This is a genomic window from Roseivirga thermotolerans (assembly GCF_014653175.1).
Taxonomy (GTDB): domain Bacteria; phylum Bacteroidota; class Bacteroidia; order Cytophagales; family Cyclobacteriaceae; genus Roseivirga; species Roseivirga thermotolerans.
This window is the reverse complement of sequence record NZ_BNAG01000002.1, coordinates 230686-346028: the sequence shown is the minus strand read 5'-3', so window position 1 is coordinate 346028 and position 115343 is coordinate 230686. Positions and strand designations below refer to the sequence as shown.

Sequence of the window (115343 nt, the reverse complement as noted above, 5' to 3'; positions counted from 1 at the left end):
CCCTGCCAAAGCCGAAGCTACTCCCCCAAAAGAGCAGACCCCTGCTCAGGTTACCAATGAACCCTACGACTTATTCGAGCAGATTGAGAAAAACCGAAGTACGGAAAAGGGAGCCTCTATTGCCATAGAAGATGATTACCTGGCCTTTGAAGACCTGGAAATGCCTCCGGTATCAGCACAATCTAAAAACACCATTGTGAACATAGAGGTGTTGGAGCAAGCCGATAAGACCATGGACAATGGCTTTATTCCGCAAAGGGCCTCTGCCGTAGCAGGAGAATTAAGAGCCACCAGCGTGAGTGACATGGTACAGAAAGTATTAGCACACTTGCAGCCGGGACAAAAAATTGGAAGACTCACTCTAAGCGGCCACGGAGCCAAAGGCAATATTTCTGTAGGGGCCGGTATGGGCAACATCGGAGGTAAGATAATCAATGGTGATGCTACCCTATGGAAACCGGAGCTGGCTAAGTTAAAGGATAAGTTTGACGAAACCCGTGGAGAACTCTTTCTCAGAGGCTGCAATGTGGGAGCCGGACAGGCCGGAAGTAAAAAACTTAAGGAACTGGCCGATTTTCTAAACGTGAAAGTATATGCCCCCACAGGCAAGGTATACGACAGCTCCGAAGAAGCCGGTTCGGTGCATCAGGTGGCCTTCCCGGGTTCTCCGGCTCCAATACCCAAAAAAACACCTAGCGAAGAAAAAGCAGCCAAGGCCACAGCCCACACCAATCCAAACAGTATGCTCTTTAGAGATTTAGAAGAAATACTATTCAGTACCCGTGAAGAAATAAACTGGAACGAGAAACCGGAACAGGCCGATATTAGCAAAACCGATAGCGAGTGGATTGGCAACTTCCAAACCCAGTTGACACCCACCGATGCAGCCGATCTGAAAGGGCTTGCGGCCAAAGCCAATGGCCTTGTATTCCTCAAACGAGGGGGCCAATACCAGCACCTTACAATCTTCAACGACTTCCACCATTTGATAGACAAAGACTTTACCCTGGCCTATGAACTTAGCCCCCACTTGCGCGAGCAAGTATTGACCCTCTTCGATCCCAACTCCAAACTCTCTTACAATAGTTCGCAAAGGGCTGAAGACTTTGGTACTAACACCACCGTAGATATTACGGTGATTGATCACAACAATGATGGTTACCTGGGAGGCAGTGCACTATTCACTCTCGGTGAGTTAAGGGCCGGAAGCGTGAAAGACATGGTCGATAAGGTACTAAACCACCTCAAAGAAGGTCAAAAGATAGGCAAGCTTACCATTATTGGCCATGGCAACAAAGGCATTATAGTAATGGGTAGTGCCAAAGTACTAAAGACCAATAAGTACATAAACAGTAACGAATCAGAGTGGAAACCACAACTGCAAAGACTTAAGGGCAAGTTTGCAGAAACCGGTGAAATTTTTCTGAGAGGCTGTAATACAGGAGCAGGTACCAAGGGGGCCAACAAGCTCAAGAAGATAGCCGATATAGTAGGTGTAAAAGTTTCTGCTCCCACCGGCAAGGTTTATCCGCTTTCTGAAGAAAGCGGTTCTAAACACCAGGTGGCCTATCCGAACAAACCGGCTCCAACCCCAATTCCTACACCCACCGAGAGCAAAAAACTTAAGCTTTCGAAAGCCAAATCCATTGATATGACACCAACCGAATCCATAAAGGCCATCATGCTGCATGCAGCCGGGTTAGACGATTTCCCCGCTAACCCTGCCGATTATGCCGTTATGGAAAACAGCCCAGAATTCATTCAGCAATTTGTAAATGGAATTGACTTTAGCCAGAAAGAAGATGCCTCACAGCTTGCGGCAATTATAGATGCCCAGTTGGTGGTAATAACTCCGCAAGGACATAAAACCTATCAGCTGTTCAACGACTTTGAGTTGATTGCTGTTGGCAACGAATGGACCAGTGCCTATAGCGTGAGCTACGACCTGAAGCAGGCCATACTGCAAAAACTTGAAAACCGGAACGACTCTACTCCATCAGTCTGATCGCTATGAAAAGGGGTAAACTGTTCATATTACATCATGACGTTCAACGTCATAAAAAGGCCAAACCTGCTCCTGACCGGCTAGCTGAAGCACGCATGGTTCAGTCCGGTCAGGTAAGGTCTGGCTACTTCGATGACCTAAAGGCCATTGAACTGAGCTGTAATGAACAGCCAACCATTCCGGTACTACCCAACTCTCCCGATTATTCTCAGGCCAAAGATGCACTCCACGAAGTAAAGCAACTGGAAATAACCGATATAACTGATGGGTTTTCAGACTTTATGGACTCCGCTTTCGAAGATCAATTCAATGAGTTTTTTAACGAAAACCTGGAAGAGATAAACCATTCTCCCCAGACCAGTAGTGAACAAAGCACAGCTCCACCAAAGCAAAAGAAGCAGTCGGTGTACTCACAGCCTAAGGCCGAAACAGTACCTGTCGACTATTCCGACCCACATCATTTATTCGATCAGATTGGCAATAACATAGCCAAAACGAAAGCCATAAGCCTGGGTGAATTTTCTATCGAAACCAGTGACAATGCTTCAACACCTCCGCCACTCATGGGCGAAGATGAATTAAACGAAGACTTAAACCTTTTGAACAATACAAAAAAACATAGTGATGAGAAATAGAATGCTGGCGATACAACAAGAGTTGTTAACCAATAACCCAAAAATGAAGAAAGTGGCCAAAGCCAGTGCCAAGCGCCACCTGCACAGCGCCTATAACAAAAGCAATTACGATAAGTACCTACCCATAATAGGAAGGGTATTAAGAAACGGACAACCGGTTAGCGGTGCTGAAGTGGCATTTGTACAAATGGTAAACGATACCGGCCAACGCATGAACTATCAGGTCCATACAGGCAGCTCTATAACCAATCAGAACGGAGAGTTTTTTATGGGCATTCAGTATGAGAACCACAACTTTGCAGCGGTCACTCAAGCGACTATAGAAGTAACCGTTAATACGGAAAACCACAATATGGTCACCCAAACCGGAATAGACTTAAGAGCTGCCATGGGAGCAGTTTTCCCTACCACTACTATGGACGCTATTCTTACTCTCCTGAAAGCACCCAATCCATTCAGTTTGATATCCACCAATTTCGTTGGGATTGCCGCCATCAAAGACATAACTATTCAATAACACTGCCATGAGAAACAGAATATTATCTATACAACAAGAGCTAAAAGCACCCGGTGTAGCCCAAAGCTACTCCCTCATTGGTGTAAATAAAAAAAGCAGGAGTGCTCGGCCGGGCGGACTATTGGCACGAACTAAAAGCAAGGATCATGACAAATACCTGATTGTGACGGGTCAGCTGATTAAAAACGATAGTCCGGTGGCCAATAAAAATGTGGAATTGGTAGGGCTGTGGCATGAGAACGGCTACGCCATGTCTTCGACCAACTATATTGCATCGGCCAAAACAGACGCCAACGGGTATTTTAAAATGGCACTAAAGTATGATCAAACCAATACCATTGAAGTGGCCGCCCGAGCTTTGGTAAAAATAAAAGTAGACGGGCAAGAGTACTTGCTGAAACCAAAGCCTATGGCCGATCTCACACACATGCTTTCTATTATATTCCCAGGCGATATGAAAGGGGCTATTCTCAAGTTTCTAAAGGTCAGAAACCCAATGAAGCTTATCTCAACCAATTTTATTGGTTTGGCCACGGCTCAAAAAGTACCCCTAAAATAAGGCAAGCTATACAGAGAGGTGAGTTCAAAACCAGATTTTACCACCTGCCACCCACGGAAATACATTTTCGGCAGGCCACTATAAAGTCTTACTTTTGAGCCAACCTCTTTGTTTGCCATGAGTCTTAACCCCACCCGTATCCACCAACTATCTCCGGGCGATATAGCCCTTGTAGGACTGCCATACGATGAAAACTCTTCTTTTCTGAAAGGGCCTGCCCTGGCTCCCCAGCTCATAGTGGATGCCATTAATTCCGACTCAGCAAACTTCTACACTGAATCTCTCATTCAGATAGCAGATATCCCCCATCTCAAATGGTGTGGAGAAACCAGTCTCTCTGACTATTGGGCAATTGAGAAAACAATTGACAGCATCCTTGCTAAGGGAGCTATACCCTTTAGTCTTGGAGGTGATCACTCCATTACCTATCCTATTGTTAAAGCAATGGCCAAAAAGTATGCTCAACTGAGTATTCTTCACTTCGATGCCCATGGCGACCTCTACGATGTGCTGGATGGCAATAAGCTTTCGCATGCGTGTCCCTTTGCCCGAATAATGGAAAACCAATATGCACAACAGCTCACGCAAATAGGCATACGCACCATGACTCAGCATCAAAAAGAACAAGCCGATCGGTTTGGAGTAACCGTAAACACCATGAAAGACCGTCACCAACTCAAAGGCTTGAATCTGGAGGGACCGGTTTACCTGAGTTTCGATCTGGATGTGCTAGACCCGGCTTATGCACCGGGTGTTTCGCACCATGAGCCGGGTGGTTATTCCACCCGAGAGGTACTCGATATTATTCAGTCACTTGAGCTCGAAATTGTGGGTTTAGATGTGGTAGAATACAACCCCAAAAGAGACCTGAATGGTGTAACGGGAATGGTTGCCGCTAAAATTGTCAAGGAGCTGATCGAAAAAGTGCTTTAATTAACCTCTATTGCCCTTACCAGCACTTAGGACTACAGCTTCTATGCCCCGGTGCCATATCTGTAGAACTCTTCCAGCTTATCGGTATTGATAAAGTCTACACCCAACTTTTTCATTTGCTGCCAACTATTCCGGTTATCCGGAATTGCCCAGAAACGAAACTTCTTCCCCTCAGCATGGGCTTCTTTTATCAGTTTGCTGATTTTCTTTCGATCTGCCTTCGGCAGTTTTCCTTCACCATTCCATTGAGAGTAGGCTCTAAAGCTCACACTAATTACCGGCATAATGTGGCTACCAATACCCTTACCTAAGTCGTCCGGCCGGCCATCCAGTGCGGCTAAACCGGGGTTGTCATTCACCAACCCAAGCGGTCGGTTGCCAGAAATAAAGAGTGTAACAGGCCCTTCTTTCTCCACTCCAGTTTTAGTGAGTTTAGTAAATAGGTGTGCATACTTTTTCTGCAACTCAGCCAAAGCCATATACGTGGTGTGAGCATCGCTCTTAAAGTCTACCATTAAGTAAAAAGGCAAGTCGCTATTCGCATAGACACTGCCATGGTTAACCCTCACTATACTATCCAAGGGTTGAAAATAAAGTGCTTCGAGTGTCCTTTCTACCGAGATATCTTCATAATCATGCGCCACAAACAGTTCACCATTTACCTCAAACACATCTGCTTCAATTGAAGTAAACCCGAAGGAATAGGCATCTAAGAGTGGTCTTTCATGGTTGTAATCATTGTGGGCATGAGATTTTGGCAGGGGCTTTTGTGCATGAGCACATAGCCCTGAAAAAAGCACACACACGAGTATTAAGGTTCGCAACATACTCAGCCCATATTAAGGTTTGGCAATATGCTCCCAAGGGCCGGTAATGGCCAGGGTATCTCCGTTTTCCTGAATATTCACAAAAAGGGTTTTTCCTGAAGGTGAGAAAGTAACCCCGGCAAATTCCGACTTGGAACTCCTATTGCAGGCTATATCGTACAACTCTCCTTTTTGATTGATACCGCGTACATGGTTCAACTCTCCATTGTCTTCAGTAAGTACCACATCGCCCCAGGGCGCAATGCACAAGTTGTCGCACATATGGAGTATGGTTTTATCGGCAGACTCTGCAAATAGCTCCAGCGTTTGGTCTTCCGGTGAGTATCTGAACACCTGACCAAACTTTTTCGGGCCACCATTGGTGCAGGCAAAGTACACTTCCTTATTGCCATACCACATTCCCTCACCTCTGGCGAAACGAGCCGCTCCTTTGTCGAAACCTCTGTATCTTAAATCATCTTCTTCAGAATCTACATTGTCAAGGTCGATCCACTCTACTTCTAACTTTTCATTGGGTTGAATGGTGATCTCTTCCCAGTTTCGGGTATCGAAACCTGGTTTATCCTTTATGGCAAGGGCTTGTAAGATACCTCCGCTATGCAAGTCGTTTTTGTTGTTTGGTATAAACCGGTAGATCAGTCCATCATGAGTATCTTCGGTCTGGTACACATAATGTGTTTCCGGATCTACCGCCACAGCTTCATGGTTGAAGCGCCCCATTGCCTTAATTGGCTTGGGTTCGGCCACCAGAATGTTTTCAGAAGCCGGCACCTCAAATACATATCCATGATATTGCTCTACCGGGCCTTCAGGCCTGGTTACGTCTTCTTCACAAGTGAGCCAACTACCCCAGGGGGTAATTCCACCGGCACAGTTACGGTAGGTTCCTGCCAGACTCAGGTATTGTTTCTCAACCTCTCCGGTTTCTTCATTGTAAACCAAAGTGGTGGTTCCTCCTAAACCCGGGTATTCCGAATTACCCGCATCGAACAGGTTTTCTGTCCCAAAAGACTTCAGGTTTTCATTTTCATTGCCAAAAGCACCTTCTTCCTTTCGGCCCGGGCTATTCTCATGATTCCTGACTATTAGTACTTTGCCGTCTGCCGCTTCAAAAGTTCCCATTCCATCGGGTCGGGCAGGCACTTTCAGGCCATCGTCCATGGGGTCTCCCCATTTGGATATAATCTTATAAGAAAAGCCCTCGGGTAAATCCAGGTAGCCTTTAGGATCACTGATAAGTTGCACTTTACTATTGGATATCGCTTTGCCGGCACATCGCGAGAGGGCTATAAAGCCAAGGCTCACAACGGCTGATTGTTTGATGAACTTTCGTCTGCTGTTGGCGGTCATGTCTTGATTGAAAGTGTGAGAGGCTGTTTCTAAAACTTGTTTCCATCATCCTAAACTCATGGAAAGCCATTCGGGGCTTTGTATCTATTTAGAATGACCGTATAAACGTTCGAAACAGCCTCATCACCATTACTAATTGAAAATAAACCTAATCTACTTTAAATAGCTGTTGATGTGGGGCTCAGGGCATGAACCCTTTGTTAAATCTATTTTACGAAGGCTTCAACGGCCTTTCCGGCTCCTTTGAGTTGGTAGTTGAGTCCCAACAGTTTAGCTACGGTAGCTGCCACCTGATTTTGATAGTATTGACCTGTTTTTACCTCTCCCAAGGCCGGAGTATCGGGGCCAATAGCAGCCATCCAGATTTGATCTGCTCCTTTTATGTCAGTTCCGTGGCTTCTCCAGGTATCCAAAGGCTCTGTTCCTCTGCCATGATCTGTAGTAATGATCAAAGTGGTTTTATCCTTGTATTGAGGGGTAGACTGAATGTACTCCCAAATTTCTTTGATAAACTGATCGGTTTGCCTGGCCGACTTCAGGTAGTGATCATACTCCCCATCGTGAGCAAAATCGTCAGTTTCGCCATAGGCAATATATACGAGCTTTGGCGAGTGTTTTTTTACATATTCCATGGCAAAATGGTGCGTAAAAGCATCAAGCCTCACTCCTCCCCAGGGGCTTGGAATTTCGTCCTGAAGCTTATTAAGAAATTGCTCCTTTTCAGAAAGCGGCTCATCAGTAGATTTTTCGAACCCGGCATTTACGGGAACTCCGCTCCTTTCTTCGTTGATAATGTATGGAAAGACATCCCAGGAACCAAAAGCTGCCACTTTGCCTTCAAAACCTTTTTGCTTGTGAGCAAACTCCAATATGGTTTCGTTAGGATTCTGAATTTTTGCGTTGGAGTTGATTCTCTCATCATCTGCTTTACCTGTCAAAATCTCGTTATACCCCGGGTAGGAAAACCACATATTGTTGGTGCAATTGACCAAGCTCCCCAACTCTCTGTTTCCTAACAGCTGACCTTCTTTGGCCAAGGTGTTCCAGAAAAAGGGCATCAGTACCTCTCTTCTTTCAGCAGGATTTTCTCTCCAAAAAAGCTCCCTCAGTTCTTCTGCGTTGCCCACATAGGTTTTGTTGCCTATGAGTTGTTCATCGGCACCGGTATAGAGTTCCTGCCAACGAAGCCCATCGAGCGTAATAATGAATACATTTTCGGTTTTATATTGGCCACAGGCACTTAGTGTTACAAGGCACAAGGCCAGGGCTATTATAGTTTTTTTCATTTCTTCTTTTTTTAATAAGAGGTTATGGCCACCCTTACTATGACCATAACCCTAAATCTAAAAATTAACTAACAACTATGATTACTGAACATCCCACCAAACCCGCGTGGTTAGGTTGTCCGGCCCCTGTCTTTGTATAGCGGCATTATAGTTTTCTTTGTTGAGTGCCTGAACACCTGAAGGATACATGAACCTTACCGGAACGGTGGCCTGCACAGCTCCCGGTCCGGGAGTTATCTGTGGCACACCGGTTCTTCTCCAATCGAACCAAGCCTCTAAACCACTGAAAAAGTTGGCGATCCACTTTTGCATAGCAATTTTCTCTAATCGCTGAGCAGGAGTACCCACATAAGCCACCTCCGGTTGAGCGTAATAAAGAGCATCGGCTTCTACAGCATCTTTTATGGCATGGTAGCCTCCCACTTCCAGGCGTTCATCGTAATAATCGAATGAAGCTTGAATACCGTTTCGGTAATAATCTGCTGCTGTACCTGTAGTAATAAACCCTCTTTCTCTAGCCTCGGCCAATATAAACTGAAGCTCGGAGTAGCTCATTATCATGGCTTGTCTGGCAATTGGCGAGGCCAATGAATTGCAAGCCGAGCAAGAGAACATAAGCCCCAGTCTGGAGATGAAGTTAGAACCTCCCTTGGCAGGATCGCCACTTGGCGAATACTGAAGAGCCTCCTCATCGGCCAGTCCATTAGGCACTCCCTGGTAGTCATCCCAGTCGCCAACCAGCCCGGCTCCAGAGTCGGTAGTTGGCTGAGCATAGGCAAAAAGCCTGGTATCGTTGAGCGACTTGAGTGTATTCTCCATTTTTTCACTCAAACGGTATTCATCGAAAGAGCCCGAACGGGTGGTATACAAAGGCTGCTGGTTGGGTAAATCGGCCAGGTATTGCAGAGCTACATTGTCTGCATTGCTCTCCATTATCGGGTGATCGGCCGGGTTGCCCACAATGGCCTGCATGGCCGCACTTGGATCTATACGATCAGACAAGCGGAGGTGTATTCTGAGCAATAGAGAGTTGGCAAACTTCTTCCAGCGCAGTATATCACCATTGAACAGTATATCGCCTTCAATACCCGGTCCATTCACATCGAGTATGTCATTTGCCTCATTGAGCTGAGCAATTATCCCTTGGTAGATCTCTTGCTGAGCATCGAACTTTGGTAGGTTCACCCCTTCTTTGGCCATAGTAGCTTCAGAATAGGGCACATCTCCGTAAGCATCGGTTAGTACAGAAAATAACCAGGCCTGGTATACCATTGCCACTCCCAGAAAGTTGTTGTTGCCCGACTCTGTGGCTATTTTCTTAATGTTTTCAACATCGCGCATAATGTTGTAGTACGAGTTATAGGGCGAAGACTCCGGACCCCAGTTGTACCGGTCTTCATTGGTAAACTGTATTTTGGCAGAATATTGCATTACTACGTTGCCAAGGCCCCAGGCCAGACCAGCACTCTCGTTTATTCCGTTTCTCAGCACCGTAGGGAGCAGCAACGAAGCCGGTACTTCTTCCGGACTGTTGGGATTCATGTTGAGCTCTTCGAAGCCATCGTCACAAGCCGCCAGGCCAAAACATACGGCTAGGACCGCTACTACAAATAGTTTATTGAAACTTTTCATTTCAGTAGTTTTTAAAAGGTCTTAAAATTTGATATTAAGGTTGAAGCCTATGCTTCTGGCTGATGGATAAGCCATGTTTTCGATACCCGGCTGCAGGGTTCCTCCACTCATGGCCATAACATCCGGGTCGAAGTGAGGGTTTTCTGTCCAAAGGGCCAGATTTCTGCCCACCACAGAAGCTCTAACAGACTGAATGAAGCTGTTTTGGAACCAGCTAACAGGCAGGTTGTAACTCACCCTCACCTCTCTCAGTTTTACGTAAGAGGCATCGTATTTGGCAGCCTCCACGTTGTTTCTCTCATAGTAGCGATTGTGCCAGTTTCTGGAACTGATCTTCACCGTGTTGGGAGAATATGAGCCGTCTTCATTCTGAATAACTCCGGGGGAGACTATGCCATTACCTTCTTCGGTTAGGTCATATCCGTTTTCGCGTCCGTAAAGAGTTTCTTTTAACTGACCGGATGTGCTACCAATCGTTTTGGTACGCGATACCACAATGCCGCCATAGCGTATGTCGAACAAAAAGCCCAGGGAAAGATTTTTATAAGACAGACTGTTTTGAATGCCCATCATCCAATCCGGGTTATAGTTGCCTTGTTTCACCAATTCTGAGCCTCTCAAAGGAGTTCCTTCGGCTGAATGTATAATCTGGCCATAGTACGGACTGTTTTTGTCTTCTACTCTGGCAAAGCCAACTCCGTAAATGTCGCCCATTCGCTCTCCTTCTCTAGCCTGTATGTAGGCTCCATTTCTCGCTGTTAGCGTGTAAGCATCCACACTTTCATCGAGCTCAATTACCTTAGACCTATTGCGGGTAAAGTTCACGGAGGCATCCCACTTCAATCCGCTGGCATTTTCCAGTGGTGTACCGTAAACCATTAGCTCAATTCCGCTATTCTGAATTTCACCGGCATTAATAATGCGGCTGCTATAGCCTGTGGCAATGTCGAGTGTAATGGGAATAATCTGATCTTTGGTGCGATTGTCGTAGTAGGTAAAGTCCACGCCCAATCGGCCGGCAAATAGCCTCAGATCGGCTCCAAGCTCATACGAATTGGTCCTTTCGGGCTTCAACTCACTGTTGGCCAGTGTAGAAGACTCTGACTTGGCTTGGGTACCACCCCATGGTGTGCTGGAGTTATAAACATTGGAAAGGCTATATGGGTTGGTATCGTTCCCCACCTCGGCATATGCAAGCCGCACTTTAGCAAAAGAGATAAAGCTTGGCAACAAGAAAATATCGCTGAGAGCTGCACTAAGAGTGGCTGAAGGGTAGAAATAGCTATTGTTGTTTACCGGCAAGGTAGAAGACCAGTCGTTTCGACCTGTAACATCCAGGAAAATCATGTTTTTATAGGCAAACTGTCCGTAGCCATATATTGAATTGATTTTCTTTTCCTGATCATATTGTTCTACCTGAAGGTTTACGGCCGAGTTGGAGAAGTTGTAGATACCCGGAATTAACAGCTGAGGAGCAACCGTTTCATTGTAGTTATTGGTTTGTCTCATCTGGTTACCTCCAACTGACACGGTAAATTCAAAATCCGGATTCAACTCTTTGCTGTAAGTCAATAGGAAATCGGTGTTTTGCTCATAGAAGAACAGCTTGTCTTCTCGGTACATACCCTTTGGAAAGCGCTGGGTGCTGAAGGCCCTTCTTCTATCTCGCAGTTCGTTGTAGAAGTCTATTCCGGTGCGGAACATTAGACTGAGCTCATCGGTAAACTGATAGCTTGCCGATACTGTACCAAACATTCGGTTTTTATTCTGACCGTTGGTGTTCTCGTAGGTAGTAAAGTAAGGGTTATCGTGGTAGTTGTAGTTGTAATTAAACTGCTGCTGACCTTCCAACCCCGGCATCCAGTAGTTGCGAAGGTTTTTGGTATTGATTTGTCTACCGTACCAAATCCACAGATACATTAAGCTTTCGGTACCATAGCTTATGGCTGGGCGATTGTCACTTTGTGAATTTACATAGTTTACAGAGGCATTAAACTTGAGTTTCTCGGTCAGGTTAAGGTCGGTTTTTAAAGAAACAGTGTTTCTTCGCAAATCCGTATTGGGTACCATTCCCTTTTGGTCCAGATTGGTGTAAGAGAATCGCACATTGCCAAACTCGCTGGCCGAAGTAACGCTTATGTTGTTGGATAGGGTGACTCCTGTTTCAAAAAAGTCGCTCACATTGTCCGGATTACTCACCCAAGGGGTTGGAATAATTGAGCTTCCGGCCGGGGCATTCAAATCTCCTCCCCTGTAACCATCCACATTTCTGGGCGAATCAAACTGAGGAATTAGTCGCCCGTCCATTCTGGGACCCCAACTTTCATCTACACCATCGGCTATTCCTGAGCCAGACCCGTCTACAAAAGCAAACTGCCCGTTGTTTCCCTGGCCGTATACATCTTGCCACTCCGGCAGGCGCAATGGATTTTCAAAGCTTACATTGGAATTGAGAGTAACCCCAAGGCCTCTGCGGCCTTTACCCGATTTAGTGGTGATGAGTATGGCTCCGTTGGCTGCTCTGGATCCATAAAGAGCTGCGGCTGCCGGTCCTTTTAATACGGAAACTGAGGCAATATCGTCCGGGTTAATTTCTCCGGCTGAGTTGCCATAATCTACCTCCAGATTGCCGCTTCCGGAAGAGCCGCTCACATTGTTGCTTATAGGTACTCCATCGACCACAAACAACGGTTGGTTGGCATTGATGTTAAGAGAAGATTCTCCACGAATAATTACCCTGGCAGAACCTCCAATGGAAGTACCTGAACCGGTAACCTGTACTCCGGCTACTTTTCCACTCAAGGCATTGACCATATTGGTTTCCCGAGCCTCCGTCATTTCATCGCCCTGGATTTCCTGAACAGAGTAGCCCAGGGCTTTGGATTCGCGTTCTACCCCAAGAGCCGTAACAACCACTTCTTGCAGTGAGGTTACCTGTTCTTTGAGCGATACATTAATTACTGTGCGGGTACCAATAGTTTCTTCTACCGGCACGTAGCCTACAAATGAAAACACGAGTGTTTTAGCATCGGCCGGTACTCGAAGCGAGTACTTACCATTGGCATCGGTAACCATTCCTACAGTAGAACCTTTTACTGAAACTGTTACAAATGGAAACGGCTGATTGGTTGCTTCATCGGTTACGGTTCCTGTGATGGTTTTTTCTGCTCCTCCCGATTGTGGAAAAGCTATATTGGCCTGTGCAGTTGGGCGAATAAAGAGCCCTATTGCCACTGCCAGAAGAGTAAGCCAAGGCCCAGCGGGCAAAGGCCTGTTAGCACTTTTTTTCATAAATTTGAACGTTTATTAAAGTTGTCTTTTGGTTGCTTTAGTAAATTTTTGTTAGCCGAAGTCTGAGGTTTCCGCCAAGAAGATTCAGACTCGGAATGCGAAAAATGGAGTGCCTGCAGGGGCACTTCTTTGTTTTATATCAGTAGAAGTTTCTATTCATAGGCAGCTGAGTTTTTTTTCGTCTCATCATTACAAGTTTTCCAATACTTCCTCAGTTAAACCGAACGACAGGGTCATGCCGGCTCCACCAAGACCGTTGATTATGCTCACCCCTGGTTCAGGGCTCTCTACTATTTCGGTGGCTCCGTTAGTCATTTTAGGGTAAATCCCCATCCACCGTGAGCCTATTGACCAATCTTTGAACTGAGCAAAAGAGGCCAGATAGTCCAAAATCATCTGATCTATAAATTCCTGATTAAAAGGGCTCAATTGCCGGCCATATTCGTGCGAATCGCCAACAGTAAGCTCTCCATGACCATTCTGAGAGACCATTACATTGAGTCCCCATTTGAGGTATTCGGAATGATGCTGCTGAAAGTAGGCTTTAAGTGCTGCATGCGAAGCTACCCCCTTAAAGGCTTCGTAGTGAACGAGGGTCAGTCCACCACATAAGGCAGGGCCAATGGACCAGTTATCGGGTTGTGCCCTCAGGCGCATCATTTGAAGCTTGCACTTTGTAATGGCCAGTTCTGCAAAGCGCTCCGGATATAGTGTTTCAAAATCGGCTCCGTTACATACTACAATCACATCAGCCTCAAGCTTATCTCCTTTAGCAGTTTTCACATAGGGATGGCTCACTTCCACGGCTGTAGTGTTCCACCGGAACTTCACACCAAGCTGTTCATTGAGGTAATGGGGCAACCGGGCTATGGCTTCTCTTGGGTCTACAATTAGCTCCTCATTACTCCAAAGTGCCACTCTTAACCCTTCTTTGACAACTGCCTCGGAACGGACAGCCGATGGACTTAACAAGGTGTACTGAGGGTTTTGATCTACAAACTCTTCGAGTACAGCCTGTTCTTCTTGCCGATGGGCCAGGTGCAAGCTTCCTACTTCTCCATACCAAATTCCGGCCTTCTCGGCCAATTCCTTCCATATGCTGCGAGAGCGCAATGCACGCTCGTACAGTTTTCCTTTGGGTTGGCCAATAGGCCATATCATTCCAAAATTGCGAATAGAGGCACCTTGTGCTCTTTCTCCTCTTTCCAGCACCTCAACGGCATACCCTTTCTGTGCCAGTTTTCTGGCCGTTGCCAAACCAACTATGCCGGCTCCTATTACAATTGCTCTCTTTTTCATTTATTTCAATTCAATGCCAACTGCGCGCTTTGCAACACCTGACCGTGATACTTTCTTTTAAAATATATGGCCGCGGCTGTGGTCACAGCCAATCCAAAAACTGAGATTACCAGAAGGGATTGCTGGAAAAACAGTGTCCACGACATTTCTCCAAAACCTGCCAGTTCTTTGTAAAACAAAAAGCCCATACTCCCCAGGTAGCCAAAGCTATCGGCTACGTACATCAGAAAACCGGCATTGCCTTTATGCTTAAAGGTGGACATGAACCGATCGAAAATGACGCAGTTGAAGGGGACATAGGCCAGATACAACCCAAAACCTACAAGCATCATCCAGGGCAAAGCTTCTAACCGCTGCGCAGAAAAGGCATAGGTGCTTAAGCAAATAATGGCAAAGCCTATTCCTATGAGCCAATGATTGAGCATGAATGCCCGAAGATTATTCTTGACCAGTACCAGTAACCCAATGATGAGCAATACACCCAGTGCTACGGGCACTTCGGTTTGAGTGAATATTCCGGGCTGCTCCCCATAGCCTTGTTCCACCCAAATATTAGCCACAAAATTGTCGCGCACATCGCGCAAGAGGGTTAAAAAAACATAGGCCACTACCAGTAATAAAATGCCGCTGACATATTGCCAGAAGAAGCTTCTTCTTTCGGGCCTGGCCATTGATTCACGCTTGTTTCTCAGGCGCACGTCTTCCGGGTTTGGTGGAGGTATCTGGTCAAGCAGCCAGACAAATGCAAGAAGCGGAACCACAAAAACAAGCCCGGTAAAAAAGGGCATCCACCAGGCTGAAACACTATAGTCGACCATCAAATGGGCACCAACAGTCTTTACTAATCCCGATGAAAAAATAAAGCTAACCCCAAGAAAGGCCCCCATAAGCTCAGTAGCTCTTCTACCCTCCAGATAACTGAACACCAGCCCCCAGACCATGCCTAACGGAAAGCCATTGACAAGGAGTAAGATCATATTGGCCGGCTTCGGAACCAAAGGAAAAAGCAGTAAAGCCAGCCAACTAAGAGCTATGAGCCATAGAATTTGTCTGGCTCTGCCTTTGTCTCCACGTTCAGCGATAAAACGAATACCATAGAACTTAGAGAGTGTATAACCAATAGTCTGGGCAAAAATAAGCCATATTTTATAGTCAATACCTAGCCACTCCATATCGGCATAGGTAGCTGCAGTGAATGGTTTTCTGAAAGCATACATGCATGAGTATGTACCAAAGGCAGCTACTGCTCCCACCAATGCTACCACACGGTGGTCCGACTTTAGAAGGTATGCTTTCAGTGGACTCATTGGGCCTCGAGTATTTGGATGATTTCGCTCAACTGGTCGATGGCATGAGTAGCTCCCATACTGAGTAGTTGCTCGCGGGTGTACTGGTCGGAACTAATGCCTACGATAATCCCACAACCTGCATTCCTTCCTTCGTCAATATCGGACTGGGTATCGCCCACTTTCATAATGGTTTGCGGGTTTTCAACTCCCAAAGCCTCCATTGCCAAACGAATCATGTGGGGTTGCGGACGCCCTTCTTCGACCTCATCTGAAGTCACCGAAAAATCTATAAGGTCTTGATCTTCCCATCCCATTTTATCAATGAGTAAGTCGGCCGTAGACCGGTGGTAGCCCGTGTCGAGTACTACCTTTATGTGGTTAGATTTTAGGTAAGAAAACAAAGCGGAGGCTCCCTTCATCTCCTTTAACCCACGAGCACTCTCATAGGCCGCCTCTACATTCTTTTTAAAGAGCCTGAAAACTACCTCTACAGCTTCTTCGGTAATGGCCTCTCCACTCTCTCTCATGAGCAGGGCAATACCCTCTCGCTTATTCATGCCTCCAATTTTATGCACAATGGTTTCCAACGAGTACTCAAAACCAAATTCAGCCAATGCCTCACCCACACTGCGGTACACTGTTTTCTGTTCGTCTATGGTAGTACCGGCCATATCGAAGACCGCCATCTTTATATTTTCTTTAATCATTCTTTACACTGGTTTGGGCATGTAATTCATGCCTTTGCTTACATTTAAAAATTCCAAAAGGGTATTGTATGAAATCGGATATATTGAGCGCCATTGGCAAAAAGCTTCGGAACGTACGAAAGGAAAAAGGGCTGAGCCTTGCCGAGGTGGCCAGAAAGAGCGGCATAACGGCCGGATTGCTTTCAAAAATTGAAAACTTTCGAACCATGCCTTCCCTGCCTGTTTTGTATAAAATTTCGGAAGCTCTGGAAGAACCTCTCTCCGAACTGGTGAAACCGGTAGATAATGAGCCTGAAAGTTCATATACCATTATTCGCAAGGGTGAAGGAGAAATTGAACTTCGCTACGACTCTAAAGGGCTGACCTATGAAAAGTTGATGTCTCAGATTATTCACAACCATCCGGTCAAAGTGGTTACGGTAACAGTACAACCTGGAGTTTTTCGAAAACCACTGGCCAACGATTCGTACGAACTGGTATATATGCTCGAAGGCGAAATTATCTATGGCCTTCTCGATGAAGAAGTTCATCTGAAGCAGGGAGACACACTTTATTTTAATGGACAGATTCCTCATTCTCTTAAAAACCCAGGCGACCAGAGCGCCATATTGTTCAAGACTTACTTCATGAACTCAGGCGACTGAATGGGTGGCCAAATAGTTCATATAGGTAAAATTACTAAGAGAATTCTTCGAGAAAATCCTTGGGGAATTGTTTAATGAAAGGGTAACTCTCTTTACTTAGAGTTAATAAATAAAATACTGAAAAACAGATTATTACAACCAATAGAAAAGCCTTCTTTACAAAAAGAAGGCTTCAATAGATTAAATTTTATTAACGTATTGACTTGAATATTTGTCAACACTAATGATTTACAAATAGTAAAATTCTATTTCAACTTTTGCAGTAGCTCCAACAGCTTGCTCACTTCTTCTTCGGTGTTATAATAGTGCACACAGACCCTTACTATTTCCGAAAGCCCCTTTGCGGTCATGTCCAGATAGGTATTGGGGGTTCCGTTCCAGCTCACATTTATCCCTTCTTTTAAAAGGTATTGCTGAACCTGGGCAGCACTATGGCCTGAGACTGTAAATGAAACTATTCCGGCCAGCAGGCTGCCTTCATCATGACAATGTACGTGAGGCATTTGTCTAAAGCCTTTGCGTACTTCAAGGGCCAATGCCTGAATACGGTGCCATATAGCCTCAAGTCCTATGGCATGGGCATAGTCGGCTGCTGCCTTTAACCCTAGTTGGTTGGCCCTGTTCCCTTCCCAGTTTTCGAATTTGCGCGCATCGGTGCGAATGGTATACGTTTGCTCTCCTGTCCAGGTGGCTGAATGAAGGTCTACCACATAAGGTGTGAGCTGCGGTAATATTTCTTTTCTCACATATAAGAAACCGGTACCTCTTGGAGCCCTCAGGTATTTTCTGCCGGTAGCAGAAAGCATATCGCACTTTATTTTTTCCACGTCTACTGGATACTGACCCACCGACTGGCAGGCATCTAGCAAAAAGAGAATGTTTCGGGAGCGACAGATTGATCCGATTTGCTCAGCCGGAGCCACATGGCCTGAATTGGTTGGAATATGGGTAATGGACACCAGTTTGGTGCGGGAGTTGATCATTTTCTCAAAGGCCTCCAGATCTTCATCGCCAGAAGCGGTGGTTGGAATTACTTTAACCTTTGGTTTTTTGGGGTGATGTAAATAGGCCAGGTAGTTGCTGGCATAGTCTGGCCGGTTACAAATTATTTCATCGCCCTCTTGCCAATCTATGGCCTGGAAGGCCGCATTCCACGCAGAGGTGGCATTTTCCACAATGGCTATTTCTTCTTTCTGCGCATTAATGAGCCTGGCCAGCGAATAATAAGTTTCATCTAACTCATTCGCTCTTTGCGCCTGAATTTCGTAGCCCCCAAGCAGAGACTCCTGTTTCCAATAGTCAATAACCGTATCTCGTACCACATTGGGAGGTAAGGCACTGCCGGCATTATTGAAGTGTATTACATGTTGTACACCGTCCGTTTCGGCTCTGAGTCTGGCAATATCTTTGTTTGAAAGCATAGTTGAAATTAGTGATCTAAAAAGTAATCCGTCCAATAAAAAGTAATCTATTTCTGAGTGAATGCTTCTTCACTATCTTTAGTTCAAAATCGTTCTGTATGCGCTACACCCTGACTACCATTTTTCTATTCTGTTTTGCCGGCCTCTATGCTCAGGTAAACACTACCGAAGTTGAAGAATTCATAAAAGAGTATGTGAAAGAACACCGAGCTGATGAAACCAAAATAAGGGCCATCCTGAATGAGGCTCAGTTTCAACAAGAGATTATTGATAAGATTAGCCGACCGGCAGAGGGCACAATGACATGGGAAAGGTATCGTAAAATATTTGTGACGGAAGAACGCACTCAGGCCGGCTTAGAATTTTGGAAAAAATACCAGAAGGAGGTTCGTACCGTAAGCGAACAAACGGGAGTAAATGAAGAAATCATTTTGGGTATTATTGGAGTAGAAACCTACTTCGGACGAATTATGGGCACTTACCGTGTCTTGGACGCCCTCTACACGCTTGGTTTTGGATACCCAAGAAGAGCCAGCTTTTTTAAATCGGAACTGGCCAAATTTCTGGAACTAACTTCTAAAGAAAAACTGGATCCTCTGGCGATAAAAGGATCATATGCCGGGGCCATGGGCTTCTCTCAGTTTATGCCCAGCAGCTACCTGGCCTATGCCAAAAGCTTTAAAGACGATGGCAGTGCTGACCTGATTTCTGACCCTGCCGATGCTATTGCCAGTGTGGCCAACTACCTGAAGGTACACCGATGGCAGCAAGGTGAACCAGTGGCCACCAAAGCCACTTTTACCCGCAAGGTGACGAACCTGAACAAACAAGTGATCAAACCCAAAAACAAACTTTCTGACTATACGGCTCTGGGAATTAAACCTGCAGCAAACCATATACCCGGCAGCACTCCGGCCACTTTAGTTATTCTGGACAACGAAAGTGACAAAGAGCACTGGTATGGTTTTTATAACTTCTATGTGATTACGCGGTACAATAGAAGCCCCATGTATGCCATGGCTGTTTACCAACTGGCCGAAGCCATGAAAAGCAAGAAAGACTGGTAGCAATTAGTTGAACCCATATTCCGGAGGCGTTATTCCATTGAGTCTCAGATAGAGTACTGCTTTGGCTCTATGGTTGGTAATATGGTCTCTCATAAACAAAAATGATTGCCATTTGGTAAGCGGAAAAGCTCCGTGTGATTTCCCCTGGGTGAGCAGCTCACTATCTGTCATGCCATTAAGCGTGGTTATTACTTCATCGAAAGCGTCCGTCAAGGCATCTATTATTTGCTGTTTACTCATAGTAGCGGCATTTTGCTCTACCCTTGAGTAGCTTTTCATAAGAATAAACCGGGTATTCATAGAAAGCAGGCTATTGGCCATATGTGTCATTTGTTGACCAAACGACTTAACTCCTGTTGTTGGTGTATAGCTATACTTATCTTCCGGCATAGCTTTGGCCACGGCCAGAGTTCTGGCTTTGGCTAACTCCCACACCTTGGTTTGTTGTTGAGAAAAATTAAACTGCTGAGCCTGAACTCCGGCAGACATGAGCAGCATAATAGAAGTGATAATTATGGTTCGTTTCATTTCTTTTCTTACAAAGAAAGAACCTGAACCTTAAGTTATAGCGGTAATTCTTGCTTTAAAAAAGTAGAGCTCTGCTGGTGCAGAGCTCTGTGGACAGAAAACACTTCTTATGCTAATATATCTCAAACCAAAAACTAATCAGGCATTTGTAAGTGTTTCGTTTTTTGAATTAGATGTTCAACCTCAACCTTTGTAATCACTTCTTTGCCCTCTTCCCGTAATTCTTCCAGTAACAATTCTGCCACAAGTTCTTCCTTTAGTTCTTTAAGACTTTGTTTGCAGAGTGTATCTAAATAGGCATTTAGTTGCGGGCAGCAGTTTTTTTCGACATGAAAAACCACACCGCTAATGGTGATCTTATCTTGGCCATTCATGGTTGTCGGGTAAAAAGTTGGTTGATAAAACATCTAGCAGGTTCTTTGTGGTTAGACTCGGAAGCAATAGTTTGGTTACTTCTTTGCCTGGTATTTATACTCTATAGATGCCTGCAAAGCCAAAAATGTTGCATAACATCCTCAATTTTAACAGTTGTTAAGTCAATTTAACATTTACCGCTGCGCCCTGAAGTAAATATCCGAGGTAACCGTCTCCAATCGAATTCGTTTTCCGCCACTTCCCAACTTCCCGTTGATCTTGTGAGAACTAATTAGCGGAAGCCCCTTATCTACCTTGGTCTGAAACTCTCTGTTGGAGTAGATTCCTCCATTCACCGTCTTAATCTCCACCTCTGCTCCTTCTTTTTCAGGCCATGTAAGGTTTATGGTTCCTGTGATGGTTTTTGCCATTAACTGCCCATAAACACCACTAATTTCCAAGTCTCCAATAATGGACTCTACCGATATATCGGCATTGGCCGGAATACTTACTTCTACCTGTGCATCTATACACACGCGGGTAGCATTGTCTTTATTGTCCCAGGTAAGAGCATTCTCATCGTCACAATTGTAGTAACCCCTAGCCTTAATTTGTTTATCATCGAACGAAACATTGAGCTTTACATTCCCACCTGACTCTTGCAAGGACACACTCATCAGGTCATTTAGCTGCCCATCGTTTATCGAATAAAGCACCCGAATTCCAATCTCTTTTTTATCCCAGTTAACCACTTTAATGCGATCTACCAGACCGGCATCTACCATGAGGTGCCTTCCATTATAGTCCACCTGTTTTTCAAAAGTCTCGGTTTGAGCTATTCCCTGAACAGCCACTACCCAGAAGATAATTGCGAGCAGTTTTTTCATGGCTAATTATTTCTAAGGTAAATGTGACCGTACTTCGACTTTATCCTGACCGATTCTGCTCCTTTGCTGGCTGAATAGCTGGCTACCATTTGCTCACCTATTCGCTCACCACCGGTTACCTGAATGGGTGAGGTAAGATTAGAAAATATTTGTCCCCAGGAGGTAGACACCTCAAGCTCCTTGAGATTGGGCTCTGCGACCTTCACGTCAGCACCACCATAAGTGGCTACTATCTCTAGCATTTTGGGCATTTCTACCACTTCTACCAGGCCATACCGGGCTTCAACCTCAACCTCTCCTTCTTTGGGAACGAATACTTCAAGCTCTATATCAATACGAGTTCCATTGTGGTAACTCCCTTTTCCATTACCAAATACCAGGGTTTTACCGCCCCGTTTTATACTTACATTCTTCGATTCTTCGATATCCTCATCGATAAAAATGTATTGACTCTTGTACTTGTCCAGATTCTCCAGCTGAGACTCAATAAGAAGTACTCCTGATTTTCTGGAATCGAGGAGCTTGAAATCGTCTCTTACTTCTTCTCCATTAATAAAAACCCTGGCTTTAATGAGCACCTCCTGCTTATTCCATGTTCTCAGTTGAATAAGCTGAGGATAATCGAATTGGAGTGTCAACTTTTCTTGGGGGCCGAGTGCGTAGGTTTTCTCCAAAGTACTTTGACCAAAAAGCCCTCCGGAGATGCACAAAAGAGCAAGTGTTATTGCAATTGTTTTCATGATAGTTTGAGTTTTTGATGAAAAAACTGCCTGGCGCTGAGATACCAATTATCTTTTGCGACAGGCAGTTACTGCATTTATTTCTTTCTTAGGTATACGTTGCCATAAGAAGCCTTTAACTCCAGCTCTACTCCTCCACCATTGAGTGTTCCTTCAATTGCCGAGCTGATTTTGCGCATTTCTTCCGTTTTAGGAAATTCAATGTTCAGATCGGAGTAAGCCTCTCCATAGGGAGTTTTTACCAGCAGATTGGCCTTGGTATTGGTAGGTAGAGTAACATCTACGGTTGAATACACAGAAACCAGTGAAGTGGGGCCTTTTTGGCTAAGCGAAGCAAAATCGGCTTCAATTTTACCGTAAATGGTATTTACCAAAGCAGGACCGGTTATGTTTTTCAGGTATACAGAGTTGTATCTTCCGGAAATTTCAAGTTCGGTAGAAAGTCCGCTAACCTCAATTTTACCACCCTCATGCTGGCCTGTATGTTCTATCTGCACCTTCATGCCTTTGGGCACTTTAATTACGTATTTCCCTTGCGATCTTCTGGCGGCTTGGAATACAGTAACTTCGTTTCCTGAAGTGGTCACATTGAGCCCTATGCCTGTATTGTCTTCTCCCCTGGCACTCAATGGCTTTAAGCCTTGCGCTCTTTCCGGATGGTCTCCATGATTTTCGCTTGTCATAAGCACCTGATTGCCATCGTGAGCCTCTACAGCAACACGGTTCAATTCTTTGAGGATAAGGGTCTTACCTGAAGGATTGGATACATCTAACTTAAATTCCTGGGCGTTGAGTCCCGTAAGTGTTGCAGCAGTAAACAATACTGCCATTACCATTCTGTTTAACTTATTCATTTTCATCGTTTTATTGTTTTCAGATATTTGAGTTTGTTCTTTGGACTGTCTTGTTGACTATTTTGAATTACATGTCTTTGAGTTTGAAAATACCTATGTAGGCTTCGTCTCTTACTTCTTTGAGCACCTGATCTTGTTCGGTTAGTTTTTCGAGCGATTCTATGGCCGATTTCTCCTGCAAGGCCACCAAAGCCTCAATAATGGCTATTTGTGCGGCAGGCTCATTCTCTTCTAACAAGGCTCCAGTGAGTGCCTGAACGGACCCGGGTTGTTTTCCCATTTTGGCCAGAGCCTCTACAGCCTTAATGCGCACATGCATGTTTGGGTCGTTTTTCATCACCGCAAAGAGTGTGATGAGCATTTCCTCATCGGGACGTTCAGCATGCTTTATTTGACTAACCGCCTGCAGCCTGCCACTGGCCGAATTGCTTGATAACTGTTGCTTGAGCAGTGCCAGCTCTTCTTTGATCTCAGACACCTCGGTATTTTGAGAAAAGCGCTCTCCTACCCAAAAGCCTACCAGCACAAGTGCTATTGCAGCAGCCACTCTCAAACCCCAGGTTTGCCAGCTGGTTTTTAACTCTACCACTTTAGGCTCTTTGGCCTCACTTGCCTCCTCTATTTTGGCAAACAGATCATCATCATTCAGCTCGGTTCTCACCTTCCTTAACTCGGCAGCCATCAGTATTTGCTGTCGGTAAGATTCCAGTTCAGCGGGAAGATCTTCTCTTTGAAAGAAAACCTGGAGTTGCTTTTCTTCTTCCAGAGAAGTCTCTCCACTGAAATATTTTTCTATTAATTGCTCTATTTCTTTATTGGCGTTCATATTCTGTCTCTTTTAAATAGGCCTCTCTTGCTGCCTTGCGGGCTCTTGAAAGCCCCACTCTTATGTTATTTATCTGTAGACCGGTTTGCATAGATATTTCTTCGTAGCTATAGCCTTCAACATCGCGCAGTATCACCAGCAGCCTTTGCTGGTCAGGGAGCGTATCGAAGGCTTTGAGCATTAGCTTCATGCTTTCTCCCAACTCCAAACTCCTGTATGGATTGGATAAGCCCGATTCAACTTCCAGTGTCTGCACGTCTTCATGATGCTTGTGCTTTTTAGACTTTAGTTTATCAATGCATCGGTTTTTGCACACCGTCACGGCTAGAGCTTCTACACTACGATACTCTCCTAGTTGTGCTCTTTTATCCCAAAGCCTTACCATTACATCCTGAAGCGTATCTTCGGCCTCTTCGACCGACTTTAGCATTGCTAGTGCTATTCTGTAAAGCCGATCTTTTAGCGGTAAAACTTTGGTTTTAAATTCCTGCAACTCCATTCAATTGTATAGACGAGCCTTGTCTAAAGGCATTACACTGTTTTGAAAAATGCTTGAAAAAATGAGTCAATGATCATTGTATCTCATTGATTTTCAAAAGATAAGGTTTATCAAATAATTGACATTATTTTCGCTATGCATTCCATATGTTTTTTATTCTATCAAAGATACTGTCTCTGTTTATAGGTCCATTGACCTGGGTTATCGGCTTGCTCATACTTTCTGTTTTCTTAAAAAACTCCCGATGGAAGAAGCGCTGTTTTTGGCTTTCTGTTGGGCTATTGGCCTTTTTTTCTAATCAATATATTGCCAACCGGGTTATGCTTTGGTGGGAACCTGAGCCGGTACCCATGAAGGAAATGGCTTACTACGATGTGGCTGTGGTGTTTTCAGGAGTTACCAAAGGCAGTAAAACTCCAAGAGACCGAATCTACTTCAATATGGGTGCAGACCGGATCACCCACACCCTTCAGCTTTACAACGAGGGAAAAATTGGGAAAATTCTGGTAAGTGGGGGGCTGGGCTTTGAACAGGTAGACAATAGCAGAGCGGCCGATAGGTTGAAATCTTTTCTAACTATGGCTGGTGTACCCGATTCAGTTATTGTGGTTGAACCACATGCCATTAACACCCACGAAAACGCGGTGAAATCGGCCGAATTATTAAACAACCATTTTCCGGGTCAGAACTACCTACTCATCACATCTGCTTTTCACATGAAAAGAGCATCGCTCTGCCTGAAAAGGCAGGGTGTCGATTTCGATACTTTTCCGGCCGGGTATTTAACAGACCGAAGCACTCTTAACTTTGATGACCTTGTAATACCTCGCGCTTCAGCCATTGACAAATGGGAAACACTTTTCAAAGAATGGGTTGGATTGGGTATGTACCGGGTAATGGGCTATATCTAAGGCAGCACAATGGTTTTCTGGTTTACAAACTCGCGGATACCCAGATGAGACAGCTCTCTACCATATCCTGATTTCTTTATTCCTCCAAAAGGCAGCCGGGGATCTGAAGCTACCATTTGGTTCACAAACATGGCTCCGGTTTGTACCTTGCGAGCTACTTCAAGACCCATTTTAGGGTCTGCTGTCCAAACAGAGCCTCCCAAACCAAAACGGGAGTTATTGGCAATTGCCACTGCATGGTCAGTATCTTTGGCTTTGATTACGGAAGCCACCGGGCCAAACATTTCCTCCTCGAATGCAGGCATACCTTCCTTTACCCCGGTAAGTATAGTTGGTTCGAAGAAAGCTCCTTGATTACCCGCCATTTTCCCTCCCAATTCTATATGAGCACCGGCCTTGACCGACTCACTCACTTGTCGTTGCAGCTCTTCGGCCAGCGATAGAGAGGCCATTGGCCCACAATTGGTTGATTTTTGAAGCGGATCGGCAGGAATATAGGTTTTCATAAAGGCGGTAAACTTATGAATAAACTCCTCATAGACACGTTCCACCACAATGAAGCGCTTGGCTGCTATACAGCTCTGGCCGCAATTAATCATTCTTGCCTTGGCTGCTATACGACAGGTTTTATCAATATCGGCATCGGCCAATACGATGAACGGATCACTTCCACCTAGCTCAAGCAAGGAGCTTTTTATGTTTCGTCCGGCCGCCTCCGCAACTTTAGCACCGGCCGGTTCACTTCCTGTTAGTGTAACAGCCACAATTCTTCTGTCATCAATAAGCGCCTCTACTCCGGAAGATTCGATCAAAAGATTTTGAAATACCCCAACGGGAAAGCCTGCTTCTATAAAGAGTTGCTCAATAGCCAGGGCGCACTGCGGAACATTGGATGCATGTTTAAGAATGCCCGTATTACCGGCCATAAGAGTTGGCGCAGCATAGCGAAACACCTGCCAAAAAGGAAAATTCCAGGGCATAACTGCCAACACGCAGCCTATGGGTTCATAACTAATAAAGGCTTTGCCTGAATCTGTTGTGAGAGGCTCATCTTTTAAGAATCGCTCCGCATTTTCTGCATAATACTCACATACCCAGGCGCATTTTTCTATCTCCGCTATTCCTTCGTTAATGGTTTTACCCATCTCTAAAGTCATTAAACGCGCCAGGTCTTCTTTTTGGGATCTGAGTTGAGAGGCTAGCTGAATAAACAGCTTACCACGGTAAGCAAACGATTCTGCCGACCATGATTTAAAGGCCTGCTCGGTTCTTTCTAAAGCTGATTCCACATAGGCCGATGAATGCGGTTCAAACTCGGCTTCGATCTGGTTGTTGGTGGGATTAACAGATTGTATTGCCATACTCTAATTAAGTCAAACTAAAGCTTAATTGTTACGGCTTAACCGGGAATTTACTAGAACACAATCACATCTACATCTTCTAACACTTTAATGAGGTCGGGTACTTCCTTCATTCGCAAGAAATAGAAGATATTCTTACCTTCTCGCTTGCTGCCGAGAATTCCCTTCATTTTCATGTTAGCCAGATGGTGGGAGGTTAGTGATTGTTCCAGTCCAAGGTAAGCGGTAATGTCGTTAACCGACATTTTCTCATGCTCATTGAGCAGGTCGATGATGCCAATTCGCATCGGGTGAGCAATTGTTTTGAGCACAAAAGCAATTTTCTCGACCCTGTCTACGTCCAGTTGCTCTTCCATTTGGATAGGTTTGCTTCAAATATATGAACATACGTTCATATTAAAAAGCGAAAACTGTAATTTTTAACCCCAAGTTGGAGCCATTGCCCACCGAAAAGGTATACCGGGTTCAATAAAAAAAGCCAGACGTTGATTCGCCTGGCTTTTCACTAGATATTAACTGATCTATCTATAGATAATTTCTATCTCTACTCTTCTGTTGGCTGCTCTACCGGCACTGGTGCTGTTATCAGCCACCGGGTTAGCAATACCATATCCATCGGCACTAATTCTGCTTGGGCTAATACCCTGTTCTACAAGGTAGTTCTTCACAGCGTTAGCTCTTCTTTTGGACAGCTCAAGGTTTGAAGCTGCATTGCCGGTATTGTCAGTATAGCCACTCAACTTAATATCGAAGTCGTTTTCTTTCATCAGCTGAGCCACTTGATTGAGCGAAGCATAGGAACTAGATCGTAACACATCACTTCCGGAGTTGAACTGAATGCTCTTAACCGCAAGGTCTAATACCTGTTGCACTTCTTCCTGCACTTCAGGACAACCACCATTGCTGGCAAGTCCGGCAGTTTCCGGGCAGCGGTCATCACTATCTTTTACACCATCACCATCTCTGTCGGGGCAACCATTTAGTGTACCAGCCACTGTCGGACATTGATCATCGCTGTCTTTCACACCATCACCATCTCTATCAGGACAGCCATTGAGTGTACCGGCCACGGTTGGACATTGGTCTTCTGAATCCTGAATACCATCTCCATCCGTATCAGGACATCCGTTGAATCGCGCTATACCGGCCACATTAGGACACGCATCCTCACTATCTTTTATACCGTCACCATCCGCATCAGGGCAGCCATTGAGCTTTCCTGCTACCGTAGGACACTGATCGTCTTTGTCCAATACGCCATCGCCATCCGTATCGGGCCATGGACATCCTTTGTTTTCTGCAGGTCCTGCCTGAGTAGGACAAGCATCTTCTTTATCATAAATGCCATCGCCATCCGAATCTTTTTTGCTGCTTAGGGAGAAGGATACTCCCAGTGAATACTGCATGTAGTTAGGAGCCTGCTGAACACTCTTTTTATAGGCAGCGCCCACTTCTATGCTAGCGCCTTCGGTTAGCTTAAACTCAAGTCCGGCTCCAATCGGCACATGACTCAGCAAGCCATCTTCAAACTCTTCGTATATGCCTTCTATATTGCTGAAAGAAGTGAGTCCATAGCCTAGAAAAACAAACGGAGCTACTTTAGACTCTTCTTTGAGGACATACCCATTAGCCAACTTATAAACCATTCGGGCATCCACATCGAATACATTACCCACGAAAATATTTTCGTGGCTCAACTTACCATAAGAGGTTCCCAGCTCTAAATCTAAACTATTGTTGAGGTAGCGATCTACCCCTACTCGAAAACCGGCACTACCCAAGTCTCCAAAATTGAAGAGGCTCTCATAGTAGCGGTAATCAAACTTGTTATTGATGAGGTCAATGTCAATCCACCACTTGTCGTCAGCGGTTTGGGCATGAGCAGTAAATGCAAAAAGAATTGCCGTAAGTGTTAGTAAAAGTTTTTTCATCGATTTAAGGTTTTTGTTGTGTGTTACAGACTCAAAAATACCACCAAACTGTCAGACAATAAACAGTCTTTGAGTAAAAGAGACTACACGATAAATAAAATGGCATTTTTTTTTGAATCCGCATCAAAGCGAGGCCAGAAAAGTTTCTTCATCCTAGAAATGATTCCCAAATTAGGAACATGAAAATTGGCCTTATTTCCGATACTCACGGGTTTCTCGATGATCGCGTTTTTCATCATTTTGAGACATGCGATGAAGTATGGCATGCCGGTGACATTGGTGAGGGCGGGGTGTTAGAGGCCTTGCAAAATTTCAAACCCACTCAAGCAGTTTATGGAAACATAGACGGCCCCGAGATGCAGCGGGAGCTTCCGGAATACATTGCAACCTCTTTAGAAGGCTTAAAGATTCTAATGATTCATATCTGTGGAACTCCGGGCAAATATGCCAGAAGGGCGAAAGAACTTATTGCCGAGCACTCCCCTGACCTGCTCATTTGTGGCCACAGCCATATACTTAAAGTAATGCCCGATAAGCAAAACCAACTTTTATACATGAACCCTGGCGCTGCAGGAAGGCACGGTTTTCATCAGGTGCGAACGCTGTTGCGCTTCGACATTGCCCAAGGAAGGGCACAAAACCTGGAAGTTATTGAATTGGGTAAACGAAGTGAAATAAAAAAGCCCTGACTTCAGGGCTTTCATTAGGTTATATTTTTAAAAGATGCTTATTCAGCAGACTCTTCTTTTTTCTCTTCTTTAGCAGGCTTCTCTTCTTTAGCAGCTTTTTCAGCCTTAGGGGCCTCTTCTTTCTTTGCCTTGGCCTTAGTTTCTTTCTTAGGCTCTTCAGCGTTGAAAGACGCCTTCAGCTCCTCTTTATCAACGTTTTTCAACACAGGTTTGCTGGTAAGAAATTTAATTCTGCTCTGTCTTTGAGCCGCTTTTTGCTTATTTCTTCTGCCTTTTCTCTTTAATCTTGTTACTCCCATGACTAAGACCTTATTTCTAAATGAGGGGCAAAGATACTGGTTTAATATTCATTTGCGAATATTTTGACGAAGAAAAACTGTCATTTTTTTCCTATAAGTTAGGAAGAGCTACTCAGTGAGCCATGGTTTTACTAGTTTTGGCAAAAATTTGAATAGATGTCTAAGAAACCATCCCTTCCCAAAGGCACCAGAGATTTCGGTCCGGAACAAATGTTCAAACGAAACTTTATTATCGAAACCATTAAAAAGGTATTTGAAAAATACGGTTTTATGCCTCTGGAAACTCCGGCCATGGAAAACCTGAGTGTTTTAACCGGTAAGTATGGGGATGAAGGCGATCAATTGCTCTTTAGAATCCTCAATTCGGGAGACTTTTTGAGCAAGACTCAACCGGCAGATTTCGAAGAAGGCACTAAATCGTTGGTACCTAAAATCTCCGAAAAAGGGCTCAAATATGACCTTACAGTGCCTTTTGCCCGCTATGTGGTAATGAACCGCAACGACATCACCTTTCCGTTCAAGCGTTACCAGATTCAGCCGGTATGGCGAGCCGACAAACCTCAAAAAGGGAGGTATCGAGAATTTTTTCAGTGCGATGCAGACATTGTAGGTACCGACTCGTTGGTTTGCGAGGCCGAGTTGCTGGCTATGGTGCAGGAGGTTTACAAATGCTTTGCTTTCGATGCCTATAGCATCTCTATAAGCAACCGTAAAATACTGGAAGGAATTGCCGAAGTGTGTGGAGCCAAAGAAGAGTTTAGCCGGTTTTGTGTGATTCTCGACAAGCTAGACAAGATAGGCAAGGAAAAGGTGTTTGATGAATTGGCCCTTCTTGGTCTGAATAAGCAATCGCTTCACCGACTCGATCAAATTCTGGCACTTTCCGGCAATAATGTGGAGAAACTGGATGCCCTGCTCTCCCTGCTCAACGAATCTGAAATAGGCCAAAAGGGAATTGCCGAGACCAGAGAAACTCTGGACAACCTAAGTTTACTGGGCTTTCTGACCGACAAAGTACTTGTGGACTTTACCCTGGCAAGAGGACTCTCCTACTATACCGGCATGATCTACGAAGTGAAACCTACCACTATTAAAATGGGAACAATTACGGCCGGTGGACGATACGATAACCTCACAGGAGTTTTTGGACTAGAAGGTATTTCAGGCGTGGGTATTTCTTTTGGAATCGACCGTATTTACGACACTCTCGAAGAACTCAATCTCTTCCCCCAAGCCAAAGCAAGGTACAGCAAGCTTTTGATCGTGTCGTTCGATGATGCTGCACAAAAGCATTCGCTTAATCTGCTATCTAAACTAAGAGCGGCAGGAATTAGCGCAGAGCTATACCCTGAACCCGCCAAGCTTAAGAAGCAATTGGGTTATGCGGATAAAAAAGGGATTCCCTATGTCTTATTGGTAGGTTCTGAAGAAATGAAAAACCTGCAATACACGCTTAAGTATATGGAAACCGGTAACCAAGACAGCTTCAGTATAGAAGATGTGATTAAACATCTGCTTGAGGAAACGAACTAGCAAATACGGTTTTGTTTTACCTAATTTGAATAAGTTTCCAATACGCGCTACGTTTATTGGATAGTTCAAATGGATATTCTTCACGTTCATATCCTTTCATTATTGACACGAAGCCGGTGGGGTAAATTTATACTGCTCATGCTGCTTTTTGCACTGCCCTATGGCGCTTATGGCCAGTTCAATAGTAGTAAGGGTTGGATAGAATCTGATTTTGTAGCCGGTTGTGCCCCCCTTTCATTTGTAATTAAACACACCGGCCTTAAACCGGGCACCTTATTTTACACCATAGATGGCGATCCTAACAACCCACAGTTTACCAATGCAGATGGAGCCCTGGACCCCGGAGAAGAGAATACTATTGAGTACCTTGACCCCGGCACATACCATATCATATTGGTCGATCAGGGGGTAATCAGAGAATACGACAGCCTAAAAATCACTGTATATCCTAACGATCCGCCACAGGTTTCTTACAACTCCTGCCAGGGCAACAGCGTGCAACTGGAATTCCGGAAAGATCAGGACATATACGATTTTTATCGAATAGACTTTGGAGACAATAACATAGTAGAACACGATGGCGAAAGCCCCCTAAACTACAGCTATAGCACTCCCGGAGTTTATCGGCTCACCGTGCGTGGCATGCTCAACACAGGCAATGCCTCCAGTTGCCGTGTAGCTATTTTCAACGTATCCTCTTTTGAAAACCTCCCTCCTCCCGTTCTCAACACAGTAGAAGTAGTGGATGAGCAAAGTTTTCGAATTGCCTATGAGGAACTTGAACCTAACCTCAATTATACCCTCGAAATTAACCGGGGCAACGGATTTGAGGTAGTTACTTCTATTGATCCTGACAACAACCCTACCTCATTTGAGTATAGCAACAACGCTCTTTCTTTAAAAGATTCTTATGTGGGTATCCGCCTGATGGTAGCCGATGACTGTGGCACTCAAACCATTTATTCGGAGACAGGTTACACCATTGCCTTTAGTTTATATGATGAATCGGTTGACGATGATATAGAAATGACCATTGCCTGGCTTACCAGCACCACAGACTTTAGCGACATACGGCTACACCTGAACGGTTTGGAATGGCAAACTTACTCTGAGGCTGAAAATAGCAACGGACAATCCCTTTCTTTCAACAGCTGTACCGAACTAGGCACCCTACAAATGGTGTCTGTGTTTAACGGGGTTACATCTCTGAGCCAAAGCCTTGAACCATTTAATGGTCAGCCCTTCACTTTACCGGCTCCACCGGCTCCTCAAATAAGCGTTCGGGGTGCTGTGGTAGAAGTAGTTCTGCCAGCCACTAATTTTCCCTTGGGGCGATACATTCTGTACAGGAAAGATATTGAAACAGACTTTGCAGAGATATTTAGCACCGCAGAAACAGAAATAACAGACACCACCATTCCACCGGGTACTTCCGAGGTATGTTACCGGTTGGTTTATGAAGACGCGTGTGGCAACCTTTCCGAAACCAGTGAGCAAGTATGCCTCATACTTTCTACCAACCTGGGTGTTCCTAATGCTTTTAGCCCCAATGGCGATGGAATCAATGACATTTTCAAAGTAAGTGATGGAATTTATAACAACTTTGTACTGAGTGTTTACAGCCGATGGGGAAGTCTCGTTTTTGAAACCACCAACCCCTCAGAAGGTTGGGACGGAAATTTTAACGGTGAGCCCGCGGCATCCGGAACCTATCTTTACCGTGTCTCGTTCGAGAATGCGGACAACCAACCCATAAGAAGAACAGGTTCTTTTATATTAATTCGATAGCTTTGACAAAAAATACAGGCCATGTTTGATATGATGAAAATGATGGGCAAGGTGAAGGAGATGCAAGCCAAAATGAAAGAAGCCCAAGAGAAGCTGGAGTTCATTGAAGAAACCGGTGAAGCCGGAGCAGGAATGGTAAAAGCCACTGTAAACGGCAAAAAAAGCGTAGTCTCTATTGAAATTGACGAAAGCCTGTTGAGCAAGGATGACAAAGAAATGCTTCAGGACCTTACCGTTGCGGCCATTAACAATGCCATGGAAAAGGCCGACATCCGGGCAAAAGAAGAAATTAAGAAAAGTACTGAGGGGCTTATGCCCAATATTCCCGGAATGGATCTGGGCAATTTATTTTAATGGAAAAACTTTCTGTTGTTCTCCTCAACTACAATGGGAGAGCCCACCTGGAAACATTCTTACCATCGGTAGTTGCACACAGCCAACCACACACCGTATATCTGGTAGACAATGGCTCTACCGATGATTCACTCCAGTGGGTAAAGGCAAATTTTCCTTCCGTAAAAACCATTGCTTTTTCTCAAAATCATGGTTTTTGCGGTGGTTACAACAAAGCACTACCCCTAATTGAGTCTGAGTATGTGGTGCTACTCAATACCGATGTGGAAGTAACCAAAGGGTGGATTCATGCTCCCTTACAGTTGCTAGAACAAAACAGAACCATTAAGGCCCTTCAACCCAAAATACTCGATTATAAGAAGAAAGATACTTTCGAATATGCCGGAGCTGCCGGTGGTTATATCGATTGGATGGGCTACCCTTTTTGTCGCGGCCGGATTTTTGAAACGCTCGAAAAAGACAACGGCCAGTATAACACCAACACTCCCATTTTTTGGGCCTCGGGCAGCTGCCTTTTCGTGCACCGCAAAACCTACCTAAAACTTGGCGGTCTCGATGAAGACTTTTTTGCCCATATGGAAGAAATAGATCTCTGTTGGCGCATTTGGAATGCCGGGTTTCAGGTGAGTGTAGCAACCGAAAGCATCGTATTTCATTTGGGTGGAGGCACATTAGACAAGTCGAAACCCAAAAAAACTTACCTCAACTTTAGAAATGGCCTAAGCCTGCTCATTAAAAACGAAACCATTGGCCACCTGCTGTGGAAATTCCCTTTGCGCTTAGCCCTGGATTGGGTAGCTGTATTCAAGTTTTCTGTACAAAGCGGCCCACAACACGGCCTGGCCATTCTGCACGCCCACTTGAGCACTTTTTGGTATATGAGAAGAACATGGGCTAAAAGAAGCAAGAAAAGCCAAAGTTTACCCAACATTCCAATCTACCGAGGGTTTATAACCTGGCAGTATTTTGTAAAAGGCCGGAAAGTGTTTGCCAATCTGAACCGAAAAAACCTACCCTAATTATACCAAACAGGGTTTTGTCTTCTTCTAAGATGTTTTCTAATGTTGATGATATAGGCCAAACCCAAATAAACAATGAGAGGGGAGCCAAAGGTTAGAAAAGAAGAGTAAATGAAAAACAAACGGATGCTAGAGGTAGAAAGATTGAGCTTCTCCCCTAGTTTGGTGCATACCCCAAAGGCCTGATTCTCAAAAAACTGCTGAATTCTTTCCATTTAGCTAAAAGATGTACCAATTTAGAAACAAATTCCAATTGGTGAAATCGGAAAGTACTAAAAAATTATTAAACTTGCAGCCTGCTAAATCAGGCTTAAACAGACGAAAACAATCAAAATTCTTATGAAAACCCGAACTGCTAAAAAGTTTTTTCTAGTTGCACTTGTGGGCATCTTCTCATTCACGGGCTGTGCACTCAGCACCATGAAGAAAATGGCCAAAGATCAACAACTAACGGTGACTCCAAGCCCACTTGAGGTACATGCAGACACTGTAAGATTCGAGTTATCTGCCAACCTTCCGGTTAAAATGCTTAAACCAGGCAAGGTGTACCAACTGAATACTTTCTATACCTACGGAACACAAGAGCGTCAGCTAAAAACCATAGAGTTCAGAGAAGTTGACTACCCTAATGCTGGTACCGAACAACCAAAGAAAACCGAAACCTATGCCTTCCCATTTGTAGAGGGTATGGAAAGAGGTAATCTTCAGGTTCAAGGCCGTGCACTAAACCCTAAGAACGGCAACTACCTTGAGACCGAGCGACTTGGCATTGCCGATGGCGTAATCACTACCTCAAGACTGGTACAGTCTTCTTACTATGCCTCTTATGCCCCTCACGGTTACAACGATCAGGAAGAATTGATCCCTACTAACGTAGAGTTCTACTTCGATCAGGGAAAATCGGTATTCAAAACTTCTGAGAAAAACAGTGACAGAGGTGAGCGTTTTGCTGCCTTTATTGCCGAGAAAAACGTAACAAGAACTGTTACCATTACCGGTACTCACTCTCCTGAAGGTAGAGAAACATTCAACTCAGAGCTTTCTCAGGAAAGAGCTGCCGCCATTGAAAAGTGGTATAGAGAAAAAATGGATCAGTATGACTACAAAGGCATGGCTGATCAGATCAGATTTATTCTTAAGCCAATTGTTCAGGACTGGAACGGTCTAAAATCTATGCTTGCCAGCTACGATGGTATCACTGCGGCTCAAAAAGCAGAGTGGACTAACATTATCAATGGAGCCGGTTCATTTGAGCAAAAAGAAAAGCAGCTACAAAAACTAAGCACTTACAACAAAGTGTTTAAAGACATCTACCCTAAGCTTAGAACAGCTAAAACAGAAGTGTTGACTGTGAAGCCAAAGAAATCGAGAGAAGAAATTGCTACGCTGGCTACTCAAATAGCTAACGGTTCGGCTTCGGCAAGCGCTCTTTCTCTTGAAGAATTGCTTTATGCTGCTGCCAACAACCCTTCACTTACTGAAAAGCAAAAAATCTACGAAGCTGCTGCCAAGAAAAGCGATACTTACGTAGTGCACAACAACCTAGGTGCTGTACACCTACAGTTAGCCATGCAAACTTCTGGCAGAGAAATGACTAACCATGTTAGAACTGCATTGAACCACTTCAATATTTCTAACCAAAAACAAGCTAACGTATATGCTCAAGCCAACATTGGTATGGCTCTAGCTATGCAAGGCAACCTTTGGGGAGCACACGATGCGCTTACAAAAGCAGCCGGAATGAACCCAAGCAACGAAGTAAGCCAAGGTATTAACGGTGCCAAAGGAGCTGTAGAAATCAAAGTAGGTCGTTACGATCTTGCCATTGGTTCATTGAACAGAGCTACTAACCGTTCTGTTGATCAGTTCAACAAAGGCCTTGTACAGTTGTTGAGAAAAGACTTCAGAAATGCACAGTCTACTTTGGAAAGTGTAATTAGCAGCGACAGAGGTTATGTAGTTGCTCACTATGCTGCTGCAGTTGCCGCTGCCCGTCAGGACAACGAGAACAAAGTAATTGAGCACCTGAGAAATGCCATTAGTGCCGATGCTTCTTTGAGAGCTAAAGCTGCTAACGACCTTGAGTTTAGACAATACACTGGCTCACAAGCATTTTTTGACTTACTGAAATAAGTAAATCATTAAAAAAATACTCGAAAGCCCCGAATGTGATTCGGGGCTTTTTTTATACCCAATTCTAAAGCAATTCTATATTGGGATTTGAACCCTGATTGTGTATTTTTACGCCCGCTAAAAACCAAGTTCAATGAGAGAAATACAATTCAGAGAAGCCTTAAGGGAAGCCATGTCTGAGGAAATGAGAAGAGACCAAAAAGTCTTTCTCATGGGAGAAGAAGTTGCTGAATACAATGGTGCTTACAAAGTGAGCCAGGGCATGCTCGATGAGTTTGGACCGGAAAGAGTTATAGATACCCCTATTGCCGAACTGGGCTTTGCAGGAATTGGTGTTGGAGCAGCCATGAATGGCCTGCGTCCGATCATTGAATTTATGACCTTCAACTTCTCGTTGGTGGCCATAGACCAGGTTATTAACTCAGCCGCCAAAATGATGTCTATGTCAGGTGGTCAGTTTCCAATGCCTATAGTTTTTAGAGGACCAACCGGTAATGCCGGAATGCTAAGCTCTCAGCATTCTCAAAACTTTGAAAACTGGTATGCCAATACTCCCGGACTCAAGGTGGTAGTACCTTCTAACCCCTACGATGCTAAAGGTTTGCTCAAGTCGTCTATAAGAGATGAAGACCCGGTTATCTTTATGGAGTCTGAGCTCATGTATGGCGATAAAGGAGAAGTACCTGAGGGAGAATACCTCTTGCCTATTGGCCAGGCCAATATTGTAAAAGAGGGTAGCGATGTAACACTCGTTTCCTTCGGTAAAATGATGAAGATTGCCATTGAAGCAGCAGACGAACTGGCCAAAAAAGACATTAGTGCAGAAGTAATTGATCTACGATCAGTACGCCCCATTGACTATAAAACTGTTATAGGCTCCGTTAAGAAAACCAATCGATTGGTGATTGTTGAAGAAGCCTGGCCACTGGCTTCTATTTCAACCGATATTGCCTTCAACGTACAAAAAGATGCCTTCGATTATCTGGACGCACCTGTAAAAAGGGTAAACAGCATGGATCTTCCGTTGCCTTATGCCCCTACGCTCATCGATGCCATTCTACCTAATGTAAAGCGGACACTAGACGCGGTAGATGCAGTTATGTACAGATAGTAAGAAAAAACTAAAAAAGAGCCCTGTCGGAACTGACAGGGCTTTTTTTATGCTCATCAACGCCATAGGAGAAAATATTATACCCATCTCCCCTACTTAATTGAGGCCTCTTTGAACGCAGAAAACAAATGGATTCTTTCTCATAATTCAAAACACCACTTAAATTGCCTACTGTTGAAAAGGCTCTAGCTCAGAGCACCAACAAGCACATAGATTAATTTCCCTGAAGTACAAAGCAACATAAAGATGTACTCCATGGAAACTCAGAAGAGAGAGAAAGTAAGGTTTAAAATCAACAGATGGGTCAACTGATTTTAGTAGCCGGGGTCAGCCGATCGGGAAAATCGTCATTTTCGAAAGAACTATGTGCCCTTCTGCATGATTCCATCCATCTGGATCAGGATGAATTTGTGAAAGCCCAATCGGAAATCCCCACCATTAAAGACAGGATTGATTGGGAAACCCCCGATTCAATCGACTGGAACAGATGGAGAAACACCATCGACAGTTCTTTGAATGAAAATCGCTATGTAGTCGCTGAAGGCATTTTTGCTTTCACAGATCTACAAATAATAAAAAACGCCTCTCTTACCATTGCCATAGACATTCCCTACGAAACCTATCTGCAGAGACGTATGAAGGAAACCCGCTGGGGTAATGAACCGGAGTGGTTTTTAGAGCATGTTTGGCATTCTCACCTCAAATATCATAACCCTCACAAAATAACTCCTGATATTATGCTTAGCGGCACGGAAACTATTGACGCTCAACAGGTACTCTTAGCCGCACAACTTATTTAATTACGCTTTTGGATTTAAGAAATAGAAACACTTTATTTAACGAAATAATTAGTTAATTTGAAGTATTTCATAGTTATACCAATTCTCTCTGTTGTCTTATTGGGCTGCACCCCCCCACAAAAAGAGCCCGATTCGTCAAAAAGAATGGTAGAATCCGAGCCCAAAAAAGAAGAACCCATCACCCGTGTATTGGCTGAAATGCCGGATTACTACTTTCAATTTTCTTCGCTAGAGCTCAATCAACACCTAAAAGATTTGGATTTGCGGGTGTTCAAACACTATGGCGAGTTTTACACTGATGATTTTAGCATATACAAGCTTCACCGCCTGGACTACCTGGTAGAATCGTACTTCATAGAAGATATTAACCTATACTTTATCGATAGCTTATTAGTTAAAATCCAGGTCTATCTGCGCGAAGACAAGACTCAAGAGTTCCTCAACCGCTACGGAATGGCTAAGATTTATATTACTGACTATCACAATAAAAAGCTTTTAGAATCGGAACGGGTATTATCGTATCAAAAAGGTAAATACCGGATCAACGAGAATCTGGATCACTACATTCTTCGATGGAAAGCCGACAGCATGGACATTGAATACCGGGTGAATAAGAAGCCGGACAGTATAAAAATACAGGCGGCAAGCAACACTACCTTGCTAGACGACAACCGAAAGCGCTACAAGCTCACCTTTCAAACAGCCGACTATGATCACCAAATGGCATGGATAAAATGGGAATCGTACAAAGAGTCTAGAGGGCTTGTGGCAGAACCCGCAGAAGAACAATGAAAAATCCTAGCTGCAAACTGAGACAAGTAAGTTAGATATGAAAGTCTCAGCCAACCAACCTCAGGAACAATATTGAGCATAGGTTTTACTATACTCAGTTTACCTCTCTTTTAATTTTAATCGTTTTGAAGGCTCGTATTGCTGATTCTTGATCTCTTATTCGTTTTATACTGCCTACTATGTTAAAGTTAAAATTGGAATTTAAATCTTTAAAGTAAACACCCGTCATTCCATCGATCCCTTTGCGAGGTGTGATTAATTTACATATATAGTGACCCACCGTATCAACCTGAATATTATGATTTCTGATTTCCTCGGGTATTTCAATAGCTACCCTAATAGAAGTGTCTTTGTAAGTGAGGATTGCAGCGTATTCATTACCTGAATGAATAACTTGCTTCATTGGAATTTGGAATGGTTCAACTTTGACTAATAAAGGATCTCTGATCCCTTTCTCTCTCATTATTTGTTGTCTTACTCCTTCTATATCTCCTGTTGTATAAATGACGCCATCTTTCCCATAAGGCAGATTTACAGGCATCCACAAATAATCATGCTCGTAAATGTATTCCTGTTCTGTTAAAATAAGAGAGTTGGCATACCCCATTTCACTCCAATCAAAAAACAGCTCAATTTCATTACCAACAATTCTTCCAACAAAGCTGTCGTCCCCTTTTTCTTTGTGATACTTCCAACTATCTGGAACATCAATTTCAAATGCACCTGTATCGATAGTTTTAATACCCTCCTGGTTATCTAAAGAGCAACTAGATAATGTAACAATTATCAAGAGGCTAAAGTAGAGTTTCATCGCTGCTTATCGATTAGAATTATGGCGCGCGCTTTTTAGAGCAAGACTTTGCATGATTCCTTAGTTCACATGTACTATAAATGCTTGAGGCTTATCTCCTGCCGCCCATTTGAGCCAAGCTTTGCATGGCTCGCTTGCCTCCTACTTTATTCATCATTTTCATCATTTTTCGCATGTCGGCAAACTGCTTCATAAGGTTATTTACCTCCTGAATAGAAGTACCCGAGCCATCGGCAATTCGCTTTCTTCGGCTACCATTAATAATCTCTGGGTTAGCCCGCTCATCTTTAGTCATTGAGCGGATAATGGCTTCAATCGGCTTAAAGGAATCGTCATCAATATCAAGCCCCTTCAAAGCCTTTCCCATTCCGGGTATCATACCCATAAGGTCTTTCAGGTTACCCATTTTCTTAATTTGCTCTAGCTGCGACAAGAAATCATCAAAATCGAACTTATTCTGGCGAATCTTTTTGTTGAGCTTCTTGGCTTCTTCCTCATCAAAGGTCTGTTGCGCTTTTTCTACCAACGACACCACATCGCCCATACCCAATATTCGGTTGGCCATACGGTCTGGATGGAAGACATCAATAGCCTCCATCTTCTCTCCGGTAGAAATGAACTTAATGGGTTTGTCTACTACCGTTCTGATCGAAAGGGCCGCACCACCGCGGGTATCACCATCGAGTTTGGTGAGTACTACTCCGTCAAAATCGAGCCTTTCGTTGAAAGTTTTAGCTGTGTTCACAGCATCCTGACCCGTCATTGAATCGACCACAAACAAGGTTTCAGAAGGGTTCAGTGCTTTTTTGAGCCCTTCAATCTCTTGCATCATTTGCTCATCGACCGCCAATCGACCGGCTGTATCGACTATAACGATCTTTTTCCCTGTTGACTTAGCATGTTTAATGGCATTGTTGGCAATTTCAACAGCATTTTTATTCTCAGGCTCGGCATAAACCTCCACACCAATTTGCTCTCCCAATACCTTCAACTGATCAATGGCAGCCGGACGGTAGATATCGCAGGCAGTAAGCAACACCTGCCGCCCTTGTGATTTGAGCATTCGGGCAAGCTTACCTGAAAAAGTGGTTTTACCTGAACCCTGCAAGCCGGAAATAAGCACCACCGCAGGATCTCCCTGCAGGGTCATATCTACCTTTTTGCCACCCATCATTTGGGTTAGTTCTTCGTTAACGATCTTAACAAGTAGCTGGCCGGGAGAAACCGATATGAGTACATCTCTGCCGAGTGCCTCTTCTTTAATTTTGTCGGTTACCTCCTTTGCTACTTTATAGTTAACATCAGCATCAATCAGTGCTCGTCTGATCTCTTTGACTGTGGTGGCTACGTTTATTTCTGTGATCGAACCCTGACCTTTTAAGGTCTTAAAGGCCTTATCTAGCTTGCCGCTTAAATTCTCAAACATGCTTTCAACTTTTGGCTTGCAAAAATAGCCATTTTTCCTGTCTTAAAAAGCCGCTAAACCGAGTAAAACAGACAAATAGCGGCTTTGGCTTTTCTATTAGTGGCCTAATGAACATATTGTGTCGCAAATTGATATAGATAGCATGAAGAAGATCAACTTTTCGCAACATGTGTTGCCGCATCTGATAGCCGTACTGGTATTTTTGGTAATCACTGTAGCCTTTTTCAACCCGGTCTTTTTCGACAATAAAAACCTGAACCAGAGTGATATTATTCAATGGGAAGCAAGTGCCCAGGAGTTGATAGAACACAGAGAAGCTACTGGCAAAGAAGGCTTATGGACCAATTCTATATTTGGAGGCATGCCTGCTTACCTTATCAGTGTGAAATGGGGCAATCAGCTTATTAAATATGCACATGCTGTTTATTCTGTAGGGCTTCCTCACCCGGTAAGAATAATTTTTGCCAGCATGCTTTCTTTCTACATTATGCTATTGTGTTTTAGAGTTAAACCATATCTGGCACTGATAGGGTCGGTTGCTTTTGGTTTATCTTCTTATAACATTATCGGGCTCACAGCCGGTCATAACGCCCGCATATCGGCTGTTTCGTTTATGCCACTGGTTATGGGAGGAATTCACCTTTGCTTTAACCGCAACAAATGGCTGGGCGCAAGCCTTACAGCCCTTGCTCTGGCAATGCAGCTAAGGGTGAATCACTTACAGATTACTTATTACCTAGCCTTTATAATAGGTATTTATGGTCTAATACAACTCATCTATGCCTACCGGGAAGGGCAGTTGCGCCTTTATGTGCAACGGTTGAGTCTTTTAATTGTAGCCGCGCTAATGGCCATTGGTACTTTCTTTGGTGAGTTTTATGCCACCTATGAATATGGTAAATATTCTAACCGAGGGAAGTCAGAACTTTCTCAGCAGGTGGATGAGGAAATGAATGCCGATGGCCTTTCACCTACATATGCCTTTCAGTATTCCAATGGTATTTGGGATCCTTTCACCCTATTTATCCCTAATGCATTGGGCGGTAATGCCCCTCTTTCTACTGATTCTGAGACTGCCGATTTTTTACGAGCCAATGGAGTAAACAACCTACAATTGGGTCAGTTTTTGAATTATGACCCGCGGTTTAGGGCTTACTGGGGTAGTGAGAGCCCTACTACCTACTATGCCGGAGCCATTATGGTTTTTCTGTTTGTACTGGGCTGCTTTCTTGTAGAGCGTAAGTATGTGGTCTGGTTAGTTTCTGTGGCCATATTAGGCATTCTACTGAGTTATGGACGCAACCTTGGCTGGTTCAACAATTTTATGTTCGAGTATTTTCCCGGTTACAATAAGTTTAGATCGGTCACCTTCACAATGGTGATGCCCATCTTCTCCATTGGCCTGCTGGGAATGATGGCACTTCAAAAGCTGGTGGAGCTTAAATGGGACAAAACCTTGCAAAAGAAACTATGGATAGCGCTTGGCTCTACAGCCGGTTTGGCTCTGCTGCTTGGCCTGAGCACGGGTATGTTTAGCTTTAGAGGTACATATGACTCCCAACTTCCGCAAGAACTTGCTCGGGCATTAAAAAACGACCGTAAAGACCTGTTTTCTGCCGATGCATGGAGAGCTTTTTTCTTCATCGGCATTTTTGCTCTTACCTTCTACCTTTATAAGGTAGGGAAACTTAAAAAGGGGTTGGCCACCTTGCTTCTCGTTGTCATTGGTTCCTCAGAAATATTAATTGTGAGCGCCAGATTCATTGGCAAAGACAACTATAGCACCAACTTCAGAAGCAATGTTTTTGCAGAGACGCCTGCCGACCGTTACATTAAGCAAACCAAAAAGAACGGGGACAGAGTTATAGACCTTTCGGCACAGTTCTACAGTGCAAGAGCTGCCTACCACCATCATCTGGTGAACGGGTACCACGGAGCAAGAATCAGAAGGTATCAGGAGCTAATTGATAATGTAATACTACCAGAATATTCATTGGTTGCTCAAGCCCTTAATGCAGGTAGTATACCGGACTTTAGCCAGACTCCGGTCCTCAACATGCTCAATACACGATTTTTTATTACCGCCCCTCAAGCAGCCGGAGATGTGATTCAAAACCCAAATGCCCTTGGTGCTGCCTGGTTTGTAAAAGAATTAAACTATGTGGAAGATGCCGATGGCGAATTCAATGCCACCCGAAACCTTACCACACCGGCTATTACAGCCATAGTAAATGCAGGGGAGGTGCCTCAGGGGCTCAGTACATCGGCCAACGGCACCATTAATTTGGTAGAATACAAACCGGGTTACTGGAAATATGAAAGCTCCAATACATCCGATGGTTTTGCTGTTTTCTCGGAGGTGCATTACCCCAAGGGCTTCAGAGTAACCATTGATGGCGAAGAAGTAGACATGCTCAGAGCCAATTACATTTTAAGAGCACTGGCCATACCTGCAGGCGATCATACCATTGAGTTCAGCTTTGAACCAAAGATTTATTCTGTAGGGAGTACCGTGATGCAGGTAATGAGCCTAATGGTCTTGTTAGCTTTTGCCGGGAGTGTTTATTTTAGTCTTAGGGAAAATTGAGTACCTCTGACAATTGAGTATAATAATTAATAAGAGATTTAGCTGTACAATCCCAGTTATACTCTGATTCAACAGCTTTCTTACCATTCTCTCCAAACTCTCTGGCCAATGTGGGGTTATTATAAAGTTCTAAAAGGCAGGTTGCTAATTGTTCGTGATTTGCTGCCTCAAATATCAACCCTGCTTTGGCTTTGTTAACTACTGAAACCTGAGCCGGACAATCACTCGCTACTACTGCCCTTTCTCCGGCCATGTATTGAAATAGCTTATTGGCTAGAGTTGTATCGTGGTGAAGGTTTCTATGCAATGGAGAGATGCAAACCTCAGCACCTTTAATATAGGAAGGGAAAAGTGAAACATCCTGCCAGCCTTCAAAAAGCACATGAGCTCCGAGTCCCAAATCCGCCACCAGTTGTTTCAGCTGACTATCCTCGGTGCTTTTACCTACAAGAACCAGCTGAGCCTGTGGAATATACTTCACCACCGTTTGCATTGCCCTTACTGCTGTATCTGTTCCTCTCCGCAAGCCCGTGTCACCCACATAAACAACATCGAAGCCCTTTTTAAACCGCTTTACCACCTTCGTATCAATGGGGTAATTCCAGTAAATTTCGGGCGAAATTGTGTTGGCCACTGCCAAGAACTTGGATCTAGGCTCCTGCGTGTCTCTAACAGCCACATCGATTGCCTCAGGGGTAACCATTACCACCTTATCAGCCCTCCTGATGAGTTCATTCTGAGCGCTTTTCCACAGGTCGATTTTCACCAGATGCTTGGCAGGGAATTTTTGTAAATGCGGGTAGTATTGCATAATCTCGGGTCTGTTCTCGTGCAAATCCAACGTGAGAGGTAGCCTATAATACCGATCATTCACATCCATTACTGCCTTGGCGAGTAACATATCATGCACATGAAGTGCATCTGGTCTGATCTCCTCAATGAACTCCTTAATCGGTTCCCTAAGGCTATTATGAAAGTAACCCCATTCATAAGCCAGAGCCGAGGCCTTATAGAGTAGTTTACCCGCCTTGCATCTGTAAACCTCTATGCCATTGATTGTAACCCTTGAAGGAGAAAGCTTCTTATAATTGAGGGAAAATAAATGAACCTGGTGGCCTGCTTGAATTAATGAATGAGCCTCATTTTCAACTCTCGAATCAGGTGGAAAAGATTGATCCAAAAAAAAGGCAATGCGCATGTGGCAAGATTGATTATCTGTTTAAAATATCAAAGCAAATGCTTTTTTATGCTATGATTTATTAGTTTCGAAGCTTGTCATGCCAATCAGTTTATCGCAGTTCAATAAGGTCAGAGACCTGGTGTACAGCAAGCCATTTGCCAGGAAAAATTATAGTCGAAAGAAAAGCCTTACACTGGGCTATTTTACGTATCGGTTAAGGAGACCCTACTTAAAATACCGGTATAACCTTTATCAAAAAGCACATCCAACAGAACCATGGCTTTGTCCTGATGCCATATTCGCCCTTACTCAATTACTCCAAAATGCCAGCGAGGGATTAGAATATGGCAGTGGTCGAAGTACCACTTTCTTTGCGCCATACTTTGAGTCTTATGTAAGCATTGAACACGAAGAGAAATGGTACAACCTTGTGAAAGAAAAACTGAATACCTTGCCGCAGGTAAAATACTTCCTGATCGAAGCAGAACAAAATGTACCACAGCAACACTTGAGCAGTGAACAACAGGTTTTTATGCCCGTAGAACTCTTTCCGGTGCCTGATTCTTTATTTAAATCATACACTGATTTTATACTTCAGTTCGAGCCGGAAAGCTTTGATTTTGTGCTGGTAGATGGCCGAGCGCGAACAACCTGTGCACTCAATAGTATTGAAAAACTTAAGTCGGGAGGCCTGCTTGTTTTAGATAATTCTGAAAGAGCTAGATACAAAAGGATTCATGAGGCATTGGCAAGTTGGCCAAAAATTGAAACTACAACTGGCCTAACGAATACTACCATCTGGAGAAAACCATAATGGGTATAATCATCAGACAAAGCATACGGTCCTCAATCATCTCCTACTTTGGAGTAGCTATTGGCTATGTAAATATCTTATGGCTATACCCTTATTTTCTAAGCACCGAACAAGTTGGACTGTTTCGACTGATACAAAGTACGGCTTATTTACTGGCTACATTTGGCCAAATGGGCCTGGCCCAGAGCTTCATAAAATTCTACCCTGAGTTTAAACACAAGAAGGGCTACCTTGCCGCTGCCCTCGTTGGTGGAACCATGGGATTCCTCTTACTGTGTGGGTTTACCGGGGTCTTTCAACGGCAAATTGTAAACTACTTTTCCAGGGAATCTCCTCTTTTTGTAGAATATTTCCAGGTGACACTCATTGTATCTTACCTGATTATACTCTTTCAATTGCTAGAAGCTTATTCCAGAAGCCTATTAAAAATAGTTTTTCCAACCCTAATGAAAGACATTGGTCTGAGAGTGCTAACTATGGCTTTTCTGCTGTGCTATGGTTTTGGCTATCTGCGGTTCAACCAACTTGTTTATCTTCTCATAGCCATATATGCAACCGTACTTTTGGGTCTTCTTATTCATTTTGCCAGAAATAGAGAGCTCCATTTTTCGTTAGACTTTGGGTTTCTAAAGCAAGGCCGGTTGAAACGGATTGTACATTATGGCTTATTTTCTCTTATAGGAGCCGGAGGCACTCAAATAATACTTCAAATTGATAGTGTAATGATTAGTGGTAGCCTGGGGCTGGAGGAAACCGGTATTTATACCATAGCTTTCTTTATTGGAATAGTCATTGAAATGCCCAAAAGAGCCATAGCACAACTGAGCTCAGCCTTGCTGGCTCAATCTTTTAATAAGCATGACATGGCTGCGGTAAAAAAACTTTACCAACAAACATCAATCAATCAGTTGTTAATCGGCTCGCTGCTTCTTATTGGCATCTGGGCTAATTTGAGCAATATTTATGCATTCATCCCCAATAACGAGGCCTATCTGACCGGAGTTAATGTAGTGCTCTTTATTGGCTTAGGTAAGCTTTCCGACATGGCTTTTGGCACCAATGGCGAAATCATTGTCATGTCTAAATACTTTCGGTTTAATGTTGTTGCAGTGGCCGTTTTGGCCGTGCTTACTATTCTCTTAAACCTTTGGCTTATTCCACTTTTTGGCATAGAGGGTGCTGCTGTGGCTTCCTTTTTAGCCATGCTCACCTTTAACCTAACCAAGTATATTTTTGTATGGTATAAGTTTGGCATACAGCCTTTCAACTCAAAAACACTGGTGCTGTTGGCCATTGCAGCAGGCGCATTGATTTTAAATAGCTTGGTTGTGCCTTTCAACAATCCTTTATTGGATTTACTGCTTCGCTCTACCATGATTGCTTTCTTTGTGCTTGGCTTGGCTTATTGGCTAAAAGTGTCGGATGAATTTAACAATCTGATCCATCAGGTTTTGGAGAAATTAAATCTGCGTTAACCAAGTGGCAAGTTGCCCAGTGAGCTGGTGCCTGCTATACTGTTCAATATTTTCATAGGTCAAATCCAATTGCTGTTCGTAGGCTGCTTCCAAAAATTCCTTTATGCCAGTATAGTCATCATAATCGAAGCACTTTCCAGCATTACACTCCCTAAGAATAGTCGCCAAATCACTGTGCACATCGCCAATAGCCAAAATGGGCTTCTTTGCTCTCAAATATTCAAAAAGCTTACCCGGAAGTTGCGTTTGGAGCCTTTCCGTTTGAGTTTGAATAAGTATGAGCACATTGCTTTGAGCGTACAAAGAAAAAACCTCCTGATGGGGCACGGAGGGCTCAATGGTAGTACACTTCTTTAAAGCCACATGCTGCTCCACCTCGTTGCGCACTTCATCGCTTAAAATCCCAATTAGTTTAAGTGCCATATCAGCGTGTGTCACTGCCAAAGCATCTATTGCCTTCCATAGGTTTTTCGGATTCCTTTGCCTACTGAGCATTCCAACATGGCTTAGAATAAACTTTTGATCACGATTAAGCTGTTCGGGCATTTCGTCAGCATCGTCATATCCATTAGTAATTACTTTTACCGAACGTGCCCCAAGCCGCTTAAACTCATCTCTTGCACTTTGGCTAGTTACCAACAGTGCGTCAGACACCTTTATAACTTCCTGTTCCAGCTTTTGGTGGCGTTTCCAAAGGGGAGCTGTAATTTTCATTTCCTGAAGAATCTCCCATTGTGTCCATGGATCTCTAAAATCTGCTACCCAGGTAAGCGATGGCACTTTCATCTTTAGTCGTTTACCAATAAGATGCAAACTATGAGGTGGCCCGGTGGTTATCACATGCCTTATATGGTTGGTCTCCAGAATACTCAGTAAATAGTTAGATGCCGGTTTTACCCAAAATATTTTGGGGTCGGGCACAAATAAATTTCCACGAAGCCAAACAGCTAATTGCTTCAGAAGGCTATTGTTGGCGTCTTCCAAAATTTGCCCTTGTTTTAACTCCTTTTGCCCCGATAGTTTCTTGAAAATACTGTATGGTTCCCAAATGGGAAACTTCAGCACTTCCACTTCCGGGTGAATATCATGAACCAACGATTCATCTTTCAGGTCGAAATCAGGGTTTTCCGGAGTAAAAATTATAGGTCTCCATCCATAAGAAGGCAGGTACTTGCTAAACTTGAGCCAACGCTGCACTCCGGCTCCTCCGCTAGGCGGCCAATAATAGGTTACAATAAGAACAGGCTTTAGCTCTTTTGGGGTTAGTTGTTGAGTATTGCCAGAATTAGTGCGCTCCATAGTAGACTTGCAATTAAGAAGAAAAAAATCTTATTTCAGCCATCAATACAGGTCAAACTCAACGAATCTACCATGGGCTTTTTACCACTTTTTGTCGCTTTATTAGGCTTAATATTACTTTACACTCTCTATACATACAATCAAATAAAGCCAAGAAAGGCCAACCTTAACCGGGTTATTGATGCCATGGCAGCCAACAGTCGCGAAAGGAAACAACTGGTTTTACAACACGAACAGAACTACCCCGCTCTGCAAGAGCTTGCCGAAAAGCTTCGAAAAACCTCTACAGACAGGTTTCAGAGTTATAAAAAAGAAGAAGAATTCATCGAAGAATTAGAGCAAGCCACCAAGCAACTCGCCAATGAAGACCTAGCTCATAAATTAAATGCGCTCAATCATAGACAGCAAGAGCTTATTCAAAACCTAAAGTCCAAAGCCAAGGAGTACAACTCTTTCATTGGCAAATCGCCTGCTTCGGCAGTAGCCTCAGCATTCGGTTTCAGACAATTTTAACTGTTCTTTGAGATAAGAGACTACTTCTTCGGCAGAATCAGGTTTAAACCATTGTACTTCTGAATCCCTTCTAAACCACGTAAGCTGCCGTTTGGCATATCTCCTCGAGTTTCTTTTGAGCAACCGAATAGCCTCCTCCCTACTGTATTCTCCCTTTAGGTAAGGAAAAATCTCCTGATACCCCACGGTTTGCAACGCGTTCAGATGCTCCAAAGCCAACAGTTTTTCTGCTTCTTCAAAAAGCCCTTGCTCAATCATGGCATCCATGCGCGCATCAATACGCTCATAGAGTTTTTCTCTTTCCATGTGCAGTCCAATTTTATGAACGCAGAACGGTCGGTGTTTTTTGTTCTGGTTTTTCCTAAAATGAGAAAATGGTCTACCGCTGACGCGTATTACTTCAAGGGCTCTAATAACTCGCTGCGGGTTGTGCAAGTCAACAACAGCTGCATATTCAGGGTCTGTTCTTTTCAGCTCTTCTACCAACGGGCTCAAACCGTTCTCTTCCAGTTCATCATTCAGTTTTTGTCTTACCTCCCCGGGCACTTCGGGAAACTCGTCCAATCCATGGCAAACGGCATTCACAAAAAGTCCCGATCCGCCCACCAATACCAAAACATCATGTTGCCTATGGAGTTGTTCTATTAAGCGCAGAGCGTCCTTTTCGAACTTTCCAACATCGTAAGAATCATGAATAGAATGAGAATTTATAAAATGATGCGATACTCGGCTCAATTCTTGAGCGTTAGGCTTTGCAGTACCAATTTCAAGTTCTCTGTAAAATTGCCTGGAGTCTGCTGATAGTATTTCAGTTTGAAAGTATTCAGCAACTTCTATGGCCAATGCCGTTTTACCTACGGCTGTTGGCCCCACAATACATATTAAGTGCTTTTTTATTGAGCTCATGTTGAATTTACGCACCCAAATATATTATAATTGAAATTGCAGTATGAATAATAGACACAACAGCATTCTGGTCATTGATGACAATGACATTAATAGAAAATATTTAAAATCAGTACTTTCCAACAACAGCCTGGAACCCGTATTAGTAGAAAGCGGGTATAGGGCTCTGGAAGAATTACGATTACGCCAGTTCGATTTGATTTTAGTAGACATTCAGATGCCCGAAATGGATGGTTTTGAGTGCTACAACCGAATTAAAGAAGAATTTGGTTTATATTGCCCTGTTTTAGCAATAACTGCTTTCTCGGATAATGCCGATAAGAAGCAAATCATTGAATTTGGCTTTAACGATTACATTCTGAAACCTGTAAAACCTAACGTATTGGTAGAAACCATTAAATACTGGATTACCAATTTTAGCAAGACCAACGGGGCCAGCCCTTTTCAGGAAGATGAACATGTAGACGAAGAAGTAATTCAGGACCTACTTAGATACACCGATAAAGACTCACTACTCTTATTAATTGATGAATTTGTTGAAGAGACTAAATCAAATCTTCAATCAATTTCATTTTTAAAGAGCAATCATAAGTACACTGAAATTTTGAGTATCTTGCATAATATAAAAGGAAATGCTGGTTCTTTCGGATTCACCACTCTTTCTTCTATGGCCTCTACCATAGAGTCATACATTAAAGAAGAAAAATGGGATAGGGCTGTTTCTATTCTCGATGAATTTTTAGAATATGGCGACTTTCTTTTTAAAGACCATAGAAGACTGTTAAAGATTTATTAGTTATGACTGTTGAATACAAGAAAGTGCTCGTAGCCGAGGACAGTTCTGTTATTCAGAATCTGTTGAAGAAGATTCTGCTTTTTGAGAACTGTAAAATCACCTCTGCCAAGGATGGGCAGGCTGTGTTAGACAAGTTCGAAGCCGAAGACTTCGACTTGGTTATCATGGATGTAAACCTTCCGATTCTCAATGGATTGGAGGCCACCAAGCGAATAAGAGCCGGAAAAACCAAAAAATCTAAAATTCCAATAATTGGAATTTCTGGCAACGCCAAAAACCTGCCGGTTTCGGAGTTTTTTGAGGCCGGAATGAATGAATACATTCAAAAACCACTCGATTATGACAAACTGATTGAGCTGGTTAAAAAATATACTTCCACCAACTAAATGTCTGTAAAGTACACAAAACAATTTCTGGGTAAACTAGAAGACATATTTGCCGAGTCTGACTACGTATTGCGCTACGAAAAAGGCAACTTCAAGTCGGGCTATTGTATTCTAAAAGACACCAAAATTGCCATTGTGAACAAATACTATACTACAGAAGGCAAAATCACCTGCCTTTTGGACATTATTAAATCTATTGAACTAGACCCTAAGCAGCTTAGCGAAAAAAACGTTAAGCTGCTTAACGAACTCTCTCAAACCTCACTAAAGCTGTGAAAGTAACTGTTCTTGGATCAGGAACTTCGCAAGGTGTGCCGGTAATTGGCTGCCAGTGCCCGGTTTGTCAATCTCTTGACTTTCGAGATAAAAGACTCCGCTCTTCTGTTCATATAGAAGTAGCGGGCAAAAGCATTGTAATTGATTCCGGCCCAGACTTCCGTCAGCAAATGCTCCGAGAACGCATCAGCCAACTAGATGCCCTACTGTTTACTCACGAACACAAAGACCATACGGCCGGCATGGACGATATTCGTTCGTTTAATTTTCTGCAAGAAAAAGACATGCCCGTTTATGCCGCCCCGAGAGTAATAGAGCAATTAAAACGTGAGTTTGCTTATGTATTTTCTGAAAAGAAATATCCCGGTGTGCCCATGGTAGAGGTAAATGAGTTAGACGGTGAACCTTTTGAAGTAGAAGGGATACAGGTTATACCTATTGAGGTACTACACTACAAATTGCCAGTATATGGCTTTCGTATAGGAGACTTCACCTATATAACCGATGCCAAAACCATTAGTGAAGAGTCTTTGGAAAAAGCTCGCGGCTCAAAAATTCTGATGATCAATGCATTGCAGCAAACCGAACACTTGAGCCACCTCACACTGAACGAAGCCATAGACATGGCTCAAAAAATTGGAGCAGACGCCACCTATTTTACTCACTTAAGCCACAAAATGGGCAGTCACAAAACCATAGAAGCGCAACTGCCCAACAATATTTATATTGCCTATGATGGTCTTCAGCTATCGCTCTAAGACCAACTATTTTGCCACGTTTATTTTAAGCGTATTTGTTCTTCCAAATTCATGAATTGGCATACTGGCTGTGGTGATAAACACATCGCCCGACTTCAGCTTGCCTGCCTCTTTTAGTATCTCCTCCTGATCTTCGAATGTCTGGTCTGTAGAATGACGTTTGTCATAAAAAAATCCTTCTACTCCCCAAACCAAGCCCAGTTTGGTTAGCAACCCTTTGTTGGCGGTGAATATGAATATCTTAGAATAAGGTCTGTGCGAAGCCATTTTAAAGGCGGTATAGCCCGAAACAGTGTTGCCTATAATGGCTTTTGCCCTTACCTGTTCGCAAAGCTTACAGGCCGCAAGCATCACATTGTCGTTAATAAAGGTGTCGCTATCTTCCTGAGGGTTGTAGAAGTGATCATATACTTTGGCCGAACTTTCTACCGAAGCAATGGTTCTAGCCATATACTGAACCGTTTCTACAGGATATTTTCCGGCCGCTGTTTCGGCAGATAGCATCATTGCATCGGCACCATCCAACACCGCATTGGCCACATCGTTTGTCTCTGCCCGGGTTGGCCTCGGATTAGAGATCATGCTTTCCATCATCTGCGTAGCAATAATTACAGGCTTAGCGGCTTTGTTGCATTTATCGACAATCATTTTCTGAGCCATGGGTACCTCTTCCATCACTATTTCTACCCCAAGGTCTCCCCTGGCCACCATTAGAGCATCAGAGGCGGCAATAATATCATCTATGTTTTTTAGAGCCTCGGGCTTCTCAATTTTAGCCACTACCCTAATATCCTTACCCGATTGTTCAATTTGCTTCTTTAGGTCCAGAATGTCCTTGGCCGTTCTAACAAAAGAAAGAGCAATCCAGTCAACCCCCTGATCGATTCCAAACGCAAGATCTTCCTTATCTTTCTCTGTAAGAGCCGGGGCCGAAACATCCGTAAAAGGAAGATTAATTCCCTTCCTGGACTTCAAAGAACCACCGTATTTAACCTCACAGATTACGTCTTTACCTTTAATATCCTTTACAAAAAGTTCGAGATTACCATCATCAATAAGCACCATATCGCCCTTTTTCACATCTTTAGGCAAATCGGTGTAAGAGGTACTCACACGCTTAGAGTTACCCAAAAGACTTTCGGTAGTAATGGTCAGTTCCTGGCCGGGTTCAATAAACACTTCTCCATCTTCAACCTTTTCTACCCTGATTTTTGGTCCTTGCAAATCCTGAAGAATAGAAACATGAGTCCCCAGCTCTTCATTTACCTCTCTTATTCTCTGAATTACCTGAGCATGTGTGGCGTGTTCACCGTGAGAAAAGTTCAGTCTGAAAACGTTTACACCAGCCTTTACAAGTTCGGTTAATACCTCTTTAGACTGGCTGGCAGGCCCTACAGTGGCCACAATTTTTGCTCTTTTAGAATAAATAGTCTGACCCATATTAAAAGATAAGGTTATCCTTAGATTTTAGTGATTGAATATCGATTTTGGTTGTAAACTGCACGAAAGGTATTCGTTTGACTTCGCTAATAAAAGTATTCTCATCGAAAGTGCTGGATTCGTTTTCCAAAAGGACCAGATAGTCGAAATTTTTCAATTCAGGCAGCAAATAGGCATTATAAGCTCCATCAGTATCTTCGGCTCTATTTCTGATTAATCGAACCGTCTGAAACTCTGACCGATCCAGAAAATTCTGAATGGAAAGACTCTTCTGTTCATTGAAACCTATTTCTATGTTTTCTGCTTTTACCAGGTTGAGCTTCAAATCTTTATTGAGGCACCACGCGAGCTTGTATGGTTTCACGTTAGCATTGAGGGCTAAAAGAAGAAAGTCGAAATCATAAATAACCTGAAGCTTATTTTTAGCCATACGATGCAAAATTAGGCCTTTTGAAGGGCTCGGACAAGATTAAAAATTTTGTTTGACATTCGGGGAGAATTGCATTTCTTTGCATCGAGTTTTAACTAAATTTTAACCAAAATGTCAGAAATCGCATCAAAAGTTAAGGGTATTATTATTGATAAATTAGGTGTTGAAGATTCTGAAGTAACACCAGAAGCCAGCTTCACCAACGATCTTGGAGCTGATTCCCTTGACACTGTGGAATTGATCATGGAGTTTGAGAAGGAGTTCAACATTTCAATTCCTGATGACCAGGCTGAAAACATCGCTACTGTTGGCGATGCCATCTCTTATTTGGAAGCAAACGTTCAGCAATAATTTCTCACTTACGACTCTAGTATGCAATTAAAACGAGTTGTAGTAACCGGACTAGGCGCACTTACACCACTAGGTAATAATCTCAATGCATATTGGGACAATCTTATTAAGGGTGTAAGTGGGGCTGGACCGATCACCAAGTTCGATCCCGAAAAATTCAAAACCAAGTTTGCCTGCGAGGTAAAGGGATACGATCCTAACGAGCATTTTGATAGAAAAGAAGCTCGTAAGATGGATTTATTTACCCAATACGCCTTAGTAACAGCCGAGGAGGCTATGCAAGACGCAGGTATTGACCTGGAATCAATCGATAAGCTAAAGGCCGGTGTTATCTGGGGTTCAGGTATTGGCGGTCTTAGAACTTTTCAGGAAGAAGTGGCCTCTTTCGCCCAAGGCGATGGAACTCCACGATTCAACCCATTCTTCATTCCTAAGATGATTGCAGACATTTCTGCAGGAATGATTTCTATCAAATACGGATTCAATGGCCCCAACTTTGTCACTGTTTCGGCCTGTGCCTCCGCTACCAACGCCATGATAGACGCCATGACCTACATTAAGTTAGGTAAGGCCAATATTATGATTACAGGTGGCTCAGAAGCATCGGTAACCGAAGCAGGAATGGGTGGGTTTAACGCCATGAAAGCCCTGTCTGAGAGAAATGATTCTCCGGAAACGGCTTCAAGGCCCTTCGATAAAGATAGAGATGGGTTTGTTTTAGGCGAAGGTGCAGGAGCTCTCATTCTGGAAGAATACGAGCATGCCAAAGCACGCGGTGCTAAAATATACGCTGAAGTAGTTGGTGGCGGTATGTCGGCCGATGCCTATCACATTACAGCCCCTCACCCGGAAGGGTTAGGTGCCTACAATGTGATGATCAACGCATTGGAAGACGCCCACATGAAACCGGAAGAGATTGATTATATCAACGTTCATGGTACTTCTACACCACTTGGCGATATTTCAGAGGCGGCTGCCATTGAAAAAGTATTTGGCGAACATGCCTACAAACTGAATATCAGTTCTACCAAATCCATGACAGGACACCTGTTAGGTGCTGCCGGAGCTATTGAGGCCATTGCCAGTGTAATGGCCATTAAGCACCAGATTGCCCCTCCCACCATTAACCACTTTACAGACGATGATCAATTTGACCCTCGTTTGAACTTTACCTTTAACAAGGCCCAGGAGAGAACAATCAATGCTGCACTTAGCAACACCTTTGGTTTTGGAGGACACAATACCTCAGTGATTTTCCGTAAAATTGACTAATTGTGCGGTTGATAGTAAACCGTGTAACGTCTCTTTTCAAATCATATTCTAAAGAAGAAAAAGCGCTTATTGCCTCTATCAAAATGATAACAGGCAGTAAGCCTTTTAATTTAAAACCCTACCAAATAGCCACGCAACACACCTCAGTGGCTAAAGCACTCAAAAAGGGTTTCAAAGAATCGAACGAACGTTTAGAATACCTCGGAGACTCTGTGCTAGGCATGGTGGTGGCCGAGTACCTCTTCAAACGCTTTCCGTTCAAAGACGAAGGCTTTCTTACAGAACTCCGCTCGCGTATTGTAAGCCGAGAAAGTCTCAACAATGTGGCAAGAACCATAGGCGTACCGCAAATTGTGCGCTTCGACCGAAAGCGCAAAACACCCAATTCCCACAAGTCGCTTTATGGTAACACATTAGAAGCGCTCATCGGAGCCATTTATCTGGACAAAGGCTTTAGACACAGCCGAAAATTCATTCTTAAAAAATTGCTTCTGCCCCATTTCGATCTGGAAGAAATCATTAATACCACCAAGAACTATAAAAGCAAACTGATCGAGTGGTCGCAAAAACACTCCAAGTCGCCTACCTTTGAGCATATTGATACCATAGATAAAGGCCATTACAAGGAATTCATTATTGAAGTAAAAGTAGATGACGAACCGATAGCCAAAGGACATGGTTTAAGCAAGAAGAAGGCCGAGCAAGATGCAGCCCGCGAGGCTTGTATTATTCTAGAACTAGAACAATGAGAACATATCGCATAGGTGGAGCCACTATAAACCAGACCCCACTCGACTGGAAAGGTAACCTTGAACGCATTAAAAAGGTGTTGGTTGAGGCCCGAAAAAATGGCGTAGAAATACTTTGTCTTCCCGAATTGTGCATTACCGGCTACGGATGTGAGGATTTGTTTCTAAGTCAATGGCTCCCCGAAAAGGCTTTGAGCCTCATCCCTCAGTTGGTTGCCGAAACGGAAGGGCTACTCACTACCCTTACCCTCCCCCTTCGCCACAAAGGATTGCTCTACAACTGCGCCATTGTGGTTAAGAACAAACAAATACTGGGTATATATGCTAAGCAATACATGGCACTAGATGGTGTACACTACGAACCCCGCTGGTTTAACCCATGGCCCATTGGCTTGGTAGAAGACTTTGAAATTGACGGAGAAACATACCCAATTGGCGACCTTACCTTCGATGTAGATGATTGGAAGGTAGGCTTCGAGATTTGCGAAGACGCATGGCGCGGACCCGTGAGACCTGCCTGCAGACTCAAAGAACGCGGAGTTAACCTTATTCTTAACCCTAGCGCCAGTCATTTTGCCATGCAAAAAACACTGGACCGCATTAAGCTTGTTGAAAACTCCAGCTTAGACTTTAATTGCACCTATGTATATGCCAATCTGCTGGGCAATGAGGCCGGACGCATGATTTACGATGGGGAAATTATGGTTGCCCAGCGAGGAAAAATACTGCTCAGAAACCAACTGCTCAGTTTCCGGGCATTTGAGCTATGCTATGGCGATTTCAAAGCCGATCAATCGACCCAAGAGAACAACGAAGCCGTTGCCCCGGTACTTTCCAAACAAGAGGAATTTCCCAGGGCCTGCGCACTGGCCCTTTTCGACTATATGAGAAAAAGCCGCACTAAAGGATACACCCTTTCGCTAAGTGGTGGAGCCGACTCAGCCACTTGTGCCATTATGGTGGCCGAAATGGTAAAAAGAGGTATTGAGCAGCTGGGAAAAGAGTCTTTTTGCTCAGCCATAGGCTTCGATGAGCTGGCTGAAAAACCCGAAAAGGAAATAGTCTACACTATCTTCAATACGGCCTACCAAGGCACTGTCAATTCCTCAGAGGCTACTTTAAATGCTGCTAAATATTTGGCAGATTCAATTGGTGCAAGATTTTTCAGTTGGACAATCGACTCTTCCGTTGAAGCTTACACTTCAATTATTGAAACGGCACTCAACAGAAAATTAAGTTGGGAGCAAGACGACCTGGCCTTGCAGAATATTCAGGCACGCTCGAGAAGCCCCATTATATGGATGCTCACCAACATTACCAATACCTTATTGCTCACTACCTCGAACCGTAGCGAGGGCGATGTAGGTTATGCCACTATGGACGGAGACACCAGCGGTAGTCTGGCCCCTATTTCTTCAGTTGACAAGCACTTTATCAGGCAATGGCTTATTTATGCCCAGAAGGAAATGGGTTATGAAGGTTTAAGGTTCATCAACCAACTTCCTCCCACTGCAGAACTAAGACCACAAGACCAGAAGCAAACAGATGAAGACGATTTGATGCCTTACCATATAATGGTTGAAATAGAAAAGCTAGCTATTAGGGACCACAAATCTCCTTTAGAGGTTTTTACTGAATTGAAAGCTGCAGATCTTGAGCCGGAAGATTTGCTGAGGCAACACGTGAGGAAATTCTTTCGGCTTTGGAGCCGCAATCAGTGGAAACGGGAGCGCTTAGCACCAGCCTTTCATCTCGATGAGTTCAACGTAGACCCCAGAACTTGGTGTCGTTTCCCTATTCTCTCGGCTGGTTTTGAGGAAGAATTAGCCTTATTATAAAGCTTAACAATTAGTTTTTTCGGTTTCACGGCTATTCAATCGGATTGCTTTCAGCAATTCGTATATCTTTGCTTTATGCACCAATTAACAGTTCTATCTTACTTTGTATGGGATCCAATGCGGGAGATTATCAAGGGTATTCAGCCCCCCGTATGGTATAGTGTACTTTTTGCTGCCGGTTTCATATTCGGCTACCAAATAATGGTCTACATTTTTAAGAAGGAGGGCAAAAACCCACTCAATGTAGATACACTTTCTGTTCATATGATTGTGGCAACCATTGTGGGCGCAAGATTAGGACACCTCATATTCTATGAACCAGAACGATTCCTGGCAGATCCCCTTGTATTTTTCAGAACCTGGGAGGGTGGTTTGGCAAGCCATGGCGCAGCCATATGCATACCCATTGCCTTATACCTCTATAGTAACTATGTGGTTAAGGTGGTAAAACCCAGACCATGGCCTTTAAAATTCATTAAACAAAAACGAGAGGGACAAAGCTATTTGTGGATTATAGACCGAATAGTGATTACCGTAGCCCTGGCCGGAGCCTTTATTCGCTTTGGTAACTTTGTAAATTCAGAAATTATAGGAAAGCCCTCAGAATCGGACTACGGGGTGGTGTTTGGTCGCGTAGCCGAAGAGGCTCTGGAAAAGGCTCCTTTAGGTATTGAAAGTGCTGAAGCTTCAAAAGGCAGTACGACCGAAAGGCGTGCTCCAGGTATTGTTCCGGTAGACCTCAGGTTAGTATTTGAAAACAGGCAACTATCAGAAGCTCAAGCACGAAAAATCATTGAAGATGATGTACGATTGATACTTCTGGGAAACCAATCGGTACAGGAGCATTATGCCCAACCCAACGAACCACTCGATTATGAAATTAACATTGTAGACCGTAAGGTGGAGGCCATAGTGCACACCTGGGGTATTGCAAGATATCCCGCACAGTTGTACGAATCGGCCACCTGTGTACTCCTTTTCCTTATTTTGCTAGGCATTTGGTTTAAATGGAAGTCGAAAACTCCTGAAGGCTTACTGTTCGGTATTTTCCTCATCTGGATATTTGGCCTTCGCTGGTTCCACGAACTATTTAAGGAAAACCAGGTTCCTTTTGAAAATGACATGACCTACAACATGGGGCAACTGCTCAGTATTCCTTTGGTACTTGTAGGGGTAATTATGCTGATAAGAGTCATAGTATTATCTAAGAAATCTTAAATCGGGAGTGTTCATAAAGTTATTCAGGCTGTGGTTGATTGTGGGGTGCATTTTATGTATTAAGTCCGGCACCTACGGACAAACTTTGCCTGATATTGACACCGCCTCGGTGGTCAAGATTGGTAAGATTTACGTTACAGGAAACAAGCGTACCCTGGAAAGCATCATTTTGCGGGAGCTTAGTTTTGCTGAGGGAGACCAAATTAAAGTAAGCGATCTAGCCGATAAAATAGTGCTGGACCAACAAAAGCTCATTAATACACGCTTATTTGTGACGGCCGAAATTGTGCCGCTTTTTCTTTCCTCCACCCAGTGCGAAGTACTCATTAGGCTACAAGAGCGATGGTACGTTTTTCCGGTTCCCATATTTAAGCTGGCCGACAGAAACTTTACGGAGTGGTGGGTGAATCAGAACAGAGATTTCTCCAGGGTAAACTATGGCATGCAACTATACCACCTTAACTTTTCTGGTCGAAACGACAGGTTGGTTGTCCGCACCCAGTTTGGCTTTACCAAACGCTACAGTTTTCAATATTCGGTGCCATATATAAACCGTGCTCAAACAGCAGGGCTTACCCTTTCTACTTCGTTCGATACCAATAAAACAGTGAGCTACGCCTCCGATGGTCACCTGCAACAGTTTGTGCAGAGCGAAGACGTAATTCGCAGAATATTCAGTACAACAGGAGCCATAACCTTTCGCCCCTCATTCTATAACCGGCATTCGTTCATTCTTAATTATAACAGAGGCTCCATTGCCGATACTGTTTTCCGTCTCAATAGTGAATACTTTCAGGCCAACACCCAGTTGCAACAGTACTTTGCTTTTGGGTATTCCTTTGTTCACGACCGCAGAGACTATGTTGCATACCCACTAACCGGTACAGAATTTACCTTCAACTTCAATCAGTTTGGCCTGGGAATATTCGATGACATAAACATGACCAGCACCCGGCTGGGCTATGGCACTTTCTCCCAGTTGAGCAAAAAACTCTACCTCGCCAACAGAGTAGATATTTACAAAAACTTCTCCGATGAAATTCCCTATCTGATTCGGGCTGGTTTTGGTTATAACCCCGATTTCATCAGGGGCTATGAGCGCTACGTTATTGAAAGTGATTTTTTGGCTTCATACCGTACGGCTTTGCGCTACGAGGTGCTTAAAGGAGTTAAGCAAATCAACCCTAGAAGTATGATCGACCAATTTAGAACATTACCTTATGCTTTCTACTTAAAGGTGTTTTTGGATACCGGCTATGCCGGAGATTCACTGGCTTCTAACATCAACAACTTCTACAACAACCAGTGGATTGGTAGTGTAGGTGTGGGTCTGGATATTGTCACCTACTACGATTTTGTGGTTCGACTGGAGTATAGCATTAACCGTGAAGGAAGCACGGGCTTCTTCTTCAATTTCAGATCGGCACTTTAGATTATTTTCCCCATCTAAACCCCTAATTTCCTATATTCGGAAGTGCGAAGCGTAACACTCACTTTTTTTCTATTTATTCAACTAATCTTTGTGGCGAACGCACAATTGGCTGGTGTTCCTCCCAAAGGCCCTGTTTCTCTGGCTCTTGGTGGAGTATCTGCTTCTACGGCCAATGAATGGTCGGTTTTCAATAATCCTGCCGGGCTTATTGCTAATGAAGGCATTAATGCAGCTTTTAGCTATCAAACCATTTTCAACTTTGCCCCCTTTAATACGGTCATGGCCGCTGTGAACCATGAGACCAACTGGGGAACTGCCTCCTTTGGAGTATATCGCTTTGGAGACGAGCTTTTTAGCAACCAAATGGCCAGCCTTGGTTTTGCCCGAAAAATTGGCATTATGAGTCTTGGAGCTAAAACCAGCGTATTACAATACCATATCGATGGTTTTGGCAAAAGGGCCACTTTTATTGGCGAAATGGGCGTATTAGCTGAGTTCACGGAGCAGTTACATTTTGGTGCCCACGTATATAACTTCACCCAATCGGTAATTGCCGAAGAAAGTGGCGAACGCGTGCCAACTATCATTCGCTTGTCGCTCAAATATCAACCCGATGAGGCCTTGGCTATTTATATGGAGGGCGATAAGAATGTAGAAGACAAACCGGACCTACGCCTGGGCATAGCCTATGGTCTTATGGAAAACCTTGAGTTGAGAACAGGTTTTTCTACCCAAACCAATCGGCACTCTTTTGGGGCAGGCCTTACACTCAAGAAATTTAAGATTAATTATGCCGTCCGCTCTAACCGCGGCACAGGCGCTACGCATAATTTTGGGCTCGGCTACCAAATTAAGCAACCATGAAAAAGTGGGTGCTTCCGGCTTTGATTTTGCTGCTCGTAATCAGCCATTTTCCACTAAGGGCCCAAATACGGGAAAATTTTGATTTACAGCTTTTTATTGAATCACTCTTCAATACTCAAGAAGAATCGCTGAACTATGAAGACCTGTACGAGCGTCTTCTACTGCTTTACGAAACACCGGTAAACATCAACACAGCCTCCATCGAGGACCTCAGAGGCTTGTACATACTTTCTGACCCACAAATAGATTCGCTGAAAGCCTACATTGCTCGCAATGGCAAACTGCTCACCGAATATGAGCTTCAACTAGTACCAGAGTTCGACCTGGCCACTATAGAGAAAATTCTACCATTTATTACCATAAATGCACAAGACCTAACTACCGACAACCGGCCTCTCTGGCAACGTATTTTGAGCGAAAGAAACCACTACTTCATTTACCGTTATGAGCAAACCTTAGAGAAAAAAAGAGGCTTTGATCCTCCGGAATCTCCCACCGATACGCGCTATGCAGGTAGTAGAGGTAAACAATACCTTCGGTATCGGGTAGCAAAACCGGGAGATTTTAGCTTTGGCTTTACTACCGAAAAAGATCCGGGCGAAGCCATTGTTTGGGATCCTGACAGCAAGCGCTATGGCATGGACTTTTGGTCTGCACATGCCATGCTTGAGAATAATAACCAATGGAAAAAGGTAATAGTGGGAGACTACCAGTTGCAATTTGGGCAAGGGCTCATATTTGGAGCAGGTTTTGCCATTGGAAAAGGCTCCGAAACCATCAATACGCTGGAAAGGGTAAACCTCGGCATTCGGCCTTATACTTCCGTGTTAGAAGGTGGCTTTTTGCGAGGGGTTGCGGCTACATATTCGCTCTCCGAGAAGGTAGCCCTAACCGCTTTTTTCTCACGCTTAAAACAAGATGCCGCATTGCAAGAAGATGAAGAAACCTTTGAGCAATATTTTTCATCCATTCAAACCTCGGGGTTCCACCGCACTCCATCAGAAATTGATAATAAAAAACAAATTACCGAAACAGTGGCCGGGGCAAACCTTCATTTCAAAGTGAATGGAAGAACTCAGCTGGGCTTTGTTATCAGCAACAACAACTTTAACATCCCTATACAGCGTAGCAATCAGGGCTACAATCTATTTGAGTTTTCGGGCCAAAGCAATAGCAACGGCAGTGTTTATGCCAACTTCAACATCAACAAATTCAGGTTTTTTGGTGAAGCAGGTGTTTCCAAAAGTGGAGGAAAAGGCGGAGTGTTAGGGCTCACCACCACCCTATCTCCCAGGGTAGACTTTGCTCTGTTATGGCGCAACTACAGTCGGGATTTTCATGCCCTTAGGGGAGCTTCATTTGCAGAAGGAAGCCGCAACATTAATGAAAGCGGTATTTATTGGGGACTTAAATACACCCTGAACCGATCGCTCTTTGTAACGGCCTACTACGATTCTTTTCAGTTTCCTTGGCTCAGATACCGGGTAAATGCCCCTTCGGAAGGCAACGACTACCTACTACGAGTCAACTACTTACCCAACTCAAAAGTCCATTCTTATATTCAATACAGAAAAAAGACCCGCGAAGAAAACGCCACAGAAACAGATACCGGCAACACCATAATAAGACCCGGAGTCAGGCAGCAGGTTTTGGTCAACTTTGACTATCGGCTGGCTCCCGGCCTTTCACTAAAATCGAGAGTTCAATACAGCCATTTTCAGCTATATACAGAAAAGAATGATGGATATGCCTTTATACAAGATGCGGTGTATTATTTCGGTAAACTTATTCTTAGTGGCCGCATAGCACTATTCGATACTGAGGGAGCAAACAACAGGCAATATGCCTATGAGAGAGATGTATTGTATTCTTTTTCAATTCCTGCCTATAGTGGTGAAGGCGTTAGAAACTACATTCTCATTCAATACAAAGCGAGTAGAAAGTTAGACCTGTGGGCCAGATGGGCAAGAACGCGCTATTACGATAGAAAAACCATAGGAAGCGGACTCGAAACCATTGAAGGCAATCAGCGCACCGATGTAAAGTTTCAGATTCGCTACAAGCTCAGGTAAAGGCAGGCAATTACCCGCCCCTGTTATTACATTAGATATCACATATAACCTTACTAGTTAAGGTCTTAGCAAGAGTAATACTTGTCTATAATTTTTTTCTAAAATTATAATCGATCCATTCAACCCATTTGATTTGTTGGGCAAAACAAACTTTGATAATTTCCGAGTCTGAAAACCTATTGAAATGAATATGAAACTTAAAGCGATAATACTGCTTTGTGGCCTGTCAGTTTCAGTGGCATTTGCCCAGAAGAAGGCCGATAGAAAAGACCATGAGCGATGGCAGCAATATGCCAAGTACTACATGGAAATAGACATGGACGTAAATACCAACCGATTTACGGGAGTACAAAAACTGGAATATACCAACAACTCTCCTGATGAACTGGACAAGGTGTTCTATCACCTATATTTTAATGCTTTCCAGCCGGGAAGCATGATGGACGTACGATCCAGAACCATTGATGACCCAGACAGAAGAGTGGGCGATAGAATCTCTAAACTCTCTGACGATGAAATAGGCTACCAAAAAATTCTTTCCCTAAAGCAAAACGGCAAAGATGTAACGTATAAGGTAGAAGGCACAGTACTCGAAGTTTCACTCAATGAGCCCATTAAACCGGGACAAAAAGTAACCTTTGACATGAACTTTGAAGGTCAGGTTCCGGTACAAATTCGCAGAACCGGAAGAGACAATGCCGAGGGCGTACGCTACACCATGACTCAGTGGTTTCCTAAACTGGCCGAGTATGACTATCAGGGCTGGCATGCCGATGAATATATAGGCCGCGAGTTCTATGGGGTATGGGGCGACTTTGAGGTAAAAATTTCGATTGACAAAGACTATGTTGTTGGTGGTACCGGTTATCTTCAGAACCCACTAGAAATTGGCCACGGATATGAAGACAAAGGACAAACCGTAAAACAAAAAGTGAAGAATGGTAAGCTTACATGGCACTTTGTGGCTCCTAATGTTCATGATTTTGCCTGGGCAGCCGACCCAGACTACATTCACGACAAGCTGACCATGAAAAACGGAATGGAGCTTCACTTCTTCCACCAAAAAGGTCAGAATGAAGAAAACTGGGAAAAGCTCATGCCTTTGGCTGAAAAAGCTTTTGAATATGCCAATAAACACTTCGGCCAATACCCTTACAAGCAGTTCTCTGTTATTCAGGGAGGTGACGGAGGCATGGAGTACCCAATGTCTACCATGATTACAGGTATGCGAGGTAGTCTGCTAGGTGTAACTGTGCATGAAGCCATGCACGATTGGTACCATGGAGTATTGGGTAACAACGAAGCCCTGCACCCCTGGATGGACGAAGGGTTTACTTCTTATGCCACTTCTCGCATCATAAGCCACATAGCGGGTCGCGATACAGCCGAAGAAACTATTGAGAACTTGGGAATGCCCGCCAATGGTGGTTACCTGAGATTGGCCACCAGCGGAGTAGAAGAGCCTCTAAGCACTCATTCAGATCACTACCATCTAAATGGTGCCTACGGAGCAGCTGCTTATAGTAAAGGCTCCGTTTGGATGAGCCAGATGGGCTATGTAATTGGAGAGAAAGCCCTTAACAAAGGACTCTTAGAGTATTTTGAAACATGGAAGTTTAAACACCCTAATCCGAACGATGTTCTACGCGTATTTGAGCGTGTTTCAGGTCTGGAGCTAGACTGGTACAATGAGTATTTTGTGTACACTACTAAAACCATTGACTACGGAGTGAAACAAGTAGTTGGCGAAAACAACCGCACCAAAGTTACACTCGAAAGAGTTGGGTTAATGCCTATGCCAATGGACGTAGTCGTAACTTACAAGGATGGGACCAAAGAGGTACACTACATGGCGTTGCGCATGATGCGAGGTGAAAAACCAGCCGAAACCAACGACCCGCGCGTGGTACACCCTGACTGGCCATGGACTCACCCTACTTATGAATTTACTATCAATAGACCAGCCTCGGAGATTGCCTCCGTTGAAATCGACCCATCGGGACGAATGGCCGATGTGAACCGCGAGAACAACGTTTGGAAAGCGGAAGCTATCGATAGCAAAAAATAATAAGGCTCTTGCCTGCAAACGCAAAAATCCGGCTTGTATAAACAGGTCGGATTTTTGCTTTTAAAAAGCTTTCAACAATTATTAACTTAAACAAAAACGCACCATTATGACAAAATCTACTCTATTCCTGTTTGTTCTACTTCTAATTTGCTCATGTAATTCTAAACCAGAATTCAATATCCAGGGTACCATTGAAAACTATGAGGGCTATGTATTTCTTCGCTATGGAAATTACGTAGACAGTACGCTTACAGAAGATGGACGGTTTGAATTTACGGGGTCGGTTGAGCACGTACGTAACGCCACCATTACTCATAAGGCCGATGGAATATACAGCGCACAATTCTTCTTAAACAATGAGGAAATATCGCTTAAAACAACTTATAAAGAGCCATTCATTAGGCTCGTTGAAGTACACAGCTCCACAAACAGCCAAATGAAGCAAATTCTTAGCGACCTTGAAGGAATTATGGAGGATGAGCAAAAACTGAGAGGCAATGCCCTTTACTTATACATGGACTCCATAACTAAACTCTATCCCAGAAACGAATTTATAGCAGAACTTACTTCAGAAGTAGTCACCAGTGACTTTATTACCATTGATCAGTCACAGCAACTATTATCTACCATAGACACCACCCTTCTCGATCCGCTAGACCTGAAGTCCGTTATGCTCTCTTTAGACCGACAGGAACGAATAAACCCGGGAGATCCTTTTCCCGACTTCTCCTTTGAAGGGTTCAATGGTGAAACTTATACCCAAAACAGTTTTTCGGATAGGTATGTTCTGATAGACTTCTGGGCTACCTGGTGCGCTCCTTGCATTAAAGGGTTTGGATCATTACTGCCAGTTTACGAGGAATTAGAAGGAAAATTGGAAGTGCTTGCAGTATCGATCGACTCCAACAAGGAATTTCCTTTAAAACACCTGAATAATAAGAATTACCCATGGAAACAGGCTTTTGCTGAAAAAGGGTTTCAAAATCCTTTTCTGGAACAGCTAGGAGTTGTTTTTCTTCCATTCTATTATTTGATCAGCCCGGATGGCGAAATTCTGGCAATCAATCCGAAAATAGACGAAATTCCGGAACTCATTAACAAACGTTCGAGCCTCAAAGAGGTTCTAAAGTAATGGACATAGGAAAAATCTTAATGGGGGTTGTTTATATCATGGCCGGGCTAATGCACTTTGTAAAGCCCAAGCTGTATATGAAAATAATGCCCCCTTACCTCCCACTCCACCGAATACTGGTTTATCTCAGTGGCCTGTTTGAAGCACTTTTTGGAGCCCTATTGCTTATCCCAAGCACTCAAAACATTGGAGCTTGGGGTCTTATTGCCACGCTGCTAGCCGTATTTCCGGCCAACCTCTACATGCTCACTTCTTATAAGGGTAAAAAAAGCTGGTACAAAGTCGCACTTTGGCTGAGACTCCCCCTACAGTTTGTGCTCATATACTGGGCCTGGCTGTATACCTAATAACAAGCCGTGTATTCACTCAAACAATAAAGACCTGAAAATCAACATACTATAAATGTTTCATAATTTTATTTTCAATGTTTGAACTTTAATGTTTAAACACCAGTTAACCTCCTGAACTTCGAAAAAATTAAACAAACAATTATGAGAACATTTAATGTACCCACCCGAGATGAGGTTAGTGTTGAGAGTCAGCAACTTTTCGATGCACTAGAGAAAAAGCTAGGCATGGTGCCTAATCTATATGCCTCTATAGGATACTCCGGCAATGCCCTTGCTTCTTACCTAACCTTTCAGGATGCACAAGCCCAAGGCACATTCAATGCAAAACAGCGTGAAGCCGTAAACCTGGTTGTTTCTCAAGTCAATGGTTGCACTTATTGCCAGGCAGCACACACCACTCTGGGGAAAATGAATGGCTTTACAGAAGAAGAAACCATAGCACTAAGACAAGGTCGCTCTTCCGATGCCAAACTGAACGCCATTGTTGGTTTAGCCAAGAGCCTTGTAGAAAATCGTGGAAGAGCCTCAGAAGATAAAGTAGAAGAATTTTTGGCTCAGGGATATGATCAGGCAGCCCTGGTAGACCTGGTTGCCCTTGTGGCGAGTAAAACCCTTGCCAATTACGTGCACAATCTATTTGATTTTGCCATAGACTTTCCTGAAGCACAGCCCTTAGAAGAGGCTATTAATGCTTAAAAGCATAGACGAAAACCATTAAAGGTAGAGTTAAGTGTGTGTTGGTTGAGGGCTGCCCGGCTTAGTCGGGTGGCTCTCTTTGTTCATAGGCAATCACAGCGAAGCACCACCAGCCAAGAGCTTTATTAATGTGGGAACATTAGTATATTTAAAAATCGTTCGAGTAGCCAAGAAAACGCCCCACTATGGAAGAACAGTTAAAAAATGGTGAGTTCCTTAATGAACAACAGAGGTTGCGCGTAAATCTTCAGTATACTGCAGCCTGGTTGGGCGAAAAAATTTCGGCTTTTCTGAAGCCCTATGATATTACTCAACAGCAATTCAATGTGCTTTCTATTCTCGATAAACAATTTCCGGAGCCTATTAGCACCAAAGAGATCAGGGAACGAATGATTGTAAGTAATGCCGACACCTCTCGATTGGTTGATCGTTTGTGTAGCAAAGGCCTGATTTGGAAAAGACCTTGCCCGCACGATGGCCGTTTGGTTCAGGTTTTTATTGCCGAAAGTGGACAAAAACTGCTGCAACAAGTTAATACCCACATGCCCCAACTGGATGCGGAGATGGACAATCTGTCGGAAAAAGAACTGCTCATACTCAACCAGCTTTTAAACAAAATGAGATTTAGAGTTAAAAGCAGCTCTCCGGCCTAACCTTCTTCCCAAGCCTCCTTCTTCTATCGGCCAATTGCTCTCTGTGCATTGATTCAGCCATATAAAAACAGCCGCTACTTCCCTTCCGGTCTCTCCTCTCATTCCCCATTGTTCGTAGTTTATCGTCTTAGCACCCGATACAGAGTATAGATAGAGCCAACACACAACACACTAAATATCCACCGGGGCTCAACTACACCAACCAAGGGTAGGCCAATCAATGCCCCTACTGCAGCACCTATGTCTTTAGCTGTTGAGAGCTTGGCAAACGCATTGTAATTCTCCCGGGTTGAACTTCTTTGCAAAGCAAACAAAGGCATGCAAACATTATTGACCGCAGCGGCTGCGAACACTATTACTAAAGCCTCAACTACAATCCCTCCGGCCATAAAGCCTAAGGCAATGCATATCAACACAGAAGATAAGGCAAACACCAGTCTATGACCGTAACGCCTAATAGCAGAGCCTGTTAAAGGAGCCAGTATAATCTGAAAAACCCTTCTAATAGAGATAAAAATTGCCGTATTCATCAGCACATGTTCCGACCAGAAATTGGCATGGGACCGCAGCAGTATGCTAACTGTCACTACCACAAATCCATCGATTAGAAAGGACGAAATAAATACCCATGCATCGAGCCAATTGGGCTTTTGAAAACGTACGACTTCTTTTAGCACTACCTTAGCCTTAGGATTTGGAAGGTTGTGGAGTAATGCCATCCCCATGAGCGTGGCCACGGCAGAAGTAAGGAATACCTGTGAAGCCCCCCATGTTGCTAGTACTATTGGTCCAAACCAATAGGCAAGCACCGGCCCAAGCTCTTTAATCGATGTAGCTATACCCAGGGCTTCTCCTTTGTGCGGTGCTACTTGTACATACTGAACCGAAGCAAATCGAAACATGGAGTAGCTGATTCCCCAAACAACCCGCACAAGCAACCAAAACCATAAAGGCATTTCAAAGGCATAAGACATTGAGGTGAGAGCTGCCAAACAGATTGCCATACTTACAATATGCTTAAGTCCTGTGACCGCGGCCAGAGCATTGACCCATCGATTTGATAAAACCCGGACAAACTTATTAATGCTTAATATGACTCCTACTGAAAAGGCGTTTAACTCTAAGGTTGTAGCATTTAAAGGCAGGTAGGCATAGAGAAAAGCATCGGCCATGCCTCCGAGCGTCATGGCCAAAGAAGATCGAACTGTTGGCCTCAACGACAGGGTTGCATTCTCCACTCCTAACCGGCCAGAGTTTGCCTGTGTTGAACGCATCTAACCACAGCAGGCAGAAGCGTGCGCATGAGTAACCGTGGCAGTGGTTCCACAACCACACCCTTCCTCTCCTTCTGCCTTTTTTACCTCATCCAGTTTACAACACGCTTCAGTGTTTTCAGTCGGGGCCCCTCCACAACATCCTGCAACTTCACTATCAGACTCCGCTGGGCTACTCACAGATCCGCAACAAGATAAATCGCCCTCATTGGTAGAACCACAAACCCCGGTCTCCGGCAAATCTAACTCCACTCTTCTAGCTCCTTCTATATCGCCATCTAGCCAAGCGGCAATACTCCTCACTTGTTCATAGCCTGTAGCCATTAAGAAAGTAGGTGCCCTTCCGTAGCTTTTCACCCCTACCACATAAAAATTGGTTTCAGGTTGTTTGAGCTCCAACTCTCCATGCGGACGTACCGTACCGCAACTGTGTATATTGGGATCTATAAGCTCTGCCAACTGAGGCACACATTCAAGTGCAGGGTCTCGCGCCAACCGAATTTCTTGCAGCATCGAAAAATCGGGCCGGGCTCCGGTGTTCGCAATAATCTCATCGATTGCAGAAACCGTATGATCTTTGCCCTCTAATAAACCATGAACAGCAATGGTTCCATCTTCTGAGCTTACTCTATCAATGTAAAAGGGCATGTGCAGGCTCAGCTGGCCGGAGTTAACTAACTGTTCTATTCTTGTGCCTAAAGCTCCCCTTGCTTCCAAAGCATCTTGCTCTCTACCACCATAAAGCTTTGAAAGACTCTCTGAGTGAAGTGCCCAATGTAGCCGGGTATTGGGGTAATCTACCTTTAACTCGGCCAAACTAAGCAATGAGTTAATGGCTGAATGGCCTCCACCAACTACGAGAACCGACTTGTTGGCATATCGCTTTTTATCTTTTCCCAAAATATCCGGAATACGGTAAGCAATTTTATGCCGATGTTCATGCTCACCTTGTGCAAAACTACCTCCTGAGCCAATGGGATTGGGGTTTTGCCATGTGCCTGAAGCATCAATTACCACAGATGCCTCAAAAGATAAGTTCGTTTCTTCCTGCCTAACCCAAATTACAAAAGGCGAAGAATCTCTGTTGTGAGAATTCACCTTGGTGATTCCTTTTTTAGTGATGCTTAAGACGGTGGAATTCAGGTGTAGATATGGTTTTACTTTAGGGTGCCCGGCCAACGGCCTCAGGTATTGGTTCACCAAGTCCGCCCCGGTGGGCAGAACCTCACGGTCGGGTTCAACCCAGCCCGACTTTGACAATATCTCCTTTGCCGCTTTGTCTATGTTGTAGCGCCAGGGTGAAAACACTTTTACATGCTTCCAGTCTGAAACATTATGACCAACTTCAGGGCCATTTTCGAATATGAGAAAAGGGATATTTCTTAACGCCAGATGAGAGGCAGCCGCTAATCCTACAGGGCCTGCTCCTATTATGGCAACAGGTAGTTCTCTATTGATTGTCATCATTTTATATCGTTTTGCCAAACAAGACGGACAAAGGGTAAAATGATGCAGGCGGGCTTATGATTTACAACAGACTAAATTAACCTGAGTTCGATGTACAAAAGGAACGTCATGCCGGAAAAACAGGCCTTAAACTCCCAAAAAGGGCTGTTTTATCCGGTATCTCGACAGAGCCTAAATGAGATTGCGGATATTTCCCTTTGTGTATGTGAAGTTTTCAGAGGAAAATTCCGCAATGCCGTCATAAGAGGGGATATTTTACTACTTAGTTACATCGAACTCAGGTTAATTTAGACTTGTGCTTAGGGCAGACATAAAAAACCCAGACCTACTAAGCAAGCCTGGGTTTTGTAATGTTCTTACTATTAAGTAATCTCCTTTATCTGGAGAACACAAACCGTAGATTCAATCCAAATCCATCTACGTTAAAATCTGTTTCGTCTATTAATCGGAAGCCCGGTCTCCAGTCCATTCCTAAAACCAGCGGTACGTCTCTGAACTGGTATTCGATACCAATTTCGCCCACAGCACCTAAGGAAAAGTCATCTCCAATGCCCAAAAATGGCCCTGCCCCTACATACCAGAAGAAGGTTTCTCCTTCTGCTTCAAAAGGTTTATAGAGAAAGTCCCATAGGGCATCTATACCTAATACATCATTGCTCAACGATAGATCGGCATGTATTCGGCTAAACTGACCTGAAGAGAATACTGCGTCTACAGCAAAATCACCGGCAGTAACGTTTCCGAAACGAACACCAAGCTCCTGGCCTTGTGCAGTCAGAGAGCCTGCTGTAAGTAATGCAACCAGTACGAATAGTCTTCTCACGAGTTTCATCTTACCTTTTTAATTATTTCTCTACCGTAATTACATACTCACCCGCCAGGCCGGCACGTACCGGCCCATTCGATTTAGTAAAACTGAATACAAATTTACTCAGAGATAAACTCTGAATAGTGATTTGCTTTCCGTCATCTAACACTACGGCATTGGCATTGGTATCTGCCCACTCCCAAGTACCACTAGCCCTAAAAAGGTCTCCGGCATTGGTAGTGGTATATGTTCCCTGAGCAAACGATAGTGCGAAGCCCGGGTAATTCGCACTTACATTGCTCCCATCTACCTTAATACTACCGAACTGTCCCAGTGTCCATTGTCCGGCCAGTTTTTCGTAGGTCAGCTCTTGTGCTGTGGGTCCTGTGGGATCATCATTGTCACAGGAAATACTCAATAAAGCCACCGCGGCTATTAGTATGTAGGTATATATGCGGTTGGTTTTCATCCTTATTCTTTTGCTTTTTGTTTTATGATCTACAGTCTTGGGTTATTTTCTAATCAACACCTTCTTCCTCACGAGTGACTTTTCATTGCTGAACTGTATAATGTACAGGCCACTTTCAAAGCTAGCCACATCAATAGTCAGCTCCGGTTGGTCATAACCTTTCTTCTGAAGTAAACTCACCCCTGATGGATTTATCATTTGAATATCAACAGGTTTTCCGTTTAGTTCACTAAGGTCAATAGTCACCTGTGTAGAAGCAGGGTTCGGGAATACACTAATCTGCTCTTCCTGAATCTGGTCGTTATCTACTCCCGTCACAATTACTCCTTCGCCAGACAAGCCCACTTCAATCACATTGTCTTTGATTCTGCTGGTAATATCGAAGTTGAACACAACTACACCTTGATATACTCTGGCCTCTCTTGGTCTGAAGACAGCAGTAATTGGTTTGGTTTCACCCGGCCCTACCTGCACTGAACCAGGAGTAATACTGAAGCCTTGAGAGGAGCTAATTACCCTAACCTCAGTGGCAGCATCTCCATTGTTGGTCACTGTCCAGCTCTTGGTGCTGCTCAGACCAAGTATGGTAGCATCGAATACGCCATCTCCTTCAACTACAATAATTGCTTCAGGCTCGTTGGTGATGGTTATGGTAAGTACTTTTTCAAAAGTTCCATTGAATCCATCATCTGCCTTCACTCGAATGCTATAGCTGGCCTTGGTTTCAAAGTCGAACACCACATTGGTCTTTAATGTATTGCCACTTATAGTGAAGGCTGCATTGTCTGTATCGCCCGTACCAGAAACAAGGGTATAGGAATGAGAATCTCCGGCATCGGCATCGGTACTGGTTAATGTACCTATAGTGGCTCCTACCGCATTGTTCTCCTGAATACTGGTTGCTGAAAGTGTAATGTTGGTTGGAGCAAAGTTGGTCGTGTAAACCTGACCTTCGAATGCAGCCGCCAACTCATTGCCGGCCTCATCCTTAATTGTTCCATCTGCTTTCGCATTCAACTTCAGGGTACCTTCACCATTAAGACCCTGGATAGTTACCGTATAGGTTTTGTTATCTGTTGTAGTTACGGCTCCTACAGTAGCTACTGCAGTTCCTGTGGCAACTACTTCGAAGTCTGTGGCATCTACACCGTTTACTACTTCACTAAAGGTAACGGTGTATTTTCTGCTGGTTGTTCCTGTTGGTATTTGATCGGCTTCGGCTCTCGAAATGCTGCTCACCTGTGGAGCAGTTCCATCGAAGGTAGTACTCACCGTATTGGCCGATGCCGCACTGGTATTACCAGCCTGATCGTTAACTGTTCCGGCAGGAATAGCAACGCTCACCGTACCATCGGCAGCAGGAGTGATAGTTACTCTCCAAACAGAACCGGCTGTAACTACTTCCAGATTAGACGCTACTCCGTTGGTCACAGTAAGGTCGGTAAGCTCAAAGCCTGTTACCGGCTCATCGTAAGTTACAGTGGTTGAGAAGGCCGCATTGGTCAAAGTTCCGGCAGAAGTACTTAGTGTAGGAATAGCTCTGATTCCGTCTACCAGTATGGCTGCGGTTGACCCCACATTGTTCAGTCCTGTAATGGCATCTACATTGAACTCATCCTTCATGGTTGCCCCATTGAGATCAATTGAGCTTGCCAGAGCAATACCATCTGTATCAAGGTCACCTTCGGTTATTGTATAACGGAAGGTGGCTGTGGTAGCTGCAGACACAGTACCTACAAGGTTTGCCTTCACTGTTTTCGAACCAATGGTTACATCGATACTTGGTGTGCCAGTAATTGTTATTGGCAAACTGAAGGTGGCCTGGAAGTCCAGTTCATCACCTATACCATAGATATCGGCTGTTGGTACTGACACGCTCGTAACTACTGATGCTGCTACGGTTGTAAATGTCCATGACGTATTATTGCTTATACCTGCATAGGCATTCTCAAAATTGTCTTCGAAAGCCCCGGCATCTATCATTACATAGAACTCTGTCGATGGTGGTAACAAAGCATTGTCAGGATTAACAGTAATGACTCCACCTGTTATGCTCACTTTGTTGCTGTTTACATCGATAGTTTCTAGCACACTATTGTCGCTGCTTTTCTTAATGGTAATAGAGCCTGTACCTTTCACCATTGACTCATCGAATGTGAGTACCAGGTTTTGGTTTGGCAACACATCTACTTCATTGTCTGCCGGTGAGAGAGTTGGTGCTGAAATTCTACTCTTCATTTCAGTTTGACTGGTTGCAGCCACACCCTCATTATTGCTATCGTCAGTGAGTGTTACACTCACCGTAAGCACACCATCGTTAAGACCCGACAGGTCGGCAACCACAATCTGCTCATCGGCAGAAGTTATGGTTCCACTACCGGTTACCGCTGTTCCTCCTTCACTGGAAGTTATGCTGTAGTTATAAGTTGTTCCTACTTCTGCATTGGCAAAAGTGATGGTACTGGTTGTCAACTCGGTAGAGTTAATCAGGCCATCGTCAAAACTTATGGTATAACCTGCAGGTGCGGTGTTATCATCGTCATCTAAAATGGTTACAGTAGCAACATCGCTCACATCTACGGCTAGCGAAGTAGCTGCCAAACCAGACATGGATATAGTTAAGGTTTCGGTGTCTTCTTCCACTCCATCGTCTACCGGTGTCAGCGTAAAGGTCTGAGTTTCCCCTGCCGTACCATTAAAGGTCAGTGTTTGAGAAACAATAGCCTGATAGTCATCTCCTACCAGAGCTGTAACATCTGCTGTACTCACATTGATGGTAAAGCCTCCATCTACCGGATTATCCAGGGTAGCGGTAAGGGTAATATCTCCTTCTCCTTCAATTGCTTGTACATCTTCTATGGTCACCGCGGCCTGATCGTCATTGGTAATAGTGACGGTCGCTCCATCGGTTACATCAATATCGCTTGTAGAAACCGTATTGGCTATCAGGTTATTCATTAACACCTGAATTGTCTCATTGGCCTCTAGCTTGTTGTCTGAACCTAAAGTAATGGTAACGGTCTTGGTTTCACCGGCCGTACCTACAAAGGTGATGGTCTGGTCAACCACAGCAGTATAATCATTATCGGCAATGGTTGCTGTTCCATCTACGGTTGACACGTCAACGCTGAATCCTCCGTCTACGGCTTTGTCAAGTACAAGTGAAACGGTCGTGCTTCCATCGTCTTCATCAGCGCTCACATCGGCAATTGTTACAGTGGCCTGGTCATCATCTATAATGGTATAGGTGTGCACCGTATTGGCTCCAAGTATGGAGTTGGTTGGATTAGACAGTGTAATGATCACCGTCTCGTCCAGCTCAACTATTTCATCGTTCACTATTCCGGCTATCGCAATATTCTCACTGGTGCTATTGGCTGCAAAAGTAAGCGTACCACTGGCCAATGTGTAATCGGCTCCATTGGTTGCTGTACCGGTTACCGTGTAATCTACAGTAATGGTATTGGAGCTGGCCAAATCATTGTTCACTACAATGCTGGCAGAGCCTACAGATTCTAAACCAGAAGAGGTAGTTGTAGCAAAAGAGATTACTGGTGTATCATCATCTTCTGTAACTACAGATACGGTCTGATCTGCCAAAGCGTCAAAGTCGTCATCACTGCTGGCATCGTCTACAGACAAGGTAATTGTCGTGGTTTGATCTCCATCCAGATCCGAATCGTCTTCTCCGGTAATGGTTACTGTTTGTGGAGTATACCAGTTAGTCGGAGTAAAGGTAATGGATGAGGCATCGACCGTGGCCTCACCGGTATCACCACTAGTAATATTTATCACCACGTTGCTGGCCGGCTCTGCGGTAAGCACCACGGTAAAGTCATCGGTAGTACCTACTTCTGAAACGGATGCTGTGGTTTTAGACAAAGTAAAGCCTGCTACATCATCATCGGTATTATCTACCGAAACCGTTTTATCTCCCAGCGCATCGAAATTATCGTCACTGTTATTGTCGTCTATTGACAGGGTAATATTAAAGGTCTGTGTTCCATCAATAATATCATCATCAACTCCTGTAACGGTAACGGTCTGAGGCGTATCCCAATCTGAAGGAGTAAAGGTCAATGTCGATGAGCTTACTGTCCCTTCGCCTGTGTCTCCACTGCTTACGTTGATTACTACATCGCTGCCCGGACGAGCATCCAATACAACTGTAAAGGTATCTTCTCCTCCGGCTTCTGTAACAGAAGTACCACCATCTGTTTCGGTTACTGTAAACCCTGGAGTTATCTCGGAAATGGTTGGCACATTTACTTCGCCAGACACATTGCCTGCGGCATCTACTGCCTGAACTACAAAGTTATTGTCAGAGTCTGCCGTTAAATTCACAGAGAAACTCCACGAACCTCCCGATACTGTGGCACTTCCTAAAGAGGTGCTGTTGTCGGCCGATCCGTCATTATCCACATCGGCATAGGCATGAACCGTTACTCCATCTTCTGCATGCGTTCCACTAATTGTTTGCGCAGCAGCGTCTACTGTTATTGCCATAAAAGGCGTAGTAACTATTGGCTCAGCCGGATTGGTGCTATCTTCTATTATGGTTGGCACATCTACATCTGACGAGGTATTACCTGCGGCATCCATGGCTCGAACCACAAAGTTATTGGCTTGATCTGCCTTAAGGCTTACATTTAAACTCCATGCATTGCCACTTACTGTAGCATTGCCCAATGAGGTTGCGTTATCTGCCACACCATCGTTGTTGGCATCGGCATAGGCATGAATAGTAACTCCATCTTCTGAGTGTGTTCCACTAATTGTTTGGTTATCGGCATTTACCGTAGCCGATGTAGTAGTTACAATAGGGTCTGCCGGAGCAACATTGTCTACCAACACAGCCGAAGTATTAGGCAAGGTTGGTAAAGTGCTATTCAGGGCATTGCGAGCCGCATCTTCAACCCCCAGGTCACCTACATTGAATGAGCTAATTTCTATACCATCAGAATCGTTTTCGCCACCAACAGTGAAAGACAATACCCAGGTATCCGTTCCATTTCCTGAAGAATAGAAGGCACTTCTTGGGGTTCCTCCTACATTGACAACTAAGTGAGGAGGTTCACACGAGCTACCTTCATCAAAGTTAACTGCCTCGCTAAAGGTTACCGTAAACTCTAAATTGTCACCTGATTTGTACGATCCGTCAGCCGGTGCAGTAATGGAGACAATTGTTGGCAAGGTAACATCATAAGTTACTTCTGTTGAGCTAACAGTTGTAGCCGTATTGCCCGCCTCATCTGTTCCATCAAAGCTGATGGTATATACAGAACCATCTACCAAAGTAGGAGCATTTGTGAGAGCTGCTATTCCTCGCACTCCGGCACTTAACTCACCACCTGTCAGATTCACTACATGAGGAGAGCTGGCATCGGCCGTTCCCCCTGTTCTTGTAAAGGTGATTGTTCCTGAAGCCAGGGTCTCAGAAAGGGTATAGCCTACTCTGGCATGGTTAACCGTGCTACCCGAACTTGGGCTCACAGCACTGAATACCGGAGAACTACTATCGAAGGTAACTGATGAACTGCTTACTGTGGTAGCTGAATTACCCGCAGCATCCGTTCCATTGAATGAGATGGTGTATACCGCCCCATCCACTAGGTTCGGAGCATTGGTCAATGCCGATAGGGCGCGTACTCCGGCATCCAATTCATTACCTGTCAAGGTCACGACATGCGGAGAATTGCCATCGGCTGTTCCTGAAGTTCTGGTGAATGTCACTGTTCCTGAAGCTAGAGCTTCTGAAAGGGTATAACCTACATTGGCATTATTGACTCTACCACCTGTAGCCGGACTAACAGCACTAAACACCGGAGCTACTCCATCGACCCCTATAGCTTTGTTTGCACCAAGCGAATTGGCCTCTCCCGGAGTTGGTAGGGTGAGTGTGGCATTGTTGCCCACTGCATCGGCAATAGTACCGGAGTTTAAGCTCAATGAATTGACGTTTACATAATCCAAGTCACTGTTCTGATCGCCAGACTGTACTGTATAATTAAAGCTCAATGTGCTGGTGCCTGTACCTGCAGTGTAATCTACGGTGCGATCTGTTGTACCAGTCTCCAGAGTGATTTGAGGAGTGCCGGTTACGGTTACAGCCTCGCTAAAGGTTACGGTTACGACCACAATATCGCCCACTTTGTAAGTACCATCGGCTGTGGTTGAAGACACACTGGTTACAGTTGGAGGCACTGCATCAATCACTATGGCCTTGTTTGCACCAAGTGAATTGGCCTCTCCCGGAGTTGGTAGGGTAAGTGTGGCATTGTTGCCCACTGCATCGGTAATAGTACCGGAGTTTAAGCTCAATGAATTGACGTTTACATAATCCAAGTCACTGTTCTGATCGCCAGACTGTACTGTATAATTAAAGCTCAATGTGCTGGTACCTGTGCCGGTAGTATAATCTACGGTGCGATCGGGTGTACCAGTCTCCAGAGTAATTTGAGGAGTGCCGGTCACGGTTACAGCCTCGCTAAAGGTTACGGTTACGACCACAATATCGCCCACTTTGTAGCTACCATCGGCTGTGGTTGAAGATACGCTAGTAACGGTTGGAGCTGTAAGGTCTATGGTATAAGTTTCTTCCGATCCTATGACACCGGCAAAAGCATTGCTTGAATTATCAACAATATTCTGCCCTCCAGCAAAACCGAGGTCTACTGTTCCTTCAGCATCTATATTACCCACTGTTACATCAAAGACTGAGTTGGCCGTTTCGGTCGATACTCCAGTTACTGAGGCCGAACCACCACCGGTTACGACAAAGTCTGTCGCGTCTACGTTCTGAACATCTTCATTGAATGTAACACGGAATGTGACGCTGCTTGCATTAGTAGAGGCAGTTGCAGGGCTCTGGCGCACAATTGAAGTTACTGTTGGGGCCGCCTGGTCATTAAGAGTGGCTGTATTGTTAGCGGTTTGATCGGCAGCACCTGCACGTCCATTAATATCAAAAACCTCATTGGCCTGAAGGTCTACTTCAATGGTTTCGGCTCCATTAGGTGTACCCGTAAGACTGAAGAATATTCTTACCGTAGTTTCACCGCCTGTCAAAGCCGAAGCTGAACCTTCTGTAGGGCTATCGTTTTGCTTCACGCTAGATATTACCGGAGTGGTTGCCGTTCCACCAGAAATTTTCAAGTCAAAATCAGCTGGTGTAAGTCCTCCTCCTCCACAGTTGTCTTCATAAACAGCTTCGTTGAAAGTCACATCGATGTAAGAATTATTTGCTGCCAGACTTACTCCGGTAATGAATGGGTCAACCAGGTCATTCAACGTTCTGGTATTGTTGCTCTGGCTGGCGGCCGCAGCATTACCTAGTACGTCAAAGACAGAACTTCCATCAGCGAAGTTAACTGTAATGGTCTCTCCACCATCTGCCACTCCTGTGGTTGTAAAGTTCACTCTTATATTGCTTTCACCACCAACCAGATCAGAGGTACCGTTCAATTGCTTGAGGCTGGTTATTACTGGCGTATGCGCGGATCCTCCACTAATTGAAAGCTGAATATCTGAAGGCTCCAATGCTCCAGTTCCGCCATTGGTACTGTACATACCTTCAGTTGCGAATATTTCTATAAAGGTGTTTTCGTTATGAAGTCCGAGGCTGGTAATGGCCGGGCCTGATGCATCGTTGGCCGCTCCAATTGTAGCGGCTGCACGAGTAAAGTCGGCTGTATCATCATCTGTATCGGTTCCATTAGGGCTTCTTTGCACCGACTCATCGCTCACAGAAGAAGCATTACCGGTAGGGGCTTCGCCTCCTGCTCCTCCCAGTTTTACCTGATCTACTGTGGCTCCGCTAGGATCTTTAAGAATTATCTGAACATCGTTATTCAAAAGGCCGGAACCATCGGGGTTACCTAATACCAGGAAGTCTCCAAACTGTGTGCTGTTGAACGTTCCTGAACCGGACGAGATGTAATTAGAAACATCAAAGGCTCCGTTGCTGGTCAAATCACCCGTAATGTCCGAACCATCAATAAGCTCTATAGTCCAACCGGTTAAATCAATACCTGTACTCTTAATATATAACTCTACCCACTCATCGTCTGAGCCAGGCACTCCACTTGCAGTTGAAGCAAAGTTTGTAGAACTCCAGTCTCGCTGAGGATCTGTAACCACCTCATTAATCACTACATTAACAGTGCTAAACCTAAGGGTAGAAGAGCTCGAAATACCTACAAAATCATTTCCGGCATCATCATCTAATGCCGATGCATCTATTTCTATATGATAGTTTGTTCCTTTTTTTAAGGTACCTGAAGGGTTTAAAGTAACAGTAGCACCTGAAACACTAACCAATGAACCATTGGTAACGTCCAACTGCTCAAAGTTACCCACACCGGTTTCAACGATTGTAATATTACCAGTGCCTACAACCATATTGTCGTCAAATGTAATGGTGAGGTTCTGGCCTAAGTTAACATTGGTTGCTCCGTTTGCAGGCGAACTACTCTGAATAGTTGGCGCAGTTACATCGGCTGTGGTTACGTTTACGAGGGTTGGCGATGCCTGAAGGTTTGGTGTACCTTCATCGTCTCTGGCTACCACATACACATCGTAGGCGGTCTCTGACGTCAGGCCGGTTACACTAAAGGCATTGGTAAAGCCTCCCGAGTTTACGGTGGCATTACCCGAAGTTACGGCTGCTGCTCCGCCATTTCCGGTGCCGCTAACCACCTCTGCAGAGGTAGGAGCGGTAGCTCCGTCTAGTAGAACCACATAAAAAATATCTCCCGCTTCATCTATATCTGTATTCAAAGTAAAGCTGGTGCCTCCTACCGATGAAGCATTGGGTGTGCTGTTTTCAAAAATTGGGGCTGTGCCATCTGCGGTAGTGAAATTCAAGGTGGTAGCATCGGTGATACCTGCGTAACTGTTGCCAGCAATATCATCTATGGCCGTTGCTGCTATTCTTACCGAATAATTTTCCAACTCATCCAAGTCTGAAGATGGATTGATGGTCAGAACATTTCCGCTAATTGAGGCCTGAGAACCAGGGTTTGCAGCATCGATAGTAAATGAATTAGAACCATCGGTTTCGTCAATCACTTCTATGTTACCTGTACCAAAGGCTATATTCTCATTGAAAGTCAGGGTAATATTGCTACCGGGGCTTACTCCTGTAGCATCGTCTGTTGGGCTGCTTGAACTCAATGTTGGTGCAGAGGTGTCGACAACCACTGATAATGCTGCAGAAGATGAACTCTCATTGCCTGCTCCATCGGTAGCGGTAACCGTGATATTATGTGTACCCTCAGACAGAGTCCCGGTTATGATATAGCTGTAACTCCCCCCCACATTGGTGGTGGTAGTTCCTACCAAACCATTAATTGAAGAGGTAATTTTAATGGTAACGCCAGTTTCTATTCCTATTCCACTAAATCTCGGTTGGGTTACTGAGGTTATATTGTCTGTATTAGAAGTTCCCGAGTCAAAGGCTGCAACCAGATCAGGAGCGCCTGGTGTTGTCGGTGCTTCTGTGTCTACTGTGTGGGTAGCCCCTGAAGTAAACCCACCACTAATGACATTTCCTGAACCATCTTGAATACCCGTCCCACTAGACTTTAGATCTATACTGATTGTTCCTGTACCGGAAATAGACCCCACTGACACGGTATAGGTAGCTCCGCTACCACTCATTCCCGTAATGTTACCCGTAACTCCAGAGCCATCTACTGTAAAATCAGTTGCATCAACGCCAGAAACATTTTCGCTAAAGTTTACTGTAAAAGAAACACTAGTAGCGTTGGTAGCTGGCGAACCGCTTACAGTAATGCTACTTACACTTGGCGCAGTTACATCAGCTGTGGTTACGTTTACCAAGGTTGGTGATGCCTGAAGGTTTGGTGATCCCTCATCGTCTCTGGCTACCACATACACATCGTAGGCAGTCTCTGACGTCAGGCCGGTTACACTAAAGGCGTTAGTAAAGCCTCCAGAATTTACGGTAGCATTGCCAGAGGTTACAGCTGCTGCTCCGCCATTTCCGGTGCCGCTCACCACCTCTGCAGAGGTAGGTGCGGTAGCTCCGTCTGCTAGAACCACATAGAAAATATCTCCTGCCTCATCTATATCCGTATTCAAAGTAAAGCTGGTGCCTCCTATCGATGAAGCACTCGGTGTGCTATTCTCAAAGACTGGCGCGGTATCATCCAGCCCTGTTCCCTGAATAGTAAAGTTATAGGGGTTTTCATCTGCATCATCGTTCGCAATGCTTATCTCAGCCGTACGCAGGCCCACTGCACTCGGGTTAAACGTTACTTGAAAAGTGGTAGACCCTGAGGCACTTATTGGGTCTGAACCCGGTTGGCTCGATACTGTAAAATCAGCCGAATGTGTACCGCTGATGGTTACATTTGGAGAACCAGTCAGGTCTAAATCACCGGTACCCGTGTTTTGAATTGTAAATGTTCTCACAATATTGGCTCCGCTACTCGCACCTGTAGAACCAAAATCCGTATGATCTGCTGTGGATGGTGTATTGTCTCCATCCGTTATATCTTGCCCATTTCCCTGGACGTTGATTTCGGGCGCTGCGGAAACAAAGGCTGACCCTGTGAATGTATCCGGAACCACCGAAGGAAACGAAAAATCGCCAGTAGTCCAGTTGCCTATGGTGTTTATGGTAGTAGCCGCAGAAGACAGCGTACTAAAAGAGGTAGTTCCCGAATAGTATCCTTCGAAACAAGTTATTACTGCTGTACTACCATTAGTAAGGCCTGTCCCACTTAGAGTATTTCCAGTGTCGCAGCCCACAAAAGCCAAAAACACACCCGGAGTAGCCCGAGTGCCGGTAATAGCGAACAGTTGGTCGCCATTGGCCGTAGAAAAACCAAGATCATCTTCAATGGCTATTCCCAAAGACGCGGAGATACCCGCTCCGTTATCATCAGCGTCAGTAATATCTATAACAGTACCTTTGGCTATAGTTGAACCGGTATTATTGCTCCATATGACTTCCCCTTCAGACGTGGAAGAAGCGAATCCAGTACCGTTCCACTCCTCATCTACAAAACGAATGCTAGTTCCGTTGGGGCAATCATCCAGAAGGAGAAAGGAAAAACCATCATCGTCATCATGATATGCCACAAAAACAATATCGCCCGCGGCATCAATTGCTCCATTATTGTTTTGGGCAAAGGATGCATTGAGGCCTATGAGCGAAAATACGATAGCCAGAAGTTTTTTCATTGGATATAAAAGGTGTTTTGGTTGTTGGTGAAGTAATTAGAGTCGATTGTAGTCATACCTCCAAATCTAATAAGAATACCTAAATGAGATGACAAAAAAAGTAGGAAGCTCACTTAAATCAAGTAATTATACCTAGTCCTCCTGCGGGTAATTACTCATCTCAGACCTAAGTCAATTTAAGTAAGACAAGGCCTCTGCCAAGAGAGACAGAGGCCTTAAGATAGTATTTCAATCAGATTAATTTCTTGAAGGAAATGTTCCAAACAAAGCTATGATGTAGTAGATGGCCAGGTAGGGCTGCATGTTACTAAACGGCTGACTACCCCCTGTTAAACCCACAGTTGGCGACCCCACAAATTGAACACCCACACTTCCACCATTGTAGAAAGAATTTGAACTTGGCGCAGATGAAAAAATATCATTTCCCGTGTTGGCCAGCACACCTTTAGAAGGATCACTTTCATCTTCATCGCCTGAATTGGCATTTACAGGAATTGTCACTATACCATTAACACTATCCATACTCGCCAAGTGGTTGTGCGAAGGCATATTCAATACCGTTAACTGAGTGTTTGCCAAGCCGCCTCTTTGCCCTAGCCTGTAAGTTGGTAATCCAGGGCCTGTCCCAGGGCCAATTGGCACTCTGCCCCTTAAATCGGGCAAGGCAAAGGTGGTTCTTCCATCTCCGCCATAGGTAGTCCCTAAGATTGAAAAAAGTGCAGTATTGGATGAAATAGCCATTAACTGCCCCTCACAAAAAGCCCATCCGCGGGGAGCAAAATTGCCCGCAAAAAGCATAACTTGACCTATAAAAGGTTCCATAGTATTTAATGTTTACTGTTGAAAAAAAATTTTGATTAAGTAAACGAATTAAATCAAGAGTTCCTAAAATGATTTTGCCATTGGTTAGATTCGGCAGATAAATACTAATTGACCCTATCGTTGATAACTTTTGGTAAACCAGGTAACTCCCTGGCTCTTTAAATTGGCATGAAGACTTTCAACCATCTCTAGTTTTTATTGGTATCAACATACCATATATTCGTTGGAATTCTAACCAACCCAATACGCAGAACAATTAAACACACATGACATCTATTAAGCTACCCCTCAGGTTCAACTCATCTCTACTGAAACAAGAGGTCGATTCAATCGACCGAGAACTTTACCACGATATTTACAACCCTTTCGTAGATCGTGACATGCTTTTTTCACTTCACCTCGTAACTCCTGACTTAAAGAGTGGAGGGTTTATACCGAATGAGCTTTTAACTAAGTTTCCCGAGTTATTCAAAATATATAACAGCATTAAGTCTGATAAGGAAACGTACCGAATTCACATACTCAGGTCCGGAGGTGTAATTAGAAGACATAGAGACATAGCCAGAAATTATGAAAACGGTGTTTTTCGAATTCATATTCCGGTTTCACACCCTAATGGAATGCTTACTCTATTGAATGACAAACCCGTGGACTGGCAGGAAGGAGAATGCTGGTATCTGGATTTAGACATGCCTCATGAGATAAGAAATGAAAGTGACCATGATAGAATACATATAGTAATGGATTGTGTAAGAAATGCCTGGTGGGACAATATTTTTTCTCAGGCCAACTACACCCCTTCATTTGGCACCGGGTATTCGAGAATGCAAAAAGAAGAACTTCAAGAAATGAAGCAGCTCTTAATAAATATGAATTCCAACGCCAATGAACTGGTCATTGCCCAAATTGAACAAGAACTAAAGAATAGAGAAAGCGCATAGCGTCAGAGCTACAACCCAAGGTATGGGTTGAACCAACCGGAATCGACCATATTGGAATGGGGAATATTGAGCTCATGAAGGGCTGCTGTTCTTAGTTGCCGGCCAAGGGTACTTTGGGTGGAAGCTACTTTACCCTTATATAAATGTTCAACCAAATGAATCACACTTTCTTCTCCTCTCAGAGCTTTGGACGGAACAAAACTTCCTCTGGAAGAATTTATTTCAATACCCGAAAGCTGTAAAACTCCTCCCCCATCACGACTAGCACCCAACAACACCCCAGACTCATAACCAAGGGCTTCAAAAACATCTCCATTAAACCAGTTTACCTCTTGCGGCTGCGAAGCTCCCATGGTAAGTGTAGTGGAATACACTTTAAATGCCTCTTCGGGCTCAAAAGATAGGTCTCTAAGTAAATAAGGCAGCCCAAGCAAAGGCACTTTTTGGTGGAGCTTTCTATTAATAAAGCCTTCCATAAACAGCCGCGCCTCCTCCCCACAAAATGCAGCAATAAGAAAGTCGGGAGAATCTTTTTCTATGTAATCGAGTACTACTGACGGGTCTGAAAGATTGTCTACTCCCTGAGGAAGTCTTGTTACGGCAAAAGACCACTTGGAATCAGGGTTGGCCTTTTTCATGCCAAGATCCATTGCTTTGGTGAAATTATAGGCCATATCATATACTCCGCCTACTAGCATTCCTTTTGAACCAAACTTCTCAGTGCCCCAATAACCTAAGCTCCACATTTGCTGCCAGATGTGGTCTGAGTTAATAAATACATTATTGGGCAGGTCTTTTAGCTCTGGCAAATGACCTCCCAAATTATTCACCACAATAGGAACACCAGCCGACTCGAATACTTTTGAACAAAAAGCCAGAGTTTGGTTAGATACAATACCGGTAATGGCATCGACTTCATGAAATTCAGTCATTTTCCTCATGACCTCCTCCACCAATCGAGGGTTTCCGTTGCCAATAAATTCTAACTCCATTTGTTCTATACCCACTTCTTTAGCAGCACGCTTTAGCCCACTTTTAAAACGTTTAGCCATAGGAAGAATAGATGAGCTGGGAAGAAGTACACCAAGGGTAAAATCAGTCATTCGGTATGTATTTGTTTATTGAATAGTTTGGCATTAAGGTTCCGACAAAACTGTGGAAAAAGAATCCGATTTCAAGTCTTAAGTCAGATTTTTATCTTTTAATTTAGAAATCCTAAAAAAACGAAACTACATGAATGCACACAATACAATGCATGAAGATCTGGAAAAAGCCTTAAAGCACTTTAACTCCGGCAACCTATCAGAAGCGGAGTCATTACTCAATGAAATTTACCATAAAGAGCCTGACAACATAGATGCCTCATTTTACCTGGGCATTCTTGCTGCTCACAAAGGCAATGCAGCAAAAGCTATTAATCATTGGAAACAGGCTCTGAAGGTTGATGCTAATCATTTTGAGAGTCTCTCCAACCTGGGCTATCTGTATACGCAAATCAATGATCTTAAATCGGCCAAAGATTACCTTCTCAAAGCCAGCCGACTAAAACCACAAAGAGAAGAAGTTAGCCTACAGCTTGCCCAGGTACACGACATGCTGGGTGAGAAAAGTCAGGCACTGAGTATACTGGAACTCTTGTTGCAAGAAGAGCCGGTAATACCCGATGCTTATTTGTATCTGGCCGATTTAAAAGCTAAAGAAGGGAAACTTCAGGAGGCAGAAGCACTACTGAATGAGCTCACCCGTAAAGCTCCTCAAGTTCATCAGTCCCATCTGTACCTTGCCCGGTTATACTCGCTTGCCGGCAGGACTGCGGAAGCAGAAAAGGCCTTTAAAAAAGCGCTCGAACTCGGGCCTCAATTCATGGAAACCACTTTTGAGTATGCCCGGTTTCTCATTTCTAACGGGCAGGGAGCTCAGGGAGCTTCTTTGCTTGATGAAATGGGAAAAACCTATCAGCACAATGTTCAGGTTCAAGTTCAAATGGCGGGTTTGTATGAAGAGTTAGGCAACTTTGAAAAGGCTTTGGAGGCCTATACCAAAGCTTTGGATTTAGCCCCCGGAAACGAGGAAATTAAAAACAAGCGCAGCCAAATATATACCCGTTTCGTTCCTCCCTGGCACATGGAGATGCTCTCAGACCTTGAGCGCAACGAGGCATACCAAAAGGCTATAGAATCGGTGGTAAAAGAAAACTCAGTGGTTCTTGACATTGGTACAGGGAGTGGTATTCTCTCCATGATGGCCGCAAGAGCTGGTGCAAAACATGTATATACCTGCGAGAGTTCAGGTTTGCTAGCCGAAGCGGCACTAGACATTTTCAAGAAAAACGGATACTCAGAAAAAATTACGCTCTTTAAAAAATACTCTACGCAAATACCACCGAACGACCTGAAAGAAAAACCAAATGTTATTGTGGCCGAAATATTCGACTCAGGACTACTGGGAGAGCATGCCGTATTTTCATTTAGACATGCCATTGAAGCTTTAGGAGCACCAGGTTGCAAAACCATTCCCCAATCGGCCAATGTAGTTGGCCGCATAATTAGCCTACCGAAACAAAAGCAAATTCATCCCATAAAAGACATCTCGGGCTTCGATTTGTCTCCTTTCAATAAGTTTCGCGTAGCTGAAGCCTATCTGTCTATGAAGCTATCGGCTACGGAGCATGAGTTTATGTCCGATGAAAAGGATTTACTTCATGTGAACTTCGAAAAGCCCTGGCCAACCATTCCGGGCAATCATAGCCAAAGAGTAGAGCTTGAGTTTGAAATAACCCGGAATGACAATATTCATGGTGTGGCCTTTTGGTTCAAACTGAACCTAACCAATGACATATCTATCTCTAGTGCTCCAGAGAGAAAGGACAATCACTGGGGGCAAGCCATTGCTTTTTTTGACAAGGAGTTAGCTGGCAAAAAAGGCGATGTTCTTGGACTTACTTTGTGCTATAACGACATCAAAATCTGGTTTGAAAATGCCAGAATAGTCAATGAATAGCCAGCCAGACCAAATCCACAGCGAAGTATGAAACCAAGTCATCGTTTTTCATTTCGGTTCGACTACAAACCCATACTCAAGGAGTTTCAATCTTTATCCGTTGAATGCCAGAAACATTTCAATACCGGCTACTATGATGGGGAATGGAGCGGTCTTTCTTTAAGAAAACCAGTTGATGCCCGGCACGAATTGAGTGCCGGAGATCAACAAAGTGATAGTTATCAAGACACTGAATATTCCGGCTTAATGAGCTCCACTCAGTCCATACTGGACTACTTCCACTGCGAAAAAACGGCAGTCAGAATTCTCAAATTGACTCCCGGAAGCCATATAAAAGAGCATTCAGACCACAGCCTAAGCTTTTTTGACGGGCTCGTTCGTTTGCATATTCCATTGCAAACCAATCCGCAAATTGAGTTTATTGTTGCAGGAGAAAAATTACCCATGAAAGAGGGGGAATGCTGGTTTGCCAATTTTAATGAGTTGCATAGTGTTTACAATGGCGGCCAAACCGATCGAATTCACTTAGTAATTGACCTGAAGGTAAATGACTGGCTAGCTTCTCTATTCGAAAAAGAAGGTATCATCAGTACAGGAGAAGAAGCACCAGACCCAATGGATAGCCAGCCCAAGTCTGCCAAAATAGAGATGATTAAATCGCTTCTATCCATGAATAGCGAAACTTCTACCGATCTGGCTAAGAAGCTCATTAGCAAATATGGACTTGAGAATGAGATTGCCTGAATAATCCATTATTGAAGTGGGAACTATACATGTGCTCACTGCTTTCATCTGGGAGCAGACCCGCTCCTTAAACAGCTTCTATCGCGATTATTATTTAAAAGAATGCAGAATTCCGATAGAATGGCACTGTGAATAGGAAAGCAACTAGTTTAATCTGATTCTTAATCTCTGAGCCACTTCGTAAGCACAGGGAACCCTGCCCTGCCTTTGGCAACCTCCTCTTCGCTTCTGCATAGGCCCATCCATTGCAATAGTGGTAGTGCTATGTAATTCCCAGCCTCAAAGTTTTCTATATACCATTCTGAAGAGTCTTTGTATCCGTTTTCATGAAAAACAATATGCGGATCTAAATCAAGATACCTTAGTGCAGCATAACTCCAAAGTATAGCTGCCGGCTCCAGACTATTAATATTCATTCCCTCCCCCGGCTCCAGGTCTCCGGACGCACATGCTCTTTCTTCGGGTTTCATCAAAGCTAAATGACCTGCCTCATGGAGAAGGTCTCCCGGATAAGTAAGTTTTGACTCATCATAGAGAATTATGCCTTGATCGATGCGAATACCGGGAACAAAGGTTTCACCGGTGAGAATAGCTTCTCGAACAGACAAACCAATTTGCTCAAGAAAGGTGGTGATCTTAAAAATCACCTGACCTCTATCTACCGCAGGTACCATAAAAGCCTTTCTAAAAAATAGTGGTTATGCGTTTGGCAATCTAGCCAAACGCATAACCACACACAGATTAATTTCCTACTTCTCTCAACAACGTTTCAATAGCTTTTTCCAGCTGCTCATCTCTACCTTTATCGATTAGGCCCGGCATATTCTTTATTTTGATATCCGGCTCGGTTTGCAGATTTTCCATCCAGCGGCCGCTCTTATCTTTGGCACTTACCGGAACTACTCCCCAGCGACCACCATTAGGCAGACCTTCCCAACCGGCAAATGAACAGGTACCCGGTACGGGCATACCCAGCGTAGTACCAATTTTAAGATCGGTATAGCCCTGTGCAAAGCAATGACCATCGCTATAGTTCGATTCATTGAACATAGCCAGCGTGGGCTTGGTCCAGCGCGAGGTTGGCTCTCCCCCTACTACTTTGGCAGCCGTGGCATAGGTTATAAATGGCTCTCCGGTAAAGAACATAGCCAGATCGGCAACCAAATCGCCTCCGCCATTAAAGCGGGTATCTACAATTACTCCTTTGGTTTCATAGTATTTGCCCAGCATATCTTCAAATATGCTACGGTAAGGGCCGTCACTCATGCCCGGAATGTGCACATATCCTAACTTTCCGTTGGACTTCTCTTTGACTTCGGCCTCGTTGATACGAACAAACCTTTCATAGAGCAATCCTCTTTCGGCTCCCAGAGAAATGGGCTTCATGGTGATTTCCTGTTTATTTTCACCCTTCGCATCGGTTATTTCCAGTAGCGTAAACTTATCGGCCTTTCTGTTGAGGTAGGCAGCTATGTCTCGATCGGGAGTAATGGTTTCTCCATCAATTTTCTGGATAATCATTCCCGGTTCTACATTGAATTTGGCCTTATCAAGAGGGCCTCCTTTAATTACTTCAGTAATGCGTATGCCATTCCCCTGATGTTTGTAGTCGAAGAAGATGCCCAAAGAGGCTGTTGCATCTGCGTTTTCTATACTGCTACCATAGCGTGCCCCTGAATGCGAAACGTTCAACTCGCCTAACATTTCTGAAAGCATTTCTGAAAACTCATAGCCATTGCCAATAGAGGGCAAATACTTTGCGTATTCTTTGCGCATGAGCTCCCAGTCCACACCGTGGTAGGTTGGCTCATAGAAAATGTTTTTAGTACGAATCCACACATGATCAAACATATAGGCTCTCTCGGCCACTTCATCGTAAGTCATTTCGCCTCGAATGGAAATCCCTTCTTGTTTACCACTTTCGGGGTCAATTTTAGAAATCCTACCTCCACTCAACAGGTAGAGATTTTTCATGTCTTTATCCCAGGTCATTGAACCAAAACCGGTATTCAAGCGAATGGCCTGCTTTGTTTCCCTGGTTCTCAGGTTAGTAACCCACAGGTTTTGTCCGGCCTCAAAGCTGGCCAGGTAGTACAGCTTTTCTCCGTCTTTAGAAAGTACTGCATCGCCCAGGTATGAGGAATGAATGGTAAGTCTTGCCTTGCGCTCTTTCATTCCGTCCCAATCAAACTTCAGGTCTTTACTCTCTTCTTTTCTCGGCTCTTCTTTCTTTTTCTTTTTATCACCATCTTCCTCTTTAGGCTCTTCCTTCTTCTTGGTTTCTTTTTCTATCTCCTGCATGAGCTCATAATCTTCTTTGCTCATATTGAATTGGTCATAGGCCTCCTGAGTAAAGAACATGGTGTATACATCGCTCTGACTTCTGCCGCTGGTAGCCAAACTTTTGAGTCCGTCCCGGTTGCTAAACCATATCATTTGCTTGCCTTCATTTACCCATTTAGGAGACGAATCGTAATAACCGCTTTCTGTAAGGTTAACTCGTTGAGAACCATCGGCAGCCAAAAGCAACACTTCGCTATTGTTCAGCAGCTTGCTCCAGTCTACCAGCAACCATTTGCTGTCCGGGCTCCAGGTAAAATACTTGTCTCCGTCTCTCATGTGAAAGAGGTCGTCCTGTGTAAGCAGGCTCACTTCGTTTCCGGAAGCCACATCTCTAACCACCAAATTTCTTCTGTCTTTTATGTAGGCCAGTTTCTTTCCATCGGGCGAGAAATTAGGCATATAGGCATCTACCTCTCCGCTAATCATGGGCTCTTCCTTCAAAAGAGTAGAAGCAAAAAAGAATGGCTCCTGGGCTTCTCTGATCCGGGTTGACTTAAAAATGCTCCATTTACCGTTGCGCTCTGCGGCATACACTACCGACTTCCCATCTGGGCTGAAAGTAACAAACTGCTCTGCTTCGGGCGTATCGGTAATTCGTTTGGTGAGTGACCCATCTACAGAGGTTACAAACACTTCGCCCCTGGCCACAAAGGCAATCTCTTTTCCGTTGGGAGAAACCGCCATTTCACGAACACCGCCATTAATACTTATAAACTTGTCTTTATTGGTTTTCTCCTGTGTGCGTATGGTCACATTCACTTTCTGAGGCTGCCCGCCTTCGCGCATGGTGTATAACTCTCCGTCATAGCCAAAGGCTAGAGTGCCACCTCCAAAACTCAGGAACCGCACGGGGTGTAAATCGAAAGATGTTAGCTGCTGGCTTTGTGATGGGTTAGCCAGGCTCATTTTATGCACATTGAAAGTTCCACTGGCTTCGCTTAGGTAATAAACTGACTGCTCATCGGCAGAAAAAACAGGCTGCCTGTCTTCGCCAGCTCTATTGGTGAGCATTTTGTGTGTGTTTGAAGCTTTGTCGTAAATCCACAAATCTCTTGTTATGGCAGAGGTATGGTGCTTTCTCCACTCGTTTTCACCTCCTTTTTTATCGTGGTAGATCATGGTATTGCCATCCTTACTCACTTGCACATATTCGGCAGGAATGGTAAAAATCTGATCTACTCTTCCTCCTTTTATCGGCACACTGTATAGCTCAGGCTGCGAGCCTGTGGGGTACTGACGGTGCTCCTTTGTATCCATGCGTTGGGCTCCAAAAATCACCGACTGGTCGTCATGTGAAAAAGTAAAGGGGCTCTCATCGTTAGAGTGATAGGTGAGTCTTGTAGCAGGGCCTCCGTTGGCGCTCATCACAAATACATCAAAGTTGCCGTATCGGTCAGATGCAAAGGCAATCTTTTGACCATCACTGCTCCAAACGGGCATATAATCATGCGCTTCGTGAAAAGTTATCTGCCTGGCTTCTCCGCCACCAACCGGCACCACATACAAGTCGCCTTTATAAGTAAAAGCAATTTGCTGACCGTTGGGCGAAATAGACTGGTATCGAATCCACTTTGGCGTTTCCTGGGCATTGAGTGCCAGAAGGGTCAGGGAAAAAAGTAGTGTAAAGAGTTTCTTCATGAATTGAATTTTTTTAGAAAGCCCAATCTATGAAAACTGCGCTTAAGGAGGAAGAAAGAACTCCACAAGCCCTCATTAAAATCGACCGAAGGTCAATGCAACGTTTGTCTGTACTAAAAACAGCTTCTTATCAGGTATTTTCTTCTTTGTTTCGGGGCTTGTATAGGACAATAATCTGAATGGAGAGACCAATAATTACCAGGGCTATAACTTCCAACTGAGTAAGATAGTCCATGGCATCTACCGATTTAGTGGCCTTCTGTAACTGCCTCTTACCTTCTGCCAACTGTATTTTAGAGAGCGCATAAAGGTCTTTTTCCATGGCATCTATTCTCCCTAAGAATACTGACTTGGCCTCTTGAGCATTCTTATTTTTTGAGGCCCAATCGGCTTCCAGCACCCTAAGTTCTTTCATATGGCTGGCAAACGAATCGAGAAAGCCCTTCTCTTCGCGAGTGAGGCGGGTACCATAAAACTGCTCTACAAACTGACCGATGGAGTCATTGACCATTTTAGACCGACCATTAAAAAAGGCCAAATCATCGCGCAGAATGGCCAGACGTTTTTCCTCAACCAGCAAAGTAAGCTCAAATACCAGGTCTTTGGCTACCAGCCGATCTTCATAAATGGTAACAACCGATTCTTTCACTCGTCTAAAATGCTGCCGGTCTACGAGATTAGTCGCTAAAATAAGAAGGAAGACCACCAGCAATCCGGCCGTCCATTTCAATTTGTCTGCCATTGTTTTCATAGGTGAATTTATTTAACCATAGGCCACATAGTCTATGGTAACGCTCATTTATACAGTGCGTACGATTTCTCCAAAAATTGGATTTTGTTCGCACAATTTTAAGCGAAAAGATAAAGGAATCGGCAAAATTCCAAAATCAGATTTTTACCGAACCCGATTATGGAAACAGATGCCGTTTTTTTCTGTACCCCGGCCATACAGCTGTTTGGGTCAAAGAAAGGGGCAGAAAACAGGTTTTGCGCTAAGAAAACTATAGATGAGAGGCTATCTGCTGGCGAATGTCTTCGAATTGCTGGGGAGACAACTTCAGCTTTGGCCGGCCAAAGTCAATATCGTGCATGCCGTGCAGAGGAATAAGGTGTATGTGTGCATGGGGAACCTCAAGGCCCACTACAGCCACCCCCACCCTTAGACAGGGGATAGCTTTTTCTATGGCTTTTGCCACCTGAAAAGTGAAGGCCTGAAGATTGAGGTAAGTATCTTCATCCAAATCGAACAGCTTGTCTATCTCTTTTTTAGGCACCACTAATGTATGTCCCTCATTGAGCGGGTTAATGTCTAAAAAAGCAATAGCATGATCGTTCTCTGCCACTATGTGACCCGGAATTTCTCTGTTAATGATTTTGGTGAAGATACTTGCCATTGTAAAAGCTTAGTCTAGCGTTATTTCCAGAATCTCAAATTCCAACTTTCCGGCCGGAGCGTTCACCTCTGCAATTTCACCTACTTTTTTATTGAGCAAGCCTTTACCTATTGGCGACTCATAAGAGATTTTACCCGACTTAAGATCGGCCTCTTTTTCAGAAACCAGGGTATATTTTACGGTCATTCCATTCTTTACGTTTTTAATTTTCACAGTCGAAAGAATGGACACTTTAGAAAGATCTACATCTTCCTGTTTTCTAATTCTGGCATTGCCAACCAGCGTTTCCAGTTCGGCAATTCTCATTTCCATCAGGCCCTGAGCATCTTTAGCGGCATCATACTCGGCATTCTCACTCAGGTCGCCTTTGTCGCGGGCCTCGGCAATTTGCCTTGCCATATCGGCCCTGCCTTTGGTTTTTAGTTCGTGAAGTTCATCTTTCAACTTCTGCAAACCTTCTTCGGTGTAATAACTTACACTTGACATATCTATAATATTTTAGTGTTCACACAAAAAAACAACGGTCTCAAACTGAAACCGCCTTAAACAAATAAAATCGCCCTTGAGCGATTGTATAGCTACAAAGTTAGCAAAAATAAGTTAAGTGGAAAGTTAGCGATTCCAGTCGATACGATAGTAACCGGCAATCTTACTCACCAAGACTTCATTGATTCGTTTGTAGGAGGCAAAGGTCCACCCGGCAACATGTGGCGATAGTACTACATTCTTTCGAGCGAACAAGTTCTCAAACCTTTGCTTTTCTTCGGAGGTCAGGGCTTCGAATTTTTCTTTTTCGAGCACATCGAGAGCGGCTCCTAATATTTTCCCTGAGTCGAGCAAAGACAACAAATCGGCTATGGGCACAATTTCGCCCCTGGCAGTATTGAGAAGATAAACGGGCTTTCGGAACGACTCAAAAAAGGTTTTATTCATCCACCCACGAGTTTCTTCTGTCAATGGCACATGCAGGCTCAGAATATCGGTTTTCTGGAAAAGCTTTTCCAGGCTCACTTCTTCTACCTTTTTGGTACCAAAACCCTTTTTAAATTTATCATACACTAATATGCGGCAGTCAAAAGCTCTTAATCGTTGCACAAAAGCTTGCCCCATATAGCCATAGCCAACAATTCCTACTGTTTTGTCGGAGAGCTCTACGCCTCTATTGCCTTCTCTGTCCCACACCCAATTTCTTACTTCCCGGTCGGCTGCATTGATTTTATTCAACAAATTGAGCAGCATGCCCATGGCATGTTCAGCCAGGGCATCACGATTACCTTCCGGAGCATTGAGTATTTCAATGTTACGAGCTTCTACATAAGCTACGTCAATTTTATCGAGGCCTGCACCCGCCCTGCCAATGAACTCGAGTTTGGTGGCCTTGTCTATAAATTCCTTATCTATGGTGGTTTTGCTTCTTACCAAAACTCCTTCAAACTGACCGATACAATCGAGGATTTCGCTTCGGCTAATTTTAGGTGCATAATGAGGTTCTATACCAATTTCTTCTAAGAGAGGCACAATGCTCTCGTGCATATCATCAATAATGAGACACTTTTTCTTCATGACTAGGGTAATAATAGATTGGCAATTGCCAGATAAACGATGATTCCGAGGATATCGTTGGTGGTGGTGATAAACGGCCCTGAAGCGAGTGCCGGGTTTACGCCTAGCTTATCGAGCACCAAAGGGGTTGTAGTACCCATAAAAGAAGCTAGCATTACCACGCAAACCAATGAAATGGCTACCACCGAACCGAGGGTCTGATCGTCTTTCCAAAGGAATACAATTAAGAAACTAATAAGGGCCAGTACTATGCCTGTGAGTATGGCTACCAAAAACATGCGGGCAATTCGCTTGGAGAAAGTGTCTTCAAAGGCCGATTTGTTGGCAAGGCTTTGCACAATGAGGGTCGATGATTGAATACCCACATTGCCACCGGTAGCCATAACCAACGGAATAAAGAATGCCAGGGCAGCGTTTTTTTCCAGGTCTCCTTCGAAAAAACCAATGGCCCAAGCCCCCAGAGTTCCCCCCAACAGACCTATGAGTAGCCAGGGCAGTCTTGCTTTAGAGATAGCCCAAATGGTATCGTCTTCCTCAATATCGCCCGAAATACCGGACATTAGCTGTCGCTCTTCTTCGGCCTGTTCGGTAATCACATCCACAATATCATCGATGGTTATTCGTCCAACCAATCTTCCTTGCAAATTGACTACCGGTACGGCATCCAAATCATACTTACGCATTATGGCTGCCACTTCTTCTTCATCCATGTAGGTTTCTACATGAATAATGTCGCTATCATAAATGTCTTTGATAAAGGTTTTGTCTTTTGAAAGAATGATTTTCTTCACCGACACCTTGCCTTGGAGTTTACCTTTATCATCTACCACATATACCGAGTAGATTTTCTCTACGTTTTCGGCCTGCCTGCGAATCTCATCAATGGTTTGAATGACTGTCCAGTTAATATTGGCCACAATCATTTCCTTGGCCATCAAACCACCGGCACAGTCTTCATCGTAGCGCATCAGTTCCTGAATGTAGGCAGCACTTTCAGGGTCATCTATAGCGGCAATTACTTCTTCTCTGGTTTTTACAGGCAAATCGTTGATGATGTCAACGGCATCATCAGACTCCATTTCTACGATATACTGGGCAATTTCATGGGGTTGGAGTTCTTCCAGAAATTCCTTTCGGGTGTCTTCTTCCAGCTCTTCAATTACCTCTGCTCCCACAGCATTGTTGAGCACATCGAGAACATAACGAGCTTCTTCAGACTCCACCTCATCGAGCAAGGCAGAGATATCGGCCGGATTCACTCCTTCCATGGTGTCGCGGATAAAGGCATCGTCTTTCCGCTCTATCGCCTGAAGCATCAGGTCTAGATATTCTTTGGAAAGCTCAAATGTCACTCGTTCTGACGACACGCTGTTATCTTGTTGGTTAGGTCCACAAATTGATTAACTGAAAGTGCTTCGGCCCGTAGGTCAAGGATTGGGTCGTTTGCCAACTCTGCCGGCAAATTTATAGCTTTTAATGCGTTGCGCAACGTTTTCCGTCTCATTTGAAAACCCGCCTTTACCACTCGTTTAAACAGGTCTTCATCGCAGTTTAAGTGCTCTGTCTGGTTCCTTTTCAATCGGATAACACCCGAATTGACCTTGGGTGGGGGGTTAAAAACTCCGGGCTTTACGGTGAACAAATACTCAATGTCGTAGTAGGCCTGAAGGAGCACACTCAAAATGCCATAAGTACGCGAACCTGGAGGCTCGGCAATTCGGTCGGCCACTTCCTTTTGAATCATGCAAACTACTTCAGGAACCTGGTTTCTCATTTCCAGTATTCTGAAAAATATTTGCGAAGAAATATTGTAAGGAAAGTTACCTATGATGGCCAGCGGTTCTCCGGTATGATCTAAAAAGTTGTACTTGAGAAAATCTCCGTCAATAATGTGTTGCTGAAGCTCCGGAAAATGCTCGTGTAAATAGGCAATGGACTCTTTGTCTATATCAATTACCCAGGTATTATGCTCGCCCTTTAATAAAAATTGGGTGAGCACCCCTGTACCGGGGCCTACTTCCAACACGCTTCGGTAATTTCCATGCCCTGTAAGGCCATTGGCTATGCGCTCTGCTATGGACAAATCTTTTAGAAAATGTTGCCCTAAATGTTTCTTTGGTCTTACGTCAGACATTGTCACAACTTATTTAAAAAAGCTTAATTTGCGCACAAAATTAGAACTTCGATTCAAACCCTAAGGAAAGAGCACCAAAACATGCATGAACCTAAGCGAGAAGAAAGAAAACTGCCCACACTTGGTATAACTATTGGCGATGTAAACGGTATTGGTCCTGAAGTGATTATCAAGTCGGCACTCGATGCCAGAATTTTCAATCAGGTAAATCTGGTAGTTTATGGGCATGGAAAGGTGCTTTCTCACTACAAAACCCTGCTAGACATTGAGAAGTTTGTGTTTAACCAAACCCAAAAGGCCGATCAGATTCGATACAACAAACTCAATGTAATTAACTGTGTAGAGGATATTGAAGTGACCCCGGGCGAAGAGACCAAAGAGGCGGGGGCTTTGGCACTGGCAGCCATACAGCAAGCCAGTCAGGATTTGAAAGAGGGAAAGATTGATGCCATAGTTACAGCACCAATCAACAAAAACAATATTCAGAGCGATTCTTTTCAGTTTCCCGGCCACACGGAATTCTTTACCGAAACTTTTGGAGCCGAAGAGAGCCTTATGTTTCTCTGTAGTGAGCAAATGCGAATTGGAGTAGCCACGGGCCATATTTCGGTAGCACAAATCAAAGAGAGACTTACTGCGGAAGTAATTGAGAAAAAAGCATCGCTTATGCTAAGGTCTCTGAAGAAAGATTTTGGCATTACCAAGCCCAAAGTGGCTGTTTTGGGGCTAAACCCGCATGCGGGAGAAGATGGCCTGCTGGGAACCGAGGAAAACGAAATTATACGCCCGGTGATTAATGCCTTCAAAGAAAAGGGCGAATTGGTATTTGGCCCCTACCCTGCCGATGGTTTCTTTGGCAATGCCAGCCAAACTAAGTTCGATGGTGTGTTGGCTATGTATCACGATCAGGGGCTTATTCCTTTTAAAACCCTTGCCTTTGAAGACGGGGTTAATTTTACGGCCGGACTGAGTATTGTGCGTACTTCTCCTGACCATGGAACAGCCTACAACATTGCCGGCAAAGGCCTGGCCAATGAGCAAAGTATGAGGGCGGCCATTTACATGGCCAGAGATATTTGGGTCAATCGAATGACACAACAGTCGTAAGAAAACCGTATTTTTATCGAATAATTTCAGACTTCTATCGATAGTAGCAACGTATAAGCCATTGACTCGTACCATTGACATAGTATCAACTATTTTGGCTAAAACCATCACCATACTGTTTTTGCTATTCTTTACAGGGTGCCTGGCAATGGATACGTACATTAAAGCATCGGACAATGCCGTAGAGTTGGCCTGTGAAATAACCGATGCGGAAGAAGAAACAGAAAACGAAAAAGAGGAAAACAAAGAAGGTCTTCACAAAGACGAGTTTCCGGGTTTTCAAACGCGTTATATTTTCTTTGCAACTACCAAAGTCAACTATTACACACAAAGCCAACCACTGGGTTCATCGGCCGTTAACAAGGTTCTGCTCCCCCCTCCTGAACGGACATTGGTTTAAAATTTCCACATTAAACACTATTTTAATTATCTGGTTGCCCACAGGGGCTACTCATTGAATTTTTCAATTTTTCTTAACTATGAATAAAGACCTTTTTAAACACATTAAATCAGACGCACCAGCCGGACTGGTAGTATTCCTGGTAGCAGTTCCACTGTGCCTGGGTATTGCCTTAGCCTCCGGAGCACCGCTTTTCTCAGGTATAATAGCCGGAATGGTGGGTGGTATTGTGGTTACTTCTTTTAGTGGCTCCAGTCTGGGGGTTTCGGGACCCGCAGCCGGTTTGGCCGTAATTGTACTCGTTGCTATCGAAGACCTTGGCTCATTTGAGACCTTTCTCGTGGCAGTGGTTATTGCGGGAGCCTTACAAGTTGTACTGGGCATAGTCAGGGCTGGTATTATCGGCTACTACTTCCCCACCTCTGTAATTAAGGGTATGCTCTCTGCCATTGGTATCATCATTTTCCTAAAGCAGATACCTCACGCCTTTGGTTATGATGCAGACCCTGAGGGTGAAATGGATTTTGTTCAGGCCGATGGGGAAAACACCTTCTCTGAGCTTTGGAACATGGTCGATTACATTAGCCCCGGAGCCATTATTATTGCATTCACCTCTCTTCTTCTTCTCATACTTTGGGAGCAGAAGTTCATGAAAAAAATCAAACTATTCCAGATTGTGCAGGGGCCATTGGTTGTAGTGGTTCTTGGCATTATCTTCGGTAAGCTATTTGCCGGTGGTGCTTATGAGATTACCTCAGAGCACATGGTGAACATTCCTGTATCTGAAGACTTCAATGGTTTTCTGGGTCAGTTTACCTTACCAGACTTCTCCACCATCACCAACCCGCAAGTGTGGGTTGTGGGTATAACCATAGCCATTGTGGCCAGTTTGGAAACACTGCTGTGTGTAGAAGCCACAGACAAACTAGATCCTCAAAAGAGAGTAACCCCTACCAATCAGGAACTTAGAGCTCAAGGTATTGGTAACATGGTTTCCGGCCTTATTGGCGGGCTGCCCGTTACACAGGTTATAGTAAGAAGTTCGGCCAACATCCAGTCGGGCGGTAAAACCAGACTTTCAGCCCTTATTCACGGGGTGCTCATACTTTTGGCAGCAATGGCCATTCCCAATATCATGAATATGATTCCGCTGGCCAGTCTTGCAGCTATTCTTTTGGTGGTGGGTTATAAACTAGCTAAACCTGCATTGTTCAAAGAGATGTATAAAAAAGGGTGGTTGCAGTTTATTCCATTCGTAGTTACTGTGTTTGCCATTGTATTTACCGACTTGCTCGTGGGTATAGGCATAGGTATGGCCGTAGCCGTATTCAATATTCTGCTCACCAACCTTAAGAATCCTTATGTACTCAAGTCTACCCATGACGCCACTGACGAGCACTATCAGATTGTGCTTTCAGAACAGGTAACTTTCCTGAATAAGGCCCAGATTTTACGCGAGCTGAACAAAGTGCCCGATGGGGCCGAGCTGTTTATAGATGCGAGTAAGACTGTGTTCATTGAGCACGATGTGCTGGAAATAATCAGCGACTTTAAAGAAAGTGCCAAATTCAAGAACATAAAACTCAAAATAAGTCCGTTAGATCATTTAGACCTCAACGGGTTCAATCAGTCATTGGGCCAATTGGTAGTTACCTCCGAAGAGGCCAAAATGCACGGTGAAAATGAATTAAAAGTAATTGACAGTATAAATCCTAAACTATAACAACGCATGTCTAATTCTATTAACCTACTCAAACAGGGAAATATCAAATGGGTAGAATCTGTAAAAGAGAAAGACCCCACATTTTTTGATGAACTGGCCAAAGGGCAAAGTCCTGAATTTTTATGGATTGGTTGTTCTGACTCACGTGTTCCTGCCACCCAGATTACAGACACCATGCCGGGGTCTATCTTTGTGCAGCGCAACATTGCCAACATGGTGGTTCACACCGACTCTAACCTCTTAAGTGTTGTTTACTATGCCGTAAAAGTTTTGAAAGTAAAACACATTGTGGTTTGCGGACATTACGGATGCGGAGGTGTAAAAGCCGCCATGAGTAACCAAAAGTTCGGATTTTTAGACAACTGGCTACTGCATATTAAAGATGCCTACAGAGCCAACGCCAAAGAGTTAGACGCGATTGAAAATGAGGACGATCGATTCAACCGTTTTGTTGAACTCAACGTGAAAGAGCAGGTACAAAACCTGGCTAAAGTATCTTTCTTGCAAGAAGAATGGGATCAGGGAGAATTCCCTTACATTCATGGTTGGGTTTATAGCCTCAAAGATGGTCTCATTAAAGACCTTGGCTATACCATTAACTCTAACCAGGGGCTGCAAGAAGTGTATAAATATTCAGGTGAATAACACTTAGTTGAATTGCCCGGAAAGCAATAGGTGAAACAATTGTCTTCATAAGGCCAAAAGAGCCTTATCGCTCTTTGTCTGATCTCATACTTAATAATTGATAGCGATTGAGTCTAATACTTCACCTATTCCGGGCAATCAACTTTTTATACCCCTAAGTCAACACACCATAGGCTTTGGCCAACAATTCTATTTTTTCTCTTGCATTTTGGTAAAACTTCGTTTCAAGAAGCTTTTACTATTACAGATGAATTCCATACCTTTGCACTCCTGAATTTTAAATGGTGATTCATGAAAGCCGCAAAAAGATTTGATATTCATATCTATAAGCTTTCAAATGGTATTCATGACTACACCTTTGAAATTGGGAATGAGTTCTTTGACATGTTCGATGGTGATTTGCTAAGTGAAGGAAAACTTGCTGCGGCAGTTACACTTAACAAATCAGATAGTATGATTCAGGTCAACTATAAAATAGATGGAACCGTAGTACTAAGCTGCGACCGAAGCCTGGACCTTTTCGATTTTCCGGTAAATACAGAACACAACATTATTTACAAGTACGGAGACGAAGAAAAGGAGCTCTCTGAAGATGTATTTGTCATAGACAAAAACACTCAGGTACTCAATGTGGCTAATATTCTGTTTGAATTCATAGGGTTACAAATACCTATGAAGAAACTTCACCCCAGGTATGAGGATGAAGAAATGGACACGGAGGAAGGTCAGATGGTTTACAGTTCGGCATTGGAAAAAGACATTGAACAAGAAGAAGACACTACCGACCCACGATGGGCGGCTTTAAAGAATTTGAAAAAATAAGAATAGCGAAAGCATTAAATAGAATAAGAAATGGCGCATCCTAAACGTAAAACCTCCAGAACCAGAAGGGACAAAGGTAGAACTCATAAAAAACTACACGCCAAAAACCTGGTAGTTTGTCCTACAACTGGCGAAATGCACATGCCTCACAGAGCATTCTGGCATGAAGGCAAACTTTACTACAAAGGTAAAGTAGTAATGGAAAAAGAGGTATTGGCCTAAGTCAGTCCTGAAAAGATACTTGCTCCTGGATTGTTTTATTCAGGAGCATTTTCATTTATAGGGGCCGGGTGGCTTATGTCCATTTTCTGTTGTGATTCTGAAACCTTTCCCCTTATATTGGCAGACGTTTATGACTCAAATCTGCATGTCCAACCAAATTTAACTGCATGACTCAGCTCAGAGCTCAGATTACCGGAGTCCAGGGGTATGTACCGGAGTACATCCTCACCAACAAAGAGTTGGAGACTATGGTAGACACCACCGATGAGTGGATTACCACTCGCACCGGAATCAAAGAGAGAAGAATATTAAAAGGTGAAGATCAGGGCACCTCGGTTATTGGTATTAAAGCCGTAGAAGGACTTTTAGCCAAAACCAATACCACTCCCGATGAAATAGATCTAATTATTTGTGCTACCACCACGCCAGATATGGTGTTTCCGGCTACGGCCAACCTTATTGGTGACGCCATAGGAGCTAAAAATGCATTCGGTTTCGACCTGCAAGCTGCTTGTTCGGGGTTTTTATATGCCCTCACTACAGGAGCGCAGTATATTGAAACAGGAAAATACAAAAAAGTAGTGGTGGTGGGAGCCGACAAAATGTCTTCTATCATTAACTATGAAGACAGGACCACCTGCATTATTTTCGGAGATGGTGGCGGAGCAATAATGCTGGAACCTACCACCGAAAGTGTTGGAGTAATGGACTCCATTTTAAGATCGGATGGCTCTGGCGCACCTTTTCTTCATATGAAAGCCGGGGGTAGCCGAAGACCTGCCTCGGCCGAGACACTAGCCAATAAAGAGCATTATGTGTATCAGGAAGGCTCATCGGTGTTTAAGTTTGCTGTAACCAACATGGCCGATGTAGCTGCAGAAATTATGGAGAAAAACCAATTGGTAGCAGAAGATATTTCGTTCTTAGTACCACACCAGGCCAACAAACGTATTATAGATGCAACGGCCAAGCGCATGGGTGTGGGAGAAGAAAAAGTAATGCTCAACATTCAGAAATACGGTAATACCACCAGCGGAACAATTCCTCTATGTCTTTGGGACTATGAGTCTCAATTGAAAAAGGGCGACAACCTTGTGTTGGCAGCCTTTGGAGGCGGATTTACCTGGGGGGCTATCTGGATAAAGTGGGCTTATGATCCAAAAGTGTAACAGACTAATTTCGTATTAATACATGGCTACTACTGCAGACATTAAGAATGGTCTTTGTATTGTAATGAACAATGACCTTTGGATGGTAATAGAGTTTCAGCATGTGAAACCCGGCAAAGGACCTGCCTTTGTAAGAACCCGTCTTAAAAACATTAAATCAGGTAAGGTGGTAGACAATACGTTCTCTGCCGGCCACAAAATTGAGACTGCCCGTGTAGAAAAAAGAACCCATCAGTTTTTATTTAAAGATGAGTTCGGTTTTCACTTTATGAACAGCAGTACCTTTGAACAGGTTATGATTCCTGAAGACATGATTGAATCATCGGACCTAATTAAAGACGGACAAGAAGTAGATATTCTGTTCCATGCAGAAACAGAGCAGCCGCTCACTTGCGAATTACCTGCCTATGTGGAGCTGGAAGTAACCTACACAGAGCCTGGTTTAAAGGGCGATACGGCAACAAATGCCAGTAAACCTGCTACTTTAGAAACCGGAGCCGAAATTCAAGTGCCATTATTCATTAACTTAGGCGATAAAATTAAAGTTGATACAAGAACCCGCTCGTATGGTGAGCGTGTAAAATAAACCTTAACTCGTTATGAACCCGAAAGAAATTAAGAACATGATCGACTTCATTGCCAAATCTGGTTTGGCTGAAGTGAATATTGAAACGGAAGAATTCAAAATTAAGGTAAAAAGAGATACCGAAGCTCATGTAGTTTCAGCTCCAGCTGCGGCTCCTGCCCCCGCTCCGGTAGCTGCTGCTCCGGCTCAGGCCGCTGCTCCGGCTCCTGCCGAAGCCACCCCGGCAAAACCGGCAGAAGACACTAAAAAATATGTAGAAATAAAGTCGCCAATGATAGGTACCTTCTACAGATCGCCTAAGCCCGAAGACCCTGCATTTGTAAATGTAGGAGATACAGTATCGGCCGGTGATAAGGTGTGTATTGTAGAAGCCATGAAGCTCTTTAATGAGATTGAGTCTGAGGTTTCAGGAACTATTGTGAAAGTTTTGGTCGAAAATGCCTCTCCGGTAGAATACGACCAACCGTTGTTCTTGGTAGACCCTGCCTAAGAATACGTTCTATTCATTAGTTTCATCCAAAAAGAACCAACCGTGTTTAAGAAAATATTAATAGCAAACAGAGGAGAAATAGCCCTCAGGGTTATTCGTACCTGTAAAGAAATGGGCATTAAAACTGTGGCCGTTTACTCTACTGCCGACAAAGACAGTTTGCACGTTCGATTTGCTGATGAGGCCGTGAACATTGGCCCCGCCCCTTCCAATCAGTCGTATCTTAAAATACCTCATATTATTTCTGCAGCAGAAATAACCAATGCCGATGCCATACACCCCGGCTATGGGTTTCTTTCTGAAAATGCAGAGTTTTCAAGAGTATGCGCAGAATACGGCATCAAGTTTATTGGAGCCAGCCCCGACATGATCGACAAAATGGGCGATAAAGCCACGGCCAAAGCAACCATGAAAGCAGCCGGAGTACCTACCATACCCGGCTCTGACGGCCTATTGAGCTCTGTGGAAGAAGGAATAAAGCTTTCGAACGAAATGGGCTATCCCGTTATACTTAAAGCAACTGCCGGAGGCGGTGGCCGAGGTATGCGGATTGTTAAGTCCGACAAAGAATTCCAAAAGGCCTGGGACGATGCCAAGATGGAATCGGCTGCAGCCTTTGGCAATGATGGCCTATACCTGGAAAAGTTTGTTGAGGAGCCCCGCCACGTAGAAATTCAGGTAGTAGGCGACAGCACAGGTAGAGCTTGCCACCTCTCTGAAAGAGATTGTTCCATTCAAAGAAGGCATCAAAAACTCGTTGAAGAGACTCCATCTCCGGCCATTACTCAGGAGATTAGAGATAAAATGGGAGCTGCAGCTATTAAAGCTGCGGAAGCCATTGGGTATGAAGGAGCAGGAACTATTGAGTTTCTGCTCGACAAACACGGTGATTTCTACTTCATGGAGATGAACACCCGTATTCAGGTAGAGCACCCAATTACCGAAGAAGTAACCGACTTTGACCTGATAAAAGAACAAATCAAAGTAGCCGCAGGCATTCCTATATCCGGTAAAAACTATTATCCGAAGCTCTATGCTATGGAATGTAGAATCAATGCCGAAGATCCTGCACATGGCTTCAGACCTTCTCCCGGAAAAATAACCAACCTCCACCTTCCTGGTGGTCACGGTGTGCGAGTAGATAGTCACGTTTACGCAGGTTATTCCATTCCGCCCAACTACGATTCAATGATTGCCAAGCTTATTGTAAGTGGCCAATCAAGAGAAGAAGTAATTGTGAGAATGAAGCGTGCTTTGGAGGAGTTTGTAATTGAAGGAATTAAAACCACAATTCCTTTCCATATTAAGCTAATGGAAGACGAAGGTTTTAAATCCGGAAACTTCACCACCAAATACTTAGAGACTTTCGATTTCTCGAAATTATAAGACAAAAAGAATCTTTTATTCTTATACTTACGCCAGTCTATACAGACTGGCGTTTTTTATGAAAGACCTCTTCAACCAAAGGCAAAGGATTTATCTGTACATAATCCTGACACTACTATCCATTGGATTTACCACCCAACAAGCTGCCGATTACCGCATCTATATAGCTGCCGGCAGGGTAATGATTGACCAGAGGGCTAACCCTTATGCTGATGCGGACATGGTAGAAACAGAGCCTGATGGAATAGTGACTCCACATGCTCAGTATAGATATGCACCAATTTTCGGAATTGCACTTTATCCTATCTCGTTACTCCCAAAGCAGTTTTATATCTTCCTATGGTTATTTTTCAATGCCTTTCTGGTAGTGAAAACGCTGGTTCTTTTCAAAGACTTCTTCCCCAAATTGCTAGATGATACAAAGGCATTTTTTGTGGTTTCCGGAATCGCGCTCTTCCTCTGTATCCGTTTGATTGGGCAAAATTTTGAGCTGGGTCAAACCACCATCATCCTGGTATTCCTTTCATTTTATTCGCTGTACTTATCAAAGAAAAACAAAGACATTCTGGCCGGGTTAATGCTCGGTTTGGCTATTATAACCAAGATAATGCCGCTTGTACTCATTGCCTATTTTGTATTCAGGGGCAACCTTAAAACTCCGGTGTACACAGTGTTATGGGTCGTGATTCTGGTTTTACTCCCTGCCCTGTTTGTAGGTTGGGAGTACAACAATTTCCTCATTAAAGAGTGGTATGGCATTATCAACCCAATGAATAGTGAATATACGTTGGAGACTAAAACCGGTATCTATAACCTTTCGGCCTTTATCTACGCCTACTTAACAGAAATGCCTGACGATAGAATTTCAGGCAGCAGGAACATTATGTCTATTTCTTATGAATTAGCCGGAACCATTACCAATGTTGTCCGCGTGCTATTAGTTCTTCTCACTCTGCATTTTACCAAGTGGACTCCTTTCAAAAGACTAACCGACTGGAAGCAGCTTTTCTGGGAGTTCGGATACATCAGTTTTGCTTTTCCACTTATATTCCCTGCACAGAATAAATACTCTTTCTATTATATTTTTCCAGTTCTGTTTTACCTCAGTATATACCTTTACTATACAAAAGAGGAAAAAGGCTCGTTTTGGAAGACTAAGAAGAGTATACTCATCCCAATTATTATCTACTTTGTCTTGACCAACCTCACATCGTCCAATATAATTGGTAAGGCTTTGTATGATCAGACACAATTCTATAAGGTCATGACATTTGGTATAGTTGCACTACTAATAGCCTATATTCAGGTTAAACCTTCGATGTTAGACTACAAATCAACTGAAGATTAAAATGAGTAAGCCAGAAGTCAGTATAGTAATTCCACTCTATAATGAAGAAGATGTTTTCACAGAACTGATCGAGAGGCTGACAAAGCTTATTGACTCCTTCCACAAAAAGATTGAGGTAATACTTGTGGATGACGGAAGCACAGACTCTACAGCTCTGTTAATAAGGGAACTGGCACTGAAAGACGAGCGATTTCAATCGATCATTCTATCCAGAAACTTTGGACACCAGATAGCACTTTCTGCCGGATTAAGACAAATTTCAGCCACCGAAGCGGTCTTTATTATTGATGCGGACCTTCAAGATCCACCGGAGCTACTACAGCAGTTTTATAAGCTTTATGAAGAAGGCTATGATGTGGTTTACGCCATCAGAAAAAACCGAAAAGAGGGAGTTCTGAAGAAGCTGGCCTATGCTACTTTTTATCGTATAATGGATAAAATTTCCTTTGTGCACATTCCTTTGGATGCCGGAGACTTTTCTCTGATTAGCGCCAGAATGGCGAAGTTATTGAATGAAATGCCGGAAGAGAGCCGATACCTGAGGGGTATGCGAAGCTGGCTTGGCTTTAAGCAAATTGGAGTAGAGTATGACCGGGCGAAAAGAATCTCTGGCGAATCGAAATACTCCTTGAAGAAGCTCTTGCAACTGGCATTTAATGGGATATTTAACTTCAGTGAGTTTCCTATTAAACTCATAACAAACTTAGGTTTGCTCACCATTCTATCTTCTCTGGGCTACCTGTTCTATGTACTGGCCAAAAAGCTAATTTATGGAAACGTGCCGGAAGGTTTTACGGGCTTATTGTTTGTGTTGGTACTGTTTGGAGGCATTCAAATGCTTTCTTTAGGACTGATAGGCGAATATGTACTTAGAATTTTCTTCCAGATAAAGCAACGGCCTCTGTTTGTGATTCGGGAAAAAATAAAGAATAAAAAAGTAGAAGAATAACCCTGGCAATAGATGCAAAAAGCCTACGAGGAAAAATACCACGACATAGAGACGGATCATTTTTGGTTCAAAGCAAGACGAGAATTCATCCTGAAACTTTTCAAGGAAACTGATCGAAATTCTTCAATTCTCGACATTGGATGTTCTTCCGGAATCTTACTCAAAGAGTTGGCATTGAATGGCTTTAATCCGGATCATCTTTATGGCTTGGATATTAGCCCTGAGGCTATCAGCAACTGCAAAAGCAATGGCTTAAAAAATGCCTTTGTTATGGATGGGCACTCTCCTGATTTCGATCAACAGTTCGATATCATTGTTGCTTCAGACAACCTTGAACATTTGAAAGACGACAAACTGGCACTTAAAAACTGGTTTAATACTTTGAAGCCAGGTGGACGGCTTTATGTTTTTGTTCCGGCCTATATGTTTCTTTGGAGTCAGCATGATGAAGTGAACATGCATTACAGGCGATATACAAAGAAAGAATTAAGCCGTAAATTATCTGAAGCAGGTTTCCGAATTGAAAGAACAAGCTATTGGAATGTAACCCTTTTCTTCCCTCTTTATTTGAAAAGAAAGTTGAATAACCTAACTAAGTCCAAGGCTGAAAACATTCATGGTGATATTGAGCGTATTCCGACAGGTAATGGACTCTTGTTAGCTCTATTGAGTCTTGAAAACAAATTGCTTAAATCCTTTAATGCTCCCTTTGGAGTGAGTACTTTCTGTGTGGCCTATAAGCCACGCCACTAAGCACCCTCAATTTCTTTACAAAGCTCATTATACCAAGCTTCGCCATATTTTCTAATCAGGGCGTCTTTGAGAAACTTATAAACAGGCACCCCCAGCTTCTCACCCAAAGTACAGGCCGCAGAACAGATACTCCATCGATCATAATTAAGAGCTTCGTAGTGATCGTATTTGGTAATCCTAATCGGGTATAGCTCGCAGGATATTGGCTTTTTAAAGGTGGTTTTACCGTCTCGATAAGCTTGCTCAATGCCGCATTTCAAAATGCCCTTTTCATCATAAATGGCAAAAGCACATTCTCTTCCACCAATAGTTGTTGTTGAATAGTCCCCCTCAAAATCCTTGATATAAAGCCCTTCTTTCTCCAGGGCTTCTATCCCCTCTTTAGACAAGTAGGGTTTAACTGCCTCATAAGCATCTTCCAGTTCCTTCAACTCAGATTCTTCTAATGGAGCCCCCAAGTCTCCTTCCACACAGCAAGCCCCTTTGCACTTCTCGAGGTCACACACGAAGAACTGCTCTTTGATGTCGTCACTTATTACGGCATTGTCGACTAAAATCATGATCTTTGGAAACTTTTTTAAAACCTGTTCAGGCTCGAAAGTAAGAGAAATACAGGTTTATATATTAAATCAAATGCAATTTAGCTTAAAAATAAAGACCCTTTACCGTTTCTGGGAATTCAGATTGCGTGCAGAAAAAGAGTCAATAAAGTATTTATTGGCTCAAGACTTAAAAGGCACCACTGCCATAGATGTTGGTGCTAATAAAGGGGTTTATACCTATTGGATGTCCAAAGCGGTAGGTAAAAACGGCAAAGTAATCTCATTTGAGCCACAGCCTGAACTAGGTGCTTTTCTTAAAGAAATCAAAAGCTCATTCAGTCTCAATAACATTGAGATTGTCAACAAAGGGCTCTCATCGAAAGCTTCACAGATGAACCTTTATAGAAGAAAAATTGGTGACGGAGGCGCAACGATTGAGTCTGAGAACAATAAACTTTTCGATCCCACTGGAAAGGAAAAGATTTCTGTAGAAGTAACAGCACTAGACTCCTTTCTTAAAGACAAGAATGTTAGCCGGCTATCATTTATTAAATGTGATGTAGAAGGGCATGAACTAGAGGTTTTTAAAGGAGGATCAGAAACCCTAAAGAAGTATAAGCCCACTTTGCTCTTCGAATGCCATCATGAAGAGGTTCTTCAGGGAGATGTGTTCAGGTTTCTGGAAAATATGGGTTACAAGGGCTTTTTCTTTAGTGGAGAGCAGAGAGTAGATGCTCATGATTTTGACACTATTCCATATCCGAAATCAGATAATCACAGAAACTACATCTTCATCAACAACTGATCACTTGGTTTAAGCAATAATGGGAAAGGCTGTTAAAATATCCGGAGTCATTATCACCTTCAACGAAGAAAGGAATATCGAGCGGTGCATTAACTCACTAAAGCCCGTGTGTGATGAAATAGTTGTAGTTGACTCATTTTCAACAGATCGCACCAAAGAGATAGCGCAGGGTCTAGGTGCAATATTTATAGAGAACAAGTGGAATGGTTTTCTGGATCAGAAAAATTTTGCCCAGAGCAAGGCCTCTCATGACTATGTGCTTCAACTAGATGCCGATGAAGAGTTGTCAGACAAGCTGCAGTCTGAGGTATTAAGGGTGAAGAATGATTGGAAGCATGATGGTTATTTCTTTAACCGCTATACCAATTTCTGTGGCAAATGGATCAATCATTCAGGGTGGTACCCGGATGCTAAATTGAGACTATACGATAGACGAAAAGGACTATGGAGTGGCTTGGATCCTCACCCGAGAGTGAAAATGGACGAGGATGCATCTATTGGCAAGATTAAGGGCGATATACTTCACTACTCATTTACTTCTTATGAAGACTTGGTAAATGTATCTGCCTCTTATGCCAAGCAAGCTGCCATGGCCATGAAGCAGATGGGCAAAAGAACCAGTAACTTCAAAATGATTGTGAGCCCCCCTGTTAGGTTTCTGAATGACTACTTCATAAAAGGAGGCTTTAAAGATGGCTTCGAAGGATTTATTATTTGTAAAACTTCTGCCTATTATACTTTTCTTAAATACATGTACCTAAAACTTTTAAATCAGGGGAAATCGATCTAATGAACAGCATCTGGTCTTATATTTCTCTTCAAGCTAACCATCGAAAGCAAGTGATTTTTTTAATGGTATTCGTATCATTAATCTATCTCTTCAACTTTCATGTCAATGATATCTGGACTCCCAATGAAAGCTTTTATGCTGAATCTGTCCGGGAAATGTTTGAGAGCGGAAACTTTCTGGAGATTTTCTATAACTATGAGCCACGATACAATAAACCACCCCTTACCTACTGGCTCATCGCTTTATCGTCCGCCATATTCGGACTGACTGAATTTGCCATCAGACTTCCCATCGTTCTATTAGCAATCGGCAGCATTTGGTACACCTACAAAATTGGAAGGCTCCTTTATGGTGACAAGGGAGGCGTATATTCTTTAGTGATGATGGCCTTTAGTGTTCAGCTATTGGCGGTAAAACAGTATGCCTCTCCAGAAACACCATTAACTTTTTTCTTTACCCTTACCATGTATGGCTTTCTTAAGGGCTACATATCCAGAAAGAACAAATACCTGTGGTTGTCATACATAGCCCTTGGGCTTACAGTGCTCACCAAAGGATTCCCTTACATTATAGTGATTGGAGGGATAATCGGTTTATATACATTGATCACCAATTCATTCGATTGGAAAGAGATTTGGCGCGATGTGAAGTTTCTGAAACTCCCCATAGGCATTCCACTTGTAGTACTCATTGGCCTCAGTTGGGTAATTTTCATGTACCTGAAAGATGGGCAAGACTTCTGGGAAGTTTACTACCGCGAAACTTTCGGAAGGGCATTATCCAGAACACCCAATGGCTCTCCTTTCTTCTATTTGGAAGTGATCTCATGGAGTATCCTGCCCTATTCTCTGGTATTCTTCTATGCCTGTTTTTGGTGGTTATTGAATAGAAAGGATTGGCAAAGAATAGCTTTTCCGCTCTGTTGGGTGGTGGTAATGTTTGTGATTTTCACCATTGCTAAGGGTAAAATACCAACCTACATGATACAGGCACACCCAGGGCTATTGCTCATGACGGTGCCATTGCTTCTAGATTTCAATCCGAAAAATCTTTTGGCTCAAGGTATCTGGAGCTTGATGTTTCTGATACCAACCGCGCTCATTCTTGTGGCCCATGTTTTAATTATTGAAAAACTGAACCTCCATGTGGCGAATTATTTGGCTCCAGGTGTAGGGTTGGGCCTGCTTGTTGTTTTTCACTTTAAGAAAAAGGAAAAAAACAACCACCTTCTTTTAGCAGCACCATTCTGGATCATTTCGCTCTTTCTCATCTCTTTTGCCACTTTATTGCCTAAACTGGAGCAGTTTAGGCCTTATGATGAGATTGGTAAAATCATTGAGCAAAATGATATAGCCTCTGAAACACCTATTTTTATTGAAGGCACACTTATTCACAACATTCCCTTTTATGCGAAACGATTTGCTGAGAGGGATGCTACCATTGAGCAGATTAATCAAAACCCAAGAGAAACCTTAGCTCTTGTCAGAGAAGAAAACGCTGGTCAACTTAAGGATTTTAAGGTGCTCTGGTCAGGCCTAATCTATGATTTCCCAAGTGAATCTCAGTTTGCCAAGTTTATCATGGCTTGTATTGAGGCTGAAAATGGAGACTATTCAAAATTTGCTAATTTTCAACTCGTCTATCGACCCTAAACACCATGTCCAAAAAATTTTCTAAGGCGGAATTCCTTTATCGTGCATACAAATACCGATTCGTTGATGATAAGGCCGAGCTAGCTTATTTATTGAAAAACATCAAGCCTGGAGACTTTGTGCTCGACATCGGTGCTCATAAAGGAGGTTATCTTCATTGGATTCGAAAAGCTACAGGCCCTAAAGGCAAAGTAATTGCCTTTGAGCCTCAACCCATTTTACATGAGTACCTAACCAAAAGCATTAGATCATTCGAATTTTCAAATGTAGAGCTACATCATGCCGGTGTTTCTTCAAAGGCTGGTTCGCTCGAGCTTTTCGTACCCAAAGCAGAAGGTTTAACCTCACCAGGAGCAACTTTTGAAAAGAGAGCCGAGCAGGAAGGACATACTATCAAGGTTCCAGTTTTTAAGATTGATGAACTGCTGACTAATAGAACACAACCTGTTTCCTTCATTAAAATAGATGTAGAGGGTCATGAATTAGAAGTTTTTAAAGGTGCTGAAGACTTACTTCGAAAAGACAAACCAAAGCTACTATTTGAGTGCGAAAACCGTCACCTGAATAGTCAGACAGTCTTTGATGTATTTGACTTCCTCACAAATCTCGGTTATAAAGGAAGTTTCTACAAGAATGGTAAACTAAGGCCCTTGGTAGAGTTTGATCCTGAAAGAGATCAAGCAACGGACGAGAAAAAAGAGATTCTAAACAAGAAGGCTTATTGTAATAACTTCATATTTGAACCAGTGCCCCACCTATGAGCATCAGGAGAAAAATTAAGGACTTTGCCAACAATGCCTATGAGCCTTTAAAAACTAAGCTCAAGCTTTATTACAGACCCAAACAGTATGTTAGAAAATGGGGAGCAGATGGCCTTGAACTCTATAAAGACTTTTTCGATAGTAGCCGCCAGGGAGAAGAAACATCGTTTTCTCTAGCAGGATATCCGCATAAGCTTTACCTGCGCAGAGGCACTTCAGATGAGCCTACCTTAAGGCAGGTGTTTATGAATATTCGCTATGAAATGGATTTAGGTTTTAGTCCTAAAACCATTCTAGATGGTGGAGCAAACGTAGGCTATGCCTCGGTGTTCTTCGCCCATAAATACCCAGATGCTGAAGTCTTGTCTATTGAACCTGATAACTCAAATTTTGAGCAGGTAAAGAAAAACACCGCCCATTACCCCAATGTCACTCCCATACAGACCGCCATTTGGGGTAATTCGTCTTTCTTGAAAATCATCAACCCGAAAACAGAGCATTGGGCCTTTGAAGTAGCAGAATGCGATGCCACCGATGCCGGAGCATTTAAAGCCGTCTCCATTGCCGATCTCATTGCCAAACAGGGTTGGGAAAGCATAGACATTCTTAAACTTGATATTGAAGGTGCAGAAATGAGTGTTTTTCAGGAGGGCTATGAAGAATGGCTGCCTAAAGTGAGGCTGCTCATCATAGAGCTTCACGAACGCATGAGACCGGGCTGT

The 115343-nt window shown here is 43.8% G+C and carries 103 protein-coding genes (2 of these 103 only partly in view); 59 read left to right on the top strand and 44 right to left on the bottom strand.

Features of this window, described 5'->3' with window-relative positions; genetic code table 11:
- The 5 genes from IE164_RS07465 to speB form a co-directional block, all read left to right on the top strand.
- Positions 1-2005: the 3' portion of a DUF4347 domain-containing protein gene (locus IE164_RS07465; RefSeq protein WP_189629594.1), read on the top strand. It extends 1163 nt beyond the left edge of the window; the window shows 2005 of its 3168 coding nt (coding positions 1164-3168); the start codon falls outside the window, past its left edge; its stop codon occupies positions 2003-2005.
- Positions 2006-2010: 5 nt separating this feature from the next.
- Positions 2011-2640 carry a hypothetical protein gene (locus IE164_RS07460; RefSeq protein ID WP_189629593.1) on the top strand — a complete coding sequence of 210 codons (630 nt, stop codon included), beginning with the start codon at positions 2011-2013 and terminating at the stop codon, positions 2638-2640.
- Positions 2630-3157, top strand: coding sequence for a hypothetical protein (locus IE164_RS07455; RefSeq protein ID WP_189629592.1), 528 nt, complete (start codon positions 2630-2632; stop codon positions 3155-3157). Before IE164_RS07460 ends, IE164_RS07455 begins: the two co-directional genes overlap by 11 nt.
- A gap of 7 nt (positions 3158-3164) precedes the next feature.
- A complete protein-coding gene (locus IE164_RS07450; protein WP_189629591.1) occupies positions 3165-3716 on the top strand; it encodes a transthyretin-like family protein in 552 nt (183 codons plus the stop codon).
- Positions 3717-3833: 117 nt separating this feature from the next.
- On the top strand, positions 3834-4649 hold the full coding sequence (speB, locus tag IE164_RS07445; RefSeq protein ID WP_189629590.1) for an agmatinase: 816 nt from the start codon (positions 3834-3836) through the stop codon (positions 4647-4649).
- A gap of 41 nt (positions 4650-4690) precedes the next feature.
- On the opposite strand, the gene IE164_RS07440 is transcribed toward speB, so the two are convergent.
- The 8 genes from IE164_RS07440 to IE164_RS07405 form a co-directional block, all read right to left on the bottom strand.
- Positions 4691-5476: a phosphatidylinositol-specific phospholipase C/glycerophosphodiester phosphodiesterase family protein gene (locus tag IE164_RS07440; RefSeq protein WP_189629589.1), complete on the bottom strand. Its 786-nt coding sequence runs from the start codon at positions 5474-5476 to the stop codon at positions 4691-4693.
- 12 nt (positions 5477-5488) lie between these two features.
- The gene (locus tag IE164_RS07435) at positions 5489-6826 is read right to left on the bottom strand and encodes an alkaline phosphatase PhoX (RefSeq protein WP_189629588.1); all 1338 of its coding nucleotides are present in this window, start codon (positions 6824-6826) and stop codon (positions 5489-5491) included.
- Between the two features lie 206 nt (positions 6827-7032).
- Positions 7033-8112, bottom strand: a complete 1080-nt coding sequence (locus IE164_RS07430) for a sulfatase-like hydrolase/transferase (RefSeq protein ID WP_189629587.1) — start codon at positions 8110-8112, stop codon at positions 7033-7035.
- Positions 8113-8193: 81 nt separating this feature from the next.
- On the bottom strand, positions 8194-9744 hold the full coding sequence (locus tag IE164_RS07425) for a SusD/RagB family nutrient-binding outer membrane lipoprotein (protein ID WP_189629586.1): 1551 nt from the start codon (positions 9742-9744) through the stop codon (positions 8194-8196).
- A 21-nt stretch (positions 9745-9765) separates the two neighbouring features.
- A complete protein-coding gene (locus tag IE164_RS07420) occupies positions 9766-13035 on the bottom strand; it encodes a SusC/RagA family TonB-linked outer membrane protein (RefSeq protein WP_189629585.1) in 3270 nt (1089 codons plus the stop codon).
- Positions 13036-13224: 189 nt separating this feature from the next.
- On the bottom strand, positions 13225-14334 hold the full coding sequence (locus IE164_RS07415) for a TIGR03364 family FAD-dependent oxidoreductase (RefSeq protein ID WP_189629584.1): 1110 nt from the start codon (positions 14332-14334) through the stop codon (positions 13225-13227).
- A gap of 5 nt (positions 14335-14339) precedes the next feature.
- The gene (locus IE164_RS07410) at positions 14340-15641 is read right to left on the bottom strand and encodes a DUF5690 family protein (RefSeq protein WP_189629583.1); all 1302 of its coding nucleotides are present in this window, start codon (positions 15639-15641) and stop codon (positions 14340-14342) included.
- On the bottom strand, positions 15638-16330 hold the full coding sequence (locus IE164_RS07405; RefSeq protein ID WP_189629582.1) for an HAD-IA family hydrolase: 693 nt from the start codon (positions 16328-16330) through the stop codon (positions 15638-15640). Before IE164_RS07405 ends, IE164_RS07410 begins: the two co-directional genes overlap by 4 nt.
- Positions 16331-16398: 68 nt before the next feature.
- Between IE164_RS07405 and IE164_RS07400 the strand changes: the two genes are divergently transcribed.
- The gene (locus IE164_RS07400; protein ID WP_189629581.1) at positions 16399-16974 is read left to right on the top strand and encodes a helix-turn-helix domain-containing protein; all 576 of its coding nucleotides are present in this window, start codon (positions 16399-16401) and stop codon (positions 16972-16974) included.
- Positions 16975-17219: 245 nt separating this feature from the next.
- Here the strand turns inward: IE164_RS07400 and IE164_RS07395 are convergent, their stop codons facing one another.
- The gene (locus tag IE164_RS07395) at positions 17220-18395 is read right to left on the bottom strand and encodes an aminotransferase class V-fold PLP-dependent enzyme (RefSeq protein WP_189629580.1); all 1176 of its coding nucleotides are present in this window, start codon (positions 18393-18395) and stop codon (positions 17220-17222) included.
- Between the two features lie 98 nt (positions 18396-18493).
- On the opposite strand from IE164_RS07395, the gene mltB reads away from it, so the two are divergent.
- Positions 18494-19462 carry a lytic murein transglycosylase B gene (mltB, locus tag IE164_RS07390; RefSeq protein ID WP_189629579.1) on the top strand — a complete coding sequence of 323 codons (969 nt, stop codon included), beginning with the start codon at positions 18494-18496 and terminating at the stop codon, positions 19460-19462.
- 3 nt (positions 19463-19465) lie between these two features.
- Here the strand turns inward: mltB and IE164_RS07385 are convergent, their stop codons facing one another.
- The 7 genes from IE164_RS07385 to IE164_RS07355 all read right to left on the bottom strand — a co-directional run bounded on the left by IE164_RS07385 (position 19466) and on the right by IE164_RS07355 (position 24150).
- The gene (locus IE164_RS07385) at positions 19466-19990 is read right to left on the bottom strand and encodes a DinB family protein (protein WP_189629578.1); all 525 of its coding nucleotides are present in this window, start codon (positions 19988-19990) and stop codon (positions 19466-19468) included.
- 134 nt (positions 19991-20124) lie between these two features.
- On the bottom strand, positions 20125-20397 hold the full coding sequence (locus tag IE164_RS07380) for a hypothetical protein (protein WP_189629577.1): 273 nt from the start codon (positions 20395-20397) through the stop codon (positions 20125-20127).
- A gap of 141 nt (positions 20398-20538) precedes the next feature.
- Entirely contained in the window at positions 20539-21231 is a 693-nt protein-coding gene (locus IE164_RS07375) for a DUF4097 family beta strand repeat-containing protein (RefSeq protein ID WP_189629576.1), read from the bottom strand.
- A 2-nt stretch (positions 21232-21233) separates the two neighbouring features.
- Positions 21234-21971: a hypothetical protein gene (locus IE164_RS07370; protein WP_189629575.1), complete on the bottom strand. Its 738-nt coding sequence runs from the start codon at positions 21969-21971 to the stop codon at positions 21234-21236.
- 77 nt (positions 21972-22048) lie between these two features.
- Complete coding sequence (locus IE164_RS07365) at positions 22049-22825, bottom strand: DUF4097 family beta strand repeat-containing protein (protein WP_189629574.1); 777 nt, start codon at positions 22823-22825, stop codon at positions 22049-22051.
- Positions 22826-22892: 67 nt separating this feature from the next.
- On the bottom strand, positions 22893-23651 hold the full coding sequence (locus tag IE164_RS07360) for a HEAT repeat domain-containing protein (protein ID WP_189629573.1): 759 nt from the start codon (positions 23649-23651) through the stop codon (positions 22893-22895).
- Complete coding sequence (locus IE164_RS07355; protein ID WP_189629572.1) at positions 23638-24150, bottom strand: GFO_1088 family ECF-type sigma factor; 513 nt, start codon at positions 24148-24150, stop codon at positions 23638-23640. The genes IE164_RS07360 and IE164_RS07355 overlap by 14 nt, the downstream gene beginning before the upstream one ends.
- Before the next feature lie 191 nt (positions 24151-24341).
- Between IE164_RS07355 and IE164_RS07350 the strand changes: the two genes are divergently transcribed.
- Positions 24342-25061 carry a YdcF family protein gene (locus tag IE164_RS07350; protein ID WP_189629571.1) on the top strand — a complete coding sequence of 240 codons (720 nt, stop codon included), beginning with the start codon at positions 24342-24344 and terminating at the stop codon, positions 25059-25061.
- Here IE164_RS07350 and IE164_RS07345 read toward each other — a convergent pair.
- The 3 genes from IE164_RS07345 to IE164_RS07335 all read right to left on the bottom strand — a co-directional run bounded on the left by IE164_RS07345 (position 25058) and on the right by IE164_RS07335 (position 28353).
- Entirely contained in the window at positions 25058-26422 is a 1365-nt protein-coding gene (locus IE164_RS07345) for an NAD-dependent succinate-semialdehyde dehydrogenase (protein WP_189629570.1), read from the bottom strand. The genes IE164_RS07350 and IE164_RS07345 overlap by 4 nt on opposite strands.
- 53 nt (positions 26423-26475) lie before the next feature.
- The gene (locus IE164_RS07340; RefSeq protein ID WP_189629569.1) at positions 26476-26778 is read right to left on the bottom strand and encodes an ArsR/SmtB family transcription factor; all 303 of its coding nucleotides are present in this window, start codon (positions 26776-26778) and stop codon (positions 26476-26478) included.
- A 165-nt stretch (positions 26779-26943) separates the two neighbouring features.
- Positions 26944-28353 (bottom strand): OmpA family protein, encoded by a 1410-nt coding sequence (locus IE164_RS07335; RefSeq protein ID WP_189629568.1) that lies wholly within the window; start codon positions 28351-28353, stop codon positions 26944-26946.
- 179 nt (positions 28354-28532) lie between these two features.
- On the opposite strand from IE164_RS07335, the gene IE164_RS07330 reads away from it, so the two are divergent.
- Complete coding sequence (locus tag IE164_RS07330; RefSeq protein WP_189629567.1) at positions 28533-29042, top strand: metallophosphoesterase family protein; 510 nt, start codon at positions 28533-28535, stop codon at positions 29040-29042.
- Positions 29043-29080: 38 nt separating this feature from the next.
- Here IE164_RS07330 and IE164_RS07325 read toward each other — a convergent pair whose 3' ends face one another.
- Complete coding sequence (locus tag IE164_RS07325) at positions 29081-29245, bottom strand: hypothetical protein (protein ID WP_189630072.1); 165 nt, start codon at positions 29243-29245, stop codon at positions 29081-29083.
- 252 nt (positions 29246-29497) lie between these two features.
- Here IE164_RS07325 and hisS point away from each other — a divergent pair, with 252 nt between their 5' ends.
- From hisS to IE164_RS07305, 4 genes are all read left to right on the top strand, one after another.
- Positions 29498-30874 carry a histidine--tRNA ligase gene (gene hisS / locus IE164_RS07320; RefSeq protein WP_189629566.1) on the top strand — a complete coding sequence of 459 codons (1377 nt, stop codon included), beginning with the start codon at positions 29498-29500 and terminating at the stop codon, positions 30872-30874.
- A gap of 138 nt (positions 30875-31012) precedes the next feature.
- A complete protein-coding gene (locus IE164_RS18515; RefSeq protein ID WP_229838574.1) occupies positions 31013-32662 on the top strand; it encodes a T9SS type B sorting domain-containing protein in 1650 nt (549 codons plus the stop codon).
- Positions 32663-32683: 21 nt separating this feature from the next.
- A complete protein-coding gene (locus tag IE164_RS07310) occupies positions 32684-33016 on the top strand; it encodes a YbaB/EbfC family nucleoid-associated protein (RefSeq protein ID WP_189629565.1) in 333 nt (110 codons plus the stop codon).
- Positions 33016-34035, top strand: a complete 1020-nt coding sequence (locus tag IE164_RS07305; protein ID WP_189629564.1) for a glycosyltransferase family 2 protein — start codon at positions 33016-33018, stop codon at positions 34033-34035. Before IE164_RS07310 ends, IE164_RS07305 begins: the two co-directional genes overlap by 1 nt.
- Here the strand turns inward: IE164_RS07305 and IE164_RS07300 are convergent.
- Positions 34032-34250 (bottom strand): PspC domain-containing protein, encoded by a 219-nt coding sequence (locus IE164_RS07300; RefSeq protein WP_189629563.1) that lies wholly within the window; start codon positions 34248-34250, stop codon positions 34032-34034. The two genes, IE164_RS07305 and IE164_RS07300, sit on opposite strands and share 4 nt — an antisense overlap.
- Before the next feature lie 124 nt (positions 34251-34374).
- Here IE164_RS07300 and IE164_RS07295 point away from each other — a divergent pair, with 124 nt between their 5' ends.
- The 4 genes from IE164_RS07295 to IE164_RS07280 all read left to right on the top strand — a co-directional run bounded on the left by IE164_RS07295 (position 34375) and on the right by IE164_RS07280 (position 38871).
- On the top strand, positions 34375-36168 hold the full coding sequence (locus tag IE164_RS07295; RefSeq protein WP_189629562.1) for a tetratricopeptide repeat protein: 1794 nt from the start codon (positions 34375-34377) through the stop codon (positions 36166-36168).
- Positions 36169-36301: 133 nt separating this feature from the next.
- Positions 36302-37279 carry a pyruvate dehydrogenase complex E1 component subunit beta gene (locus IE164_RS07290; RefSeq protein ID WP_189629561.1) on the top strand — a complete coding sequence of 326 codons (978 nt, stop codon included), beginning with the start codon at positions 36302-36304 and terminating at the stop codon, positions 37277-37279.
- 299 nt (positions 37280-37578) lie between these two features.
- Complete coding sequence (locus IE164_RS07285) at positions 37579-38079, top strand: uridine kinase family protein (RefSeq protein ID WP_189629560.1); 501 nt, start codon at positions 37579-37581, stop codon at positions 38077-38079.
- 144 nt (positions 38080-38223) lie between these two features.
- Complete coding sequence (locus IE164_RS07280) at positions 38224-38871, top strand: hypothetical protein (RefSeq protein WP_189629559.1); 648 nt, start codon at positions 38224-38226, stop codon at positions 38869-38871.
- Positions 38872-38965: 94 nt separating this feature from the next.
- Here IE164_RS07280 and IE164_RS07275 read toward each other — a convergent pair whose 3' ends face one another.
- Together IE164_RS07275 and ffh are read right to left on the bottom strand one after the other, a co-directional pair.
- Positions 38966-39682, bottom strand: coding sequence for a hypothetical protein (locus IE164_RS07275; RefSeq protein ID WP_189629558.1), 717 nt, complete (start codon positions 39680-39682; stop codon positions 38966-38968).
- Between the two features lie 91 nt (positions 39683-39773).
- Positions 39774-41108, bottom strand: coding sequence for a signal recognition particle protein (gene ffh, locus IE164_RS07270; protein ID WP_189629557.1), 1335 nt, complete (start codon positions 41106-41108; stop codon positions 39774-39776).
- A gap of 142 nt (positions 41109-41250) precedes the next feature.
- On the opposite strand from ffh, the gene IE164_RS07265 reads away from it, so the two are divergent.
- A complete protein-coding gene (locus IE164_RS07265; RefSeq protein WP_189629556.1) occupies positions 41251-43695 on the top strand; it encodes a YfhO family protein in 2445 nt (814 codons plus the stop codon).
- On the opposite strand, the gene IE164_RS07260 is transcribed toward IE164_RS07265, so the two are convergent.
- Positions 43682-44893 carry a glycosyltransferase family 4 protein gene (locus tag IE164_RS07260; RefSeq protein WP_189629555.1) on the bottom strand — a complete coding sequence of 404 codons (1212 nt, stop codon included), beginning with the start codon at positions 44891-44893 and terminating at the stop codon, positions 43682-43684. The two genes, IE164_RS07265 and IE164_RS07260, sit on opposite strands and share 14 nt — an antisense overlap.
- 79 nt (positions 44894-44972) lie before the next feature.
- On the opposite strand from IE164_RS07260, the gene IE164_RS07255 reads away from it, so the two are divergent.
- A complete protein-coding gene (locus tag IE164_RS07255; RefSeq protein WP_189629554.1) occupies positions 44973-45689 on the top strand; it encodes an O-methyltransferase in 717 nt (238 codons plus the stop codon).
- Entirely contained in the window at positions 45689-47164 is a 1476-nt protein-coding gene (locus IE164_RS07250; protein ID WP_189629553.1) for an oligosaccharide flippase family protein, read from the top strand. The genes IE164_RS07255 and IE164_RS07250 overlap by 1 nt, the downstream gene beginning before the upstream one ends.
- Here the strand turns inward: IE164_RS07250 and IE164_RS07245 are convergent.
- On the bottom strand, positions 47150-48463 hold the full coding sequence (locus IE164_RS07245) for a glycosyltransferase family 4 protein (protein WP_189629552.1): 1314 nt from the start codon (positions 48461-48463) through the stop codon (positions 47150-47152). The genes IE164_RS07250 and IE164_RS07245 overlap by 15 nt on opposite strands.
- 72 nt (positions 48464-48535) lie before the next feature.
- Here IE164_RS07245 and IE164_RS07240 point away from each other — a divergent pair, with 72 nt between their 5' ends.
- A complete protein-coding gene (locus IE164_RS07240) occupies positions 48536-48976 on the top strand; it encodes a hypothetical protein (protein ID WP_189629551.1) in 441 nt (146 codons plus the stop codon).
- On the opposite strand, the gene miaA is transcribed toward IE164_RS07240, so the two are convergent.
- A complete protein-coding gene (gene miaA, locus IE164_RS07235) occupies positions 48950-49882 on the bottom strand; it encodes a tRNA (adenosine(37)-N6)-dimethylallyltransferase MiaA (RefSeq protein ID WP_189629550.1) in 933 nt (310 codons plus the stop codon). The two genes, IE164_RS07240 and miaA, sit on opposite strands and share 27 nt — an antisense overlap.
- 43 nt (positions 49883-49925) lie before the next feature.
- On the opposite strand from miaA, the gene IE164_RS07230 reads away from it, so the two are divergent.
- Genes IE164_RS07230 through IE164_RS07215 form a run of 4 tightly spaced genes read left to right on the top strand, consistent with a single transcriptional unit; the run spans position 49926 to position 52098 of the window.
- On the top strand, positions 49926-50678 hold the full coding sequence (locus IE164_RS07230; protein ID WP_189629549.1) for an Hpt domain-containing response regulator: 753 nt from the start codon (positions 49926-49928) through the stop codon (positions 50676-50678).
- A 2-nt stretch (positions 50679-50680) separates the two neighbouring features.
- A complete protein-coding gene (locus tag IE164_RS07225) occupies positions 50681-51064 on the top strand; it encodes a response regulator (protein WP_189629548.1) in 384 nt (127 codons plus the stop codon).
- Complete coding sequence (locus tag IE164_RS07220; protein WP_189629547.1) at positions 51065-51340, top strand: hypothetical protein; 276 nt, start codon at positions 51065-51067, stop codon at positions 51338-51340. It begins immediately after the preceding gene.
- Complete coding sequence (locus IE164_RS07215; protein ID WP_189629546.1) at positions 51337-52098, top strand: MBL fold metallo-hydrolase; 762 nt, start codon at positions 51337-51339, stop codon at positions 52096-52098. The genes IE164_RS07220 and IE164_RS07215 overlap by 4 nt, the downstream gene beginning before the upstream one ends.
- Positions 52099-52104: 6 nt before the next feature.
- On the opposite strand, the gene pyk is transcribed toward IE164_RS07215, so the two are convergent.
- The gene (gene pyk / locus IE164_RS07210) at positions 52105-53538 is read right to left on the bottom strand and encodes a pyruvate kinase (RefSeq protein ID WP_189629545.1); all 1434 of its coding nucleotides are present in this window, start codon (positions 53536-53538) and stop codon (positions 52105-52107) included.
- A 1-nt stretch (position 53539) separates the two neighbouring features.
- A complete protein-coding gene (locus tag IE164_RS07205; protein ID WP_189629544.1) occupies positions 53540-53968 on the bottom strand; it encodes an IPExxxVDY family protein in 429 nt (142 codons plus the stop codon).
- 111 nt (positions 53969-54079) lie between these two features.
- Here IE164_RS07205 and IE164_RS07200 point away from each other — a divergent pair, with 111 nt between their 5' ends.
- The 13 genes from IE164_RS07200 to IE164_RS07140 all read left to right on the top strand — a co-directional run bounded on the left by IE164_RS07200 (position 54080) and on the right by IE164_RS07140 (position 68663).
- Positions 54080-54319: an acyl carrier protein gene (locus tag IE164_RS07200; protein ID WP_068224820.1), complete on the top strand. Its 240-nt coding sequence runs from the start codon at positions 54080-54082 to the stop codon at positions 54317-54319.
- 21 nt (positions 54320-54340) lie between these two features.
- Positions 54341-55591: a beta-ketoacyl-ACP synthase II gene (fabF, locus tag IE164_RS07195; RefSeq protein WP_189629543.1), complete on the top strand. Its 1251-nt coding sequence runs from the start codon at positions 54341-54343 to the stop codon at positions 55589-55591.
- 2 nt (positions 55592-55593) lie between these two features.
- Entirely contained in the window at positions 55594-56340 is a 747-nt protein-coding gene (rnc, locus tag IE164_RS07190; RefSeq protein ID WP_229838573.1) for a ribonuclease III, read from the top strand.
- The gene (gene nadE, locus IE164_RS07185; RefSeq protein ID WP_189629542.1) at positions 56337-58178 is read left to right on the top strand and encodes an NAD(+) synthase; all 1842 of its coding nucleotides are present in this window, start codon (positions 56337-56339) and stop codon (positions 58176-58178) included. Before rnc ends, nadE begins: the two co-directional genes overlap by 4 nt.
- Positions 58179-58253: 75 nt before the next feature.
- The gene (locus IE164_RS07180; RefSeq protein ID WP_229838572.1) at positions 58254-59396 is read left to right on the top strand and encodes a prolipoprotein diacylglyceryl transferase; all 1143 of its coding nucleotides are present in this window, start codon (positions 58254-58256) and stop codon (positions 59394-59396) included.
- A 7-nt stretch (positions 59397-59403) separates the two neighbouring features.
- Positions 59404-60828, top strand: a complete 1425-nt coding sequence (locus tag IE164_RS07175) for a BamA/TamA family outer membrane protein (RefSeq protein ID WP_189629540.1) — start codon at positions 59404-59406, stop codon at positions 60826-60828.
- A gap of 90 nt (positions 60829-60918) precedes the next feature.
- Positions 60919-61692, top strand: a complete 774-nt coding sequence (locus IE164_RS07170) for a PorV/PorQ family protein (protein ID WP_189629539.1) — start codon at positions 60919-60921, stop codon at positions 61690-61692.
- Positions 61689-63764 (top strand): ComEA family DNA-binding protein, encoded by a 2076-nt coding sequence (locus IE164_RS07165; protein ID WP_189629538.1) that lies wholly within the window; start codon positions 61689-61691, stop codon positions 63762-63764. Before IE164_RS07170 ends, IE164_RS07165 begins: the two co-directional genes overlap by 4 nt.
- A gap of 190 nt (positions 63765-63954) precedes the next feature.
- The gene (locus IE164_RS07160; protein ID WP_189629537.1) at positions 63955-65832 is read left to right on the top strand and encodes a M1 family metallopeptidase; all 1878 of its coding nucleotides are present in this window, start codon (positions 63955-63957) and stop codon (positions 65830-65832) included.
- A gap of 106 nt (positions 65833-65938) precedes the next feature.
- Positions 65939-66964, top strand: coding sequence for a TlpA disulfide reductase family protein (locus tag IE164_RS07155; RefSeq protein WP_189629536.1), 1026 nt, complete (start codon positions 65939-65941; stop codon positions 66962-66964).
- Positions 66964-67311: a DoxX family protein gene (locus tag IE164_RS07150; protein WP_189629535.1), complete on the top strand. Its 348-nt coding sequence runs from the start codon at positions 66964-66966 to the stop codon at positions 67309-67311. Before IE164_RS07155 ends, IE164_RS07150 begins: the two co-directional genes overlap by 1 nt.
- Positions 67312-67455: 144 nt before the next feature.
- Positions 67456-68010 carry a carboxymuconolactone decarboxylase family protein gene (locus IE164_RS07145; RefSeq protein ID WP_189629534.1) on the top strand — a complete coding sequence of 185 codons (555 nt, stop codon included), beginning with the start codon at positions 67456-67458 and terminating at the stop codon, positions 68008-68010.
- Positions 68011-68195: 185 nt separating this feature from the next.
- Positions 68196-68663, top strand: a complete 468-nt coding sequence (locus IE164_RS07140; RefSeq protein ID WP_189629533.1) for a MarR family winged helix-turn-helix transcriptional regulator — start codon at positions 68196-68198, stop codon at positions 68661-68663.
- 119 nt (positions 68664-68782) lie between these two features.
- On the opposite strand, the gene IE164_RS07135 is transcribed toward IE164_RS07140, so the two are convergent.
- The 6 genes from IE164_RS07135 to IE164_RS07110 all read right to left on the bottom strand — a co-directional run bounded on the left by IE164_RS07135 (position 68783) and on the right by IE164_RS07110 (position 84714).
- Positions 68783-69937, bottom strand: a complete 1155-nt coding sequence (locus tag IE164_RS07135; RefSeq protein WP_189629532.1) for an MFS transporter — start codon at positions 69935-69937, stop codon at positions 68783-68785.
- A complete protein-coding gene (locus tag IE164_RS07130; protein WP_229838571.1) occupies positions 69938-71404 on the bottom strand; it encodes an NAD(P)-binding domain-containing protein in 1467 nt (488 codons plus the stop codon).
- A 376-nt stretch (positions 71405-71780) separates the two neighbouring features.
- Positions 71781-72236: an outer membrane insertion C- signal gene (locus tag IE164_RS07125; RefSeq protein ID WP_189629531.1), complete on the bottom strand. Its 456-nt coding sequence runs from the start codon at positions 72234-72236 to the stop codon at positions 71781-71783.
- Positions 72237-72249: 13 nt separating this feature from the next.
- The gene (locus IE164_RS07120; RefSeq protein WP_189629530.1) at positions 72250-72681 is read right to left on the bottom strand and encodes a hypothetical protein; all 432 of its coding nucleotides are present in this window, start codon (positions 72679-72681) and stop codon (positions 72250-72252) included.
- 42 nt (positions 72682-72723) lie between these two features.
- Positions 72724-83892: an Ig-like domain-containing protein gene (locus IE164_RS07115; RefSeq protein ID WP_189629529.1), complete on the bottom strand. Its 11169-nt coding sequence runs from the start codon at positions 83890-83892 to the stop codon at positions 72724-72726.
- Positions 83893-84129: 237 nt separating this feature from the next.
- On the bottom strand, positions 84130-84714 hold the full coding sequence (locus tag IE164_RS07110; RefSeq protein WP_189629528.1) for a phage tail protein: 585 nt from the start codon (positions 84712-84714) through the stop codon (positions 84130-84132).
- 266 nt (positions 84715-84980) lie between these two features.
- Between IE164_RS07110 and IE164_RS07105 the strand changes: the two genes are divergently transcribed.
- Positions 84981-85655 (top strand): aspartyl/asparaginyl beta-hydroxylase domain-containing protein, encoded by a 675-nt coding sequence (locus tag IE164_RS07105; RefSeq protein ID WP_189629527.1) that lies wholly within the window; start codon positions 84981-84983, stop codon positions 85653-85655.
- A gap of 8 nt (positions 85656-85663) precedes the next feature.
- Here IE164_RS07105 and IE164_RS07100 read toward each other — a convergent pair whose 3' ends face one another.
- On the bottom strand, positions 85664-86758 hold the full coding sequence (locus IE164_RS07100; RefSeq protein ID WP_189629526.1) for an ABC transporter substrate-binding protein: 1095 nt from the start codon (positions 86756-86758) through the stop codon (positions 85664-85666).
- Positions 86759-86888: 130 nt separating this feature from the next.
- Between IE164_RS07100 and IE164_RS07095 the strand changes: the two genes are divergently transcribed.
- Positions 86889-88655: a tetratricopeptide repeat protein gene (locus IE164_RS07095; protein ID WP_189629525.1), complete on the top strand. Its 1767-nt coding sequence runs from the start codon at positions 86889-86891 to the stop codon at positions 88653-88655.
- Between the two features lie 27 nt (positions 88656-88682).
- Positions 88683-89399 (top strand): aspartyl/asparaginyl beta-hydroxylase domain-containing protein, encoded by a 717-nt coding sequence (locus IE164_RS07090; protein WP_189629524.1) that lies wholly within the window; start codon positions 88683-88685, stop codon positions 89397-89399.
- Between the two features lie 161 nt (positions 89400-89560).
- Here IE164_RS07090 and IE164_RS07085 read toward each other — a convergent pair whose 3' ends face one another.
- The 8 genes from IE164_RS07085 to rsmA all read right to left on the bottom strand — a co-directional run bounded on the left by IE164_RS07085 (position 89561) and on the right by rsmA (position 98471).
- Positions 89561-90073 carry a hypothetical protein gene (locus IE164_RS07085; protein WP_189629523.1) on the bottom strand — a complete coding sequence of 171 codons (513 nt, stop codon included), beginning with the start codon at positions 90071-90073 and terminating at the stop codon, positions 89561-89563.
- 67 nt (positions 90074-90140) lie between these two features.
- Positions 90141-93380, bottom strand: coding sequence for a S41 family peptidase (locus tag IE164_RS07080; protein ID WP_189629522.1), 3240 nt, complete (start codon positions 93378-93380; stop codon positions 90141-90143).
- 130 nt (positions 93381-93510) lie between these two features.
- On the bottom strand, positions 93511-94122 hold the full coding sequence (locus tag IE164_RS07075; RefSeq protein ID WP_189629521.1) for an MCP four helix bundle domain-containing protein: 612 nt from the start codon (positions 94120-94122) through the stop codon (positions 93511-93513).
- Positions 94123-94381: 259 nt separating this feature from the next.
- The gene (locus tag IE164_RS07070) at positions 94382-94774 is read right to left on the bottom strand and encodes an HIT family protein (protein ID WP_189629520.1); all 393 of its coding nucleotides are present in this window, start codon (positions 94772-94774) and stop codon (positions 94382-94384) included.
- Positions 94775-94783: 9 nt separating this feature from the next.
- On the bottom strand, positions 94784-95260 hold the full coding sequence (greA, locus tag IE164_RS07065; RefSeq protein WP_189629519.1) for a transcription elongation factor GreA: 477 nt from the start codon (positions 95258-95260) through the stop codon (positions 94784-94786).
- A gap of 126 nt (positions 95261-95386) precedes the next feature.
- Positions 95387-96337 carry an NAD(P)-dependent oxidoreductase gene (locus tag IE164_RS07060; RefSeq protein WP_189629518.1) on the bottom strand — a complete coding sequence of 317 codons (951 nt, stop codon included), beginning with the start codon at positions 96335-96337 and terminating at the stop codon, positions 95387-95389.
- Between the two features lie 2 nt (positions 96338-96339).
- Positions 96340-97704, bottom strand: coding sequence for a magnesium transporter (mgtE, locus tag IE164_RS07055; RefSeq protein WP_229838570.1), 1365 nt, complete (start codon positions 97702-97704; stop codon positions 96340-96342).
- Positions 97686-98471 (bottom strand): 16S rRNA (adenine(1518)-N(6)/adenine(1519)-N(6))-dimethyltransferase RsmA, encoded by a 786-nt coding sequence (gene rsmA, locus IE164_RS07050; RefSeq protein ID WP_189629517.1) that lies wholly within the window; start codon positions 98469-98471, stop codon positions 97686-97688. Before rsmA ends, mgtE begins: the two co-directional genes overlap by 19 nt.
- 81 nt (positions 98472-98552) lie before the next feature.
- On the opposite strand from rsmA, the gene pdxA reads away from it, so the two are divergent.
- From pdxA to IE164_RS06985, 13 genes are all read left to right on the top strand, one after another.
- Positions 98553-99578, top strand: coding sequence for a 4-hydroxythreonine-4-phosphate dehydrogenase PdxA (gene pdxA, locus IE164_RS07045; RefSeq protein WP_189629516.1), 1026 nt, complete (start codon positions 98553-98555; stop codon positions 99576-99578).
- Between the two features lie 61 nt (positions 99579-99639).
- The gene (locus IE164_RS07040) at positions 99640-99978 is read left to right on the top strand and encodes a hypothetical protein (protein ID WP_189629515.1); all 339 of its coding nucleotides are present in this window, start codon (positions 99640-99642) and stop codon (positions 99976-99978) included.
- A 79-nt stretch (positions 99979-100057) separates the two neighbouring features.
- Complete coding sequence (locus tag IE164_RS07035; RefSeq protein ID WP_189629514.1) at positions 100058-101701, top strand: SulP family inorganic anion transporter; 1644 nt, start codon at positions 100058-100060, stop codon at positions 101699-101701.
- A gap of 6 nt (positions 101702-101707) precedes the next feature.
- Positions 101708-102346 (top strand): carbonic anhydrase, encoded by a 639-nt coding sequence (locus IE164_RS07030; RefSeq protein ID WP_189629513.1) that lies wholly within the window; start codon positions 101708-101710, stop codon positions 102344-102346.
- A 291-nt stretch (positions 102347-102637) separates the two neighbouring features.
- A complete protein-coding gene (locus IE164_RS07025) occupies positions 102638-103168 on the top strand; it encodes a YceD family protein (protein ID WP_189629512.1) in 531 nt (176 codons plus the stop codon).
- Positions 103169-103198: 30 nt separating this feature from the next.
- Positions 103199-103390 (top strand): 50S ribosomal protein L32, encoded by a 192-nt coding sequence (gene rpmF, locus IE164_RS07020; protein WP_189629511.1) that lies wholly within the window; start codon positions 103199-103201, stop codon positions 103388-103390.
- A 167-nt stretch (positions 103391-103557) separates the two neighbouring features.
- Positions 103558-104559, top strand: coding sequence for a beta-ketoacyl-ACP synthase III (locus IE164_RS07015; RefSeq protein ID WP_189629510.1), 1002 nt, complete (start codon positions 103558-103560; stop codon positions 104557-104559).
- A gap of 22 nt (positions 104560-104581) precedes the next feature.
- Positions 104582-105145 carry an elongation factor P gene (gene efp, locus IE164_RS07010; protein WP_189629509.1) on the top strand — a complete coding sequence of 188 codons (564 nt, stop codon included), beginning with the start codon at positions 104582-104584 and terminating at the stop codon, positions 105143-105145.
- 13 nt (positions 105146-105158) lie between these two features.
- Positions 105159-105635 carry an acetyl-CoA carboxylase biotin carboxyl carrier protein gene (gene accB / locus IE164_RS07005; protein ID WP_189629508.1) on the top strand — a complete coding sequence of 159 codons (477 nt, stop codon included), beginning with the start codon at positions 105159-105161 and terminating at the stop codon, positions 105633-105635.
- A gap of 42 nt (positions 105636-105677) precedes the next feature.
- Positions 105678-107021 (top strand): acetyl-CoA carboxylase biotin carboxylase subunit, encoded by a 1344-nt coding sequence (gene accC / locus IE164_RS07000; protein ID WP_189629507.1) that lies wholly within the window; start codon positions 105678-105680, stop codon positions 107019-107021.
- A gap of 58 nt (positions 107022-107079) precedes the next feature.
- On the top strand, positions 107080-108369 hold the full coding sequence (locus IE164_RS06995; protein WP_189629506.1) for a glycosyltransferase family 87 protein: 1290 nt from the start codon (positions 107080-107082) through the stop codon (positions 108367-108369).
- A gap of 1 nt (position 108370) precedes the next feature.
- Positions 108371-109318 carry a glycosyltransferase family 2 protein gene (locus tag IE164_RS06990; protein WP_189629505.1) on the top strand — a complete coding sequence of 316 codons (948 nt, stop codon included), beginning with the start codon at positions 108371-108373 and terminating at the stop codon, positions 109316-109318.
- Positions 109319-109330: 12 nt separating this feature from the next.
- Positions 109331-110071 carry a class I SAM-dependent methyltransferase gene (locus tag IE164_RS06985; protein ID WP_189629504.1) on the top strand — a complete coding sequence of 247 codons (741 nt, stop codon included), beginning with the start codon at positions 109331-109333 and terminating at the stop codon, positions 110069-110071.
- Here IE164_RS06985 and IE164_RS06980 read toward each other — a convergent pair.
- Positions 110068-110631 (bottom strand): DUF3109 family protein, encoded by a 564-nt coding sequence (locus IE164_RS06980; protein ID WP_189629503.1) that lies wholly within the window; start codon positions 110629-110631, stop codon positions 110068-110070. The genes IE164_RS06985 and IE164_RS06980 overlap by 4 nt on opposite strands.
- Before the next feature lie 73 nt (positions 110632-110704).
- Here IE164_RS06980 and IE164_RS06975 point away from each other — a divergent pair, with 73 nt between their 5' ends.
- The 5 genes from IE164_RS06975 to IE164_RS06955 all read left to right on the top strand — a co-directional run.
- The gene (locus tag IE164_RS06975) at positions 110705-111418 is read left to right on the top strand and encodes an FkbM family methyltransferase (protein WP_189629502.1); all 714 of its coding nucleotides are present in this window, start codon (positions 110705-110707) and stop codon (positions 111416-111418) included.
- 19 nt (positions 111419-111437) lie between these two features.
- Positions 111438-112208, top strand: coding sequence for a glycosyltransferase family 2 protein (locus IE164_RS06970; RefSeq protein WP_189629501.1), 771 nt, complete (start codon positions 111438-111440; stop codon positions 112206-112208).
- A gap of 62 nt (positions 112209-112270) precedes the next feature.
- Positions 112271-113860: an ArnT family glycosyltransferase gene (locus IE164_RS06965; RefSeq protein ID WP_229838568.1), complete on the top strand. Its 1590-nt coding sequence runs from the start codon at positions 112271-112273 to the stop codon at positions 113858-113860.
- A gap of 5 nt (positions 113861-113865) precedes the next feature.
- Complete coding sequence (locus tag IE164_RS06960) at positions 113866-114621, top strand: FkbM family methyltransferase (RefSeq protein ID WP_189629499.1); 756 nt, start codon at positions 113866-113868, stop codon at positions 114619-114621.
- A protein-coding gene (locus tag IE164_RS06955) for an FkbM family methyltransferase (protein WP_189629498.1) crosses the window boundary here: on the top strand, positions 114618-115343 show its 5' portion. 87 nt of this gene lie beyond the right edge of the window; the window shows 726 of its 813 coding nt (coding positions 1-726); the start codon lies at positions 114618-114620; its stop codon lies beyond the right edge, outside the window. The genes IE164_RS06960 and IE164_RS06955 overlap by 4 nt, the downstream gene beginning before the upstream one ends.

Excerpts from the sequence above, each read along its gene's own strand:
- IE164_RS07460 (WP_189629593.1), top strand. The coding sequence starts at position 2,011 with ATGAAAAGGGGTAAACTGTTCATATTACATCATGACGTTCAACGTCAT.
- IE164_RS07455 (WP_189629592.1), top strand. The coding sequence starts at position 2,630 with ATGAGAAATAGAATGCTGGCGATACAACAAGAGTTGTTAACCAATAAC.
- IE164_RS07450 (WP_189629591.1), top strand. The coding sequence starts at position 3,165 with ATGAGAAACAGAATATTATCTATACAACAAGAGCTAAAAGCACCCGGT.
- speB (WP_189629590.1), top strand. The coding sequence starts at position 3,834 with ATGAGTCTTAACCCCACCCGTATCCACCAACTATCTCCGGGCGATATA.
- IE164_RS07440 (WP_189629589.1), bottom strand. The coding sequence starts at position 5,476 with ATGTTGCGAACCTTAATACTCGTGTGTGTGCTTTTTTCAGGGCTATGT.
- IE164_RS07435 (WP_189629588.1), bottom strand. The coding sequence starts at position 6,826 with ATGACCGCCAACAGCAGACGAAAGTTCATCAAACAATCAGCCGTTGTG.
- IE164_RS07430 (WP_189629587.1), bottom strand. The coding sequence starts at position 8,112 with ATGAAAAAAACTATAATAGCCCTGGCCTTGTGCCTTGTAACACTAAGT.
- IE164_RS07425 (WP_189629586.1), bottom strand. The coding sequence starts at position 9,744 with ATGAAAAGTTTCAATAAACTATTTGTAGTAGCGGTCCTAGCCGTATGT.
- IE164_RS07420 (WP_189629585.1), bottom strand. The coding sequence starts at position 13,035 with ATGAAAAAAAGTGCTAACAGGCCTTTGCCCGCTGGGCCTTGGCTTACT.
- IE164_RS07415 (WP_189629584.1), bottom strand. The coding sequence starts at position 14,334 with ATGAAAAAGAGAGCAATTGTAATAGGAGCCGGCATAGTTGGTTTGGCA.
- IE164_RS07410 (WP_189629583.1), bottom strand. The coding sequence starts at position 15,641 with ATGAGTCCACTGAAAGCATACCTTCTAAAGTCGGACCACCGTGTGGTA.
- IE164_RS07405 (WP_189629582.1), bottom strand. The coding sequence starts at position 16,330 with ATGATTAAAGAAAATATAAAGATGGCGGTCTTCGATATGGCCGGTACT.
- IE164_RS07400 (WP_189629581.1), top strand. The coding sequence starts at position 16,399 with ATGAAATCGGATATATTGAGCGCCATTGGCAAAAAGCTTCGGAACGTA.
- IE164_RS07395 (WP_189629580.1), bottom strand. The coding sequence starts at position 18,395 with ATGCTTTCAAACAAAGATATTGCCAGACTCAGAGCCGAAACGGACGGT.
- mltB (WP_189629579.1), top strand. The coding sequence starts at position 18,494 with ATGCGCTACACCCTGACTACCATTTTTCTATTCTGTTTTGCCGGCCTC.
- IE164_RS07385 (WP_189629578.1), bottom strand. The coding sequence starts at position 19,990 with ATGAAACGAACCATAATTATCACTTCTATTATGCTGCTCATGTCTGCC.
- IE164_RS07380 (WP_189629577.1), bottom strand. The coding sequence starts at position 20,397 with ATGTTTTATCAACCAACTTTTTACCCGACAACCATGAATGGCCAAGAT.
- IE164_RS07375 (WP_189629576.1), bottom strand. The coding sequence starts at position 21,231 with ATGAAAAAACTGCTCGCAATTATCTTCTGGGTAGTGGCTGTTCAGGGA.
- IE164_RS07370 (WP_189629575.1), bottom strand. The coding sequence starts at position 21,971 with ATGAAAACAATTGCAATAACACTTGCTCTTTTGTGCATCTCCGGAGGG.
- IE164_RS07365 (WP_189629574.1), bottom strand. The coding sequence starts at position 22,825 with ATGAATAAGTTAAACAGAATGGTAATGGCAGTATTGTTTACTGCTGCA.
- IE164_RS07360 (WP_189629573.1), bottom strand. The coding sequence starts at position 23,651 with ATGAACGCCAATAAAGAAATAGAGCAATTAATAGAAAAATATTTCAGT.
- IE164_RS07355 (WP_189629572.1), bottom strand. The coding sequence starts at position 24,150 with ATGGAGTTGCAGGAATTTAAAACCAAAGTTTTACCGCTAAAAGATCGG.
- IE164_RS07345 (WP_189629570.1), bottom strand. The coding sequence starts at position 26,422 with ATGGCAATACAATCTGTTAATCCCACCAACAACCAGATCGAAGCCGAG.
- IE164_RS07340 (WP_189629569.1), bottom strand. The coding sequence starts at position 26,778 with ATGGAAGAGCAACTGGACGTAGACAGGGTCGAGAAAATTGCTTTTGTG.
- IE164_RS07335 (WP_189629568.1), bottom strand. The coding sequence starts at position 28,353 with ATGAAAAAACTTTTACTAACACTTACGGCAATTCTTTTTGCATTTACT.
- IE164_RS07330 (WP_189629567.1), top strand. The coding sequence starts at position 28,533 with ATGAAAATTGGCCTTATTTCCGATACTCACGGGTTTCTCGATGATCGC.
- hisS (WP_189629566.1), top strand. The coding sequence starts at position 29,498 with ATGTCTAAGAAACCATCCCTTCCCAAAGGCACCAGAGATTTCGGTCCG.
- IE164_RS18515 (WP_229838574.1), top strand. The coding sequence starts at position 31,013 with ATGCTGCTTTTTGCACTGCCCTATGGCGCTTATGGCCAGTTCAATAGT.
- IE164_RS07310 (WP_189629565.1), top strand. The coding sequence starts at position 32,684 with ATGTTTGATATGATGAAAATGATGGGCAAGGTGAAGGAGATGCAAGCC.
- IE164_RS07305 (WP_189629564.1), top strand. The coding sequence starts at position 33,016 with ATGGAAAAACTTTCTGTTGTTCTCCTCAACTACAATGGGAGAGCCCAC.
- IE164_RS07300 (WP_189629563.1), bottom strand. The coding sequence starts at position 34,250 with ATGGAAAGAATTCAGCAGTTTTTTGAGAATCAGGCCTTTGGGGTATGC.
- IE164_RS07295 (WP_189629562.1), top strand. The coding sequence starts at position 34,375 with ATGAAAACCCGAACTGCTAAAAAGTTTTTTCTAGTTGCACTTGTGGGC.
- IE164_RS07290 (WP_189629561.1), top strand. The coding sequence starts at position 36,302 with ATGAGAGAAATACAATTCAGAGAAGCCTTAAGGGAAGCCATGTCTGAG.
- IE164_RS07285 (WP_189629560.1), top strand. The coding sequence starts at position 37,579 with ATGGGTCAACTGATTTTAGTAGCCGGGGTCAGCCGATCGGGAAAATCG.
- IE164_RS07280 (WP_189629559.1), top strand. The coding sequence starts at position 38,224 with ATGGTAGAATCCGAGCCCAAAAAAGAAGAACCCATCACCCGTGTATTG.
- IE164_RS07275 (WP_189629558.1), bottom strand. The coding sequence starts at position 39,682 with ATGAAACTCTACTTTAGCCTCTTGATAATTGTTACATTATCTAGTTGC.
- ffh (WP_189629557.1), bottom strand. The coding sequence starts at position 41,108 with ATGTTTGAGAATTTAAGCGGCAAGCTAGATAAGGCCTTTAAGACCTTA.
- IE164_RS07265 (WP_189629556.1), top strand. The coding sequence starts at position 41,251 with ATGAAGAAGATCAACTTTTCGCAACATGTGTTGCCGCATCTGATAGCC.
- IE164_RS07260 (WP_189629555.1), bottom strand. The coding sequence starts at position 44,893 with ATGCGCATTGCCTTTTTTTTGGATCAATCTTTTCCACCTGATTCGAGA.
- IE164_RS07255 (WP_189629554.1), top strand. The coding sequence starts at position 44,973 with ATGCCAATCAGTTTATCGCAGTTCAATAAGGTCAGAGACCTGGTGTAC.
- IE164_RS07250 (WP_189629553.1), top strand. The coding sequence starts at position 45,689 with ATGGGTATAATCATCAGACAAAGCATACGGTCCTCAATCATCTCCTAC.
- IE164_RS07245 (WP_189629552.1), bottom strand. The coding sequence starts at position 48,463 with ATGGAGCGCACTAATTCTGGCAATACTCAACAACTAACCCCAAAAGAG.
- IE164_RS07240 (WP_189629551.1), top strand. The coding sequence starts at position 48,536 with ATGGGCTTTTTACCACTTTTTGTCGCTTTATTAGGCTTAATATTACTT.
- miaA (WP_189629550.1), bottom strand. The coding sequence starts at position 49,882 with ATGAGCTCAATAAAAAAGCACTTAATATGTATTGTGGGGCCAACAGCC.
- IE164_RS07230 (WP_189629549.1), top strand. The coding sequence starts at position 49,926 with ATGAATAATAGACACAACAGCATTCTGGTCATTGATGACAATGACATT.
- IE164_RS07225 (WP_189629548.1), top strand. The coding sequence starts at position 50,681 with ATGACTGTTGAATACAAGAAAGTGCTCGTAGCCGAGGACAGTTCTGTT.
- IE164_RS07220 (WP_189629547.1), top strand. The coding sequence starts at position 51,065 with ATGTCTGTAAAGTACACAAAACAATTTCTGGGTAAACTAGAAGACATA.
- pyk (WP_189629545.1), bottom strand. The coding sequence starts at position 53,538 with ATGGGTCAGACTATTTATTCTAAAAGAGCAAAAATTGTGGCCACTGTA.
- IE164_RS07205 (WP_189629544.1), bottom strand. The coding sequence starts at position 53,968 with ATGGCTAAAAATAAGCTTCAGGTTATTTATGATTTCGACTTTCTTCTT.
- IE164_RS07200 (WP_068224820.1), top strand. The coding sequence starts at position 54,080 with ATGTCAGAAATCGCATCAAAAGTTAAGGGTATTATTATTGATAAATTA.
- fabF (WP_189629543.1), top strand. The coding sequence starts at position 54,341 with ATGCAATTAAAACGAGTTGTAGTAACCGGACTAGGCGCACTTACACCA.
- nadE (WP_189629542.1), top strand. The coding sequence starts at position 56,337 with ATGAGAACATATCGCATAGGTGGAGCCACTATAAACCAGACCCCACTC.
- IE164_RS07180 (WP_229838572.1), top strand. The coding sequence starts at position 58,254 with ATGCACCAATTAACAGTTCTATCTTACTTTGTATGGGATCCAATGCGG.
- IE164_RS07165 (WP_189629538.1), top strand. The coding sequence starts at position 61,689 with ATGAAAAAGTGGGTGCTTCCGGCTTTGATTTTGCTGCTCGTAATCAGC.
- IE164_RS07160 (WP_189629537.1), top strand. The coding sequence starts at position 63,955 with ATGAAACTTAAAGCGATAATACTGCTTTGTGGCCTGTCAGTTTCAGTG.
- IE164_RS07155 (WP_189629536.1), top strand. The coding sequence starts at position 65,939 with ATGACAAAATCTACTCTATTCCTGTTTGTTCTACTTCTAATTTGCTCA.
- IE164_RS07150 (WP_189629535.1), top strand. The coding sequence starts at position 66,964 with ATGGACATAGGAAAAATCTTAATGGGGGTTGTTTATATCATGGCCGGG.
- IE164_RS07145 (WP_189629534.1), top strand. The coding sequence starts at position 67,456 with ATGAGAACATTTAATGTACCCACCCGAGATGAGGTTAGTGTTGAGAGT.
- IE164_RS07140 (WP_189629533.1), top strand. The coding sequence starts at position 68,196 with ATGGAAGAACAGTTAAAAAATGGTGAGTTCCTTAATGAACAACAGAGG.
- IE164_RS07135 (WP_189629532.1), bottom strand. The coding sequence starts at position 69,937 with ATGCGTTCAACACAGGCAAACTCTGGCCGGTTAGGAGTGGAGAATGCA.
- IE164_RS07130 (WP_229838571.1), bottom strand. The coding sequence starts at position 71,404 with ATGATGACAATCAATAGAGAACTACCTGTTGCCATAATAGGAGCAGGC.
- IE164_RS07125 (WP_189629531.1), bottom strand. The coding sequence starts at position 72,236 with ATGAAACTCGTGAGAAGACTATTCGTACTGGTTGCATTACTTACAGCA.
- IE164_RS07120 (WP_189629530.1), bottom strand. The coding sequence starts at position 72,681 with ATGAAAACCAACCGCATATATACCTACATACTAATAGCCGCGGTGGCT.
- IE164_RS07115 (WP_189629529.1), bottom strand. The coding sequence starts at position 83,892 with ATGAAAAAACTTCTGGCTATCGTATTTTCGCTCATAGGCCTCAATGCA.
- IE164_RS07110 (WP_189629528.1), bottom strand. The coding sequence starts at position 84,714 with ATGGAACCTTTTATAGGTCAAGTTATGCTTTTTGCGGGCAATTTTGCT.
- IE164_RS07105 (WP_189629527.1), top strand. The coding sequence starts at position 84,981 with ATGACATCTATTAAGCTACCCCTCAGGTTCAACTCATCTCTACTGAAA.
- IE164_RS07100 (WP_189629526.1), bottom strand. The coding sequence starts at position 86,758 with ATGACTGATTTTACCCTTGGTGTACTTCTTCCCAGCTCATCTATTCTT.
- IE164_RS07095 (WP_189629525.1), top strand. The coding sequence starts at position 86,889 with ATGAATGCACACAATACAATGCATGAAGATCTGGAAAAAGCCTTAAAG.
- IE164_RS07090 (WP_189629524.1), top strand. The coding sequence starts at position 88,683 with ATGAAACCAAGTCATCGTTTTTCATTTCGGTTCGACTACAAACCCATA.
- IE164_RS07085 (WP_189629523.1), bottom strand. The coding sequence starts at position 90,073 with ATGGTACCTGCGGTAGATAGAGGTCAGGTGATTTTTAAGATCACCACC.
- IE164_RS07080 (WP_189629522.1), bottom strand. The coding sequence starts at position 93,380 with ATGAAGAAACTCTTTACACTACTTTTTTCCCTGACCCTTCTGGCACTC.
- IE164_RS07075 (WP_189629521.1), bottom strand. The coding sequence starts at position 94,122 with ATGGCAGACAAATTGAAATGGACGGCCGGATTGCTGGTGGTCTTCCTT.
- IE164_RS07070 (WP_189629520.1), bottom strand. The coding sequence starts at position 94,774 with ATGGCAAGTATCTTCACCAAAATCATTAACAGAGAAATTCCGGGTCAC.
- greA (WP_189629519.1), bottom strand. The coding sequence starts at position 95,260 with ATGTCAAGTGTAAGTTATTACACCGAAGAAGGTTTGCAGAAGTTGAAA.
- IE164_RS07060 (WP_189629518.1), bottom strand. The coding sequence starts at position 96,337 with ATGAAGAAAAAGTGTCTCATTATTGATGATATGCACGAGAGCATTGTG.
- rsmA (WP_189629517.1), bottom strand. The coding sequence starts at position 98,471 with ATGTCTGACGTAAGACCAAAGAAACATTTAGGGCAACATTTTCTAAAA.
- pdxA (WP_189629516.1), top strand. The coding sequence starts at position 98,553 with ATGCATGAACCTAAGCGAGAAGAAAGAAAACTGCCCACACTTGGTATA.
- IE164_RS07035 (WP_189629514.1), top strand. The coding sequence starts at position 100,058 with ATGAATAAAGACCTTTTTAAACACATTAAATCAGACGCACCAGCCGGA.
- IE164_RS07030 (WP_189629513.1), top strand. The coding sequence starts at position 101,708 with ATGTCTAATTCTATTAACCTACTCAAACAGGGAAATATCAAATGGGTA.
- IE164_RS07025 (WP_189629512.1), top strand. The coding sequence starts at position 102,638 with ATGAAAGCCGCAAAAAGATTTGATATTCATATCTATAAGCTTTCAAAT.
- rpmF (WP_189629511.1), top strand. The coding sequence starts at position 103,199 with ATGGCGCATCCTAAACGTAAAACCTCCAGAACCAGAAGGGACAAAGGT.
- IE164_RS07015 (WP_189629510.1), top strand. The coding sequence starts at position 103,558 with ATGACTCAGCTCAGAGCTCAGATTACCGGAGTCCAGGGGTATGTACCG.
- efp (WP_189629509.1), top strand. The coding sequence starts at position 104,582 with ATGGCTACTACTGCAGACATTAAGAATGGTCTTTGTATTGTAATGAAC.
- accB (WP_189629508.1), top strand. The coding sequence starts at position 105,159 with ATGAACCCGAAAGAAATTAAGAACATGATCGACTTCATTGCCAAATCT.
- IE164_RS06995 (WP_189629506.1), top strand. The coding sequence starts at position 107,080 with ATGAAAGACCTCTTCAACCAAAGGCAAAGGATTTATCTGTACATAATC.
- IE164_RS06990 (WP_189629505.1), top strand. The coding sequence starts at position 108,371 with ATGAGTAAGCCAGAAGTCAGTATAGTAATTCCACTCTATAATGAAGAA.
- IE164_RS06985 (WP_189629504.1), top strand. The coding sequence starts at position 109,331 with ATGCAAAAAGCCTACGAGGAAAAATACCACGACATAGAGACGGATCAT.
- IE164_RS06980 (WP_189629503.1), bottom strand. The coding sequence starts at position 110,631 with ATGATTTTAGTCGACAATGCCGTAATAAGTGACGACATCAAAGAGCAG.
- IE164_RS06975 (WP_189629502.1), top strand. The coding sequence starts at position 110,705 with ATGCAATTTAGCTTAAAAATAAAGACCCTTTACCGTTTCTGGGAATTC.
- IE164_RS06970 (WP_189629501.1), top strand. The coding sequence starts at position 111,438 with ATGGGAAAGGCTGTTAAAATATCCGGAGTCATTATCACCTTCAACGAA.
- IE164_RS06965 (WP_229838568.1), top strand. The coding sequence starts at position 112,271 with ATGGTATTCGTATCATTAATCTATCTCTTCAACTTTCATGTCAATGAT.
- IE164_RS06960 (WP_189629499.1), top strand. The coding sequence starts at position 113,866 with ATGTCCAAAAAATTTTCTAAGGCGGAATTCCTTTATCGTGCATACAAA.